The sequence below is a fragment of the Pseudomonas sp. B26(2017) genome, assembly GCF_002113045.1.
Classification (GTDB): Bacteria; Pseudomonadota; Gammaproteobacteria; order Pseudomonadales; family Pseudomonadaceae; genus Aquipseudomonas.
In genome coordinates this window covers 115,343-230,685 of sequence record NZ_NEJJ01000001.1, presented here as the reverse complement: position 1 = coordinate 230,685, position 115,343 = coordinate 115,343, and the positions used below count along the sequence as shown (strand labels likewise).

The window sequence follows — 115,343 nt, the reverse complement described above, 5'->3', positions numbered from 1 at the left end:
GAAGCCCTGAGCGATACCCGCTCGATGCTGCAGACCGAGCAGACCCGCAACGCCGGACTGAATCAGGCGCTGGCCGATTTTGAATTGCGCTTGCAGGACAAGGACGAGCAGATCCGCTCGCTGGAAGAGAAGCACCTGCACGCCCGCGATGCGCTTGAACACTACCGCAACGCCATCAAGGAGCAGCGTGAGCAGGAGCAAAGCCGTCACGAGACGCAGGTGCAGCAGTTGCAGATGGAGTTGCGCCAGGCGCAGCAAAGCGCCCTCGTACGTCAGGACGAAATCACCCAGCTGCACCGCGACAACGAACGCCTGCTGACCGAAAATCGCGGCACCGTGCGCGAACTGAGCCTGTTGCAGGATCAGCTCAAGCACAGTAATCAGCGTCAGGATCAATTGCTGGAGCAAGCGTCCCGCGTCGACAGTGAACGCACCCTCCTCCAGGAACGTCTGCGCGTGGCCCTGCTGGAAAGTCAGACGCTCAAGCAGAACGTCGATGAGCAGTCGCAGCTCAATCAGTCATTGGAAAAAGAATTAACCAAGGCGCAAGACAGCCTGCGCCTGGCTACTACCGCTGAGGCAGCGCCAGACGCAGCCCAACCGAAAAAGACTTAAGCGCCGACCGGCGTACGCATTGTGACAAACTCTTCGGCCGCCGTCGGATGCACTCCGATGGTGTCGTCGAAGTCACGCTTGGTTGCACCAGCCTTCAAAGCGATTGCCAGCCCCTGCACGATCTCGCCAGCATCCGGGCCAACCATGTGACAGCCCAACACCTTGTCAGACTTGCCATCGACCACCAACTTCATCAGCGTGCGCTCCTGGCAGTCCGTCAGGGTCAGCTTCATCGGCCGGAAGCGGCTTTCGTAGATCACCACGTCGTGACCCGCCTCCCGCGCCTCTTCTTCAGTCAGGCCGACGGTGCCGATGTTCGGCAGACTGAACACTGCCGTCGGGATCATCTTGTAATCCACCGGACGGTATTGCTCAGGCTTGAACAGACGCCGCGCCACTGCCATGCCCTCAGCCAGCGCCACCGGCGTCAACTGAACACGACCGATGACATCGCCCAGCGCCAGGATTGAAGGCTCGGTGGTTTGAAACTGCTCATCGACCTTGATGAAGCCTTTGTCGTCGAGCTGCACATCGGTATTTTCCAGCCCCAGGTTGTCCAGCATCGGACGTCGGCCGGTGGCATAGAACACACAATCGGCTTCCAGCACGCGACCATCCTTGAGGGTTGCTTTCAGGCTGCCATCTGATTGCTTGTCGATACGGGCAATGTCGGCATTGAATTGCAGATCCAGGCCACGCTTGGTGAGTTCTTCCTTCAAGTGCTTACGAACCGAACCGTCGAAACCGCGCAGGAACAGATCTCCGCGATACAGCAACGTCGTATTGGCGCCCAGACCATGGAAGATTCCGGCGAATTCGACGGCGATGTAACCGCCACCGACGACCAGTACACGCTTGGGCAGCTCTTTGAGGAAGAACGCCTGGTTCGAGCTGATCGCATGCTCATGCCCCGGAATCTCGGGGATCTGCGGCCAGCCACCGGTGGCGATCAGAATATTCTTCGCGGTGTAGCGCTCGCCGTTGACCTCGACTTCGTGCGGGCCAACGATTTTCGCGTGAGCCTCATGCAGGGTCACGCCGCTGTTGACCAGCAGATTGCGATAAATGCCGTTCAGGCGATTGATTTCGCGATCCTTGTTGGCAATCAGCGTGGCCCAGTCAAAATCCGCCTCGCCCAGTTGCCAGCCGAAACCAGAGGACTGTTCGAAGTCTTCGGCAAAGTGGGCGCCGTACACCAACAGTTTTTTCGGTACGCAACCAACATTGACGCAGGTGCCGCCCAGATAACGGCTCTCGGCCACCGCTACTTTTGCGCCGAAACCTGCCGCAAAACGCGCAGCGCGCACACCGCCGGAACCGGCGCCAATCACATAAAGGTCAAAATCGTAGGCCATTTCTATCTCCTCGGCAGGAGATCAGCATACCCGCAGATGCTTATTGAGCAAGTCTCTACTGCAAGGGGACGGGCAATACCGGGAGGTTCTACCGTTAGCATTTGATTAATGGCTTTCTGCCGGTTGATTTTTTGGCAGCCGCAACGTATGCCAGGCGATCAGAATCGCTACGAGCGCCAGGCCGAAAGCGAGCCAATGCCAATGCAATTCCGCCCGCAAATGCACTTCCCGCCTGCTGCATCAACTGTTGCGCTTGATCCCCCGCCAACCCCGTCGCCACATGATGAGCGCCAGCCAGCGTTTCACTTGCCAGCATCGTCTGAACATCGCTCAAAAACGCTGGAAGCTGCAGGTCTGCTCGGTAGTGAGCCGTCACCAGGCCGCCAATCAGAGTAGTACCCAGCACCACGCCAACTTCATAGGCTGTTTCACTGATGGCGGATGCCGCCCCTGCCTTCGCCGGGGGCGCTGCACATCATTGGAAACCGTAGCGATCGCCCCCACTCCGATGTTGAGCAACGCGAACGCCACTACCAATACCGCAAGACTGCTGCCCATGCTGGCCACCAGCAAAAAGGCCGCACCGGTGAAAGCCACCAGAATCGGTATCAGTACATGCACCGGCATGCGCTGCGCGACTGGGACGACTGCCACTCCAACCATAATCGCCATGATTTGCCCCGGCACCAATGCAAGGCTCGCACTCAAGGGCGCCATTTGCAGAACAATCTGCAAAAACTGAGTCGTGAAGAAAACGAAGCCGACAAGAAACGCAAGACTCATCAAATTGATAAGGACTGATCCGCTGAAGGCGCCATTGCTGAACAGGGTCATGTCCATCAGGGGTACAGGAAGACGCAACTGGCGACGTACGAATATCCAGCCTGCCAGTGCACCTACCAGAAAGGTGCCAAACACAACACCGTCAATGCCCTCACTGGCGCCATGCTTGATGCTGTAAACGATACAACCCAGTGCGACCATCGACTGAAGGATGCTGATCGGGTCCAGCGGACCCGACACATCACGCTCTGATTCAGGGAGCAACAGCGGCCCCAGTACTAACAATGGAATCAGGACGGGTACCGCCAACAGAAAAATCGCGCCCCAATCAAAGAACTGCAGCAACACCCCTCCCACCAAAGGCCCTAGTGCCGAGCCGACAGTCAGCGTCGTTGCACAGATCGCTACTGCCACTCTGCGCTCTTCTCGATCCTCAAACACCGAACGTATCAATGCCAGCGTGGAGGGCATCAACATCGCGCCGAAAATCCCCATACAAGCCCGCCCGATAATCAGCTGCATCGATGTTGCGGAATATGCGGTCAGCACCGAGACCACCACAAACCCGAACGAGCCGATAAGCAGCAACTTACGGTGCCCCACCCGATCACCCAGGCTACCCATCGAAACCAGCAGTCCTGCGAGAACCAACGAATAGGCATCAATCATCCACAGCTGCTGGCTGGCCGTCGGACGCAAGGCTTCGGCGATTTTGGGTAACGCGAAACCCAATACGGTGTTATCAACGGTCACCAGCAGCACTGGCAACATGAGCACCGCCAGCCCTGACCAGCGTCTGGCACTTGATCTTCGTGTTGCAGCCATATTCTTTAACGCCACAAGCAACACTCCTTATTGCTGGAGAATAAATTTCACAACTGTCCTTCGACGATCATGAAACGCGGTCCTCCGCACCTCCCTGGCGAAGACGAGTCGGTTCAGCAGCGAACATGCAGGCTGACAATCGAACATTTGTTTCACATTGCATCCTGAATCGAATCGAGATGCGCTATTTCTCCCCACAAACGCAAACGCCCCGAACATGTCGGGGCGTTTGTTTTTAGCATCACACGATTCAGACCGTGTGACGTACCTTCAGACAGTCAGGCGCTATCAGTACGCCTTGCCAGTCTTGTAGAAATTCTCGAAGCAGAAGTTGGTTGCCTCGATGTAGCCTTCAGCACCGCCGCAGTCGAAACGCTTGCCCTTGAACTTGTAGGCCATCACGCAGCCGTTCTGGGCTTGTTTCATCAGGGCGTCGGTGATCTGGATTTCCCCGCCCTTGCCTGGCTCGGTCTGTTCGATCAGGTCGAAAATGTCCGGGGTCAGGATATAGCGGCCGATGATCGCCAGGTTCGACGGTGCGTCTTCCGGCTTTGGCTTCTCGACCATGCTGTGTACGCGGTAGATGTCGTCGCGGATCATTTCGCCAGCGATCACACCGTACTTGCTGGTTTCCTGCGGATCGACTTCCTGGATGGCAATGATCGAGCAGCGGAACTGCTTGTACAGCTTGACCATCTGGGTCAGTACGCCGTCGCCTTCGAGGTTGACACACAGGTCGTCTGCCAGCACCACAGCGAACGGTTCGTCACCGATCAGCGGACGACCGGTCAGGATCGCGTGGCCCAGGCCTTTCATTTCGGTCTGACGAGTGTAGGAGAACGAGCACTCGTCCAGCAGCTTGCGGATACCGACCAGGTATTTTTCCTTGTCGGTGCCTTTGATCTGGTTTTCCAGTTCATAGCTGATGTCGAAGTGGTCTTCCAGGGCGCGCTTGCCACGACCGGTCACGATGGAGATTTCGTTCAGGCCAGCATCCAGAGCTTCTTCGACGCCGTACTGGATCAGTGGCTTGTTTACCACCGGCAGCATTTCTTTGGGCATGGCCTTCGTCGCTGGGAGGAAGCGAGTACCGTAACCGGCTGCTGGGAACAAGCATTTCTTGATCATATAAGTCCTTGAAAGGGCTGTGTGTACGAGTTTCGGCGCAGTCTAATCAGGCGGCGTGCACCTTACAATGCCCCGCACTGGCTAACCGATGTCAACATAGAGAAATATTCTCGCGGATAGTTCAATCCGCACACAAAGGCTGCGAAATCAGCGTAGTCCAAAGATCCAGGAATACCTCATCGACCTGCGCCAGTCGCCGATTTACCGTTATCATGACGCCTTTGAAACAGCCAACGAGGCAGTGAGATGTCCGCAGCAAAAATCATCAATGGGTACAGCGTCGCCAAGGCGAAAGATGGCCAGTGGCATATCACCGCCGCCAACGGCGAAGATGTGTCCGGTCCGTTGCCCACTGAAGCGATGGCGATAGAGGTGGCCGCGGTGCTTGATTACACGCCTCCTGCACCGAAGCGTCGCGGCAAGGACCAAGACTGATCGGCAACCACGAATCTCGGCCCTGCCTTCGCGCAGGGCTTTTTTTGGGCTGTGCGCAAAGAACTGGCCAATCGCTATAACCTTTTCATGCCGGCGCTGTCATAGCGTCTAGCCCCCTCCTCCTCGAAGACGACATTGCCATGATCAACCGCCCCTTCATCAGTTTTCTACCCCTGATTGCGCTCGCGGCCCTGGCCGGCTGCGCCACATCGCAGACCACCTACCTGAACAACGGCGAACAGGGTTTGAGCATCGACTGCTCCGGCGAAGCCAATTCCTGGGCCAGCTGTTACGAAAAGGCTGATGCATCATGCGCCGGAACCGGCTATCGCATTGTCGGGACTGAAGGCACACCGGCGCCCAAGGAAGACGACAAGACGCTGGGCGTAGATGTCGGCAACTACAAAACCCGTAGCGTAGTGGTGGTATGTAAGTAGCCTTACATGTGAATTTCGGCGAATTTGATCCCCAGCCCGCGCACGACCTCGATCAGGTCATCGAGTCGGTTGAAGGATTCGACTTCGTCGTTATCGTCCACCAGAAAATAACTGCGACCGGCACTTTTCTTGAAGAACACGATCCACTCTCCCGGATTTGCCGGGTTCTGGATCACATGGGTAGCCGCAATGAGCCCTTCCTTGTGTCGCTCCCGCACCTGCTCTCTCTTCATTCACCTCTCCAGAAATGACAATGCCGCCACAGCAATGCTGTGACGGCATCAATGCTGACGGCGGACAGTCTATCAGCCGGAAATACAGGCAGTGGCGGCTTTGCGCACATCCCATGGACGCAGCGGCACATTGGACATCCGTTCATGCAGCTTGATGCTGCTGCCACCGGAGCGATCCTCGATATCAAACACTGCGGCGGGACCTGATCCCAGCTTGCCCGGAACGATGACCCGGACTTCGTCCTCGTGCCGCTCGACCTGCAGGGCGCCCCGGCTGCCGGACAGCTTCTCGGCCAGGCATTCAGCATACTCATGGGGCTTCTTACCGGAAATGACGTTCATGGTCGGCAGTGTTTCATTGATTTCCGAAACACTTGCGCAACCACCCATTGCCAATGCCAACGGCAGAATCACCACACCCCACTTCATACAAAACCTCCGATAAAGACCCTCCGACAGCACGAATGCCGTTTTTCTCCAAGGCCCATTGCATTTAATCCACATCGAATCGTGAATATCTGTTTTTAATTGTCAAAGCGGCGCCCGACGGCCGGATAATAACCTGTCCGGGCTGATAAACTGCGCCAATCGACAATGCTATCGTTTTGATTTTGTAGAAAAAGCCCTTCTGGAGGCGCCCATGAAATTCATTCACCAGCGCGAGCACCTCAACGAAGACGACATCGTCGTCATTCAATGCTCGCAAACCTGCAATATCCGCTTGATGAACGACGCCAACTTTCGCAGCTTCAAGAATGGCGGCCGTCACACCTATCACGGTGGTGCTTTCGACACGTTCCCGGCCCGTATTACCGCGCCGAGCACCGGCTTCTGGAACATCACCATCGACACCGTCAACCGCCGTGCGATCAGCGTGACCCGCAAGCCGACCCTGACGCACTCGATCAAGATCATTCGCCGCTCGAGCTCCAAACTCAGCTGAGCAACTCCGCCAACGCAGACAGGTAAGCATCAACGTGGCCCAAACGACCAAATACGTGATCAAGTACAAACTCAACGGTGAACGCCGTTTCGAGTTCGCCCAACTGGAAAAGGGCACGCCGGAAGAAGCCAAGGCAGCACTGGATGCCTTGCACGGCCAGAGCGACGATGTGATCAGCGACATCAGCGTCAGCAAGGCCCTGTAAACCCGGATGACAATTCGACCGCAAGCGGCGGAGTGTTCCGAGCGGGTGGACGGCCCACACTGAGACCTGAATGCAAGCCAAGGAATCAGCATGTCACGCTCATCCGTCTCTCCGCTCGATGCGCTCGACTGGATCGCCCTGGAGCAGCAACTGGACCAGGACGGTTGCGCGGTCGTCCGTACGCTGCTGCGCCCGGACACCTGTGATCGATTGAGTGCGCTTTACCCACAAAGTGAACCGTTTCGATCCCAAGTCATCATGGCCCGCCACGGTTTCGGGCGCGGGGAATACAAATACCTGCGCTATCCGCTTCCGCCCGTGGTCGAACGCCTGCGCAGCGCGCTCTACCCGCGACTTGTACCTTTGGCCAACCGCTGGCATGAGCGAATGGGGCTGCCTGAACGCTTTCCAGAACAGCACAGCGAATTTCTCCATCGCTGCCACGCTGCCGGTCAATTGCGGCCTACCCCGCTCTTGCTGCAATACGGCCCGCAGGACTACAACTGTCTGCATCAGGATCTGTACGGTGAACATGTCTTTCCGCTGCAAGTGGCGATTCTTCTGTCAGAACCTGGCAAAGATTTCACCGGCGGCGAGTTCGTTTTGACTGAACAGCGCCCGAGAATGCAGTCGCGCCCGCTGGTGATGGACCTGAGAAAAGGCGACGCGCTGATCTTTGCCGTCAACCAGCGCCCGGTCAAAGGCACGCGCGGCGACTATCGAGTAAGCATGCGCCACGGCGTCAGCCGATTGCACAGCGGAACACGGCATACTCTGGGCATCATTTTCCACGACGCGACCTGACGATCATGCAAACCACCTTCGACCTGTTCGCCGACACAGAATCCGAACAGCCCCGGCGCACCGAACAGATCGGTGAACAATCCTGGGTGCTGCGCGGCTTTGCCCTTCCACAAATCGAGCAGTTGTTGCCGGCCCTGGAATCGATCATCGCTCGCGCCCCGCTGCGCCACATGATGACGCCCGGGGGCTTCAGCATGTCGGTGGCCACCAGCAGTTGCGGAGCAGTGGGCTGGATCACCGATCGCAGCGGCTACCGCTATTCATCCGAAGATCCCGTGAGCCATCAGCCCTGGCCGGCCATGCCCGAAGTGTTTCGCGAGCTGGCCCAGACGGCAGCGAAAAGCGCCGGATTTGCCGACTTCGTTCCGGACTCCTGCCTGATCAATCGTTATGTCCCAGGCGCAAAGATGTCGCTGCATCAGGACAAAGACGAAAAAACCTACGAAGCGCCGATCGTTTCGCTGTCTTTGGGCCTACCCGCAACGTTCCTGTTCGGCGGTTTCGCACGCGGCGACAGGAGCCAGAAAATCTCGCTGCTGCACGGCGACATGGTGATCTGGGGTGGTGTAGACCGGCTGCGCTACCACGGGATCCTGCCGATCAAGCCCGGCCGGCATCCGCGCCTGGGCGAGCAGCGTTTCAACCTGACGTTTCGTACCGCTGGATAATCCTGCAAAGTTTGACCGCAAGGGTCGGAGTGTTCCGGCCGGTGGCACTGGTTAACCTGACATTCAACAGGTCAACGGACTCTCCATCATGAAAACGCTTTCCACCTCGCTGAACACTGAAGACGATCCACGGTGGGCCGCTGTCGTGGCACGCGACCCTCGGGCAGACGGCCAGTTTGTCTATGCCGTGAAAACCACCGGCATCTATTGCCGCCCCAGCAGCCTGGCGCGCTTGCCGAAACCGCAGAACGTCGAGTTCTTCGACACCGCCGAAGAAGCCGAGGCAGCGGGCTATCGCCCCAGCAAACGGGCGAGCAAGGATCAGACCGAAGTCGCTGCTCAGCATGCCGCCACCGTCGCGGCAGCCTGTCGCCAGATCGAAGCGTCGGACAGCCTGCCGGCACTCAACGATCTCGCCGAAACCGCTGGCCTGAGCGCCTTCCACTTTCATCGCGTCTTCAAGGCCGCAACGGGTCTGACCCCAAAAGGCTACGCCGCCGCACATCGCTCGCGCCGGGTCCGTCAGCGTCTGGCGGACGGCGGCTCGGTGACCGAGGCGTTGTATGACGCCGGTTTCAATTCCAACAGCCGTTTCTACGAGGCCGCCGATCAGGTACTGGGCATGAAACCCGGCGACTTCCGCGCAGCCGGGCAGAACAACGACATCCGCTTCGCCGTCGGCCAGTGCTCGCTCGGCGCCATTCTGGTGGCGCAGAGCGCGCGCGGAATCTGCGCGATTCTGCTGGGGGACGATCCGCACCAACTGGTGTGCGACCTGCAGGACCAGTTTCGCCGGGCCAACCTGATCGGTGCCGATGCCGAGTTCGAACAACTGATCGCTCGCGTCGTCGGCTTTATAGAGGCGCCTGCCATCGGCCTGGATTTGCCGCTGGATGTGCGCGGCACGGCGTTTCAGGAACGTGTGTGGCAGGCGCTGCGCGAAATTCCGGTCGGCAGCACCGCCAGCTACGCGGACATCGCCTTGCGTATCGGCTCGCCAAAAGCCGTGCGCGCAGTGGCCCAGGCTTGCGGCGCCAACAGCCTCGCGGTGGCCATTCCGTGCCACCGCGTGGTGCGCAGCGACGGTAACCTCAGCGGCTACCGCTGGGGCGTGGAACGCAAGCGAGAGCTGTTGCTGCGCGAAACGCAGGTTTAACGCAGCGATGTAAATCGCCACCGATTCGGGGCCCGACAGGCCTCGAAGTCGGTGGCAAATTTTCCGCTTTCGATCCGGTTCGTCTCGACGTCTGCTGACGGCTCGGTCACCGCAATCCCGGCGGTGACATCGAATGCTCCGGGCGGGCCGCGATGGCGCTGAGGTCTCAGCGATTGACGTCGACCACAACCCGTCCGCGCAACTGACCCGCGAGCAACTTCGGAGCCGCCTCAAGAGCTTCGCCGAGACCGATTTCATGGCTGATCAGTGGCAACAGCGCAAAATCCAGATCCTTCGCCAGACGATTCCAGGCCTCGATGCGGCGAGCCTTGGGCTGGGTCACGCTGTTGATCCCGGCCAGCGTCACGCCACGCAAAATGAACGGCGCCACAGACGCCGGGAAATCCATGCCCTGAGCCAGACCGCATGCGGCCACGGTGCCTTCGGCCCGGGTACTGGCGCAGGCATTGGCAAGCGTGTGGCTGCCGACTGAATCGATGACGCCCGCCAGATCAATCCCCGGAACCATCGGGAACTTGCGCACCACCGGGCTGCTACCGGTGATCGCCAGGCCGTCCTTGAAATTCAGCGTGCTGTACGCGACACGAACCGTCACATCGCCCGCAGGCAACTGCTCGTCATCAATCTCTTGCAGGTTGGCGCGATAACCGCTGTCGTCTTTGTCGATCAAAATGCCTTTGAACATGACTGCCTCTCACGGGTGGAATTCAGGATGTCGAGGGATTGGAATAGCACACGGCAACATTTTGCCCCACTCGACCTTTAGCCAATCGGGCCCGAACGCCCAGCCAGCGCCGGCTGTTCAAGCTACAAATCTGTGCTGGTCTTGGGAGTGGCTTTGCGTTAAAAAACCGGCTGCTACCGTCCCTGCCCTGTTTTGTCGTCGGAGAAGCTATCCCATGAGCCAATGGCCTGATACCCGCATTCTTGACCTTTTCGGCATCGAACTGCCGATCATCCAGGGCCCCATGGCCGGTGCCACCAATTCTTCGATGGTCATCGCAGCGTGCAACGCCGGTGGCCTCGGTTCGATGCCGGCTGCGATGCTGACCATCGAGCAACTGCGCGAAGAGCTGAAGACCATTCGCCAAGGCACGAACAAGCCGTTCAACGTCAACTTCTTCTGCCATCAACCGCCGGCCGCCGATGAGCAAAAGGCGCGAGAGTGGAAAAATCTGCTGGAGCCCTACTATCGCGAACTGGGTGTCGATTTCGATGCGCCGACGCCGGTGTCCAACCGTGCGCCCTTCGATGCGGCCGCCTGCGAGGTGCTGGAAGAATTTCGCCCTGAAGTGGTGAGCTTCCATTTCGGCCTGCCGGAAAAAGCCTTGCTGGATCGGGTCAAGGCCACCGGCGCGAAAATCCTCTCGTCGGCAACCACCGTCGACGAAGCAATCTGGCTGGAGCAGAACGGTTGCGACGCGATCATCGCCATGGGTTACGAGGCCGGAGGTCATCGCGGGATGTTCCTCAGCGCTGACCTGAGCAGTCAGGTCGGTACGTTTGCGCTGGTGCCGCAAGTGGTCGATGCGGTGAGTGTGCCGGTGATTGCTGCCGGTGCAATTGCCGATGCACGCGGCGTGGCAGCAGCGTTCATGCTCGGCGCTTCGGCGGTTCAGGTCGGCACGGCGTATCTGTTTACCCCGGAAGCGAAAGTCAGTGCTTCGCACCACAAGGCCTTGCGCACCGCCAAGGAAAGCGAGACGGCGGTAACCAATCTGTTTACCGGGCGTCCGGCACGGGGGATTCTCAATCGAGTGATGCGCGAACTGGGCCCGATGTCGGACAAGGCCCCTGCCTTTCCGCTGGCTGGCGGTGCCTTGATGCCACTGCGCGCAAAAGGCGAAGCCGAATTCAGTAACCTGTGGGCCGGTCAGGCGTTCACGCTCGGCAAAGACCTCGGCACTGCTGAACTGACCCGGCAACTGGCTGAAGGCGCGCTGGCAAAATTGACGCGGTGATCTACCCGAGCGAGTGAGGAGCGTGACGCCCTCACTCGGTTTAAAAGCAGTGCTTCCCGTTTGGCGGCATTTCGCTATATATTTCACTATATAGCGTTGCACCCCATCGTACGGCGCAGTCTATCCCTCCAATAACAACTGCCCACTGCACTTGCCATTCACGGAGCCGTTACATGATCAATCGTGCCACCCGCTTTGCCCCTGTCCTGTTCGCGGTATTCGCCATCGGCGCCGCCCAGGCCGACGAAGTGCAAGTCGCCGTCGCGGCCAACTTCACCGCACCGATCCAGGCGGTTGCCGCCGATTTCGAAAAAGACACCGGACACAAGTTGGTCGCTGCCTATGGCGCCACGGGCCAGTTCTACACCCAGATCAAAAATGGCGCGCCGTTCGACGTGTTCCTCTCGGCCGATGACACCACCCCTGAAAAACTCGAGAAAGAAGGCGACACCGTCAAGGGTTCGCGCTTCACCTACGCCATCGGCACCCTGGCACTGTGGTCGGCCAAGGAAGGTTACGTCGATGCCAAAGGCGACGTCCTGAAGAAAAACGAATATCAGCACCTGTCCATCGCCAACCCGAAAGCCGCCCCTTATGGTCTGGCCGCCACTCAGGTGCTGGAAAAACTGAATCTGACTGAGGCCACCAAAGCCAAGATCGTTGAAGGCCAGAACATCACCCAGGCTTACCAGTTCGTGTCCACCGGCAACGCCGAACTGGGCTTCGTTGCCCTGTCGCAGATCTACAAGGACGGCAAGGTCAGCAGCGGCTCGGCGTGGATCGTTCCAGCGAACATGCACGACCCGATCAAGCAAGACGCGGTGATCCTGAACAAAGGCAAAGACAACGCCGCTGCCAAGGCGCTGGTTGATTACCTCAAGGGCCCGAAAGCCGCTGCGGTCATCAAGTCCTACGGTTATCAGCTGTAAATGTCGCTGACGAGTGCCGATTTCGCGGCGATATGGCTGACCCTGAAGCTGGCGTCTCTGACCACCGCAATCCTGCTGGTCGTCGGCACTCCGATTGCCTTGTGGTTATCGCGCAGCCGTTCCTGGCTGCGCGGCCCCATCGGCGCGATTGTCGCCCTTCCATTGGTACTGCCACCGACGGTCATCGGTTTCTATCTGCTGCTGGCCCTCGGCCCCAATGGCTTCATTGGCCACTTCACCCAATGGCTGGGGCTCGGCACCTTGACCTTCAGTTTCACCGGACTGGTGATCGGTTCGGTGCTCTATTCCATGCCGTTCGTGGTGCAGCCATTGCAAAACGCCTTCTCCGCGATCGGCACTCGCCCACTGGAAGTGGCCGCGACATTACGCGCCAATCCCTGGGACACCTTCTTCAGCGTGATCCTGCCGCTGGCGCGTCCCGGCTTCATCACTGCAGCGATCCTTGGCTTCGCCCACACCGTTGGTGAATTCGGCGTGGTGCTGATGATCGGCGGGAATATTCCCGACAAGACCCGGGTGGTTTCCGTACAAATCTACGACCACGTCGAAGCCATGGAGTACGCCCAGGCGCACTGGCTGGCCGGGGCGATGCTGGTGTTTTCGTTTCTGGTGTTGCTGGCGCTGTATTCCAGCCGCAAGACCCGCGCGGGCTGGAGCTGATCGATGATTGATGCACGTCTGAAACTGGCCTGGTCAGGCTTCAGCCTCGATGTTGACCTGCAGATGCCCGGTCGCGGTGTGACAGCGCTGTTCGGTCAGTCCGGTTCGGGCAAGACCACTTGTCTGCGCTGCATCGCCGGGCTTGAGCGTGCGCCGCACGCCTTTATCCGCATCAATGACGAAGTCTGGCAGGACAGCGAAAAAGGCATTTTCGTGCCGCCGCACAAACGCGCGCTCGGCTATGTGTTTCAGGAAGCGAGCCTGTTTCCGCATCTGTCGGTACTGGCCAATCTGCAGTTCGGCCTCAAGCGCATTGCCAGGGCACAGCGCCGGGTCGACTTGACCCAAGCCACCGAACTGCTGGGGATCGGCCACTTGCTCGATCGCCACCCGCAACACTTGTCCGGCGGTGAGCGTCAGCGTGTCGGCATCGCTCGCGCATTGTTGACCAGCCCCCGGCTGCTGCTGATGGATGAGCCTTTGGCAGCCCTCGACAGTCAGCGCAAAAGAGAGATCCTGCCTTACCTGCAACGCCTGCACGACGAACTGGAAATCCCCGTGCTGTATGTCAGCCACGCGCAGGACGAAGTGGCCAGGCTCGCCGACCATCTGGTGCTGCTCAGCGACGGCAAAGCGCTGGCCAGCGGCCCGATTGGCGAAACCCTGGCACGGCTCGACCTGCCCCTGGCCATGGACAACGACGCTGGCGTGATCATCGAAGGCCAGGTCAGCGGGTACGATGCCGACTATCAATTGCTCAGCCTGCAACTACCGGACTCGCCCCTGAACATTCGCGTGACCCACGCGCCGTTGGCGAAGGGCCAGAGACTGCGATGCAAGGTTCACGCGCGGGACATCAGCCTGACCCTGCAAAACAGCGAATTCAGCAGCATCCTCAATCGCCTGCCGGTCACAGTCGTCAGCGAGCAACCAGCCGATAACGCTGCGCACGTGCTCATCCGCCTCGATGCCGGGGGAACACCGTTGCTGGCGCGCATCACTCGGTATTCTCGGGACCAGCTTGGCGTGCATCCGGGCCAGTCATTGTGGGCACAGATCAAGGCTGTCGCGGTACTGGCTTAAATCCGCGGGCACGACCGTCATGGCGCGCGGTCAATGGCTTTAACAGCCTGATTTGCCGCGAAGGAAGTCCGCCATGCCCGATACTGTGCTCACCGAAGTGTTGCCTTCTGATCTGCATTACGTTGATGACACGCAGCCCGGTATCACCCGCAAAAAGTTGCGCGGAAAATTCGCCTACTTCGATCCCGAAGGCCAGCGCATCACCGATCCTGACGAAATCAAACGCATCAACGCGCTGGCCGTTCCACCGGCCTACACCGACGTGTGGATTTGCGCCGACCCGCGCGGCCATTTGCAAGCCACCGGCCGCGACGCCCGTGGACGCAAGCAATATCGCTATCACCCGCGCTGGCGCGAAGTACGCGACGCGGATAAGTATTCACGCCTGCGCGAGTTCGGTCTGGCGCTGCCCAAACTGCGTAAACAGCTGGAGAAGCTGCTGGCAGCGCCGGGTTTCAGCCGCGACAAAGTCATGGCCACGGTCATCACGCTGCTCGACGCCACGCTGATCCGCGTCGGCAACACGCAATACGCCCGGGACAATCGCTCCTACGGCCTGACAACCCTGCGCAGCCGGCATGTCGAGGTCAACGGCAGTGCGATCCTGTTTCAGTTTCGCGGCAAGAGCGGTATTGAACACCAGATCACGGTGAAGGACCGGCGACTGGCTCGCATCATCAAGCGCTGCCTGGAAATTCCGGGACAGAACCTGTTCCAGTATCTGGATGAAAACGGCGAGCGGCACACTGTCAGTTCCTCTGACGTCAACACCTACCTGCAAACCCTGACCGGTGCAGATTTTACCGCCAAGGATTATCGGACCTGGGCCGGCAGCGCCCTCGCTCTGGCGGTCCTGCGGGAACTGCAATGGGAGTCCGAGACCGAGGCCAAGCGGCATGTGGTCGAGATGGTGAAGGGAGTCGCCCGCCAATTGGGCAACACGCCGGCAGTCTGTCGCAAGTGCTATATCCACCCGGCAGTGGTCGAACACTTCATGCTCGGCGCCCTGGCCGAGTTGCCGAAACCGCGCATCCGCAAAGGCCTGCGCAAGGAGGAAGTTGCGTTGGCGCTGTTCCTCGAGCGCATGGCCGAGCAAGCAGGCGCGCCTTGAAGCCTGCGCCCATCTCGACTAGGCTACGCCCTCTTACCTCCCCAGGACGATCGCAGAAGTGAACAACTAAGCCTTCAAAAATGTAATCGCGACACGCCGGTCATGGCGCTTGTCAGTGTTCACAACATTTTTTGGAGGCGCCGATGACTCACGTCTCGCGTACGCCTGCTCTCGTCTCCCTGAATCAACTGGGTTTTCAGTTCGCCAATGGCGAGACGATTTTCACTGCACTCAATCTGAAATTCGATCACACCCCGACCGCCATCGTTGGGCGCAACGGCGTTGGCAAAAGCATACTCGCGCGCCTGATCGCAGGACATTGGCACCCCACCAGCGGCAGCGTGACGCGCGCCGTGGCGACAACCTATGTGGCGCAAAACGTTGTCGCGACACACGGCCAGACGGTCGCCGAGTCCACCGGCTGCGCCGCGATTCTTCGGGCTCTGGAGCGGATGAATCAGGGCTGCGGATCAGTCGAGGATTTCGAACTTATTGGCGAACAATGGGATCTGGCAGAGCGGTTGCGCCGCTTGCTCGATGACTCAGGACTGAGCGAAGTCGCCTTCACCGACAAGACCGGCAACCTCAGCGGCGGCCAGCAAGCGCGGATTGCCCTGATTGGCGCTTTTTTGAGTCAGGCTCCGCTGCTGGTTCTGGATGAGCCGACCAACCACCTGGATGCATCCGGACGCCAATGGCTGATGAACTCGCTTGAGCGCTGGCACACCGGTTTGATCGTCGTCAGCCATGATCGGCAACTGCTCGACCGGATGCAGCGGATCGTCGAGCTGAGCGCGTCGGGCGCCGTTGAATTCGGTGGTAATTATTCGGCGTTCCGCGAGCATCAGCGAATTCATCAGGCGGCTGCGCAGGCTCGTCTCGACCACGCCAGAAGCGAACGCCAGCGCGAGCGGGTTCGATTACGGCGCGAACACGACACGGTACAGCGCCACGCCGCCAACTCCCGTCGCAACGCCGAAACCGCCAACATTGCCAGTTTCGAATACGTGGCGATCAAGGGCGCGGCACGGGAAATCATGGGGCATGTCCGTCAGGGTCATAAGGCCCGCAAGTCAGAACTCGACGCCCAGGTGCGCGAGGCTTACGCAAAGGTGCAGCCTGAGGACAGTGTGCAGATCAATCTGCCCGGCAGCGCCGTGCCGAACAACCGACAGATCTGCACGCTGATTGACGCTCGGCTGCCATGGTTGCCGAACGATGCGCTGAATCTTGCGATCCATGGCCCGATGCGCATCGCTGTCAGCGGGCCAAACGGCTGTGGCAAATCAACGCTGTTGAAAGTGCTCGCCGGGGAACTGACACCTGTCGATGGTACTGCCACAACCCACGTGCCCTTCGCGTTCCTGGATCAGCAATTGGCGCAACTGGACGATCAGCGCTCTATCACCGAGCAACTGATGATGCAGGGAGCCGCGCTCACTGAGGGCACTCTGCGCAGCTATCTCGCGCACTTGCAACTGGATGCGAGCCGCGCCACGGGTCTCAGCGCGGCATTGAGCGGTGGCGAGCGTCTGAAAGCGGCATTGGCGCTGGCCTTGTGGCGAGCGGATCCTGCGCAGCTGTTGCTGCTGGACGAACCGACCAACCATCTGGATCTGCAATCGGTGGAAGCATTCGAACGAGCGTTGCAGACATTTCCGGGCGCCATTGTCGCCGTTTCCCACGATCAGCACTTCCTTGAGGCGTTGAATCCGACCCACTGTCTGCGCTGGCACCGATCAGGCTGGCAACTGCAACCGACGAACTGACTTGCCTATTTTTTGCACGATCGGTCAGGGCTTCTATAGTTGATCTGGTACGAATCAGCTGCGGTGACGCCATGGAAGACATATTCGTCGTGAAGCGCTGCAACAAGATCGTCATCCACGGTCGGCGCGCAGGAGAAACCCTCCATGAGCCCGCCGAAGCCCAAGGCTGGTATCGCATCAGCGACACGCGAACCGGCGGTTTCATCGGCGATGGCTACGATCGGGAAGAGGACGCCCGCAAGGAATGTCATCGGCTCAACGCCGCCAGCTCGCGAGTGACCGCACCCGAGTCTTCGGGCCGATAGCGGTCATTTACGGGTCTATACTCAAAATCAGCTGAAGGAGCAGCGCCCCAACGGCAGAAAGCTCGCCCTCGCGAGCTTTTTGCTGCCACCGAGCGGATTAATGAACGGAGGTGTTCCATGTCCGAAAAAGAGTCCATCACCACTCTCCTTACCTTGCTCGAGGCCAGGGAGGCGCGTCTCGCGGCAGCCTGCAAAGAGATCGCCGACTGGGTCGACCATCAAGGCGGACACCCTACCGCCCTGCGCATCCGCGACCGGTTGAACGATATCGAAAAGGATACCCCGCTGATTCGCAGCACCCTGTCATCGCTCAAACCGATCGACCGGCCGTTGCCACGCTTCAGGTAGGACATCGGTTCACCTGCTGCATGAAAGAACGTCTTGGAGGTGTGTAAGGTCAAACCCTTTACACGTCACCAAGGAGACGTCTCATGGTCCTTCATTTCAAAGTAAACGGGCATCTGGCCTGTGGGCACAAGGGCAACAACCTCTCCTCGAGCAGCGAACTCAATCGAGTGAAGTGCCGCAGCTGCCGCAATACCGACGCATACAAGGATGCCCGCAAAGAACAGCGCAATGCAGCCCGGCGCGCGGCTCGTCATTCCAGGACTGCAAGACAGGGACCTGACCCAGTCATTTCAATGGGTCATAGCCGATCAACGTCTTTGGCTCCAAATACGCGCTCATCCCCCACCTGCCCATTTCGCGCCCAAGGCCTGAATGCTTGAATCCACCGAAGGGGGCACGCGGTTCGTGGGCCAAGGTGTTGATGAGCACGCGTCCCGAATCGATCTGACGGGCGACGTTCATACAACGTTCGGAGCTTTTTCCCAGCACCAGGGCGCTCAGCCCATAGTCCGTATCGTTGGCAATGCTGATCGCATCGGCATCATCCTCGAAGGGGATGATCGTCAGCACGGGGCCGAAAATTTCCTCACGCGCGATGCGCATCCGGTTGGTGGCATCAGTGAAGATCGTGGGCTTCACGAACCATCCGGCATGCAAGCCTTCCGGGCGACCTTCGCCACCCGCCAGCAACCTCGCGCCTTCTTCGTGGCCGGTACGGATGTAGCGCTGCACCCGCTCCCATTGTTTCTGGCTCACCATTGGACCGATGTCGGTGTGGGCGTTGCGTGGATCGCCCGATTGAATCTGTGAGACACCCTCCTTCGCAATCCGCTCGAACTCTGCCAGCCGGCTGCGCGGCACGAGGATGCGAGTGCCCGCGATGCAAGCCTGGCCGCTGTTGAGAAATCCGGCTTGCAGCACCAACGGCATGACCGCTTGGAAATCAGCATCGTCAAGCACCACGGTGGGGGACTTGCCGCCCAATTCGAGCGTCACGCGCTTCATGGTGTCGGCACCGGTTCTTACCAGATGCTGACCGACAGCGGACGAACCCGTGAACGAGATCTTGGCAACGTCGGGATGACGGGCGATCTCCTCGCCAACCACATCGCCCCGTCCGTTGACGACATTGAATACACCCGCTGGCAGCCCCGCTTCGTGCAACGCCCTGACCACGACCTGCGTCTGCAACGCGCTCATTTCGCTGGGCTTGATGACAGCGGTGCAGCCTGTCGCCAGCGCGGTGGCCAGCTTGTTGCAGATGAAGCCCGCATTGCTGTTCCAGGGCGTAATCAGGCCGGTCACGCCCACCGGCGTCAGAATGACCCTGGCCACGCCGACCTGTTCCTCGAAATCGAACGCCTCCAGTGCATCGATTGCTTGCGCAATCACATCGGCCGGATAAGTCGCCATCCAGCGCCCGCGAACCGCAGGCGCGCCGTATTCCACGAGGATGGCTTCCAGCAGTTCCTCCTCCCTTGCCGCCATGGCCCGGTGCATGCGTTGCAGTGCCGCAATGCGCTCCTCACGACTGGTATGAGACCACGCCGGAAACGCAACCTTGGCGGCTGCGATCGCACGCTGTGCGTCCAGTGCATCGCCCAGCCGAACCTGACCGATGACTTCCTCGGTGCTCGGGTTATGAAGGTCGAACCATTCCTGACCGTGCGGAATGACGAACTCGCCGTCGATGTAGATATGTTCAATGAGTTGCATGGCGACTCCTCGCTCAAAAACGACTCGCCTGAATCGAGCCTCTGTGATGAAGTCTAAGAAGGGTTCATTATTCCGATAAGCCACCCTTTGGCTTATGAAGCATCCGCATATTCAGGACAATCCATGCACAGAACAGGAATGACCGAGCTGGAAGTGGTTCTGGCCGTGGCGCGCCGCAGCAGTTTTCGCGGCGCAGCACAGGAATTGGGCATGTCCACTACCGCCGTGAGCAGTGCGGTGGCCGGGCTGGAAGCACGACTGAAAGTTCGCCTGTTCAATCGCTCCACGCGCAGCGTGGCCCTCACCGACATCGGGCAACGCTATGTGGCACGCATCGCACCTGCGTTGGCGCAGATCAAAAGTGCCGACGAAGAAGCCAGCGTCGGCCCCGATGAACCCAGCGGCACATTGCGCATCAATGCGCCGCATGGGGCGGCCTACCTGCTGTTGGATCCGCTATTGAAGCAGTACGCTCAGCGCTATCCCGAAGTGCGCATCGACATCGTCAGCGAATCAAGCATGGTCGACATCATCGCCGGTGGCTTCGACGCCGGGATTCGCCTGGCGGAGTCTGTGCCGCAAGATATGATTGCCGTGCCGCTGTCAGGTGACATCCGGATGCTCGTGGTAGCAACGCCCGAGTACCTCGAACGCCACGGCGTGCCCGAGCATCCGCGAGATCTGCTCACCCACCAGAGCATCTGCATGCGCATGGCCCACGGTGGCCTCTACCAGTGGGAACTGGAGCGCGATGGCCAAAAGCTGCAGATGGATCTGCCGGTGCGCTTCGCCTCCAACGAGTTGCTGGCCATCAAACAGGCCGTGGTGTTGGGCCTTGGCATTGGTTTCATTTCCGAGTGGTTCATCCAAGAAGAACTGGCGAGCGGCGCCCTCGTGCCGGTGTTGATGCCATGGTGCCCGTCGTTTGGCGGGTTGAGGCTCTACTACTCGGGCCATCGCTTCGTGCCAGCGCGATTGCGCGCACTGATTGAACTGGCGCAGGAGTTGCGGCCCACGGTGGTTTGATAGTGTTGCTGATTGATCGAGTGTGATCGATATTGCATGACTTTCCAGATCATCTCCCGCATGAACGCTATCTCGATCAATGGCAACTACCAACATGACTGCTCCTTTTAGTGGTGTGCTTTCACCAGATCGATCAGCGTAGAGACATCAGCGGCTAACTGTCGAGTGCGCTTCTAGCCGAAACCTGCCGTACCAGGCTACCGCTTTCGGCCAACAGCAGACGTCCGTGAATGTCTTGTGTCGGCCAGGTCTGGAACTTTAATAACCTGCTAGGCTGACCGCGATTCAGACTACCGGTTTTTGTGTGAACGCGAGGTAGTAGCCATTGCAGTCGCGCAGTCCAAACTCCCTTGAACCATAGTCAGTATCTTGAAGTGCCCAAGCGATATCGGCGTTGTTGATCACTGACTCGTAATAGCTATCTACATTCGATATCGCCAAGTAGAGCGTACCCGAGTACCCGACTGGTACTCCCCAAATATCCTGTTCAGTAAAGATGAGACTGCAGTCATCCAAGCGCACAGTGATTGTTGACGCAGCGGAGTCACTCACGGTGAAACCGAGAGTTTCGCGGTAGTAATTGCCAGTGGCGACAAGATCGTCGCAGCGCAGGAGCGTAGTTAACGGCATGCTGACCTCAGCTTGTGATTATGCACTCTATTCTGAGATTGAGAGTTGACATTAAAGACGATCGGTCTAAAGTACCTGCATGACCGACACCAAATCTCCAGTCCGCAGAGGACGTCCTCCAAAAGTTGCCCGAGAGCATGATGATACCCGCGAAATCTTGCTTCGCCGCGGGGTGGAAATGCTTACTGAACGAGGCCTTGCCAGTACCGGTATCGACAGCATTCTAAAATCTGCTCAGGTGCCTAAAGGCTCGTTCTATCACTACTTTGACAGCAAGGAAGCCTTTGGCATGGAGGTACTTGAGGTTTATGCAAATTTCTTTGCACGCAAACTAGAGCGTCATCTGCTAAACCCCGACTTCCCTCCCCTGCAACGCTTGGCAAACTTTGTTGAGGATGCCAAGTCTGGGATGTCCAGACATGAGTTTCGCCGAGGCTGTCTGGTAGGCAACCTCGGCCAGGAAGTATTTGCTCTGCCCGATGGTTTTCGAGTGCGGGTCGACGCTGTGTTGAACGATTGGCAGGCTCTTGTAGCAGCCTGTCTGGAAAAGGCAGTCGCCGCTGGCGAGCTATCGCAGCAAGCCGACTGCAGATCCATTGCTGCCTTTTTTTGGATTGGCTGGGAGGGCGCAGTGCTGCGCGCCAAACTCGTCGGGAATGTTTCCCCGCTGGATATTTTCTTCTCAGGATTTCTCGCCGGCATCACTCGGTGAAGCTTCCGCCCTTTTAAAGACGATCAGTCTAAAGTAAGGAGATTCAAAATGTTTAGAGCGATTGTTGCCGAAAAACGCGGTGAACATTATCAATCCCGATTGGCCGATCTCGACGAAGCCCAGTTACCGGATGGGGATGTCTTGGTACAGGTCGCTTATAGCACGTTGAATTTCAAGGACGCGCTCGCGATAACCGGTAAAAGCCCGGTCGTTCGACAATTCCCGATGGTGCCCGGTATCGATTTTGCGGGCACTGTAAAAGCCAGCTCTCATTCGGCCTATAAACCAGGCGATCGTGTCCTGCTCAATGGCTGGGGCGTAGGCGAAAGTCATTTTGGCGGACTTTCCCAGATGGCCAAAGTCAACGGTGACTGGCTCATACCGCTGCCTGAAGGGCTCAATGAACGCCAAACAATGGCAGTCGGAACCGCAGGATATACCGCCATGCTTTGCATCATGGCGCTTGAGCGAAATGGTCTCACTGCGAATCAAGGGCCGATTCTGGTCACTGGGGCAAATGGTGGGGTCGGAAGCTTTGCAATCACCCTTCTTGCACGGCGGGGATATACCGTCATGGCGTCGACCGGACGGCCCCAAGAAGCCGATTATTTGCGAGCATTGGGGGCTGATACGATCATCGACCGAGGCGAACTTTCGGTTCCGGGACGCCCTCTGGTCAAAGAGCGCTGGGCAGCCGCAATCGACTCGGTAGGCAGTCATACACTGGCCAATGTCTGCGCCGCAACCAAAGCCGAGGGGAGCGTTGCGGCATGCGGATTGGCGCAGGGGATGGACTTTCCCTCTTCAGTTGCACCATTCATCTTGAGAGGCGTCAATCTGTTGGGCATCAACAGCGTGACCCAACCCAAATCTAGACGTATCGAGGCGTGGGAGCGACTTGCGAAAGAATTGGATTTGAACAACCTTGCCCTGATCACCCGGGAAATTGGTCTGGAACAGGCGTTGGTGGCTTCGCAGGATTTACTTGACGGAAAAATACGCGGCCGCCTCATAGTAAATGTCAACGGCTGAGTAACAACCAGTCGCCATTCTTGCAATGATGCATAGGGCACTGCGCGGTGGGGAACACGCCACACATGGCAACAGCTGCGCAGCGTCCGGTCATGCGGTCTTGAGCCCATCTCTTGACAAATTTTATTGTCGATCCGCAAAAGGGCACCGCTACCCGCAAGCGCCCGGCCCGATCTGTAATGCTTGCAGACCGACGCGCATCCAGCCGATCCAACCGCCTGCCAGCGACAAGCCCCCTGCGCATAGCAGGGTTGCCAGCACTCCTTTTCTCATGCCTTAGCCATTGTGATATCGAGGCGAGATAGTGGTCGCTCGCGGATTGGCCAATTGACGATTGCGGCGATCAGGCTCAACCCAATGGCAATTTCCCACACCAGATCGTAATTGCCAGTGCGGTCATAGACTACGCCCCCCAACCACCCCCCCAGAAAGGCACCAAGTTGGTGGCAGAGATAAACAATACCGCCGAGCATCGACAAATTTCGCACGCCAAAAATCGTCGCAACCGTGCCGTTGGTCAATGGAACCGTCGAGAGCCACAGCACCCCCATGGCAATGCCAAACAGATAAGCCGTGAAAGCCGTGACCGGCACTACAAGAAAAACGCCAATCACCAGCGCACGCAACAAGTACAGCACAGTCAGCAGGCGCGGCTTGGAGTATCGCCCTCCTATCCAGCCGGCGACATAGGTGCCGGCAATATTGAACAGGCCGATAAGCGCCAGCACCGTTGTGCTGGTCGTGGCTGGTAAATGTTGATCCAGTAGAAACGCCGGAAGGTGCACGCCGATGAACACCACTTGAAAACCACAGACGAAAAAACCGAATGCCAGCAGCCAGAATCCCGAGTGGGTACAAGCTTCATGCAAGGCTTCACGCAGAGTTTGCTGGACGCCGACGACAGGGAGCGGTTTGTCGTTGAGCATACTGACCAAAGGCAAGATCAAGGCGACCAGTACACCCAGCATCAGCAATGCCTTGGACCAGCCCAGCCCCTCGATCATTCCCAATGAGCCAGGCAACATGATGAACTGACCGAACGAGCCGGCAGCGCTGGCCAGGCCCATGCCCATACTGCGTTTTTCCGGCGGTAACGCCCGGCCGACTACGCCCAGAATCACCGAAAACGTCGTGCCAGACAAACCGATGCCCACCAGTACGCCCGCACTGAGCATCAGGCTCGACGGTGAATCTGCAAAGCTCATGCACAACAAACCCACAGCGTAGAGCACGCCGCCGGTGAACACGACTTTGCCCGCACCGTAACGATCGGCCAGCCCTCCTGCGAATGGTTGGGCCAGCCCCCATAACAGATTCTGGAAGGCAATCGCGAAGGCAAATACCTCACGCCCCCAGCCGAACTGCAGGCTCATCGGCGCCAGAAACAGGCCAAATCCATGTCGAATACCCAACGACAGCGCCAGAATCAGCGCACTGCCAATAATCACCCTGGCGCTGGAGCGCATTGTATTGACCACGATGGTGCTTCCTTCTGTCATCAGCCGGGTCATCCCCACTGCCCTTATGAATAATCTGTGTGGAGCGGCCGACCGCCAGTTGGCATGACCGATCAGGCCGTGCCTGTTTCAGTCACCCGATACCCGCTCATGGCGTCAGATATACGTACACTGTCCGCTGCAGGCTGACTCGAAAGCCACTCTCGGGACTGCGACTCGATTTGTGCCGACGTCAGGTTGCCGTAATCCTGACGCAACCACCGGAACAGCCCGAGCATCATCACCACCAACACCAGAATGAAAGGAATGGCAGCAAGGGTCACGGCGGTCTTGAGCGTGGTCAGCGGTGCATTGATGTACAGCATGGCGGTGGGCAGTGCCGCCAACATGACGCACCAGAACACTCGAAGCCCAGGTGCAGGATCATCGCCCTCGCGCAAGTTACGCGTACTGGTGGCAGCCACGGTGAAGGAGACGGCATCCAGGTGTGAGGCCAAAAATACCAGCATCAGCAGGAAGTACAGCGCCGCCATCAACTTGCCCCAAGGCAAGCTGATGAGCAGCATCGAAACCCCCGCCTCCCCCCCACCGCTGCTGAGAATGGCCGGCGAGTCGATCAGTCCGGTGATGAACTGATGAATGGCGAAACTTTCCAGACTGCCGAAGAAAAACCAGCAACCAGCGCATCCGCCCAGAATCATCGCCAGTATCACTTCCCGTACAGTTCGCCCGCGTGATACGCGGGTAACGAAGATCGCTACGCCCGGTGTGTAGGTCGTCCAATAGAGCCAATAGAACGCGGTCCAGCCGCGCGGAAAATCACCATTGCCAGTGGGGTCGGTAGCAAGGCTCATCTGCACAAAGTGTTGCAGCATCAAGCCGATTCCATTGGTGATGTTACTCACGGCAAACTGAGTGGGCCCCAGTATCAAAACGATTAATCCGAACAGCAGCGTCAGCGCACAGGCAACTTTTGCCAGACGCTGCATGCCGCTGGCGATTCCCACGAAAGAAGTCAGGGAGAAAACAAGCGTCACTAATATGACCAGACCGGCCTTGAGCATAAAGCCATCGGTCAAGCCCAGAAGGTCAGCCAGCCCACGGGATACCGTGGAGGTTGTCAGTGTAATGGTCAGCACCAGGCCACCGAAAGTTGCCAGTAGGAAGATCAGATCGATCGCCCGCCCCGCCGGCCCCTTCGCCTTGAGGCCTGTGATCGCCTGCATCACGCTCGACAGGCTGAGACCTTCATTTCGTCGGACATGAAAATGGTATGCCATTGCCAGCGAGGCAATGGCATACATGGCCCAAGGTGTGATGCCCCAATGAAAAAATGAGTAGGCAATGCTGAATTCGAGTGCTTGCTTGCTAGCGGGGGCGATATTCAGCCCCGGGGTTAGGTAGTAGTAGCCCCACTCCATGAATGCCCAGTACATCGTGGCAGAACCCAGGCCCGCGCAAATGAACATGAATACCCAGCCTGTGTTGGTGTACTCCGGTGCGCCTGTGCCGAGGCGAATATGCCCGTATTTGCTGAACGCCAACGCAAAGGCAATGACGACCGAAGCGAAACCGAGCATTTGCACCCAAGAGCCGAACCAGCGCGTGGTCGTATCGAACCATTGCTCGGCCAGCATTTTGGAATGCTCGGGCGATGCGGTCAGCGCGCCGACAGCCGCCGTAATAACCACGAGGCTGATAACGATAAGGGACAGGTCTTTTTCTGTGGCGTGTGCCGAGAGCACGCGCCGAGGAGGTGACGACATCAACATCCAGGTAGCCTTTTATTATGATATTTGGAGGTTTGACACCCAGGTACCGGGCTGCCGGCGCGAGACCGCGCCCGGTACGCATCACCGGTGTTACTTCATGGTAGGCATCGAGAATTCGGCGCCTTCACGAATGCCCGACGACGGCCAGCGCTGAGTCACCGTTTTGCGCTTGCTGTAAAAACGCACGGCATCAGGCCCGTAGGCATGCAAATCGCCGAACAGCGATCGCTTCCAGCCGCCAAAGCTGTGGTAGGCGACTGGCACCGGTAGCGGCACATTAACCCCGACCATGCCGACTTTTATGTTGTCGGAGAAATAACGCGCAGCCTCGCCATCCCGGGTGAAAATGCAGGTGCCGTTGCCGTACTCGTGATCGTCGATCAGCTTCATGGCTTCCTGCATGCTCTGGGCACGGACGACCAGCAACACCGGGCCAAAGATTTCATCCTCATAGCAGCGCATGCCCGGTTTGACGTGATCAATCAACGTGCCGCCAACAAAGAACCCGCCTTCACAGGCCGGAACCTGGATGTCGCGACCATCAACCACCACCTCTGCCCCTTCCTCCTGGGCACTGTTGATATAGCCAACAACCTTCTGCTGATGCTCACGGGTGATCAACGGTCCAAAATCGTTGGTCTTGTCCTGATACTGGCCGACCTTGAGTTTGGCCATAGCTGCGCGCATTTTCTCAATCAGCGCATCAGCCGTTGCATCACCGACAGTGACCGCTACCGACAGCGCCATGCAACGCTCGCCGGACGAACCGAAGGCCGCGCCCACCAGTTGGTTGACGGCGTTGTCGATGTCGGCATCCGGCATGACGATGGCGTGGTTTTTCGCCCCGCCCAATGCCTGGCAGCGTTTGCCGTTGGCGGCGGCGGTGCGATAGATGTACTCGGCGATCGGCGTCGAACCGACGAAGCTCACCGCTTGCACGCGCGGGTCATGCAGCAGGGTGTCAACGGCTTCCTTGTCACCGTTGACCACACTCATCACGCCCTTTGGCAGACCGGCTTCCTGCAGTAATTGGGCGATGTACAGTGTCGAGCTTGGATCACGCTCGGACGGTTTGAGGATGAAGCAGTTGCCGCAGGCAACAGCCATCGGAAACATCCACAATGGAACCATCGCCGGGAAGTTGAATGGCGTGATACCAGCGACCACACCCAACGGCTGGAACTCACTCCACGAATCGATATTGGGACCGACATTCTTGCTGTGTTCGCCTTTAAGCAACTCGGGCACACCGCAGGCGTATTCAACGTTTTCGATGCCGCGCTGCAGCTCGCCCATGGCGTCGTGAAGAATTTTACCGTGCTCTTCACCAATCATCTGGCAGATGCGATCAGCGTTTTGCTCCAGCAATTCCTTGAAACGAAACATCACCCGGGCCCGCTTGATCGGGGGCGTGTTACGCCACTCGGGGAATGCCGCCTCAGCAGCGGTGATCGCTTCTTCAACAGTCGATTTCGAAGCGAGCAGAACCTGCTTGGTCGCTTCGCCTGTTGCCGGGTTGAAAACGGCTTGGGTACGGCCGTTATCGAGGATAACTTCGCCGTTGATCAAATGGCCTACGGTGTTCATATATGCGTTCCTTATTATTGAAGTGTGCGGTCTAGCCGCGGATATGTGCGCCGGCTTACCAAAGGTTGCGATACAGCTCGACCATTTCGTCAGCAGTAGGAACCCGTGGGTTATTACCAGGAGAGCCGGACGCCAGTGCCTGCTTGACCATCAGCGGCATCATTTCGAAAAACTTGCCGCGGCTGACACCGAAGCCTTCCAGCGTCGGCACTTGCAGCTCGTCATTGAGCGAGCGCAAATTCGCCAGCAACTTGGCGTTGGCCTCTTCATCGGAGTCTCGCGCAGTGGCGACGCCCATGGCCCGAGCGCAATCGGCATAACGATGTGGGGCACCGGGGATCGAGTACTCGGTAATAGTCGGCAGCAACATGGCGTTGGACAGACCATGGGGAACATGGAAGAACGCGCCAATCGGCCGGCTCATGCCATGCACCAGTGCCACCGACGCGGCTGAGAATGCGACACCAGCCAGTGTCGAGCCGAGCATCAGCGCTTCCCGAGCCTCGGCATCCTGGCCATCGCGATAAACCCGACGCAGGTTGGGACCGATCAGGCTCATGGCTGCCAGTGCCTGGCTGTCGCTATAGAGATTGGCCTTGAGACTGACGTAAGCCTCGATGGCGTGGGTCAGTGCATCCAGTCCGGTGTCAGCGGTTACGCGGGCGGGAAGACTCATAGTGAGGGTGTAGTCGACGAGTGCTGCGACCGGCATGAAGCCAATTCCTACGCAAAGCATTTTCTCGTCGGTCGTTTCATCGGTGATTATTGTGAATCGTGTGACTTCAGAGCCGGTGCCTGCCGTGGTAGGCACTGCAATGATGGGCAGTCCCTGCTCATTCACCTGACGCGGGAATTTGTAATCGCGCATCTGGCCGCCAAATTTGGCAAGAATGCTGATGGCCTTGGCGCTATCGATCGGACTGCCGCCACCCAGGGCAATGATGCTGTCATAGCTGCCGCTCCGGGTATGCTCAAGACCTGCTTGAATCGAGGCGACGGTCGGTTCCGGAACTGTGTCGGCAAACACATCGGCGGTGATGTCTTTGGCCGCGAGTACATCCTGAATATTTTGTGCGTAACCCAACTGCACCATCATCTTGTCGGTGATGATCAGCGGGCGACTGCAACCCAGACTGGCCAATACATCCGGAATGGCCTGACTGGCCTTGGCGCCGACTTGCAGGATACGTGGCAGGACGATTTGGTTGGACATGATGCCTCCAGAAGTTTGATACAGGCAGGGGGCGGCCCGGCAACGGCCGTCCCTGTTATCGGTTCTTGTAAGAAGGTTCGGTGGGTGGGTGCAGGTCAGCTCGGCAGGTATTCCTGGCTCCAGCTGTCGTTGATCACCTTTTTATCCATCAGTGCCTCGATCTGTGGCTCGCTAAAGCCCATCTCGCGCATGACGGCGCGGGTCGAGGCACCAAACTTTTCAGCCGGTGGCAATGCACGAATCGGTGCGTGCCGTGGGCGAATCGCAAACGGATCCAGCTGCGTAATGCGATGACCGCTTGGATGATCCGCATACACACTGAATGAGTAACTGCCGTTCCCGGTGCCCGGCAGACCATCCGCAGCACGACTGTATCGCTGGCGTAGCTGATCAATATTGTCCGGAACGGCGGCAGCCAGATTCACCGCTTGCAGGCGTTGCTGCCAGGTTTCACCGGGGGCCTGGGCCAGCGCCAGGGTCAGGAATGCCGCACGATCCTGCGCTTGAGCAATACCCCTCAGCCCGTCAACCGAGTCCAGTCGCTCAAGTTCGGTCAAGTCAGTATCGAGGTACAACCAGCCGTCAGCGGTGTGATAGAAGCGCGACAATTCGTGGTATCCCATCACGTCACGTCCCGATGGCTCATCGAATGGCGCACGTCCCACGTAGTCATAACAAAACGGAACCTGTACCAGGTTGCCAAGCGCCGCCAGCGATGTACGTGCGCGACTGACCTGACCGGTACGAGTTTTCTGGTAAAGCGCCGCCGCCACACCCAACGCCGCAGCGAATCCGCACATGACATCGATCGTGCCGACGTGCGCATGCTCTTCTGGCGTTTCCATCCCGCCGCCGAAGCGCAACATGATGCCGGTTGTGGCCTGAATCAGATCGTCGTAGCCCAGGTAGTCGGTACGCGGCCCGCGGCGTGGGCCACCGAAGCAATCGAGCTGACAGAAGATCACACCTGGGTTGATTGCCTTGAGGCTGGCCTCATCCAGCCCCAGCGGCGCAAGTTGACGATCAGGCGCATTCATTACGATCACGTCGACGGTCTGTACCAGCTTGTCGAATACCTCGCGTCCTTCCTGCTGGTTGAGGTCGACCAGAATGCTTTGTTTGCCGCGCGCCGACGACAGGCCGAAGACCACCGTATTCCACGGATCATAGTTTGGCGTGGTCGGATCAAGTTTGATCACCTCAGCGCCGAAGCGTCCCAGATAGGAAGTGGAATGTGGACCGGCGATGACGTTGGTCAGATCAAGAATCCGTACACCGTCCAGCCAGCCCTTCGGCGCGGAATCCGACACTGCCGGCAGGACATCACGCGGCGTTTCGTCCAGCGTTGCCAAAGCCTCGTCAATGCTGACATCACGGCGCGATACGGGGGCGAGCATCAGAGCCGCACTGTCTTCAAGCCAGGCCATTGGTCCCGGCTGCTTCATTACTCCGTATTTGTGGTCGATCACATCGACCACGAGCCCTGCGGTATTGGCGTGCTCATCGTGCAACCACTCCCGGGTCGAACGGTGTGGCGTGCCGGGGAACTGCCCTTCCCCGAAAATCACTTCCCACTGCGCCGAGGTCTTTGTCAGAAACACTTCTTTCATGCGCTCGGAGATGCGCTTGGCCCAATTGGCCGGGAGCGGATAAACCCCAAGCGAGGCATCGCCTTCCCACTGCGAGAACGGCAGGTACGGGTCATCCACCTTGGGCAAGCCGGCAGCGATCATCTCATCCAGCAATCCCATGGCTTGCAGGCAGCGTTTGGCGTGAGACCGGTGCGACGGGCAGACCGCATAGAACTTTCGGCCATCGGCGCATTCGTACGTGCGATAGAACGGGTCGAGGTACTCCTGCAACTCGTCGTAGCTAAGGTTCATCGGTAAACCTTGCGCACGTCGGCGCTCGATTTCCTTTTCGCGCAGGGTTTTGTAGCGCAGCGGATAATCGTCGATCTTGATCGAGTTATACGACAGTCCTTCCATCACCGCTGCCGCCAGCGGTACTTCTATTTCGTCCCCCAGACCGGTGCGTTGGCGAGCCTGCAATGCCAGCAACACCGAGGACGCGGCCAGCATAGTGCCGTACGCCGAGGCCAGTGGCAGCGGCGAGAAGCTCGGATTGAATCCCATCAATACACGGTTCTGCCCCATGTCAGTGAAAACACCGGAGGCCGAGGCGATGATTGCTTCAGTGGCGCGCCACTGCCGACGTAGCTCATCGTTGCTGGCAAAGCCTGGAATGGAAAGCGTGATCAGGCTTGGGCGCTCGGTACGTAGCTCGGAAAAATCGAGGCCCAGGCGAGTCATGACGCCTGGACGGAAGTTCTCGATCAGGATGTCAGCCTTGGCGATCATCTGCCGTGCCTGCTGAAGGCCTTCAGGCGACTTCAGGTCAAGACTGACGCAGAGCTTGTTGCGATTGAGCACGGCATTGGCCGGGCTATCCCAAAGCGGCCCACCGGGTGGGTCGATGTGAATGACCGTCGCTCCGAGATCCGCGAGGATCATCGCAACGGCCGGGCCGGCAATGTATTGACCGAAGTCGATGACGTTAACGCCACAAAGAGGCAGTTGACTGCGCTGTGCCATGATTCACCCTTTATTTTTATTGACCTGCCAGCAGTTGCGGGCAGGCCATTTCTTGATGTTTGAGGTCGTCAGCAACGTGGCGCAGCCCTTGCGGTGGCCGACTGCCGAAGAACGACTTGACGAATACTTTCGTGAAAAGTCGGTGTCGGCGAAAGCAATAAAAAAAAGCCCTGAGGGGTCATTTTTTTTATGTATTGCAAGCAGGATTTATGGGTTTATGCTCCGATGATCCCGAATCCATAGCATCCGGCCTTGCCAAAAGCCGGGGATTACAACAACAGGCGTGCACGCCATCGAGTTCGGCACCATGAAAAAACGATTGCCTCCACTTAACTGGTTGCGCGCCTTCGAGGCTGCGGCGCGTCACCTCAGCTTTACCGATGCCGCATTGGAGCTGAACCTGACCCAGGCTGCTATCAGCCAACAGATCAAGGCTCTCGAATCGCAACTCGGTGCTGCGCTGTTCAAGCGTTTGCCCCGGGGATTGGAGCTGACCGAACCGGGACTGGCGTTTTTGCCGGCGGTACATGACTCGGTGGAAAGACTGGCAGCGGCGACCGATGAGATATTCGGCCAAGGCCATCGTAAAGTGCTGACCATCCGCTTCAGCCTGGTTTATTTCACCCACTGGCTGGCACCCAGGCTCGCTCGCTTTCGCCAGTTACACCCCCAGATCAACCTGCGAATCACGAGCAATATCTGGATGGGCGAAACCGACCTGGAAGCAGATCTGGAGATTCGTTACGGCAGCGGCAAATGGCCGGGGCTCAAGAGCGAACGCCTGACGTGGGACAAACTGTTCCCCGTGTGCGCGCCCGAGTTGCCCTGCCCTGAAAAACCGCTGAACTCCCCTGCCGACCTGGGCCATCACCAACTGCTGCACGTTCTGGGCTATGAAGAAGGTTGGGGTTACTGGCTGAAAAAGGCCAAGGCCGATCATGTGGATTATTCACAAGGCATGCAGTTCGACACGCTGATCTCGGCCCTGAAAATGGCCGAGCTGGGCCAAGGGGTAGCACTGGCCCGCTCAACGTTGGTCGAACAGCACTTGGCGTCGGGTCAATTGATCGCACCATTGGCTGCGCGATTTGAAACTTCAGAGGCGTTTTACCTGGTCTACTCACCACACAAGATTGTCAATCCTCAAGCGGCTGCGTTTGCCGAATGGCTGACCGAAGAGGCCCAGGCCGAACGCCGGATCTGATAACCCTGCGGCGTTTCCAGTTGACTGTGGCCGACCGGAACACGGTGCAATCAACTGGAGCCCTCGAGCGGTCCTAGGGATAACCTTCCACCGCTCACGCATAAATAAATTCGCCCCATTGGCCATTTTTTTATTGCTTTTCCCCTTCCGTGTTTTTTCAGACAGTGAAGCCCTGATCGTTACTGAGGCTTTGCGCCGACAGCGTGCGTATCGCCCCGCAACGGTTACCCACAACAATAAAAAACGGGTATCACGTATGAACAGCTTCCCTTTGCTTTTGCTTTGTCCCCTGATCTGCGCCAGTGCTTTGGCCAACACAAGCCTTACAGTGGTGTCATATGGCGGCAACCTGACCGATGCGCAGATTCAAGCCGCCCATAAACCATTTACGGCCGCGACCGGTACCCAGGTCATTTCCGAGGATTACTCCGGTGGCATCGCGCAGATCAAGACCCAGGTCGACAGCAAGAAAGTCTCCTGGGACGTGGTAGATGCCGAGTTGCTCAACGTATTACGCGCCTGCAATACCGGTTTGCTGGAAAAAATCGACCCCAAGTCCCTCGCTCCCGCCCCCGACGGCACGCCAGCCGAAAAAGATTTCATTCCCGGCGCGTTAAGCGATTGCGGCGTTGCCAGCTACGTCTGGTCCACCGTGATGGCCTACAACAGCAACGCCTTTACGGGCGAGCAACCCAAGACACTGAAAGACTTCTTCGACATCAAGCGTTTTCCTGGCAAGCGATCATTGCGCAAGGCCCCGCAAGTCAATCTGGAATGGGCCTTGATGGCCGACGGCGTTCCCCGTGACCAAGTTTATGCAACACTTGAAACAGAGCAAGGCCTTGATCGCGCCTTCGCCAAACTCGACACCATCAAGGATCAGGTCGTCTGGTGGGAGGCTGGAGCGCAACCGCCACAGCTGTTAGCCGATGGCCAGGTCAGCATGACCTCCGCCTACAGCGGGCGCATCGTGATTGCCAGCAAGAAAGAACACCAGCCATTCAAGATCGTCTGGGACGGTCAGGTCTATGACATGGAGGCCTGGGTTTTACCGGCAGGAAATACCAATAAAACCCTCGCTTTCGACTTCCTCAAGTTTGCGACACAAAGCTCGGTACTCGCCGATCAAGCCAATTACATCCCCTACGGCCCTACGCGCTATTCCTCGCAAAAGATGCTCAGCCCGGAAGTCCAGGCTGACTTGCCTACCAGCCCCGCCAACTTCGCGAACGCCTTGCAAGTGAACTCCGAATGGTGGGGTGACCACGCCGATGAGTTGAACGAACGCTTCAACGCCTGGCTGGCCAGATAAGTCTTTTCAGCGGCTACGGGAGGCCGCTGCCATCAAAACTCAGGGACACGTGACGCCGTTCCTTCAGCGCGGAGCGAAGCGCGGCGTTATTCCAGCGCAATTCGAACAAGAACAATAGGTGCCCCATGGATTCACAATCGTTTGTCAGTTTCCGCAATGTTCAAAAAAGTTACGACGGCGAGTCGCTCGTAGTGAAGAACTTCAACCTGGATATTCAACAAGGCGAGTTCGTCACAATGCTGGGACCTTCCGGCTCGGGCAAGACCACATGCCTGATGATGCTTGCCGGATTTGAAACCGTTACCCACGGGGAAATCTGCATCGACGCCAGGCCTGTCAACGACATTGCGCCGCAGAAACGCGGCATCGGTATGGTGTTCCAGAACTATGCCTTGTTTCCGCACCTGACCATTGCCGAGAACCTGGCCTTTCCGCTCAAGGTGCGTAACTTCAGTCGCAGCGAGATTCAACAGCGTGTGACCCAAGCCCTGGACATGGTTGCCCTGGGCAAGTTGAGCAACCGCATGCCGGCGCAGCTTTCCGGGGGGCAAAAGCAACGCGTGGCACTGGCCCGTGCGCTGATTTTCGAGCCCAGACTGGTGCTGATGGATGAGCCACTGGGCGCGCTGGACAAACAGCTTCGCGAACAGATGCAGTACGAGATCAAGCGTCTGTCCAAGCAACTGGGTATCACCGTGGTGTACGTCACCCACGATCAGAGTGAAGCCCTGACCATGTCTGATCGCATCGCGGTCTTCAACGACGGCATCGTGCAGCAATTGGCCAATCCGTCAGATCTCTACGAAAAACCGGAAACCGCATTTGTCTCGAGCTTTATTGGTGAGAACAACCGCCTGCACGGCCAGGTCACGGCGATCGAGAATGGATACTGCACCGTGCGTGTTGGCGAGCACTTGCTCAAGGCCCGTGCGGTAAAAGTCTCGGGAGTGGGCTCACCTACTACCCTCTCGATTCGCCCCGAGCGCGTGTTGATGAACCCGGCTCAGTGGGAGTGTGAGAACCGTGTGCCCGCTCGCGTTCTCGAGGTCATCTACCACGGCGACCACTTACGCGCCCGCCTGGAATTGGCCGGGCACTCGGAATTCATCGTCAAGGTTGTCAATGCCGCTGGACGGAGTTGTCCCAGTGTCGGTGAGCAAATCATGTTGGGCTGGGCTGTCGACGACTGTCGCGCGCTGGATGCCTGAGCCATGACGCCTGCCAATCACTCTTCACTGGAGTCCACCATGAGCAGTTCATATGCCGCCCGGCCGCTGAGCGGGCAAGTCCTTGATGACCATGCGCAACCGAGCCTGCGCGTCCGTTTACAAAGAGCAGAACGGGTCAATAAGGTTCGTTCCCTGCTGCTGGTTCTCCCTTTGCTGGCCTTCATCACGGTGTTCTTTCTGCTGCCCATCGGAACCATGCTGATGCGCAGTGTAGAAAATGGAACGCTATCGACTTACATGCCGCTAACCAGCCAGGCGCTGGGTGACTGGGACGGTAAGGCCGTGCCGAATGAACAGGTTTACGCGACACTGGCTGAAGAAATAGTCAGCCTGGATCATAGTCAGCAGCTAGACCGAGTGGGCTCTGATCTCAACCGGGTCAAAAGTGGCTTCCAAAGCCTGTTCAGCAAAACCGCGCGAGAGCTGGGCAAGTCCAGACCTGCCAGCGGAAACTATGCAGCGGGAATGGTGAGCATAGACAGTCGATGGGGGCAACTCGGCACTTGGGCACAACTCAAATCCATGGCGCCTGCGTATTCGGGCATCCACTATCTGGCCGCCCTGGACTTGCAATACGACGATCAGGGCAACGTAGTACGTCAACCCGAGAGCCGGCGGATATACGTCAGCATTCTGTTGAAGACCCTGACCATGACCGTCGGCATCACGTTGCTATGCATGTTGCTGGGCTACCCGCTGGCATACATGCTGGCCACGCTGCCGGCCAAAGTCAGTAATGTCCTGATGATTCTGGTACTGCTGCCCTTCTGGACGTCGTTGCTGGTACGCACTACAGCCTGGATGGTGATCCTGCAATCGAGCGGCGTGCTCAACAGCACCCTGCTCAAGCTCGGCCTGATTGCCCAGCCACTGGATCTGATGTTCAACATGTGGGGCACAGTCATCGCCATGACGCACATCCTGCTGCCGTTCATGGTGCTGCCGATGTACAGCGTGATGAAGAGCATCGATCAGACCTACATCCGTGCTGCGCACTCTATGGGTGCCAGCTCGTTGCGAACCTTTGTACGCATCTATTTTCCACTTTCTCTGCCGGGCCTGAGCGCTGGCGGGATCCTGGTGTTCATCCTCGCCATTGGTTACTACATCACGCCAGCGTTGGTGGGCGGGCGTACCGGCCAGGTCATCAGCAACTTCATCGCGTACCACATGCAAACCTCACTCAACTGGGGCCTGGCCGCGGCCATCGGCAGCATCTTGCTGTTGATCGTGCTATTTCTCTATTGGCTGTACGACCGTGTGGTCGGCATCAGCAACATGAAACTGGGGTAACCGAAAATGAGCCTTCCAAGTTATACCGGCCCGCTGGGGCGCACCTGGTTCTACGGCGTTCGCGGCTTCGGTCTGTTGGTGCTGCTGTTTTTGATCTTGCCGGTGCTGGTAGTTATTCCACTGTCTTTCAACGTCGAGCCTTATTTCAGCTTCACCAGCGGTATGCTCAAGCTCGATCCGGCAGCGTTTTCCAATCGCTGGTACCACGAGTTGCTGGAAGATCCAATGTGGCTACTGTCATTCAAAAACAGCCTGATCATCGCCGCGAGTTCGACGGTGATCGCTACGCTGCTTGGCACCTTGGCGGCACTGGGGCTCAGTCGCTCAAACCTGCCGTGCAAAGCACTGCTGATGGGCACTCTGATTTCACCGATGATTGTCCCGGTGATCATTTCCTCGGCAGGTATGTACTTCTTCTACAGCACCTTGGGCCTGGCGCATAACCATCTTGGGATCATTCTCGCCCACGCGGTACTTGGCACACCGTTTGTGATCATCACGGTGACTGCGACCCTGGTGAGCTTCGATCACTCGTTGACACGGGCCGCTTCGAGCCTGGGTGCATCGTCCTCCTATACCTTCCTGCGAATCACTTTCCCGCTAATTCGCCCCGGAATCATTTCCGGAGGCCTCTTCGCCATGGTTACCTCGTTCGACGAAGCAGTGGTGGTGCAATTTCTCGGAGGCATCGAGCAACGCACAATCCCTCGGCAAATGTGGTCAGGGATGCGAGAGCAGATCAGCCCGACCATCTTGGCGGCCGCTACGTTACTGATTCTGGGGTCAGTGATGTTGTTAGTGGCGATTGAAATCATGCGCCGCCGCGCCTTGCGTTTACGTGGTATCAAGGAGTGAACCGGCTCCTAGCCGACAGCGCCTGAGTCGCCGTCGGCTGGGCGACACAAAGCTCCCAGCAGCTCTCCTACAGTGCTTGACTCCCTTCAATGGTATAGCTTTTGAAGTAATGGATTTCCCTGCGAAGTTTGAACGAATTCGTCTGCAATGATTAACGCGAAGGACGCGATGCTGGTGCCATTATCGCCAGGATGAGCGGACTGTGTCGGAGCTTTAGTCCAGTCCAGATTTTCGCAGGTATCATCGACAGCTCAATACCATTTGTTAGTAGCGGCGAATCGTCCATTCGCGACGAGCTGATTGGAAAAACGAAGGCCAAACGGCGAATCGAGGTCATTGGCGAGCTGGAGGTTTTGATTGATCGAATCATGGTCCGTAAAGCTGGGCACAAGGTCCACTCGACGCGGCTGATCGTGACAGAGGATGGCACTCCGATGACGGAGGCAATGTTGCGGAGACGGTTTGATGTGGCCCGGGAGGCCGCTGGAGTTGAAAAGGCCGAGTTCCAAATGCGCGATCTGCGCGCCAAGGCTGGCACCGACAAGGCGGAATCGAGTGGCGATATCATGCAGGCCAAGGATCAACCTGGGCATACCACTGTCGTGATGACCGAGCAGTACATTCGAAATCGCAAGGGCAAAAGAGTCATGCCCACGAAGTGAATTGCGGACCACTGTCGAAATTGCGGACCGGAAACAAACAAGGGTTTGCATCAGCATTCGCCCGCAAACCCTTGATTTAAGATGGTGCCCGAAGCCGGAATCGAACCGGCACGCCCTTACGAGCGGGGGATTTTAAGCACATTATTTTCTTCTTTTAAATCATGTACTTAGAGATATTATTTTTCCGCATCACACACTTTTCTTATCCGCTCCAAGACAGCAAAATCAGCACCTCAAAATAAATTGCGGAAAAAAATCGGGCTGTAAAGAGGCCTAGCCTCCCCTTGCGAGCGTCCGTTAATGGCCGTTAGCGGTCGCTTATAAAACCTCCACTTACAGCTGAAAGCAATCAGTCAGCCTACTAAGCCCTTACCAAATATTTGCCGGGCAATGACCATTCGTTGGATTTCATTTGTCCCCTCATAAATTTCGCTGATCTTGTTGTCCCGGTAGATCTCTTCGACCTTGTAATGACTTCCGTCTTCGGAAAGTTCACGCAAGAAGCCGTATCCCCCAAAGATCTGCACGCCATCACGCGCCATGTCGCCGGCGGCCTCGGTGGCATAGAATTTCGCCATCGCGGCCTCTGGCTCGGGGAACTCGGCGCCCATATCCATGCGCAGTGCGGCCTTGATGTAGAGATTGCGTGCATTTTCGATCTGGGTGGCACGCTCGGCCATCCGGAACTGCCAGTGCTGGAAGGCACCGAGTTTCTTGCCGAAAGCTTCGCGGTTGCGCAAATGCCCCGTGGAATGATCAAACGCGGCCTGAGCCATGCCGACACCGGTGGCCGCAATGCCGATCCTGCCGAACGTCAAAGTCGCCAGTGCTACACGCAGTCCCTGGTTGACCCCGCCGATGCGGCGCTCGATCGGAACCTCGACATGATCGAAATGCACATCGGCGGTGAGCTGACCGCGATTGCCCATTTTCAGATCGGGTTTGCCAATCCGCACACCAGGCTGATCGGTCTCGACCACCAGCTCGACCATGCCGTCCTCGTCGCTGCGGCAAAGCACAACGATAAAATCGGCCACGGGAGAGTTGGTGATAAAGCGTTTTTGCCCGTTTAGGATGTAAAGATCACCCTCTCGACGCGCAATCGTCGCAACAGCTCTAGGCGAAAGATCGGTGCTTGCCAGTGGTTCGGTCGTAGCAAATGCGCCGATTTTTTCTCCACGGATCACCGGCTTCAGGTAGCGCTCGCGAATGGCATCACTGCCCTTCTCCAGCGTACGTCCAGCAAGAATGCAGTGTACATCGAACACAGCGGCAATCGAGTTGCTGTGGTAGGCCAATTCCTCGCAGACCGTCGCGGTGGCTAGCACTCGATGTTCAAGGCCACGACCACCATCCTGCTGCGCAAAGGGAATGGCAAAAATGCCGTGGCGCGCCATGGCATCGAATACGTCGCGTGGAAAGTTCTCGATGCTTTCGTCTCGGTGGGCGATTTCATAGGCTCTGGGCGCCACGAATTCATCGGCGAATGCACGAACCTCCCTGCGAACCCCCTTCACTGTTTCTGAGGACATCAAGTCATGATAAAGCTCATCGGCCATACGTTTGGGGAACATCGTCATTTACTCACCTCTGCTTAAAATGACACCGCTGTACTTGAGGAAGAACCGGTCCGCGCGCCGCACGATTTCCGTGTAACGGTTCGCCAAGGCCAACTGCATCAACTCGATCTGCAGCTCTTCCTGTTCGATCATGTAATTGAGGAACACCCGTGATTCCGTCGGACCGATATCCCGCAGCGCCTTGAGCCACTGCAGGTATTTGACGGTTTCCCGATGGACGATTTTCAGCAACATACCCATCCATGGTCTTGGCACAGAAGAAATAAGCCAGGCCTTGGTTTTCGGAAAGATCCCCGGCTTGAATTCCAGTCCCCACTGTCGGGCCGCTGCCGAATAGCGCGGACTGTTAAACCGTTCCAGATCCCAATAGGTTTTCCAGAACACGCGGCGCTCATCGCCTTGTAGTCGTTCTGTCATGCGCCTTACCGCCATCAAGGCAAAGGCTCGGTTGGAGAGTTCGTGACGGAACCCGCTGATGAACTGTTTGGAAAGCATCGGTATTGGCTCACGTTCGCTTAGGTCGAAGAGTCTCGTCGTAGTCACTCATTGCAGGCATCGACAACGGTGTGTGCTGCTCCAGGTCGAGCAGGTGCTGACGGTATTGCGTGAGGTATTCGCGCCGGCCTTCATCGCTGATGTAGGGCACATGCCAGGCGATGAACGGCGGCAGGACCTCGAGTCCGACATATCCGAGCATGCCCTGGTGAATCGGGCGCAGCAGTGTCTCGATTTCGCCATGAATGGCCCCGGCGCCGAACATGTGCCGTTGCCCGCCCAGAGAGACTGCGAGCATCGCCGACTTGCCTCGCAATCCACCCAGGTCGTAGATGCGCCGCCCGCCGTAGCAATAGCCGGAGATAAACACCCGATCGACCCAGCCCTTGAGAATTGCCGGCATGCCGAACCAGTAGATCGGGAAGCTGAAAATGATCAGATCGGCCCACTGGACCTTGTCCAGCTCTGCCTGAATGTCCGCCGTGAGGCTGCCTTGTTTGTTGTTGTGCCGCTGCTCCAGTGCATAGACGAGGTACTCGGGATTGGCCCGCTGGTTGAAGTCTTCTGCACTGGCAACGGGATTAAAGTTCTGGGCATACAGATCGGAAACGATGACCTCGTTGCCCTGCCCGGCAATGACCTGCACCGCGAGATCTTTCATTGCCGTGGTGAAGGAGCCCGGCTCCGGGTGCGCATGCACAATCAATACATTCATGAAAACCGTTCCAGCTTCAGATAATGATCAGGGGGCAGCACTTGTCTGGCTGCCGAGGTAAGCGGCAACCGACTTGCGATCACCTTCATTCGCAATTTGCAGGGCGATGCCGCGCATCCAGATGCCCAGCTCGTCGGCATGGTTTTCCCCGCCACGCAGGCCTTGAGCAAAATGCTCGAGCTGGCGATCGATGTAGGCGCTATCGAGGATGCCGAGATTCGGCGTTTTCAAGTGGGCGAAACCTTCGCCTTTCGGTCCGTGGCACGCGGAGCACGTCGCCTGGTAAAGCGCTTGCCCATTGGGTTCGTCGGATGGCGCAGCCTTGCGCTTGCCGGTCAATATCTGACTCGAGAAATACCCGGCCAGTGACTTCATATCGCTGTCGCTCAGAGGGGTGGCGATTGCACGCATCTGCGTGCCGTGTGTATCACGGGCGTCGTAGCCGCGCCGTCCGCTCTTGAAGTTCTGCAATTGCGTCTCGAGATACACAGCCTGTTGGCCGGCCAGACGGGGCGCGCCCAATGCCGGGTTGCCCTGCCCATCGGCGCCGTGGCACGCCACGCAGCTGCCAGCCTGTGCAGGCACTTCAGCGTGAGCATCAAGTATCAAGGCGAACAGCAGCACGCCGAACGTAATCCTGACTTTCATCGTTAGCCGTTCTCCATTGTTGTTATTGCCGGGCGATTTGCTGCAGCAAGTCTTCGCGAACATGCTGGATGTCGGTGGGTACGGAAGGTCGCAAGCGCTGCACTTCACGGGCCGTGTAGGGCTCGAAATCATCGGGCAACTCAGCCGGGCTGAACGTCGTCAGCATCCAGTTGAGGACACCAGCGAGCGCCTCATCCGACAGCCCGGACAGCGCCGAGCCCGGCACCTGCACCAGATACGCCCGGCCACCGGGCACACTCAGGAATTTGCCGAGCTGGCCGGGAAATGCCGGAACCTGACGTTGCGGATTACCGCTGCCGTCTGGCAGATGACAACCCTGGCAATTGACCATGTAATCGAACTGCCGGGGCTCGGTTGCCCAGCTCCCGGAAGCTGCAAACGACATCCCGCACACCAGTGTGAACGCGACAAGTACGCGACTGGCCATCCCTACTCTTTCACCCCGATGACCACCGACAGCGAGCAGTGATACGGCATGTCGGCAAGGCTGCCGGAACACCAGTTCAGATCGTTCGAGCTTTGCGGACGGTAAAGCGGCGTATCGCCCTGATCGCGCTGGCACACGCAGCGGCCACAGTTACTTTTGCCGCAGCAATCGTTGTAAGAGATGACGTAGTCCTTGCCGTCAGACGGGTTGCGGCAAGTGCCGATCCAGGTGATGTCCGAGCGCACGGTGCCCGGGGGACAACTGTTGACCGTGCCGCCACAGCAACCACAGAGAAAACCGTCGATAGCGCAATAACGCCAGTAGTCGCAGCTGTTCGGATCGCCGCTTTCCACCAGTCCCGGGCTGGTCTGAGCAAAGGCGCCGCTGCGAAAAACCGGCAGCAATGTCGTGGCGCCAACCCCGATCATCATCGTCCCCAGACCGCCCAGAAATCCTCGCCGCGACGTATTGCGGGCGATCCGACGGGAGAACATCTCCGCCGCTTCATCGAACCATTTGATCGCCATGCTCAGTGCACCTGTTTGTAAAGAGGCTCATCGGACACCTGCAACGTTGCCCGGTACGCCTGGATCGAGGCATATCCCGTGTCCTGGGCTTCCAGCAGGCTTTCCAGATGTTCACGGGAATTGATCAGCCCATGGGTGACCACGGTGCCGTTGGCATCGATCAACACGCCGTACGGCAACTTGCTGATCTGGTAGGCCAGGCCGACTTCCTGCGACAGCAGGTAGGGAAATTCATGCAGTCGCTGCGTATCGATGAAGGCTTGATGGGCGGTCAGGTCCCCGTCGCTGGCGAGCACCACGCGCAAGCGCGCCCTCTCTTGCTGGCGCAAGGACTTGAGCACCGGCAGCAGCGTCTTGCACACCGGGCAGGTTTCCGAGAGGAAAAACAGCAATGTCGATTGCCCGTAGGCGCTGCTCCCGCCGATGCTCACCGTGCCGCCGGTGAGGCTGGTCAGGGTGAACGGCGGAGCGACTTCGCCCGCCTTGATCGATTTGCCCAGGGACAACGCCCCCACCGGTTTGATGCGTTCGTGCAGCACACCGATCTGCCGGGCCAGCGCCCAGACGGCCAGCAGCAGCGCAAGCGTCATCAACCAGGACAGGACGTTGGAAATCATCAGCGCATGCGTCGTGGTCATCACAGTTTCCTCAAGGCAGCGTGGTTGGCCATCAGCAAATGGGCCAACCCGTAGAAGGCGGTCGCGCTGATGAACAGAAAGACCAGGGTCAGTGCGTCGAACCACACCAACGGGCGGCCAGTGGCAGGCAACACAAGATTCAGCGCCAGCCCCGTAAGCAACAGGTTGCGCCAGACCAATGCAGCACTGGGCGGCTGAGGTTTGCCCCCGAAGTGGCAACCGCAATCTTCGATGGCCTCGCCGCGTCGAACGCTGATGGCCAGGACGCCGGCATAAAGCCCCAGCAACACCACGGCGGGTGCCGCCAGCCAAGGCATCTTCAGGCACAGAATCAGCCCGGCTGCGCTGAGGATTTCCCCGACAGGCAATAAAAAAACCAGCGCCCTGCGCGATCCTTGTCCGAGCCCGTAGCGCTGCAGCACTTGAACGAACGCTGATCGATTGCGCAGCTTTTGCATGCCGCCCGAACCCAACAAAAGTGCGAGCAAACCAGCGCTGGCCAGATGCACGAGCGGATCATCGATCACCATGGCATCACCACATTCATGAAACCCAGCGGGATATCGCCGACACTGCGCAGGTGCTCGCCACTGTCGGCGTCGTAGAGGTTGATGCCCTGACGCAACAGCGGCATCAGTCCCGCATCGCCCTGTGTGAGGTAGATCCACAGGGTGAACAGTTTCGGCATCGGCACCACCCAGTCGAGGCTGTACAGCCGTGGCTGTTCGCCCTGGCTGACACCGATGGCGGTGCTTTGCTCGTTCAGTTCAATGCGCTTCAGACGCTGTCGGGTCTTGAGGTCATAGACCCAGACTTCGGTGCCGGGCTTCTGGTAGTTCTCCGGTTTGTCCTTGTGCATCAGCACGAACAACCGGCCACTGCGCTCATGCAAAGCCGTGCCATGGTTGCCGGCGATGCCCCAGCCATCAGCACGCTCGGTTTCGCTGACCAATGACCAGTGATGCAGCGGCACCACGCCCTCGGCGGTCATCTTCAGCGCGTAGGCATTGTTTTTCTGCGAAACGAAATACCAGGTGTCGCCGAGACGCGAACCAGTGGTCAGTAGCAGATCCTGCAGCGGGTCGAACGCGGGGTCGGTGCGCTCTTGCAGCACCACTTGCCCCTGATCATCGAGACGCAGATGGAAGAACCCGCCATTGCCGCAAATCGAATAGAAATCCCGTGGTCCGGCCGGGTACACGGAAGCACATCCCGGTGTTGCCACTTCGCTGACAAACTGCCGGTTTTCCAGATCAACGATAGAGACCGATTGCGCAGGTGTGAAGTTGACCACCAGCAAAAAACGCTCATCGTCCGACAGTACGCTAAGGCCGCTGGAGATCAGCGCCGACATGCGCTTGGCGGGGATTTCGATCTCGTGCTTCGGGCTCAGAGTCCTGGCGTCGTAGACCGTGACCACGTCCGTGCGCTTGCCACGCACGCCACGGCTGAAATAGATCTCACTGGCGTAAATCTCGTCGCGTCGGTGCGACAACACCAGTCCGTTGGACCACATGCCGGTGCTCAACAAGCCGAGATTGCGACCGTTGTCATCGAACAGATACGCACGCCCGTCGACCATGTTCGGGGCATTGCTGCCCCAGATCCAAAACCAGTTCCGGTCGCGGTGATCTCCCAACACTTCGACTCCGGCCTGCTCGGGCACGAACCCGGCGAATACCGGCGATACGGCACAGAAAAAGGTCAAACCACACAGTAAAAGTTGCAGTGAACACTTGAGCATAAAAACACACTTCCGTGGCTTCGAACGACCCAGTCGGCCTGGATTCCAGTCTATGCGGGGGGTATCTGCGGCGACTTGACCCGGGGTGACAGTGCGGTTGGCATCCGGTGTCATTTTTCAGCTCCCGGGACGGCGTCGGGAACGATCACGCCTGTCGGACCGAACAGCAGCAGATCGCCGCTGGTGTTCGCCGCCAGAGCCGCGAGGTTCAAACGATCCTCGCGCTGCTCGACAGAGAAATGTTCGACAGCCGTGTCGGAACGCCCGACCAGTCCGCCGTTGCCGACCCAGGCAACGCGACCGTCATTGAGTTGGGTGACGGCGGTGATCGCCTCGTGGCTGCCGCTGTCCAGCCTTTGCCAGTATCTGCCGGAACTGTCCCCCATCAGCACCCGCCCGCTCATGCCGACCAGAAGGAGGCGCCCGTCGCGCAAACCGATTCCGCTCCAGAGCGAACCACTGACACCCGTATCCAGCGCCTGCCAGGTCGCACCGTGATCGCTGGAGCGATAGGCTTTGCCGGATTCCGCGGCAATGAACAATGTGCCGTCGCGGCCCGCAAACAAGGCGTTGAGGTGATGATCCTCGCCCTCTTCACCCACCTGCATCGGTTGCCATGTCGCGCCACCGTCCCGGGTCTGTGCAGCGTAGCCATAAGCGCCGACCACCATGCCGTGGCGGGCATTTTCAAACCACACCGAAAGCAGCGTCGGCTGGTCGTCCAGGCGCTTTTGCATGACCCAGGTCTGGCCGCCGTCATCGCTGTGCAGAACCACGCCATTGTGGCCGACCGCCCAGCCCTGCCGGTCATCGGCAAAGCTCAGCGCAGTCAGCAAGCCGTCGACCGGGACGCTTCTGGATTGGCTCCAGACCCGGCCATCATCGGAATGAACGATCACGCCGTGGTCGCCGACCGCCACCCAGCGCTGTCCGGTCCGGGCGACCGCCACCAACGGGGCCGATTGCGCGTTGTTCAGCAAAATCGCCGGTGAATCGATTTCAGCCGCCCAAAGCCTGCCGGCGAAAACCAGAACCCAGGCCACGGCCAACCAACGAAACCATTGCAGTGCAATCATCGAGAGGCTCCTCGTCAGTGCGCGATCAGAGGCGCACGAACCGCCCCCCGACGCGGAATCAGGATTTCCAGTACCACGGCCAATGCGGGCAACAGGGTGATGGCCATCAGCATGTTGGCCATGAACATGAAGGTCAGCAGCAGTCCCATGTCGGCCTGAAACTTCAGCGCCGAGAACGACCAGGTGGCGACACCGACCGACAGTGTCAACGCGGTGAACACCGTTGCCACGCCGACTTCTCGCAGGGCCAGCTGGAAGGCATTGACGATGTCCTGGCCACGGGCCAGATGCATCTGCAAGCGGTTGTAGATATAGAACGCGTAATCCACGCCGATGCCGACGGCGAGTACCATCACCGGCAAGGTGGCGACGGTCAGGCCGATGTCGAGCGCTTTCATGAACCCGTAGCCGAGAAAGGTCGCCAGCGTCAGCGGTGCACAGCAGGCGATCAGTGCGCGCCAGTCGCGATAGACCAGCAGCACGAGCAGCGCGATGGTCAGGTACACATACAACATCATCGGCAGTTCGCAGGCTTCAACCACGTCGTTGGTCGCTGCCTGAACACCGGCATTGCCGCTGGCCAGGCGTAGGGTCACGCCGGGCATGCCGTGTTTGGCCCGATAACGCTCGACGGCGTTGACCACCCGTTTGAGGGTGCTGGCCTTGTGATCGGCCAGGTACAGGTTGACGGGCAGCAGCGTGCAGTCGGCGTTGTAGAGATGCAGCGCTTCCGGAACCTGACGGACAGCCTCACCCAGCGACAGCTCATCCCGAGGCAGAGCGGCCCATTTCGGGTTGCCCTCATTGACCCCGGAGGCCGCCAGCTTCGTCAGGGCCGGCAGCGATTGCGCCGACAGCACGCCCGGTACGTTGCCCAGTGCCCAGGTCAGACGATCCACGTAGGCCATGACGTCTTGCCGATAGCAGCCGCCCGCAGGCGTTTCCACCACCACGGTGAACTGGTCGAGCCCCAAGGAAAAATGGCTGACCACACTTTCCACATCCCGGTTGTAGCGCGAATCCTCGCGCAACTCCGGTGCTCCAGGCAGTACATGACCAATGTGTCGACCCTGGCTTTGCCATACCGCCATGGCCATCAGCGACAGACACAACAAGGTCGTAATCACTGCATTGCGCGGTTCGGCAATGCGTCCGAGTCTGACCATCGCATTGTCGCGTCTGGCCCGCAGCCGTTCGACCCGTGCGACCCAGCCCTGATCGAAACGGAAATAGCTTGCCATCAACGGCAACATGATCAGGTTGGTGATGATCTTGTACGCCACACCGACCGACGCCGTGATCGCCAACTCGCGAATCATCGGGATCGGAACCAGTACCAGCGTGGCAAAACCGACGAATGCCGTGATCAGGGCCAACGTGCCGGGTATGAACAGCGCAACGAAGCTGCGCCGGGCGGCGGTCATCCCGTCGGCCCCGGCACAGACCTCCCTGGCGATGAAATTGACCTGTTGCACGCCGTGGGACACCCCTACCGCAAACACCAGGAACGGCACGAGTATCGCCAGTGGATCGAGCCCGAAGCCCAGCAGCGTGAGGGTGCCGAACTGCCAGACCACCGACACCAGAGAGCACAGCAACGGCAACAGTGTCAGCGCCCAAGAGCGGGTATATCCATAGACAGCCAGTGCCGTGAGCACGAAGGCCAGGGCGAAAAAGGCCACCACGCTCTTGGCACCGGCACCGATATCGCCCATTTGTCTGGCGAAGCCGATAATCTGCACGTCGAGATCGGCATCGGCGTATTTCGCACGGACTTCGTCTTCCAGACGCTGACTGAATTGCAGGTAATTAAGACGCTGGCCGGTCTGCGGATCCGGGTCGGCCAGTTCGGCCACCACCATAGCGCCGCTGTAGTCGTTGGCCACCAGACTGCCGACGAAACCGCCGACGATGGTGCGCTCGCGAATGCCGGCAATCGCCTGGTCGTCCAGCGTGCTCACGGTGACATCGCCACCGATCACGTCTTCGGCCTTCATGCCCTCTTCCGTGATCTGAACGGCACGGGTGTTGGGTGTCCACAGCGAGGTGACGCTGCGCCGGTCGATGCCGGGCATGAAAAACAGCGTCTGGGTCAGGTCGTACAGGCGGGTCATCGCCTGTCTGTTCCAGATATCGCCGTGCCTGGCGTGCAGCACCACGATCACCCGGTTGGCGCCGAACAACACGTCGCGGTACTGGTTGAAAGTCTTGATGAATGCGTGTTGCTGCGGCAGTTGCTTGTCGAAACCGGCCGACATCTCCAGTCGCGAGGCAAAGCTGCCCATGATCATTGTGATGACCGCCAGCAGGCCCAGCGTTGCCAGGCGATGACGGAAGAAAAAGCGCTCGAGCGCCGACACCAGGAAAGCCAACATGGAATGCCTCGATACAGCCGCTATCGCGGACAACCTTTCGTCGCCCGGATCGCGCTGCGGGATCAGAAGGAGTAGGAAACGTTGCCGCTGAGGAAATCGCGGTCAGCCATCAGGTTGTTGTCGCCACCGCCCCAGAACTGCACCCATTGCAGTCCACCCTTCCAGCGGTCGCGGTAGTTGAACAGCAGCGCGGCGCTGAGCGATTTGCGCCCCTCCACGAACGGCATGGCGTTGGGCGACGTGCCCTTCACGTCATGGCTGAAATCTAGCTGCGGAGTGACTGTGATACCGGTGTCGAACAGGTTGGGATAGTTGATGCCGACCTCGGTGACGTAGCCCCAGGAGGTCTTGTCCGGGATCGAGTAGTCCGGCAGCAGATAAGGCACCTTGCCGGAGGTGTCCAGCCCCGGATAACGCGTGGCCACCGCTTCGGCGAGGATGAAACCATCCGAAGCGCCCAGCGCGCTCGGGATAAATCCGAGCGGATCATTGGCGGAGAAGGTGTAAACGGCATTCACGTCGACCTGCCATTTCTTTTCTTCGACAAAGCCTTTGTTCACGCCGGTATCGAACACGCTGTAGGGGTTGTAGCTCCCCGTGAAGCCGCGTCCGAACGGCACGGTCGGGTCAATCGCCACGCTGTCCTCGGGACGGTAGGAAATCTCGCCGGCGACCGCAACCGGGCCAGCCATGGTGCTTGCCGACAACCCGAACAGGTTTTTGTCTTCGCCGTAGTTGATGAAGTAGTTGTCCACCACCAGATTGTCCGGGTTGCTGACGGCGGAGTACCCGACAAAGGGCAGCTTGTCGTGATAACGCTGGTAGAACACACCGAAGTCGGTCGCAATGCTTTCCGCCGTCCAGCGCAGTGCAACACCGTACTGGCCGCTATTCTTCGCTTCGCGCTCGCCGCCGTAGGGAACGGCGAGGCCTGCAGCGATCAGCTCGGCATCGCTCAGGCCGCTGATGTTCGGCGCACCACAATGACCTTTCGGCAGACCGGCACAGGCGCCGCTGCCCGTCAGTCCTTCCACGTAGTTTGTCGGGTAATAGATTGGACGACGGCCCTCACCCACGACATCCGCCGACGAGAAGTAAGTACCCACCGGATCGAGGGCATAGGCATTCCATTTGAACTGGTAGTAAGCCTCAACACTGACGGTGTCGGTCAGGCCAATATTGAATGAAGCCATCGGTGCCGGAACGAACACCTCTTTCAACTGGGTACCGGGGGTGTGGTACTTGGGCAGGCTCAGGGCGTTGATCTGGTTGATGCCACCGGGCACGAAGATTTCCGATCCCCAGCTGATCACTTGATTACCGACCTTGACCTTGGCCGGCATGTCGCCCAGATCGAAACGTTTAGCCACCCACAGATCAAGCAGGTCGAAACGCTCGGTAGCATCTCGCCTGGCCTGATCGTCCAGTCCGGTGGTGCGCACGTTGTCCATCTTGAAGTCCCTGGCCCAGGCGACCCGGCCCAGCGCACTCCAGCCATCGCCAAAGCGCAGGCTCAATTCATGATTGCCCTTGATGACTTCGGAATACACATCGTGCTTGTCGTAGTTGAGATTGCCGTCGTCGCCGTTGCTGTAGTTAATGTCGGCATTGGCGTAGCCGTTGCCCCGAACCGGGTTGTAGTAGCGCGCCAGTTCATTGCCGGTGCCGGTGTTGCAGCCGCCACTGTCGTTGCCGAGGATGTGGCAATCGGGTGACTGCAGGCGGCTGGCGAAGCCAACGGACAGCGTGGAGTCGAAGCTGCCGGAAATCCCCGCCTCGTTGCCGAACATCAGGGCATGACTCGATGGTATCCACGCCAGGTTGATCGCTAAGGCAACCGCCAGCACGCAGGCGTTTCGCGGGAACGGGGCTCCCTGCGGTGCGATTGCACCGCATGAATTATTGCTCTGGTTCATGGGACAGCTCTCTGGAAGGGATCAGCGTTCGCCGCGACGACGCAGCTCATTGGCGTTGAACATCTTGTCGCTCACGCGTCCTTGCAGACCTGCCGTCAGATCGATGGACTCCCCTTCCTGAGTGAATCCGTCAGCGATATAGCGCCGCGCGATCAGGTCGTAGCTGACGTATTCGAATCCTGTACACGTCTGAATCTCGGGATCTGCCCACAGACTGCCCTCCTGTATCCGCCAGAGATTGCCCTTGGCGTCATACATGTCGACATGCAACAGGCTCCAGCTGTCCTCGTCGAAATAGAACATCCGCTTGGCGAACGAATGGCGCTTGTCAGCCTTGACCGTGGCCTCGACTACCCATACCCGATGCTTCTCATAACGTTGCACGTCTCGATTCAGGTAGTCCTGGCCGATCAATTTTTCGTAGGTGTTGGACTTGTCGACAAGCTTGTAAGAGTTGTAAGGCACGACCATTTCTTGCTTGCCGATCAACTTGAAGTCGTAGCGATCCAGCGCGCCGGTGAACATGTTGATCTGATCGACAAAGTACAGATTGTCGGAACCGGCGATGGGATTGTCGTAGGCGAACGATGGCGCCAGACGTACCCGACGCTGACCGGGAAAATAGATCCACGAACTCTGGACCTTATCGAGAAACGAGTGCACCAGGTACATCTCGCCAGCACGGGAGGATGGCGACAACACGTCGTAAAGCAGCTTGGCTTCGATGCCATCGGTGTCAGCCGGCGCCTTTACCGCCGCGTCGTTATAGGGGTAGAACTCGCTCGCCCATTGTTTGACTTCGGTCAGGGACCCACCCTTTTCCCGCATCAGGAACGAAATCTGCGCACGACGCCCCTTGGCCATGTAGCGCAACTTGTAGTTCCACATCGCCTGAATGCCGTTTTCCGGAATCGGGAAAGGCACGGCGGCGCCGGCGGCCTGCTCCAGGCGCCAGCCATCGCTGCCGATCCGCGCCTGACCGGCCAGTGACTTCGTGCGCGCAGCCACTTCATCCGGGATCGCACAACTGCGATGACTCGGGTAAACGTTCAGGTGGTAGCCGGGATAGGCCTTGATCAGTGCGGCCTGACCTTCGGGAAGAAGTTTCAGGTATTGGGCCAGGTTGTTTGCATCGATAGAGTAAAGGGGCTTGTCGCCGGCGTAGGGATCACCATGGCCCGGTGTCCAGCCGGCTGGCGCCTTCGCAAGGCCGCCGTTCCACGCGGGAATGCTTCCATCGGCGTTGCCGGCCTTTTCTGCGCCGATGGGTGTCAGTTCCCCACCCGGTTTGCTGAAGTCAGCCGCCGCAACGGCGTGCACCTGACTGAAACCGCAGAGCGCCAACAGCGCGCCACCCAACAACGAACGCGGGAGGTTTCTCATGTACGTCTCCTGGAGGGATCTTGTTATGTGTTTTTGTTGAAGGGATGACCGGACCGGTTGAAAAAGGGGCTGACAAACATCCAGCCCAAACAAGGTTCTGGTACACCTCGATGCAAAAACTAACCAAGGCACCGGGAGACGGCTTGCCAGCAGATGACAGGGCTTTTGACATCTGACGCCAATCGAGTGAAACGCTCAGGCGGGTGCAGCTTGCCCTCGTGCCCGCGAAAGGCTGATGATGAAAAGGCCCGTCGGGCAACAAGAACAGGCTAGTCAAGCAATCAAAGGCCGTAGCGCACAATGAAATCCGTCCGTACCGTCATGTCTGAAAACTTCTTTCGTCGATTCCGCGATGTCTTTGCACCACACCTGAGTGCCGTAGGCATGGACACCCGGGTCCTTGAACGGGCCGACATCGAAATACCCGGCGAGCAGTACGTCGCACTCTGGGAGGCAGCCGGCACGGTGAACCCTGATATCGGCCTTGATCTGGGCATTCAGACCGAAGCCAATGATTTCGGTGCACTCGGCCATGCCCTGCACTGCGCGCCGAGCGTCGAAAAAGCGCTGCGCATGCTGGAACAGTTCATCATTGTTTTCGCTCAGGAGTCAGTCATTAACTTCGAGTGCGAATCCAGATCGGCCTATGTCGAATATAAGATCATCGCCCCGACCATCCTCTATCGACGTCAGGATTCGGAATTCACGATTGCGTCGATTTTCCACCAGATCAATCTGCTGACGGACTGCATGATCAAGCCGCTTCGTGTCGACTTCGAACACGCAAAACCAGCAGATATTTCTGCACACAAGCGAATCTTCCAGTGCCCGATCCATTTCAATCAGCCCAGCAACCGGCTTCACTTGTCGCTCGACACCCTGCGCCTGCCGGTTTCCCATGCCAACGAACGCTTGCATGAGGCCCTCGAGCCGTATCTTGAGCGGCAACGAAAGGAACGGGTAATTTCCGACGACATCCTGCCGCAGATCACCCGCATGATTGCCTCGGGCATGAGCAGCGGCAACCTGTCGCTGGTGGAGATCAGCGAGCAAATGGGCCTTAGCCGGCGCACCTTACAGCGCCGGCTCAAGGATCAAGGCATCGAATTTTCATCGCTGATCGAAGATGTACGACGGGAACTGGCCCTGGCCTACATGCAGGGCTCGGATTATTCGGTGACGGAGATTTCGTTGCTGGTCGGCTATTCCGAATCCAGCTCGTTCACTCGCGCCTTTCGCCGCTGGACCGGCCAATCCCCCCAACAATACCGTGCTGCCCACCTGCCTCTTCGTTGATCGACCGACACGGCACAGCCGCCCGAGCTGATGGTTGGCACGTTGTGCCGACAAGACTGGCACCCACGGACAATTCGTCGACCGACCCGCTCGCTAACCTGAAATCCTTCCTTTGGGCCTGACGATCGGGCCGCTGCGCACCCGGCGGCATCCGTCAGACGCCAATCCGACTGTCCACCGGAGATTTCAGCATGAACCTGGCAGCCCCGGCGCTCTCCATCGACCGCAGCGAAGCAGAGGCCACACGTATATTTACCCTACAAACGGCCGCGCACCGGACCAACCCTGTTCCGAGCCTGCAGACACGAAAAGCCAACCTTAAACGACTGGAACGACTGTTGCTGGATAACCAGCACGCCATTTGCGAAGCGATCAGCCAGGATTTCGGAAACCGGGCCCACCAGGAAACGAAACTCCTTGAGTTATTCCTATCGGTTGACGGCATTCGTGATTGCCGCAAACGCCTAGGGAGCTGGATGAAGCCCCAGTCCAGGCACGGTTCGATCTGGTTTCTGGGTGCACGCAACACCGTGGTTCCGCAGCCCAAAGGCGTCGTCGGTGTAGTCGCGCCGTGGAATTACCCTTTGTTTCTGGTGATGGGGCCGGTGACCAGTGCACTGGCAGCCGGCAACCGTTGCATGGTGAAAATGGCCGCGAACTCGCGGCATTTGTGCAAATTGCTGCATCGGTTGGTCGCGGAGAATTTTGTCGAAGAGACGCTGGCCATCGTGCCGAATGTCAGCGGGTCGGTTTTTTCGAGCCTTCCGTTTGACCACTTGATCTTCACCGGCTCGGCGGACACCGGGCGGCAGGTCATGAAGGCGGCCTCGGCCAATCTGACACCGGTCACGCTCGAGCTGGGTGGCAAATCCCCCGTCATCGTGGCCGAAGACTTCGACCTTAAGACGGCGGCTGCGCGAATCCTGCAAATGAAAACGGTCAACGCCGGCCAGACCTGCGTAGCACCCGACTATGCCTTCGTTCACGAGTCGCAGCTCGAAGTTTTTGTCAGCCAATGTCGTGCAGTCGGAGCCAAACGCTACAGCGCCATCGAAGCGAGCGACTACACATCGATCATTGACTGCGCCTCCTACGAACGTTTGCAAAACTATCTGGAAGACGCGCGGAACAAAGGGGCAAGAATCATCCCGTTGCTGCCCGGGCGCACCCATGACGCGCAGACGCGAAAAATCTGCCCGGTGCTGGTGGTGAACACCCACGAGAACATGCACCTGATGCAAGAGGAAATCTTCGGTCCGATCCTGCCGGTGAAAACCTATAGAACCCTCGATGAAGTGCTGAACTACATCCAGGATCGTGACCATCCACTGGCACTTTACTTGTTCACTCATCAGCGAGCGGTTCAGGAAAAGGTCATTGCTTTGACCCAGTCGGGAGGCGTGGCCATCAACGATTGCGGTCTGCATGTCGCCCAGCACGACCTGCCTTTCGGTGGCGTGGGCGCCAGTGGAATGGGGCACTACCACGGGTATGAAGGTTTCGTCGAATTCTCCAAGCTGCGCCCAATCTTCAAGCAATTCATATGCCCGGCTTTTCCGTTGCTCTACCCGCCCTATGGAAAAATTTTCGACCGGTTGATGCGCCTGATGCTGGGGCGCTGACTCAAGCGATCATCTGATAACTGTATGGCCTTCGCCCCCTTCCTGATGACGAGAACAAGAACATGACAGTCGATCCGCGTGCGCACCTGGAAAACAAATCGTTTTGGCAACGCAACTACGGCGCTTACTCACCCAACCCGCCGCTGGCTCAAAGTTTCAAGGCGGATGTGGTGATCATCGGCGCCGGGTTCACCGGCCTGAATACCGCTTGGCAGTTCAAGCAGGACAACCCCAACGCCCGGGTGGTGGTGCTGGAAGCAGCTATCGTCGGCTTTGGTGCCAGCGGTCGCAATGCCGGATTCAGTACGAAAATGTTTGGCCTGGAGCCGGAGATGGTGCTGTTGCGCTGGGGACGGCAGAAAATGCTCGAGGCCCATCAATACTTAAAAAAGGCCGTGGCCTACACCAGAAACCTCATCGAAGAGCACCAGTTCCAGTCCGACTACCAACACAACGGTCTGGTCCGCATAAGTTATTGTGACAAGCAACTGGATCGAATGAAGAAAACCTATCAGCTTTTCCAGGAGCTGGGCATTGATGACGACATGATCTGGAGAGACAGATCCCGGGTACAGCAGGACTTCCATTCGGATCAGTTCGCCGGTGGAGTATACGAATCCGATACCGGGCAACTCGACCCCTGCAAACAGGTGCGAGCGCTGAAGAGACTGGCGGAATCCGCCGGGGTGGAAATCTACGAGACCACGCCGGTGACCCATATCGAACGAACGGCTTCGGTCATTCTCATCGAAACGCCGAGCCACAAAATCGCGGCTGACAAAATCGTCGTGGCCACCAATGCCTATTCACGGCAAATACCCGACACCCGACGGCTGCAGACCCGTCAGTACCCGCTTTGGACCTATCAGATCGTCACCGAACCATTGACCGAGAAGCAATGGGACAGCATTGGCTGGAAGGACAGGCAGTCGTTTGGCGACAACCGCCAAATGCTCCATTACTTCAGACCGACCGCCGATGGCCGCATCATCATGGGCGGCGGTGATGCGATCGTTCATCGGACAGAAGCCATGCGTGAGGTGCCTGCACCGGCGAGCTGGGATCACTGTGAAGCGCATTTGAAGTGGATCTACCCGCAACTCAGGGATACTCGAATCGACTATCGATGGGGCGGGCCTGTTTCGGTAAATGTTGATATGGTTCCAGAGATTAGCTTCATCAATGACGAACGCGTTATCTATTCCGGCGGATGCTTTGGTCATGGTGTGGCCTTGACCCACCTCAATGGCCGCACCATTGCTGACCTGCTCAACGGCAATAAAACCGAACTGACCGACTTCTGGATCGTCAATCGCCGATCGATTTCGTTGAGCAGCAACACACTGACCTTTCTTGGCGGCAGGCTCGCCCGACGCGCACTTCGAGCCTGGGACTGGTGGGAAGAAAGAGCTTTGGAACCAAAAGTCTGAACTAAATATGTCTCAGATGAAGTAATTTCATTAGTTTTGAGGTTTTCGTTGCAGTAAAGAGCTTTTTCTGCACAATTCCCGACATTGAAATTAAATCAGAGACTGACGCCCATGACTTCTCAGGATGAACGACTCATCAAGGCGCTGGCACTGGCCATCGTTGATCGCCCGCGGGCCACGCTCAAGGAACTGGCTGAAGCCGCGGGAGTGAGCAAAGCGACGCTTCACCGCTTTTGCGGTACACGTGACAATCTGGTGCAGATCATGGAAGGCCACGGTGAGACCGTGCTGAACCAGATCACCACGTCCACCGACCTGTTGCAGGGCGATCCCGTGCAAGCTTTGCGCAGTCTAGTCAACGAGCATCTGGCGCACCGTGAAATGCTGGTGTTCCTGCTCTTTCAGTATCGCCCGGACACGCTCACCGACACCGACGAAGGTAAACGCTGGCAGTTCTACCTCGATGCCCTCGATGCCTTCTTCCTGCGCGGCCAGCAACTGGGCGCGTTTCGTATCGATATCACCGCCGCGGTCTTTACCGAGCTGTTCCTGACCATGATCTTCGCCATGGTCGACGCCGAACGCCGTGGACGTGCCGCCAGTGCCAACTCGGCCAACGTCGTGGAACAGATGTTTCTGCATGGCGCTGCCAATCCCGTCTGTCCTCGATAACGCTGCATTTGACAAAAAAAGGCCCCGTGACCTATCGGTACACGGGGCTCAATGGCTGGACGCGCCAACCCAAAGGAGCTGTTTCAGGACTTGTCGGAAGACCAGCCGCCACCCAGCGAGCGGAACAAATCGATCAGCGCAATCTGCCGCTGAGTGCTGACTTCGATAAACGCCGTCTCGTTGACGAAGCTAGTGCGCTGGGCATCGAGGTAGCGCAGATGGCTGTCGATGCCACCTTCATAGCGCGCCTTGGCCAGTTTCAGGGTCTCGCTGCTGGTGTTGGCAAGGGCGCGCCGGGCTGCCTCTTCCCGACGCAAGGTGTCGGTGGCGGCCAGTGCATCGGCCACTTCGCGAAACGCCGTTTGTACCGTCCTTTCATAAGCCGCCACCGCCGAGTCCTTGCTGGCTTCGGCCAGACTCAAGCCGGCACGGTTGCGCCCGCCATCGAACAACGGCAGCGACAGGTTCGGCACAAAACTCCAGGACCGCGAGCCGCCGTCGAACAGACCGGACATTTGCGCACTGGACGTACCGAAACTGCCAGTCAGGCTGATGCGCGGGAAGAACGCCGCTCGTGCAGCGCCGATGTCGGCATTGCGCGCCTGCAAGCGATGCTCGGCGGCGAGAATGTCGGGCCGGCGCTCGATCAGGGCGGATGGGGTGTCCGGGGCGATGTCCTGCACCAGCATTGGCTCACTCGACAATTTCTCAGGAATCGACTTCGCCGCATCCCTGGTGCCGAGCAACAGCACCAGCGCGTTGAAGGCCTGCTGTTTCTGTCGAAGATTGCTCTCCTGCTCGGCCCGCGATTGTTCCACCAGCCCCAACGCTTCCTGATAGTCCAGCGCAGTGGCGGTACCGTTCGAACGGCGCTGGCTGATCAGGGCGAACGAATATTCGCGGCTAATCAGCGTTTGCTGGGTCAGCTCCAGACGACGCTGGGCGCCATCGTGAACCAGATAAGCCTGACTGACTTCGGCGATCAGGGCGATCTGCGCCGCACGGGCGGCTTCTTCAGTCGCCAGGTATTCCTGCAACGCAGAATCAGTGAGGCTCTTCACCCGGCCGAACAGATCCAGCTCATATTCCGGCAGCGCAACGCCCACCTGATAGTTGCTGGCAACCCCTGCCCGGCCATCGCTGGCCAGATCCGCCGGCAAACGCTGACGATTGCCGGAGGCATTGGCATTCAAGCCCGGAACCTGGTCGGCCCGCTGAATGCGGTATTGCGCCCGGGCCTGTTCAATGTCCAGCAGCGTCTGGCGCAACGAGCGGTTGTTGTCCAGCGCGATGGTCACCAGTCGGTGCAGATCGGGATCGACAATAAACGTCTGCCACGCCAGTTGATTGATCGGACTGCCTTGCTTCGTCGACTCTCCCGCCCAGTGATCCGCCACCGGTGCAACGGGACGCTCATAAGTCGGTGCCAGCGAGCAGCCGCCCAGCATCAGGGCGATCACCAGCGTAGAGAAAGCTGAAATACGCATGTGTCACTCCTGAGCCAAAGCGGGTTGTTCAATGGGTGCCGGTTTGCTGCGCAACCGCGACAGCACCCAGACAAAACAGATCGGTACGAACAGCACACCCAGCAGCGTCGCACTGAGCATGCCGCCAATAACGCCGGTACCGATGGCGCGCTGACTCGCCGCGCCGGCACCCGTGGCGATGGCCAGCGGCACGACACCGAGAATGAACGCCATGGAGGTCATCACGATGGGCCGGAAACGCAGGCGTGCGGCCTCGATGGCGGCATCACGCAGGCTGTAGCCCTTCTCCCACAGTTCCTTGGCGAACTCGACGATGAGGATCGCGTTCTTCGCCGCCAGACCGATGATGGTGATCAGCCCCACCTTGAAGTACACGTCGTTGGGCATGCCGACGACCATCACCGCCAGCACCGCACCGATGGCGCCGATCGGCACGATCAGCATCACGGTCAGCGGAATGGCCCAGCTTTCGTACAACGCCACCAGCAACAGGAACACCACCAGGATCGCCAACGCGAAGAGTTGCGTTGCCTGACCGCTGGAGACCTTTTCCTGATACGAAAGCCCCGTCCATTCGTAGCTGAAACCGGCCGGCAGTTGCGCGGCCAGACGCTCCATTTCCGCCATGGCTTCACCGGTGCTGTAACCCGGCCCGGCGTCACCGACGATGCGAATCGACGGATAACCGTTGTAGCGCACCAGTTGCACCGGCCCTTCTTCCCAATGGGTGGTGACGAAGGCGCTCAACGGAACCAGATTGCCGGCGCTGTTGTGAACGTACAGTTTGAGCACGCTTTCCGGGGTCATCCGGTCGCCCTGCTCGGCCTGCACCACGACGCGCTGCTGGCGGCCGGCGTTGGTGAAGTCGTTGATCACCTCCGAACCGAACGCGGCGGACAATGCCCCGCTGATCGATTCGAAACTCACGCCCAAGGTGCGGGCCTTGTCACGGTCGATCACCACCCGCAATTGCGGCGACTCGGCCAGACCTTCCATCATCGCGTAAAGGATTTTCGGGTTACCGTTAGCCTGTCCGAGCAACTGGTCACGGGCGGCGATCAAGGCTTCGCGGCCCAGACCAGCACGATCCTGCAGACGCAGCGCAAAACCGCCGGAGTTGCCCAGGCCATCGATCGGGGGCGGCGGCACGGCCATCACGGCGCCGTCGTTGGTCACGGCAAACTGCTCGTTGAGTGCCATGACTTCCGCCATGGCCGATTGATCTTCACCCCGCAGCGACCAGTCCTTGAACACCGGGAAGGCCAGCGCCGCGTTGTCACCCATGCCCGAGAAGCTGAAGCCCGAAACCAGGAAAGTCGATTGCACCGCGTCACGGGAAGCGAGGAAGCGCTCCAACTGTTCGCCAGTTGCCTCGGTACGGGTGCGGGTCGCGCCCGGCGGCAACTGCACGTCGACAATCATGTAGCCCTGGTCTTCCACCGGCACGAAGGACTCCGGCAAGCGCAGGTAGAAGTAACCGAGCCCCGCAATAATGCCCGCGTACACCAGCATCATCCGTCCGGCACGGGCGACCAGCCCGTTGTTCAGGATCGAATAACGCTCGGTGAGCCGGGCGAACCCACGGTTGAAGGCACCAAAGAAACCACGCTTTTCATGATGCCCCTGAGGGATCGGCTTGAGCAGCGTGGCGCACAGGGCCGGCGTGAAGGTCAGCGCGAGGAAGCCCGAGAACAGGATCGACACCGCCAGCGACACCGAAAACTGCTGGTAAATCACCCCCACCGAACCGGACATGAACGCCAGCGGCATGAACACTGCCGACAGCACCAGGGTGATGCCGATGATCGCGCCCGAGACCTGACTCATGGCCTTGACCGTGGCGTCGACCGGCGACAAGCCTTCTTCGGCCATTATCCGCTCGACGTTCTCCACCACCACGATGGCATCGTCCACCAGAATGCCGATTGCGAGCACCATGCCGAACATGGTCATCATGTTCACCGAGAAGCCCAGCAGGTACATCATCACCAGCGTGCCGAGCAGACACACCGGCACCACAATCGACGGAATCAGCGTGTAACGGATGTTCTGCAGGAACAGGAACATCACCAGGAACACCAGCACCATTGCCTCGATCAGGGTGTGAATCACCTTCTCGATGGCCACATCGACAAAACGCGATGTGTCGTAAGGCACGGAATATTCAACGTCCGAAGGGAAGTACGCCGACAGTTCCGCCAGGCGCTCCTTGACCGCACTGGCCGTCTGGATCGCGTTGGCACCCGGGGATAGCTGAATCGCTGCTGCCACCGCCGGTTTGCCATTCAGACGCGAGTTGAAGTTGTAGCTTTCCTGGCCAACTTCCACACGGGCGACGTCGCCCAGTTTGACCGTCGAGCCATCTTCGTTCGCGCGCAGGACGATGCGACCGAATTCTTGCGGATTATCCAGCGTGCCCTTTACCGCCAGCGTCGCGGTCAGTTCCTGCTGACTGCTGCTCGGCGTGCTGCCGAAGCTGCCCGCCGGCACCTGCACGTTCTGCCCCCGGATAGCATTGTTGACGTCCTCGATGGACAAGCCGTAGCCCACCAGTTTCTGCGGATCGATCCAGACCCGCATGGCGGCTTCGGACGAGAAGAACTGCAGTTTGCCGACACCCGGCACCCGGCGCAGTTCGTTGTTGATGTTGCGCGCGGCGTAGTCGCCCAATGCAGTCGTATCACTGTGCTGACTGCCTTCCTTGTAGCTGAGCGCATAGATCAGCAGGAAACCGGCGCTGGTCTGTTCCACCTCAAGGCCCTGAGTGAGCACCGCTTGCGGCATGCGCGCCTCGGCCTTTTTCAGGCGGTTTTGCACATCGACCTGGGCAAGTTGCGGATCGGTCCCGGGCTGGAACGTCACCACGATCTCGGCGATGCCGTTGGAGTTGTTGGTCGACTCGAAATACAACAGGTTCTTCGCACCGTTGAGCGACTCTTCGATCACGCTGGTGACCGAATCCACCAGCACCTTGGCCGAGGCACCGGGATAGGTCGCCGTCACCTTGATCTGGGGCGGCGCAACGTCGGGATACTGCGCCACCGGCAGCATCGGAATGACCAGCAGACCGGCCAGAGAGATGAACAACGCCACCACCCAGGCAAAGTTCGGGCGCTTGATGAAAAACTTGGACATCGGAAAATCCTCGCGACAAAGGCGCCCTTACTGTTTCGACTCAGGCGACTGAGCCAGGGCCGGGGATTGACCCGCAACGACCTTGGTCCCTGGTTGCAGGCCGGCCAGACCGCCGACGATCACCTGATCGCCGGCCTTCAGGCCCTCACTGATCTGCCAGCGCGAATCCTGCATGGCACCGGTCACGACAGTGCGTGCCTCGACCCGATCATCGGTGCCGACCACCAGCACCTGGGCGCTGCCATCGCTGCCGCGCTGCACCGAGCGCTGCGGCACGAGAATCGCCTGACTGTCGGTGCCCTGCGGCGTGCGCACACGCACAAACATGCCCGGCAACAGCACGCCGTCGGTATTAGCGAATTTGCCGCGCAACGACACCTGCCCGGTGCCGCGATCCACCGCCACGTCGGTAAACATCAGCGCCCCCTGACGCTCGTACGCGGTGCCCTCGACCCGAACCGACAACGCCGTGTTGTCGTCGGCGGAGAGTTTTCCGTCCTTGAGCGATTCACGCAGACGCAGTGCTTCGGCAGCCGATTGCGTGAAGTCGACGTACACCGGATCCAGCTGCTGAATGCGCGCCATCAAGGTTGCAGCCCCCTGCCCGACCAGCGCACCTTCGGTCACCAGCGCCCGACCGACACGACCGGAAATCGGCGCCGTCACCGAGGCATAACCGAGGTTCAACCGTGCCGTCTGCAGATCGGCCTGGGCCGAACGGGTGGCTGCCTGCGCGCTGCGCAGATCAGCCATGGCGCTGTCGAAATCCTGCTGGCTGACCGCCTCGATTTTCACCAGCGGCTCATAGCGCTTGACCCGGGCCCGCGCCTCAAGCGCAACGGACTGGGCGCGAGCCAGTTCACCCTCGGCCCGGGACAACGCCGCCTTAAGCGGTGCCGGGTCGATCTGGAACAACAGATCCCCGGCTTTCACATCCGCACCCTCTTCAAAACGCTTTTGCATCACGATGCCCGGCACCCGGGCACGCACTTCCGCGACGCGCATCGGTTCCACCCGGCCCGGCAGCTCTGAAGAGAGCGCCAACGCTTCAGTCTTCACCGCCAGCACTTCTACCGGACGGGCCACTTCAGCACTGCTCGCTGCCTGTTCCTCAGTCGGTCCACATCCACCCAACGCAATGGCGAGTGCCAACGAACTCGCCATCCCTACCGCACGCAAATTGCCCATAACTCACCCAAGGCTTGATCGAATTTGGCGCGAATGCTACGTTTCAAACCACGATGAGTCAACTTTGTCTCATATGAACTCTACATGAGTCGTAATAAACGCCGCTCAAGGCCTCTAATGAACTTAATTTCCCATGATGAACAACTGCTCAAGTCGTTGACCCTGGCCGTGGCCAACCGGCCACGGGCGACGATGAAGGAACTGGCGCAACTGGTAGGTGTGAGCAAGGCCACTCTGCACCGCTACTGCGGCACGCGAGAGAACTTGGTACTGCGACTGGAGGATCACGCCGAAGGCACGCTAAATTTGATTATTCGCAGCGCCGGCTTGCTGGAACGGGAGCCGCTGGACGCGCTGCGTCGATTGATCCGAGGCCATTTGGATCATCGGGAGCTATTAGCCTTCTTGATGGCGCAATATCGCCCTGACTTCCTCGATCTGGAACAGGGCGGCAAGCGCTGGCTGTTTTATTTGGAGGCTCTGGACAGCTTCTTTCTGAAAGGCCAGCACGCCGGGTTGTTTCGTATCGATATCACAGCGGCGATCCTGACCGAGCTGTTCATTTCGCTGATCTACGGGCTGGTGGATGCCGAACACCGCAGGCGCGCCGCCAACACTGACTCGGCACGAATACTTGAGCAGATGTTCCTGAACGGAGCGTTATTGGGTGAGGAGTATCGCGGACGCGTCCCTTTGCTGGAAGAAACACGCTAGTCCGTCAGAAACGCGTGAAGACACGGCTGAAGCGGGGAACCGGTGGACTAATGGAATGAATAATTTCTACCTCTATCCGACAGCACTAAACCCGTCAATCGATTAACTCCAATCAACGCTTCGTTAGCACTCGTCGAGTGCGAATCCAAAGTCATCACTGGAGGGAAGCAGCCGGGATTCCATAAGCAGAATTTCAGATGCGCGACCTAAGAGCAAAAGCGGCGACGGATAAGGAGGAGTCAACAGGGAGCATTCGAGAAGCTAGAGACCAGCTAGGATACAACCGTTGGGATGACAGAACAGTACATTCGAATGCGCAAGGGAATGAAGGCTACCCCCCACGAAGTGACTGACGGTCACGAATTGCGGAAAAGATTTTTTGATTGCGGAAAAAAGAACTAAGGGCTTGCATGAGATATCTCATGCAAGCCCTTGATATTCATGGTGCCCGAAGCCGGAATCGAACCGGCACGCCCTTACGAGCGGGGGATTTTAAGTCCCATGCGTCTACCAGTTTCGCCATTCGGGCGGTAGCGCGGTGTTGCTTTATTCTGATGACGATTCACAGTCCTGACAGGAACTGTGCATCGGTGACAGAGGGGGAAATATATACATCACTTCCCGGTGAAGCAAGTTTGCAGTTGTCGTTTCAAAGACTAAATCTTTCAGTGCAACGCAAATAAAAAAGCTCCGTAAATCATGGATCTACGGAGCTTGTTTATAGTGGAGGCCGAGGTCGGAATCGAACCGGCGTAGGCGGATTTGCAATCCGCTGCATAACCATTTTGCTACTCGGCCTCAAAACATTTGCTGTCAGTAGCGCAACAACAAACGCTGTATAAACTTGGAGCGGGAAACGAGACTCGAACTCGCGACCCCGACCTTGGCAAGGTCGTGCTCTACCAACTGAGCTATTCCCGCTTGGTGTGGCGCATTCTATAGATTCCAGATGCCCCGTCAACCCTTTGATTCAAAAAAGTTTTATTTCTTTTCAACATCGGTCTTCAGATGTGGCCAGGCAGCCCGAAGGTATTGAACCATCGACCATAAGGTCAGGCCTGCCGAGACCATCAGCAACGCATAACCGATGAAAACCCAGAAACTGAAATCCTTGGGGTTTGCCAGGAGGATCACCAGTGCGAGCATCTGCGCAGCAGTTTTCCACTTGCCCAGATTTGATACGGCTACATGGGCCCGGGCACCGAGTTCGGCCATCCACTCACGCAGCGCCGAGACAACGATCTCGCGACCGATGATGACAGCGGCCGGTAGAGTGAGCCATAGGTTGCCATGTTCTTGCACCAGCAACACCAAGGCAACAGCAACCATCAGTTTGTCAGCGACAGGATCCAGAAACGCACCAAACGGCGTGCTTTGCTCCAGACGTCGCGCGAGATAGCCGTCGAGCCAATCCGTTGCCGCCGCGAAAGCGAATACCGAACTTGAGGCCAGATAGCTCCATTGGTAAGGCAGGTAGAACAACAGAATGAAGATCGGGATGAGCAGGACGCGGAGAACGGTAATCAGATTAGGGATATTCATCGGCACAACTGGCTACGAGGTGAATGGGCATTCTACTCACTATGCAGGTTTGCATAAATCGACTCTGCTAGCTTTTTGCTGATCCCCGGTGCTTTGGCGATCTCTTCGATGCTTGCACGAGACAGCTCCTGCAATCCACCAAAATGTTTCAACAAGTCCCGACGCCGGGTCGGCCCGACGCCCGCAACGCCTTCCAGCGTGGAGGTGCGGCGGGTCTTGCCGCGCCGTGCACGGTGGCCAGTGATTGCAAAGCGGTGGGCTTCGTCACGGATCTGCTGAATCAGATGCAGTGCCGGCGAATCACCCCGCAAGGTGAACTCGTTTGCAGCATCATTCAGATACAAAGTCTCGAATCCCGCCTTGCGTGTTGCACCCTTTGCGACCCCCAGCAAGATCAAATCCGGAACAGCCAGTTCGTTGAGCACATCACGCGCCATCGACAGCTGCCCCTTGCCGCCGTCCACCAGCAGGATGTCCGGCAACTTGCCCTCGCCTTCCTTCAGCTTGCTGAAGCGTCGTGTCAGAGCCTGATGCATGGCGGCGTAATCGTCGCCTGCGGTCACGCCTTCGATGTTGTAGCGGCGGTAATCGGACTTGATCGCCCCTTCCGGGCCAAATACCACGCAGGAGGCCACCGTCGCTTCACCGCTGGAGTGGCTGATGTCGTAGCACTCAAGCCGTTGCGGCGGCTCATCGAGATTCAACACTTCTGCCAGTGCTTCGAAACGTGCGGCAACGTGTTGACGGTTTGCCAGCCTGGCGCCGAGTGCCTGTTCGGCATTGGTCACGGCCAGTTGCTGCCAGCGCGCCCGCGTGCCGCGAACCCGATGACTGATGCTCAACTCACGCCCGCGCAACGCCTGAATGGCCTCGATCAGCGCAGGAAAATCTTCGTGCACGACGTTGACGATCAACTCGCTCGGCAAGTCGCGTTCAGGGCTGCTGATGAAGTATTGCCCGAGGAACGCGGCCATGACCTCTGCCACATCCTCTTCGATCCCGACCTGGGGGAAGAAATTCTTGCTGCCAAGTACCCGCCCTCCCCGCACGCTGATCAGGTGGACGCAGGCACCGCCCGGGTTGACGAACGCGGCGATCACATCGATATCGCCCGTGCCGCCTTCCATGCTCTGCTGATCTTGCACCCGACGCAGCAAGGCGATCTGGTCGCGCAGTTCGGCGGCGCGTTCGAACTCGAGGTTGATTGCAGCCTCTTCCATCGCCGTCGACAGCTCATTGGTCAACGCATGGCTGCGTCCTTCGAGAAACATCACCGAGTGACGCACATCCTCGGCGTAAACCTCAGGCTCGACCAAGCCGACACAGGGCGCCTTGCAACGCTTGATCTGGTATTGCAGGCATGGCCGGGTCCGGTTCTTGTAATAACTGTCCTCGCACTGACGCACGAAGAACGTCTTCTGCAACAGGCTGAGGCTCTCGCGAATCGCCCCGGCGCTCGGATAAGGGCCGAAATATTTGCCCTTGGCCTTCTTGGCCCCGCGATGAATGCTCAGGCGCGGGAATTGCCCGTCAGACAGAAAGACATAGGGGTAGGATTTATCGTCGCGCAACAGAATGTTGTACGGCGGCCGCCACTCCTTGATCAGGGTTTGCTCAAGCAGCAACGCCTCTGTCTCGTTGGACGTGATGGTGGTTTCGACCTGGGCGATACGCCCGACCAGGGCCGCGGTTTTCGGCGCCAGGCCTGTCTTGCGAAAGTAGCTGGCCAGACGCTTTTTGAGGTTCTTCGCCTTACCGACGTACAACAGACGCGCATCGCTGTCGAACATGCGATACACGCCGGGGCGCCCGCTGACGGTTGCTAGAAAGGCGCCCGAATCGAATACTTCAGTCATGGTCAAAGGCTGGCATCAACCATGCCGTGTCGAACCGCCAACAGCGTCAGTTCGACATCGCTGCTGATCGAGAGCTTCTCGAAAATACGGTAGCGGTAAGTGTTCACGGTTTTCGGCGACAAACACAATTTGTCGGAAATGATCTGAACCTTCTGACAACCGACAATCATCAACGCAATCTGGATTTCCCGTTCCGACAACGCGTCGAACGGTGAATCATTGGTCGGCTGAAAGGATTTGATCGCCAATTGCTGGGCAATCTGAGGGCTGATATAGCGCTGCCCGGCAAACACCAGGCGAATGGCCTGAACCATTTCCGGCAATCCGGCGCCCTTGGTCAGATACCCCGCCGCACCGGCCTGCAACAACCGCGTAGGAAACGGATCTTCCTCACACACGGTGACCGCGACCACTTTGATGTCGGGATGACTTCGCAACAGTTTGCGTGTGGCTTCGAGACCGCCGATGCCCGGCATCTTGACGTCCATCAGCACCACGTCAGGCTTCAACTCACGGGCCTTGATGAGGGATTCTTCCCCGGACTCGGCCTGGCCTACCACCTGCAAGCCATCGATATCGGCCAGCATTCGTGTAATGCCTGTACGAACGAGATCATGGTCGTCGACCACTAGCACCCTAATCAAGCAGACACCTCGCGATATGGTCTTATTGGGATGCCGGACACCTTAGCAAAAAGTGCCGGGCAGACCTAGCGGCAAGCGACATATAAAAAGTTTCAAGTCTTCATCGAGGGCTTGCCAGCCGTGGGTTTCAGAGCACAGGTGTACTGAAATCGAGCTGCATCCGCAGGAAACACTCGTCCTCGCCCTGCACAAACATTCCTTTTCTTAGATACAGATTTTGCGCCGGGTTGTTTTTGAACACCGTCAGGCGCAACGCCGGGCGCCGCTCCAGTCGAGCCATCGCAACAACCTGATCGATCGCCCAGGAACCCGCGCCCTGGCCTTGAGCGCTTTCGACGATCTGCAATTCGCGGATATACACAGCCCGAGCATCACGACTCAGGCTGAAATATCCCACTCGTTCACCGTCACGCAGGATCAACCAGTTTTCGCGCCCGGCCCAAGCGACATCGAACGCCTCGTCCTGCCACAGCAAGTCATAGTGAATGTAGTAGCGGAGCATGTTTCGGCAAGTCAGTTCTCGCGCAAACGACAGGTCGGCGGGTGTAGCCTGGCGTAACTCAACACTCATTCCGACCTCGATCTTCTTCAAGTTCATGACCCTTTCTTGAGCACACGTTCAGAAGCAGAGTGTGTCATACACTGGCGGGCGCTCAACCCATAGAGTCTCTCGGGTGCCTGCGATAGCAATTTCTGATTGCTGACGCGCAGCAGCCTCTAGTAAGCTCGGCGCATTCTTTGGAGACAGTTCATGCTCAACACCCTCTCACAGCTTCGTACCGCCAGCGCCTCGCGCTCGGTTGCGGCTGCCCGGGTGAACGGCGCCTGCGCTCCTGCAAGCTTTTATTTTGGGTATTGGTTTAGCCACTGGCGCGCCTGATACCCACACGGCGCCCATTTGAACGGGTCGCCTACCAGAGATTTCTCAACCCCCGGTCGGCCTCCCGACCGGGGTTTTTGTTTTTTCAGGCCCGAACTTTCTCAGCAACACATCAGACACTTTGAGGATTCAACCAATGAACTACGCCACTTATTACCGTTACGACAGTTTTACCGCCTGGCGATTTACCAGCCTCCGCTCGGGACAGCCTGCCGCCTCCGATCGGTCACCCACAGGTGGCAAGCCAACACACGTAGCCAATCCGGCCAATTGTCGAACACCCCAGTAGGGCCGAGTGAGCGGGAAATACCCGCCGTCCGCCCAGGAAGACTGAATATGAACTCGTCCGTTTCTGCTCTGCCACTGTCCACCCTGAACCCTGCCAACGAAGCACTGACCCTGCGTCTGCCGAGTTCGCTGCAACTCAAACAGCAATTGCCCCTGAGCAATGCGCTGAACCAGCAAGTCGTCGCCCACCGCCAGGCGGTCCGCGCGATTCTCGATGGCCATGATCCACGCCTGCTGGTAATCGTCGGCCCCTGCTCGATCCACGACCCCGAGTCCGCGCTTGAGTACGCCAGCAAACTTTCGCGCCTGGCCGAAGAAGTCCGTGATGACATGCTGCTCGTGATGCGTGCCTACGTCGAAAAACCTCGCACCACCGTTGGCTGGAAAGGCCTGGCCTACGACCCTCATCTCAATGGCAGCGACGACATGGCTACAGGCCTCACGCTGTCGCGCGAACTGATGCTGGAAATGATCCGCCTGGGACTGCCGATTGCCACCGAGTTGCTGCAGCCCATGGCGGCCGGGTACTTCGATGACCTGCTGAGCTGGGTTGCCATTGGCGCTCGCACGACTGAATCGCAGATCCACCGGGAAATGGCCAGCGGGCTGAGCATGCCTGTCGGTTTCAAAAACGGGACTGACGGTGGCGTGGCCGTCGCCGTTGACGCGATGCGTTCGGCAGCCCACGCCCATCGCCATTTTGGTGTAGACAGCCAGGGTCACCCGGCGATCATCCAGACCTCGGGCAATCCGGACACCCACCTGGTGCTGCGTGGTGGTCACAAAGGGCCGAATTACGACCGCAAAAGCGTTGCCATCATCAACACCGAGTTGAACCGCCTGAAAATTCCGAGCCGGATCATGGTCGATTGCAGCCATGCCAACAGCGGCAAGGACCCGCTCCGCCAGCCGGGCGTGTTCAACGATGTGCTGGAACAGCGACTGCAAGGTAACCGCTCATTGATCGGCATGATGCTCGAGTCGCATCTGTTCGAGGGATGTCAGGCACTCAGTGAATCGCTTCGCTATGGCGTTTCGGTGACCGACGGCTGTCTTGGATTCGATGCAACAGAACGTCTGTTGCTCGGGGCCGCACAACGCATTCGACAACAAGCCTGACAATCAAGCCGCCCTCCGGTGTGTGATGAACCCGGAGGGCGAGCCCATGTTCAACATCGACGTGTCCTCCCTGGATGCGCGGGATTCGTCCTGTTCTTTCGCTGCGCCCTTCTCTGGAAATCAAGACCTGCTCGCGAGAGCCTGCATTTAACGCGCTTGATTGATCACCCGATGTCAGCCCGACACCCGGCGAGACAGGGTGAACTGCACTGAAGCAAGTAGGCAAAAATTGGAAAAGCGCGCTCGACAAGCCGGGAACCCTCCAAATATTCAGAACCGGATCTCATTCAAAAGTGAAAATTCATACGAACTCTGATCCAGTTTCCACCGTACTAGAAAGAGTATTCAGGCATCGCCTGCGCAACGACTGTTTTAGAGTGACACGCAGACAACATCGATGAATCTCTGCGATCAAGGACGAAAAATGCAACGAAACGCCACAACTCTCTATCCCGTACTGTTGGTGCATGGTCTGTTCGGATTCGAGCGCATTGGCTCTTTCGAACTGTTCCATGACGTCAAACAGGCACTCAAGGCCGCTGGCGTTCAGGTATTTGTGCCGCACTTATCGGCCGTTCATGACAACGAAGTGCGAGGCGAGCAATTGCTCTCGCAGATCGACGCTGTGCTCCGAGGTACCGGCGCGACAAAAGTCAACCTGATCGGTCACAGCCAGGGCGCGTTGTCTGCTCGATACGCTGCAGCGCTTGCGCCACACAAGGTCGCTTCCGTGAGCTCGGTCAGCGGGCCCAACCACGGTTCGGAGCTGGCCGACTTGCTGCGCCAGGCACTGATCCCCGGACGTCTGCCGGAGACCGTGGCGCAGAATGTTGCGACGTTGTTTTCCGACTTTCTTTCTTTGCTCAGCGGACACAAAAAACTGCCTCACCATGCACTGGCAGCACTCAATGCACTGACGACAGAAGGAGTCGGCCAATTCAATGACAAATACCCGCAGGGCCTTCCCGAAACCTGGGGAGGCCAGGGCGCCGAGCGAGTCGATGGCGTTCACTATTATTCGTGGAGTGGCGTTGTGCCGAAGCTGACTGTGCAGCCCCTCGACCCGATGCAGGGCATCTGCCTGGCCCTGTCGGAATATTTCATTACAGAGCCCGCGCAGAACGACGGATTCGTCGGGCGTTTCAGCTCCCACCTCGGCACCGTGATCGGTTCCGATTATCCGCTCGACCATCTGCGCAGCCTGCGTCGGGGCATCGGCCAGGGCAACACGGAGAGTGACCCGATCCAACTCTATGTCGAACACGCCTTGCGCCTGCAAGCGGCTAATCTATAGCGGCCGGTATCAGACGAGCGAATGGAACTTTGCCGAGAAATCGGCCACTGAATCCGGTAGGCTCCCCCCTTTACTGATTTGATTGGAGTGTTTCCCCATGGCTAAAGCCACTGCCCGCCACATCCTGGTTTCCAGCGAAGCCAAGTGCAACGAACTCAAGGCCCAGATCGAAGGTGGCGCCGATTTCGCCGAAGTGGCCAAGGCCAACTCCACCTGCCCATCCAGCCGTCAGGGCGGCGACCTGGGTTCGTTCGGTCCTGGCCAGATGGTCAAGGAATTCGACACCGTGGTATTCAGCGCGCCGATCAACGTCGTGCAAGGCCCGGTGAAGACCCAGTTCGGCTACCACCTGCTGGAAGTGACCAGCCGTCAGGACTGATTTCAGCCCGACCTGCTGCGCAACGGCCCGCCTGATGGCGGGCCGTTTTGTTTCGATTACACCACACCGCTGGCGAACGACGCGCCGCTCGCGTACAAATTGCGCTTATCGATTACCCGGCTTTAAGGCTGACAATGCGACTGGCTTTCCCGACATTGATGTTCACTGCCGTGACCCTGCTGCTGGGGATCACCGGTGTGGACGCCGCACCGCAGCATGCGATGACCGTTTATGGCGAACCGGCAAAGTACCCGCCCGGCTTCAGTCACTTCGATTACACCAACGCCCGGGCGCCCAAGGGCGGAACGATGCGCCGCTCGGCCATCGAGATCGGCCACTTCGACCATGTCCTGCCGTATATCGACAAAGGCATCGGCGTCAGCCAGATCGACGGCCTGCTGTACTCCCCGCTGGCCCAGCGCTCGCTCGACGAGCCTTACACCGTATACGGTCTGGTGGCGCAAAAAATGGAACGCTCGGATGACGGCCTGTCCCTGCGCTTCTTCATCAATCCCAAGGCCCGCTTTGCCGATGGCAAGCCGATCACCTCCGAAGACGTTCGCTACACCTATGACTTGCTGATGACCCAGGGCAGCCTGCGTTATCGCACCCAGTTCGCCGACGTCAAAGGCGTAGAAGTTGAAGCGCCACTCACTGTGCGCTTCGATTTCAAGAGCAACGAGAACCGCACCCTGCCGCTGGACATCGCGACCCTGCCGGTATTTCCCGAACATTGGTGGAAAACCCGTGATTTTGCCGGCGGTGGCGGCTATGAACCGCCGCTGGGCAGCGGCCCGTATCGAGTCGGCAAGGTCGACTCCGGGCGCAGCATCACCTTTGAACGCAATCCCGACTGGTGGGGCAAGGACCTGCCGGTCAGCCGTGGCCTCTACAACTTCGATCACTTCAGCATCGAGTACTTCGGCGACACCGACGTCGCCCGCCAGGTCTTGCGTGGTGGCGCCTACGACTACAACCGTGAGTTCTCCGCCACTGGCTATTCCATCGGCTATGACAGCCCGGCCCTGAGCGACGGTCGCCTGCAAAAGGCGCATCTGGCCACCGAGGCGCCGCAGTCGGCCCAGGGATTCGTGTTCAATCTGCAAAAGCCGATGTTTCAGGATCGCCGCGTTCGTCAGGCGCTGGCCATGCTCTGGGATTTCGAGTGGAGCAACCGGCAGATGATGCGCAACATGTACATCCGCCAGCAGAGTTACTTCTCCAACACCGAACTGGCCGCCCGCAAGCTGCCGGATGCCGCCGAGCTGAAGATTCTCGAACCCTTGCGCGGACAGATTCCCGACGAAGTGTTCACCCAGGTCTTCGAGGCCCCGAAGACCGATGGCAGCGGCCTTATCCGCGACAAACAGCTGCAAGCGCTGGAGCTGCTGGAGCAGGCCGGCTGGAAACCTGATGGCGACCAGTTGGTCAACGACCGTGGCGAACCCTTGAGCTTCACCTTCCTGGTCAGCCAGAACGGCATGGATCGCCTGCTGCTGCCATACAAACGCACGCTGAAGCAGATCGGCATCAACCTCGACATCCGTCGCATCGACTCCTCGCAATACGTCAACCGCCTGATGAGCCGCGACTACGACATGATCGTCACCGGTTACCCGGTCACCACCTCCCCCGGCGGCGAACTGTTGAACTACTTCGGATCGGCGTCGGCCAACGACCCGGGCGCCAACAATTACATGGTGCTGAAGAACCCGGCGGTCGACACCTTGATCAACGGCCTGATACGCGCCTCGACCCAGGCCGACATGTTGCGTTATGCCCATGCGCTGGACCGGGTGCTGCAATGGAACTACTACTGGATTCCCAACTATTACCCGCCGGGCACGTCGACCGTGTGGTGGAACCGTTTCGGCATTCCCACCGTGCAGGCGAGCAATGACGAAGCGATCGAGAGCTGGTGGGAAATCAGCAGTACACCGCTGACCAACCAGCAGATGACGGCCGAGAAAATCAGCCGTGGCAGACCCGGAGGGCCGCACTGATGTGGGCTTACATACTGCGGCGCCTGCTGCTGATCATTCCGACGCTGGTGATCATTCTGCTGGTCAACTTCGTAATCATCCAGGCTGCGCCGGGTGGCCCGGTGGAACAGGCCATCGCCCACTTGCAAGGCATCGGCGGCGCCAGCGTCGGCGGCGGTGCGAGCGAAACCATGAGCGGCACGTCCCGCGCCAGTCGCGGCCTTGATCCGCAACTGATCAAGGACATCGAAAAGCAGTACGGCTTCGACAAACCGGCCCACGAACGCCTGTGGCTGATGCTCAAGAACTACGCGCAGCTGGATTTCGGCAAGAGTTTCTTCCGTGGCGCAACGGTCACCGACCTGATCCTGCAGAAAATGCCGGTGACCATCTCCCTCGGACTATGGGCCACCCTGATCACCTATCTGGTGTCGATCCCGTTGGGCATCCGCAAAGCCGTGCACCACGGCAGTCATTTCGATATCTGGAGCAGCACGGCAATCATCATCGGCTACGCCATGCCGGCATTCCTGTTCGCGATGTTCCTGATCGTGGTGTTTGCCGGCGGCACTTCGCTGAACTGGTTCCCGGTGCGCGGCCTGGTGTCCGACAACTTCGAATCCCTGTCGACGCTGGGCAAGATCGCCGACTACTTCTGGCACCTTGTATTGCCTGTCACGGCGCTGGTGATCGGCGGCTTTGCCACCCTGACCATCCTCACCAAGAACTCGTTCCTCAATGAGATCACCCGCCAATACGTGGTCACCGCGCGCGCCAAAGGCCTGAGCGAAAACCGGGTGCTCTATGGACACGTGTTCCGCAACGCGATGCTGCTGGTGGTGTCGGGCATTCCCCAAGCGTTCATCAGCGTGTTCTTTGCCGGTTCGTTGCTGATCGAAGTGATCTTCTCCCTCGACGGCCTCGGGCGCATGAGTTACGAAGCCGCCGTGTCCCGTGACTACCCGGTGGTGTTCGGTTCGCTGTTCATCTTCACCCTGTTCGGCCTCCTGATAAAACTGATCGGCGACCTGTGCTACACGCTGGTCGACCCGCGCATCGACTTCGCCGCGAGGAATGCCTGATGTTCAAGCTCTCGCCTCTGGGCCGTCGCCGCTTCGAACGCTTCAAGAAAAACCGCCGGGGCTGGTGGTCGCTGTGGTTGTTCATTGGTCTGTTCGTGATCAGTCTCGGTGGTGAATTGATCGCCAACGACAAGCCGCTGATCGTCAGTTATCAGGGCCAATGGTACTTCCCGGTGTTCAAGCGCCATACCGAACAGGAGTTCGGCGGACAACTGCCGTTCCAGGCCGACTACCGCAGCGATTACGTGCAGAAGCTGATCCGCAAGGACGGTGGCTGGCTGCTGTTTCCGCCGATTCCGTTCAGTGACGACACCCCGAACTACGACCTCAACAAACCGGCACCGAGCCCGCCGACTTCGGTCAACTGGCTGGGCACCGACGATCAGGCGCGCGACGTACTGGCTCGGGTGATCTTCGGCGCGCGGGTGTCGATCCTGTTCGCCCTGATGCTGACTTTCGTCAGCGCCCTGATCGGCATCGCGGCCGGTGCCCTGCAGGGTTATTACGGGGGCTGGGTCGATCTGCTCGGCCAGCGTTTGCTGGAAGTCTGGTCGGGATTGCCGGTGCTTTACCTGCTGATCATTCTCTCGGGATTCGTCGAGCCCAACTTCTGGTGGCTGCTGGGGATCATGGCGCTGTTTTCCTGGCTGGCGCTGGTGGACGTGGTACGCGCCGAGTTTCTGCGCGGGCGCAACCTCGAGTACGTCAAGGCTGCGCGGGCTCTGGGTTTGAGTGATCGCAAAGTGATTGTCCGGCACATCCTGCCCAACGCGATGAACGCGACCCTGAGCTACCTGCCTTTCATTCTGACCGGGGCGATTTCCACCCTGACCGCGCTGGATTTCCTCGGCTTCGGCATGCCCGCCGGCAGCGCGTCACTGGGCGAGTTGATCGGTCAGGGCAAGCAGAACCTGCAAGCGCCGTGGCTCGGATTGACCGCGTTCTTCACCCTGGCGCTGATTCTTTCTCTGTTGGTATTCATCGGCGAAGCGCTGCGCGATGCCTTTGACCCGCGCTCATGAACGGACCTTTGATATGACTGACAACCTGATCGAAATCCGTGACCTCAGCGTCGCCTTCCATGGCCAGACCGTGGTGCGCAACCTGTGCCTGGACATTCGCCCCGGCGAGTGCCTGGCACTGGTCGGCGAGTCGGGCTCGGGCAAGTCGGTGACCGCCCATTCGATTCTGCAACTGCTCCCGGAATGCGATGCCCGGACTACCGGCAGCATCCGCTATCGTGGCCAGGAACTGGTCGGCGCCGACCCCAAGACCCTGCGCGATCTGCGCGGCAACCGCATCGCCATGATTTTCCAGGAGCCGATGACCTCGCTCAATCCGTTGCACACGATTGAAAAGCAGATCGGCGAAACCCTGTTGCTGCACCGTGGCCTCGGCGGCAAGGAAGCTCAGGCGCGGATCCTCGAACTGCTCGAACTGGTGGGCATCCAGAAGCCGAAAGAGCGACTGAAGGCTTATCCGCATCAGTTGTCCGGCGGCCAGCGCCAGCGAGTCATGATTGCGATGGCCCTGGCCTGCGAACCCGAATTGCTGATCGCCGACGAGCCGACCACCGCCCTCGATGTGACCGTACAGCGCAAGATCCTGTTGCTGCTCAAATCCCTGCAACGGCGCCTGGGCATGTCGCTGCTGCTGATCAGCCATGACCTCAATCTGGTGCGCAGCATTGCCCAGCGGGTATGCGTGATGAAGGCCGGCGAAATCGTCGAGCAGGCGCCGTGCGAAACCCTGTTCACCGCACCGCAACACCCTTACAGCTGCGTGTTGCTCAACGCCGAACCGGAGGGCGAGGCGCTGCCCCGGGACGAACGTGAAAACGTGCTGGAAGTCGATGATCTGCGAGTCGACTTTACGGTGGGCGGCGGACTGTTCCGGCGCAAGCAATACCTGCGCGCGGTGGACGGCATCAGCCTGAACATCCAGCGCGGCAAGACTTTGGGCATCGTCGGCGAATCCGGCTCGGGCAAATCGACTCTCGGCCAGGCGATCCTGCGCCTGCTCGACTCCAAGGGCAGTATTCGCTTCCAGGGCACGGCACTTGACGGTCTCGACCAGAAGCAGATGCGGCCATGGCGCCGGCAGATGCAGGTGGTGTTTCAGGATCCGTTCGGCAGCCTCAGCCCGCGCATGTCGGTAGCGCAGATCATCAGCGAAGGGCTGGAAGTGCATTGCCAGTCCACCGCCGACGAGTGCGACGACCAGGTGATCCGCGTGCTCAAGGAGGTCGGGCTCGATCCCGAAAGCCGTCATCGCTACCCCCATGAGTTTTCCGGCGGCCAGCGTCAGCGCATTGCCATTGCCCGGGCGCTGGTATTGAAGCCTGCATTGATCCTGCTCGACGAGCCGACTTCGGCGCTGGATCGCACCGTGCAGAAACAGGTGGTCGCCCTGCTCCGCCAGCTTCAGGAAAAACACGGCCTGACGTACCTGTTCATCAGCCACGATCTTGCAGTGGTACGCGCCCTCGCCCACGACATGATCGTGATCAAGGACGGCAAGGTAGTCGAAAGTGGCGCCAGCCATGACGTGTTCGACTCACCGCAGCACCCGTACACCAAAGAGCTGTTGGCCGCAGCGCATCCGGGATAGGCATAATCGCGCCACCTGACTTCCGCCAATGGACGCCGCCATGAACACCACCGAAAGCCTCAAGGATTACCAACGGGTTCGCACGCTGGCGATCCGTTCGTTGTTCGAGATCATCGAGCAATCCAGTGAAGGCACGGTGATTGTCGACCGCGACGCGAACATCGTCTGGATGAACGAGCGCTACGCCCGACGTTTTGGTCTCGACTCTGCGGCCGGCGCCATCGGCAAACCCTGCGAAAGCGTAATCCCCGGCAGCCTGCTGCGCGAAGTGGTGCGCACCGGGCGGCCAATCCTGCTGGACATGCAGGACACCCCGAAAGAACCGCTGGTGGTGATGCGCCTGCCGATCCACGACGACGCCGGCGCGGTGATCGGCGCCATCGGTTTTGCCCTGTTCGGCGAATTACGCACCCTGTCGCCGATGCTCAAGCGCTACCTGAGCATGCAGGAAGAACTGGCCTCGACCCGCTCGCTGCTGCGTGCCCGGCAGACCAAATACAACTTTGCCCATTTCATCGGCACCAGCGCTGCCAGCCTCGAGGTCAAGCGCCGTGCCCGTCGCAGCGCCAGCGCCGAGTCGCCGGTTCTGTTGCTGGGCGAGACCGGCAGCGGCAAGGAGTTGCTGGCTCAAGCGATCCACGGCGCCTCGCCTCGTGCGCACAAAGCCTTCGTCAGCATCAACAGCGCAGCGATTCCCGAGGCGCTGCTCGAGGCCGAGTTCTTCGGAACGGCTCCCGGCGCCTTCACCGGTGCCGACCGCAAGGGCCGCACCGGCAAGTTGCAGATTGCTCAGGGCGGGACGCTGTTTCTCGACGAGATCGGCGACATGCCTCTGCCGCTGCAAAGCAAATTGCTGCGGGTGCTGCAGGAAAAGGAGTTCGAACCTGTCGGCTCCAACGACGTGATCCAAAGCGATGTGCGGGTGATTGCCGCAACGTCGACAGACCTGGAAGCGGCGATCAAGCGCGGCGAGTTCCGAGCGGACTTGTACTACCGGCTCAACGTGCTGCCGATTCAGGTGCCCCCACTGCGCGAACGGCTGGACGATCTGCCGGCGCTCAGTGAAGCGATTCTTGAAGAACTGCGCAGTCAACATGAGCTGAATCGCGAAGCGCTGGAGCTGCTGGGTCAGCATGCCTGGCCGGGGAATATCCGCGAGCTGCGCAATGTGCTGGAGCGAGCGGCGTTGCTCAGTGATGACTTGATGCTGACAGCGGACGACATTCGTGCCGCGATTGGCACGTTTACACCGGTTGAACGGACGCTGGCGCCTTTGTCAGAGCCGCTAGCCAGCGAGACCTTCAGTCAGGCCCGTGAGCGTTTCGACCGACAGTTGATTCAATCCACCCTCGCGCAATGCGGGGGCAAGGTGATCGAGGCGGCTGAGCGGCTCGGGCTTGGACGCTCGACGCTTTACAAGAAGATGATTGCGCTGGGCATTGCAAAGTCTCAATAGAGAGACATAAATCTCCGTAACGGGACAAAATCAAAAGCTTCGCGAGCAAGCTCACTCCCACAGGAGATATGGGTATCCATGTGGTAGCGGGCTTGCCCGCGAAAGCGTCCTCACAGCCATAGAAGTCTCAAAACAGAGACAAAACTTCGAAAACCACCACCAAACATCAACTTAATTCCTTTTATTTCAACAACTTAACCATCTGGCACAGATCTCGCTATAGCCCTTCCCACACCCGTTTCACCCACAAAAATAACAATCGAAGGAGCACACCATGAGTGTGATCATCGCCTTGGCAGCCCTGGCGCTGCTGATGCTTGCGGCCTACCGTGGCTACAGCGTTATCCTCTTTGCCCCGATCGCCGCCCTCGGCGCCGTCCTGCTCACCGACCCTTCCGCCGTCGCCCCAGCTTTCACCGGGGTGTTCATGGAGAAAATGGTCGGCTTCATCAAACTCTACTTTCCCGTGTTCCTGCTCGGCGCCGTGTTCGGCAAGCTGGTCGAGCTGTCGGGCTTCTCCCGCTCGATTGTCGCAGCAGCGATTCGGTTGCTCGGCACCCGCCAGGCGATGCTGGTGATCGTGCTGGTCTGCGCCCTGCTCACCTACGGCGGCGTTTCGCTGTTCGTGGTGGTGTTCGCGGTTTACCCGTTCGCGGCGGAAATGTTTCGCCAGAGCAATATCCCCAAACGCCTGATCCCGGCGACCATCGCCCTCGGCGCGTTCTCGTTCACCATGGACGCCCTGCCCGGCACGCCGCAGATCCAGAACATCATCCCCAGCACCTTCTTCAACACCACCGCGTGGGCGGCGCCGTGGCTGGGCGTGATCGGCACGATTTTCGTGTTCTGCGCCGGCATGCTGTTCTTGCAGCGCCAACGCAACAAGGCTCACCGTGCGGGTGAAGGCTACGGCACCGAACTGCGCAACGAACCGGAAACCGCCGAAGACCTCAAACTGCCGAACCCCTGGATTGCTCTTTCGCCGCTGCTGGCGGTGGGCATCATGAATCTGCTGTTCACCCAGTGGATTCCACAGTGGTACGGCAAAACCCACAGCCTCGCGCTGCCGGGCATGGCCGCGCCGGTCACCACCGAAATCGCCAAACTGACGGCGATCTGGGCGGTGCAAGCGGCTTTGCTGGTGGGCATCCTGATGGTGCTGGCGTTCGGTTTTAAAGCCATCAAAAGCAAGCTCGCCGAGGGCAGCAAAAGCGCTGTCAGCGGAGCGCTGCTGGCGGCGATGAATACCGCGTCGGAATACGGTTTCGGCGCTGTGATCGCTTCGTTGCCGGGGTTTCTGGTGCTGGCCGACTGGCTCAAGAGCATTCCCAATCCACTGGTCAACGAAGCGATCACCGTGACCTTGCTGGCGGGTATCACCGGCTCCGCTTCGGGCGGCATGAGCATCGCGCTGGCCGCGATGTCCGAACAATTCATCAGCGCCGCCCACGCCGCCAATATTCCGCTGGAGGTGCTGCACCGGGTGGCCGCAATGGCCAGCGGCGGCATGGACACCCTGCCGCACAACGGCGCGGTGATCACCCTGCTCGCCGTCACCGGCCTGACTCACCGTGAGGCCTACAAGGACATTTTCTGTATTACGCTGATCAAGACCCTGGCGGTTTTCGTGGTGATCGGCACTTTCTACGCCACTGGCATTGTGTGAGGTATTGATGACGACTCTTTCTGGCAAGACCGCACTGGTTACCGGCTCCACCAGCGGCATCGGGCTGGGCATCGCCCTGACGCTGGCCAAGGCTGGCGCCAATCTGATCCTCAACGGCTTTGGCGATGCTTCAAAGGTGATTGCCGAAGTCGAACAGTTCGGCGGCAAAGTCGGCCATCACCCGGCGGACGTCAGCGACCCGGCGCAGATCGCCGACATGATCGCCTACGCCGAACGCGAATTCGGCGGCGTGGATATTCTGGTCAACAACGCCGGCATCCAGCACGTTGCGGCGGTTGAAGAGTTTCCTGTGGAGCGCTGGGATTCAATCATCGCGATCAACCTGTCGTCAGTGTTTCACAGCACCCGCCTGAGTTTGCCGGGCATGCGCGCCAAGGGCTGGGGCCGGATCGTCAACATCGCCTCGGTGCACGGTCTGGTCGGTTCCACTGGCAAAGCCGCGTACGTGGCAGCCAAACATGGCGTGATCGGCCTGACCAAGGTGGTCGGCCTGGAAACCGCCGCCAGCAACGTCACCTGTAACGCCATCTGCCCGGGCTGGGTGCTGACGCCACTGGTGCAGAAGCAGATCGATGATCGCGCAGCCAAGGGTGTCGACCCACAGCAGGCGCAACACGACTTGCTGGCCGAGAAGCAGCCGTCGCTGGAGTTCGTCACCCCTGCACATCTGGGTGAACTGGTGCTGTTTCTGTGCAGCGAAGCCGGTAGCCAGGTGCGTGGGGCGGCGTGGAATATCGATGGCGGGTGGCTCGCGCAGTAAGCTTGCAACTGATCGCTCCCACGTTGCGGTGGGAGCTTTCTGACAAACAATAAGAGGCAAACCATGTCCGACATTCTCTGGCAGCCCGATGCCAAACGTATTGCCCGGTCCCGCATGGACGGCTTTCGGCGCTTCATCATCCAGCGTCACCACGTGCACCTCGACGACTACCCGGCCCTGCACCAATGGTCCATCGACCAGCGCGAAGCGTTCTGGCAGGCGATCGTCGATTTCTTCGATATCCGTTTTCATACCCAGCCCGACGCCGTTCTGCGTGACGGCCTGAAAATGCCGGGTGCCCAGTGGTTTCCCGGCGCCACCCTGAACTTCGCCGAACACCTGCTGAGCCGACGCGACGATGCAATCGCCGTGATCGCCATCGGGGAAAACGGTCAGCGAGAATTGCTGACCTGGGCCGACCTGGCCCAACACGTCGCCGGGTTCCAGGCCAGCCTGCAAGCGGCCGGCGTCGTAGTTGGCGACCGGGTCGCGGCCTGCATGCCCAACACCTGGCAAACCCTAGTGGCAATGCTCGCGACCACCAGTCTCGGCGCAATCTGGTCCTGTTCCTCACCGGACTTCGGCACCCACGGGGTGATTGATCGCTTCGGCCAGATCGAACCGAAAGTGTTGATCACCTGTGCCGGTTACCGCTACGCCGGCAAAGCGATCGACCAGACCGTCAAGGTCAACGAAATCCTCGAGCAGTTGCCGTCCTTGCAACAGCTGATCATCGTGCCTTACGCACGACCTCAGGCGCAGGCCACGGATTACCGGACACCCGCCAACGTCACGCTGTGGGACGACTTCTACGAACCAGGCGATGAACCGCACTTCGTCCCGGTGCCGTTCGACCATCCGCTGTACGTGCTCTATTCGAGCGGCACCACCGGCGTACCTAAATGCATCGTTCACAGCACCGGCGGCGTGTTGCTGCAACACGCCAAGGAACACGGGCTGCATGTCGATCTGGGCCCCGGCGACCGCTTGTTCTACTACACCACTTGCGGCTGGATGATGTGGAACTGGCTGGTGTCGGCGCTGGCAGTCGGCAGCGCGGTGGTGCTGTATGACGGCTCACCGTTTTATCCGGACAACGAGCGAATGCTGGAGCTGCTGGACGACGAGCAGGTCAGCGTGTTCGGCACCAGCCCGAAATTTCTCGCGACCCTGGAAAACAGCGGCATCAAGCCCCGTGAAACCTACGACTTGAGCCACCTGAAAACCCTGCTCTGTACCGGTTCCGCGCTGTCACCGCAGAGTTACGACTTCGTCTATCGCGATTTCAAACCCGACGTCTGCCTGTCCTCGATGTCCGGCGGCACGGACATCGTGTCCTGCTTCGTCAACGGCAACCCGATGTCGGCAGTGCGCCGGGGCGAGATCATGGGCAAGAGTCTGGCCATGGCCGTCGAAGTGTGGAACGACGCCGGGCAGCCGGTGATTGGTGAAAAAGGTGAGTTGGTGTGCACTCGACCATTCCCGGCGATGCCCGTCGGACTCTGGAACGATCCCGACGGCGAAAAGTTGCGCAAATCCTATTTCAGCCAGTTCCCCGGCGTCTGGGCCCAGGGTGACTACGCCGAACAATTGCCCCACGGCGGGATGCTGATTCACGGCCGCTCCGACGCCGTGCTCAATCCCGGCGGCGTGCGCATCGGTACGGCGGAAATCTACCGTCAGGTGGAGAAGGTTCCGGAGGTATTGGACAGTGTCGCCATTGGCCAACAATGGCAGGATGACGTGCGAGTAGTGCTGTTCGTGCGCCTCAAGGAAGGCATGGCGCTGGATGAGGCGCTGCAACAGCAGATCCGCCAAGTGATCCGCGCCAACACCACACCGCGCCATGTACCGGCGAAGATCGTCGCGGTCAGCGACATTCCGCGCACCATCAGCGGCAAGGTGGTGGAGCTGGCCGTGCGTAATGTGGTGCACGGTGAACCGGTGAAAAACACCGACGCGCTGGCCAACCCGCAAGCACTTGAGCAGTTTCGCAATCGGGTCGAACTTCGCGACTGACGCCTGTCAGTCCATCAGCCCCCACTCGCCAGTCGATGGCGGTGGGGACGACATGGTGTCGGCGTGGAGCTTCAGACGCAGGCGCAGGTTGTTGACCGAATCTGCGTTTTTCAGGGCCTCGTCTTCATCGATCACCCCTTCTGCCACCAGCGCAAACAGTGCACCGTCAAAGGTCTGCATGCCCAGTTCGGCCGATTTCTCCATGATGGTTTTCAGCTCGCCAAAGTCATTGCGCCGGATCAGGTCAGCAATCGTCGGCGTGCCGAGCATCACCTCGGCAGCGGCCCGGCGCTGACCGTCCCGGGTTCGGACCAGACGCTGGGAGACGAACGCCTTGAGGTGATTGCCCAAGGCATGCAGCAATTGTGGCCGGCGTTCTTCGGGGAAGAAATTGATGATCCGGTCCAGCGCCTGATTGGCGTTGTTGGCATGCAATGTCGACAACACAAGGTGCCCGGTTTCGGCGAAAGCCAGCGCATGCTCCATGGTCTCGCGGTCACGGATTTCGCCGATCAGCACCACGTCGGGGGCCTGGCGCAGGGTGTTTTTCAGCGCAGCGTGAAAGCTGCGCGTGTCGACTCCGACTTCGCGCTGGTTGATGATCGACTTCTTATGGCGATGGATGTATTCCACCGGGTCTTCAATGGTGATGATGTGACCGCTGCTGTGGCGATTGCGATGATCGATCAGCGCCGCCAGCGACGTGGATTTACCCGAGTCGGTGGCGCCGACGAACAGGATCAGCCCTTGCTTGAGCAACACCGATTCGAGCAATACCGACGGCAGTTTCAAGTCTTCGAATCGCGGAATATCGAGTTTGACGTTACGGATCACGATTGACACGTCGTTGCGTTGCTTGAAGATATTCACCCGAAAGCGACCGATGCCGGTGCGGGAAATCGCCAGGTTCATTTCCAGATCCCGGTCGAACTCCCGACGTTGTTCAGCGTCCATCAGGGAAGCGGCGACAGTGGCCACCTCACCGGGTTTGAAGGGCTGCTCGCTCAACGGCGTCAACACCCCGTCGAACCGCGCACTGGGCGGTGCGCCCGTGGACAGGAACAGATCCGAACCGTGGCGGCTCGCCAGTTGTTTGAGCAATGCATCGATTTCCATGGCCTAAAGCACCTGCGAAGCTTTCAATGAACACAAGACCGTGCGTCGTGACGCGACGGGTCTTACAGCGTCTACCGCACTAGGATAGTAGACGCCGCCTCACCGACCGATGTTCAGGATTGATGTGATGAACGCTGTACCAAACACCAACGACGCCCAGGCATTGATTGCCCGCACCGACTGGAGTCGCAGCCCGCTGGGCAGCGCCGACACCTGGCCACAAAGCCTGCGCACCGCGGTGGACATCGTGATTCACTCGCCGATGCCGATGCTGCTGTTGTGGGGCCCGCAACTGACCCAGATCTACAACAACGGCTTTGCGCTGCTCGCCGGGAGCAAACATCCGCACGCTTTCGGACAGCCGGCGCACCAGATATGGCCGGAACTTCGGGACTTTACCGACCCGATTTACAGCGCCGTCCTACAAGGCCAGGTGCGAACCTACAGCGAACGACGCTTTACCCTGCAACGGGACGGCAAGGATTCCGACTTCTGGCTGGATCTGACCTACAGCCCGATCCGCGACGAAAGCGCGCAAGTGGCCGGGATCCTGGTCACCGCCATTGAAACCAACGAACGCCGGCGCATCGCCCTGGAACTGCAGCAGCGCTCCGAAGACAGCCTCAAGGCCCAGCGCGAAAGCGAAGAGCGCCTGCAACTGGCGCTGGCGGCCACCGATGCGGTCGGCACCTGGGATTGGGATATTGGCGAAGACCGCTTCATCGCCGACGCGCATTTCGCCCAGTTGCACGGGGTCGACCCAGCGCTGGCCGGACAGTTGCCGATCAGTGAATACCTGCACGGCGTGCACCCCGAAGACCGCGCTCTGATCGCCCGCAGCATCAAGCATTGCATCACCCACGGCACCGAATACGCCGAGGAGTATCGACTGCTGCAAGCCAATGGCGAGCTGCGCTGGGTGTTCGCCCGCGGGCGCTGCTACAAGGATCATCATGGCCGGCCGATGCGTTTTCTGGGCGCCGCGCTGGATTTGACCGAACGCAAACACACTGAACAGGCACTGCGTCAAAGCCAGACCGAGCTGCAACTGATCATTAACGCCATGCCGATTCTGATCAGCTACGTCGACCACGAACAACGCTTTCGCCTGAACAATGCCGCGTACCTGGACTGGTACGGGCTCACGCCGCAAGAGCTGTACGGCCGCACGATCCGCGAAGTGATCGGCGAAGAGGCCTATTTCCTGCGGGCGCCGTACATTGCCGAAGCGCTCGCCGGCCAACCCTGCTCGTTCAGTCTGTACACGCCACACCGCGACGGCAGTCAGCGGCATGCCTTGATGAATTACCTGCCACGCCACGGCGCGGACGGCGCGGTGAACGGTTTCTACATCTTCGTGATCGACGAGACCGAACGTAAAAAAACCGAAGAAGCCCTGCGCAACCTCAACGAAACCCTTGAGGAACGCGTGAGTGCGCGCACCGAACAACTGGCCCAGGCCAACCAGCGTTTGCAGAATGAAATGTTCGAACGCGAGCGTGCCGAAGACGCCCTGCGCCACGCGCAGAAAATGGAAGCGGTGGGCCAGCTCACCGGCGGCATCGCCCATGACTTCAACAACATGCTGACCGGAATCATCGGCAGCCTCGACCTGATGCAACGCTATATCGCCAGCGGCCGCACCGATGAAATCAGCCGCTTCACCGATGCGGCAGTGTCCTCGGCCAACCGCGCGGCGGCGCTGACCCACCGTCTGCTGGCGTTCTCCCGGCGTCAGTCGCTGGATCGCAAGACTATCGACGTCAACGAGCTGGTCCATTCACTTGAAGACCTGATCCGCCGCACCAAGGGCGATCCGATCGAGCTCAAGTTGCGCCTGGCCGACCATGTCTGGTCCGTCAGCACTGACGTCAGTCAACTGGAAAACGCCCTGCTCAACCTGGTGATCAACGCCCGTGATGCCATGCCCGACGGCGGCGAGCTGCTGATCGAAACGGCCAACGTTTACCTCGACGGCAACGACATCACCACACTCGAACCGGTCAAGGCCGGCGACTACCTGATGCTCGCGGTGAGCGACAACGGCACCGGCATGACGCCGTCGGTGCGCTCGAAAGCCTTCGATCCGTTCTTCACCACCAAGCCGATCGGCCAGGGCACCGGGCTCGGGTTGTCGATGATTTATGGCTTCGCCCAGCAATCCGGCGGGCACGTCAGCCTCGACAGCCTGCCGGGCCAGGGCACCTGCGTGCGCCTGTACCTGCCGCGTTTGCATGCACTGGAACCGGAGCGGCCGGAGATCGAAACAGTCACCGAGACCCCTGCTGTCGCCACCGGCGAAACCGTGGTGGTGGTCGAGGACGATCCGGCGGTGCGCATGCTGGTCTTGGACCTGCTCAAGGAGCTGGGTTATCACGCCCATGAGGCCGAAGACGCCAAGGGTGCCTTGCCGCTACTCGAATCGGACCTGCGGGTGGACCTGCTGGTGACCGACGTCGGCCTGCCGGGCATGAACGGCCGGCAAATGGCGGAGATCGCTCGCCAGCATCGTCCGGGGCTCAAAGTGTTGTTCATGACCGGTTACGCGCAGAAAGCCGCCGAGCGTCAGGGCTTTCTCGAGGACGGCATGGACATGGTCGCCAAGCCGTTTTCCATCGAACAGCTGGCCGGCAAGATCCGCGCGATGTTCAGCCAAACCCCGTGACTTGAGGCATAATCCGCGCCCCGCCGTCACCCCGCTACAGGTATTGCACGATGAAAGCCCAAGCCCGCCACATTCTGGTGAAGACCGCCGAAGAGGCTGAAAAACTCAAACAACGCATCGCCAACGGTGAAGCATTCGATGTGCTGGCGAAGAAGTTTTCGACCTGCCCGTCCGGCAAGCGTGGCGGCGATCTGGGTGAAGTGCGGCCGGGTCAGATGGTCGGTGCGATCGATGCTGTGATCTTCAAGAAACCGCTGCGCACCGTGCACGGGCCGATCAAGAGCAAGTTCGGCTATCACCTGGTGCAGGTGTTTTTCCGCGACTGAGTGATTGACTTCGGGAGCAAGCTCGCTCCCACAAAGTATCTGTGAACGACACCAAACACTGTGGGAGCGAGCTTGCTCGCGATCCGATTGCGCAGCAATCGGCCATTCACCGATTACTTCGGAATCAGAGCCCCGGGTACTTGAATAACCCGGCTCGCTAGCAGATGGCCGGCCTGCGCCGCTTCCGTCGGGCTCCCTCCAAGCAAGCGACTGGCCAGATACGCCGCACTGAACGAATCCCCTGCCGCCGTGGTGTCCACCACCTTCTCGACCTTCTGCGCCGGGACTTCAAACGCTTCCCCGTCACAACGGATCAGACAGGCTTCGGCGCCGCGCTTGAGCACCACTTCCGGCGTGCCGATCTGCGCGTACGCTTCAAACACCGCGTCACAGTCTTCGAAATGGAACAGCGCCTGCTCGTCGTCCACCGTCAGCAACGCCAGATCGACATGAGGCAACACGCTGCGATAGGCCGCCCGCGCCTCCTCCACCGAGGCCCACAGGCGTGGACGGTAGTTGTTGTCGAAGACGATTCGCGCGTCACGCTGGCGGGCTTCGATCAAGGTCTCGATCAGTTTCTCCCGCCCCCGCGCACCGAGTACCGCCAGCGTGATGCCGCTGAAATACAGCACGTCGTAATCCGGCAGCGCCGCCAGAATCGGCGTGGCCGCCGGCGTGGTAAAGCAGTCGCGAACGGCGGCCTCGTTTCGCCAATACAGAAAGCGCCGCTCCCCGGCAGCATCGGTCTGGATGCAATACAAACCGGGCAGGCGACCGGGTAGACGCTGGACGAGATCCAGACCAATGCCTTCATCGGCCCAACTGCGGCACATTGCGTCACTGAAGCTGTCATCACCCAGCGCCGTGACGTAATCGACCTGCGCGTTGTCGCCCATGGCGCGGGACAGATAGACCGCCGTGTTCAGCGTGTCACCGCCAAAGCTCTGTTGCAGGCTGCCATCGGCACGTTGCTGGAGTTCGATCATGCATTCGCCGATCAGGGCGATGCGCGGGGTGTTCGGCCCCAATGGACTGAGCGTATTCATCAGAAGCAGGTTTCCATGGTTTCGATCACCGCCAGCTGCTCGTCCACCAGCAGCCCCACGCGCCATTTGTCGAAGGTCAGGCACGGGTGCGAAGTGCCAAAGGAAATGATGTCGCCGACGCGCAACTCGACGCCCGGCGCCACGGTCATGAACGCGTGCTGATCCATTACCGCGGTCACCTTGCAGGCGCCGACATCGTCGCCCTCCGCCGGCAGCACACCGGCCTTGTAACGCAACAGCGGCACCGGCATGCCGGCATCGAATGCCACGTCACGCTTGCCCAGAGCAATCACCGCAAAACCCGGCTCCGGCAGCGACTGCACGTGGGCCCAGACTTCCAGCGCCGGGCGCAGGCCTTCGTGCAGGTCGCTGCGACGGTCGAGCACGCAGCACTGGGCTTCCTTGTAGATACCGTGGTCGTGAGCCACGTAACTGCCGGGACGCAACACGCTGAGGAAACGCCCGCCAGCGTTCTGCGCTTCGAACGATTCGGCGATCAGGTCGTACCAGGCCGACCCCGACGCAGTGATGATCGGCTTGGCGATGGCAAACGCCCCGCTGTCCTGCAACTGCAACGCCAGACGCACGAGCGAGGCGGCGAATTCACGGATGCCGCTGACAGCGTGATCGCCATGGATCACGCCCTCGTAACCTTCAATGCCGGTCAGGGCCAGCGCCGGCTGCGCGCCGATGGCCTTGGCCAGTTCGATGACTTCCTGCTCGCTTCGGCAACCGCAGCGGCCACCGACCACGCCGTACTCGATCATCACGTTCAGGCGTACGCCGCGTGACGCGAAATAGGTGCCCAGATCGGCAACGTTGTCCGGGTGATCGACCATGCAATAGAAATCGAAGCCCGAATCGGCCGCCAACAGGTCGGCAATCAACGCCATGTTCGGCGTGCCGACCAGTTGGTTGGCCATCAGCACCCGGCGCACGCCGTGGGCGTAAGCGGCGCGGGTCTGGGTCGCGCTGGCCAGGGTGATGCCCCACGCGCCGGCGTCGAGCTGACGACGAAACAGCGCCGGGGTCATGCTGGTCTTGCCGTGGGGCGCGAGTTCGGCGCCGCTGTCGCTGACGAATGTCTGCATCCAGCGGATGTTGTGCTCCAACGCTTCGCGGTGCAGCACCAGCGCCGGCAGGCTGATGTCACGCACCAGTTGCGCGCCGAGGGCGGCATCGCCCTTTTCCACGGCAGCAGTGTTGTTGGCAGTCGTCATGGTCGAACTCCTCACAGTCGCGCCCGCAGGCAGGCGCGGTTATTCGTTGATTCGCCGGGCGAGGCTGTTGGCGCTCTCGATCAAGACCCGGCGATAGTCGTTGTAATGGGTCTTGGCATCGGCACGCGGGGCGACGATGCACAGGGTGCAGATGGCAACGCCTTGAGGGTCTTTGACCGGGGCGGCGAAGCAATGGGTAAAGGTGTCGGCGACACTGTCGAAGGAGAAGAAACCGTCGATTCCGGCCTGACGGATTTCCGCCAGAAACGTCTCCATCGGCAGGCGTTCGCCATCGGGCAAAATGAAGTCGTCGGGGTCGATCAGGTCGCTGATCTGCTGGTCGCTCAAGTGCGCCAGCAGCAGACGCCCGGACGCGGTCCACGGGATCGGCGCGTTCTCGCCGATATCGGAAGAAATGCGGAAATGCCGCTCGCCCTCCTTCATCAGCGCCACCGTGTATTTGCGCCCGTTGAGCAGGCACATCTGCGCGGTTTCCCGGGTCTGGCTGACGATCTCCTGCAAGGCGTGATCGGCCTCGCGACTGAGGTCGAAATGCCGCAAGTGCGCCTGGCCGAGGAAATACAGCTGACGACCGAGATAGACGTGACCGTCCTTGCCCACCGGCTCCAGAATCCGCCGTTCGAGCAACGAGGCCACCAGTTCGTAGACCGTGGATTTCGGGCTGCCGATGCCGTTGGCGATGTCGTTCGGGCGCAGTGGCTGGCCGATCTCCTTGAGGAAATCGAGGATATCGAACGCCCGGTCCAGACCGCGTGCCCGGCGCTTGATGGTGTCTTCGGTCATTTCAGTGGTTCCCATTCAAAGTGCCGGGAGTTTATCGCGAAAGATCGCTCCCACGCTCTGCGCGGGAGCGGTCGACGCTCAGGCCTTTTTCTTGTACGCGATGCAGTCGATCTCGACCTTGCAGTCGACCATCATGCTCGCCTGCACACAGGCCCGGGCCGGAGCGTGTTCAGGCTTGAAGTACTCGCCGAAGACCTTGTTGAAACTGGTGAAATCCCGCGGATCGTCCAGCCACACGCCGGCGCGTACCACATCTTCCAGGCCATAACCGGCCTCTTCGAGAATCGCGATCAGGTTCTTCATGGTCTGGTGCGTCTGCTCGACGATGCCACCGACAATGATCTCGCCATCCACCGCCGGCACCTGCCCGGAAACGTGCAGCCAGCCATCGGCTTCAACGGCGCGGGCGAATGGACGAGGCTGGCCGCCAGCGGCGGTGCTGCCGGTGCCGTAACGAGTAATGCTCATGGATGTTTCTCCTGATTGAAAACGTGAAAAGTCAGAACCGCGTGCTTTTGAGAAATTCCGCCAGCCGCGGCGATTGAGGGCGCTCGAACAGTTCCTTGGGAGGCCCTTGCTCTTCGATGCGCCCCTGATTCATGAAAACGATCTTGTCCGAGACCTCGAATGCAAAACGCATTTCGTGGGTCACCAGCAACATGGTCATGCCGTCCTCGGCCAGACCTTTGATCACGTTCAGCACTTCGCCGACCAGTTCCGGGTCGAGGGCCGAGGTGACTTCGTCGAACAGCATCAGGCTCGGGTTCATCGCAATCGCCCGGGCAATCGCCACGCGCTGCTGCTGACCGCCGGACAACTGGCCGGGAAAGTGATTGCGCCGCTCCAGCAGGCCGACCCGCTCCAGCCATTTTTCGGCCAGGACCACGGCTTCGTCCTTGTGCATCTTTTTGACTTTCAGCAGGCCGAGCGTGACGTTCTGCAACGCGGTGAGGTGCGGGAACAGGTTGAATTGCTGGAATGCCATGCCGGTCATCGCGCGATGGCGGGCGATGACTTTTTCCGGGTGACGCACGCGTTTGCCGTTGAGTTCGTCATAACCGATGGATTCGCCGTCGAGCAGGATCTGCCCGCCCTGGAATTCCTCGAGCATGTTCACGCAGCGCAGCAGCGTGGTCTTGCCCGAGCCACTGGAGCCGATCAGGGTCACGACGTTGCCGCGCTGCATGCTCAGGTCGACACCTTTGAGCACTTCGACTGCGCCGTATTGTTTGTGCAGACCACGGATGTCCAGCAGGGGCTGACCGTTCTGGACGTTGGAAACTTGAGCTTGAGTCATGGCAGGGCCACCCGCTTTTCAATGTGCCGGCCGAGTAATTCGATGCCGTAGTTGATGACGAAGAACAGAAAACCGGCGAACAGGTAAAACTCCAGGGTCATGAACGTCCGGGCGATGATCTGCTGGGTGCTGAGCAGCAGTTCGGCCACGCCGATCACCGACAGCAAGGTCGAGGCCTTGACGATCTCCGTGGACGAGTTGACCCAGGTCGGCAGGATCTGCCGCAGCGCCTGCGGCAACAGCACATAACCGAGGGACTGATAGAACGTCAGGCCGATGGCCTTGCCGGCTTCCATCTGCCCGCGCGGCAACGCTTGCAACGCACCGCGCACGATCTCCGCGACGTGCGAGCCGCAAAACAACGTCAATCCGAGTGCGCCGGCTTGAAACGCGCTGATCTGCCAGCCGAGCGCCGGTGCCATGTAGAAGCACGCCAGCACCAGCACGAACACCGGCGTGCCGCGAATCAGGTCGACATACAAGCGAAACGGCGCGCGCATCCAGAACTTGCCGTAAGTCAGCACCAGCCCGGCCAACACGCCGATGACCGTGCCGAACAGAATCGCCAGCGCCGATACCTGCACGCTGGTCAGAAAGCCTTGCCACAAGGCTTCGCGGGCAATCCACAACTCATGCAACCAACTGGGGGATTCGTACATCGCAGCCTCCTATCGGCGGATTGCCAGACGCTGCTCGAGGTAACGCAGCAGCATGGCAATGAGGTAACAGGCCGCGACATACAACGCCGTGGTCACCAGCCAGGTTTCAATCACCCGGTAGCTTTCGACGTTGATCTTGCGCGCGTAATAGGTCAGCTCCGGCACCGCGATCGCGGCGGCCAGCGAGGTGTCCTTGAACAGTGAAATGAAGTTGTTCGACAGGGCCGGCAGCACGTTGCGCAACATCACCGGCACGGTGACGTAGGCCTTCACCTGCCACTCGCCCAGACCAATCGCCAGCCCCGCTTCACGCTGGCCCTTGGGAATGCTCAACAAGCCGCCGCGGAACACCTCGGTCAGGTACGCCCCGGCATACAGCGACAGGGTGATGATGAACGAAGGGATCTTGTCCAACCGGATCCCCAGACTCGGCAACGCAAAGTAGATCAACAGAATCAACACCAGAATCGGCGTGTTACGGATCACCGTCACATACACCGATGCGAGCACCCGCAAGGCGCGATGCCTGGACAGCAAGGCAAACGCCATCAGCAGGCCGATCACGCAGCCGATGGCGATCGACACCAGCGCCAGTTCAAGGCCCAGACCGAGCCCCGCCAGCAAGGTGTCGAAATCGCGCCACACGGCGGCAAAGTTCAACTGATAGTTCATGGTCGGCAGTACCTTGAGCGGGGCGCGTCAGGGCGCCCCACTCTCACGGGATCATTTGAATTCGACAGGGAAACCGATGGCGGGCGATGGCAGATCCACGCCGAACCATTGCTTGAACGACGCGGCGTAGGTCGGGAACTCAACGCCGGTCATGGCTTCATGCAGGGTGGTGTTGACGAAGTTCAGCCAATCCTGATCGCCACGTTTGACGGCGCAGGCATAAGTCTGCGGGCTCCAGGCGTAAGTCGGGCTGCGGTAGCGGCCAGGGTTCTGCACCATCAGGTATTTGACCGAAGACTGGTCGGTGGCCGCCGCATCGGCGCGACCGGAATTCACCGCCTGATACATCAGATCAACGCTGTCGTACTGATCGACCTTGGCCTTGGGCAGTGCCTGGTGCACCAGCTCTTCGGCGTACACGTTTTGCAGCACCGCCACGGTCACGCTGTCACCCGCGGCCTGCAGGTCTTCGATTTCCTTGTACTTGCTGTTGTTCGGCAGCAGCAGGCCGACGCCTTCGCGGTAGTACGGCAAGGTGAACGCCACTTGCTGCGCACGGCTGGCGGTAACGGTGATGAACTGGCAGCTCATGTCGACCTTGTCGGTCAGCAGGTTGGGAATCCGCGCGTCGGACGACTGCACCACGAACTCGACCTTGCTCGGGTCATTGAACAGACCTTTGGCCACCATCCGGGCGATGTCGATATCAAAGCCCTGCAATTTGCCGTCCGCGCCCTGGAAGTGCCACGGCGCATTGGTGCTGCCGGTACCCACAATCAGTTTTCCACGGGCCAGGACGCTGTCGAGCTTGCTGTCGGCCGCCTGGGCCATACCCATGACAGCGGACGAAGCCGCGAGAACAAAAACACACGCTTTGAACAAGGAAGGTCGGCGATGCATGGCAAGCACTCCTGGAAGTTGTTTATTCCGCTATACCGGAATTCGGTTTGTTACTACGGAATAGACAGCAGAAAGTGTGCCACAGGATTCGCGGGGAATCTGCAATGGATTGAAATTTGTTTTGAATCAACGAGATGGCGATAGCCCGGGAAACGGTGTAACCAGACGCGACTCCACATTTCGCTACTTTGCGTCACACATGGGGGGTATCCGGGCCACATCCTGGTGCGCGATGCACGATTGGGAGCGGGCTGCACCTGTCAACTCTGACAGTTGCAGCAACCGCCGCAGCGCCCCTAACGTCGTGCTGTCCAACACATTGAATAAAGGAGGCTCCAATGACGACGCCGACTCGATATTCAGCGTTGCCGCCGACGTACCGGAAGGTCTTGAAAGCCAGGCGCCTTGTCGTCCTGTATTTCTTCAACGAGCACTGCGGCGCCTGCGTTTTCGCAGGTCCAGTGTTCCTCGAGATCGCCAAACCTTTCCGACCCTGGATGGATATCTTCATGCTCGATACCGCACAGTCGTGCCGGCATCCGGATGTCACGGGGACCCCGACAGTGTTGTTCTATAAGGAAGGCGTTCTGGTCAAAAAACTGAAAGGCATCGGTACGGAAGAATCCCTGCTGCAAGACTTCACCCAACACCTGGGCAAATCCAGAACCTGCGCCACTGCGCGCAAACCGGCCCATGACCTGAAGTGGCTGCGCCACACCCTCAGCACCCTCTGCACCATCCCCCGCGCAAGACGATGGAACTTTTCCTGAAAGTGCCACCCAAAAGCCATCAGGCAATGGCACTCTCGTTCCAATTGATCTGTAACAACGAGTCCCGAGGCCGGATTGGACAAGCTCCAATCCGGCTGCTTTTCTTTATTTCTCAGAAAGTGAAGAGTGCTGCTGGCCCTTTGGTCGCAGCCTTGCTTCGTCCAAGGAGGGGTCAATGTCCTTTAAAGTCATGATGGTTTTCGGTACTCGCCCGGAGGCCATCAAAATGGCCCCGCTGGCCCGGGTTCTGCGTCAGTGGCCCGACATCACACTCAACATCTGCTCCACCGGCCAGCATCGCGAGATGCTCACTCAGGTACTGGATGCGTTCGAACTGACGGTCGACGAAGACCTGCAAGTCATGACCCAGGGCCAGACCCTGAACGGTCTGTCGCAACATCTGCTCGCCCAACTCGATCAGGCTTACGAGCGGGTCAAACCGGACATCGTGCTGGTGCACGGCGACACCACCACCAGCTTCATCGCCGCCCTCGCCGCCTTCAATCGTCAATTGCCAATCGGTCACGTCGAGGCAGGCCTGCGTACCGGCAACCTGCGCGCGCCCTGGCCCGAGGAAGCGAATCGACGCCTGACCGGCGTGATTACCGACCTGCACTTCCCGCCGACCTCCAAGTCCGCCGCCAATCTGCTGCGCGAAGGCGTACCCGAAGACAACATTGAAATCACCGGCAACACCGTGATCGATGCCTTGCTATGGATGCGCAAGCACCAGCAGGAAATCGATTGGCATCCGCCTGCCGGTTCGCCACTGGCGGCGCTGGACGATCAGCACCGGATGATTCTGGTCACCAGCCATCGACGGGAAAATCTCGGCGACGGTTTCCGCAATATCTGCCAGGCGTTGGCTGAGCTGGCCGAGCAATACCCGGACGTGCAATTTGTCTATCCGGTACACCTCAACCCGCTGGTGCAGGAAGTGGTGTACGGCATGCTGGACGACAAACCGAACATCTACCTGGTACCACCGCAGGACTATCCGAACTTCGTCTGGCTCATGGGCCGCGCACATTTCATCCTGACCGACTCCGGCGGCGTGCAGGAAGAAGCTCCGGCCATCGGTAAACCGCTGCTGGTGCTGCGCGACGTCACCGAACGACCTTCCGTGCTCGAGAGCGGCACCATGCTGCTGGTGGGTACCGACGCGGCACGCATCGTCAAGCAAGCCCGACAATTGCTGGACGATCCGGACACCTATGCGCGCATGAGCCGCGTGCACTTCCCCTATGGCGACGGTCACGCCAGCGAACTGATCGCCACCCGCCTCCACGCTTGGCTGAGCGCACGCTCGGCGGCGGGTAACGGGGTATGAGTCTGGGTTGGGTCGATTTCTTCGCGTATGTGCTGTTCGGTCTCAAATATGTGGCGATTGCCCTCGCCCTGCTGATGTTCATCCTCGGCCTCGATGACCTGTTCATCGACCTTGTGTACTGGGGCCGCAAGTTCATCCGGCGCTGGCGGATCTACGAGAAATTCAAGCGCGCCGACGAGGAACGCCTGTATTCGATTCCCGAGAAACCGCTGGCAATCATGGTGCCAGCGTGGAACGAAGTCGGCGTGGTCGGCGAAATGGCGCGTCTGGCCGCCTCGACCATCGACTACGAGAACTATCAGATTTTCGTCGGCACCTACCCCAACGACGCCGAAACCCAGGCCGATGTCGATGCGGTGTGCCAGCACTACCCCAACGTGCATAAAGTGGTCTGCGCCCGTCCCGGCCCGACCAGCAAGGCCGACTGCCTGAACAACATCATCGACGCGATCCTGCGTTTCGAGAGCGAGGCGAAAATCCAGTTCGCCGGATTCATCCTGCACGACGCCGAAGACGTGATTTCGCCGATGGAATTGCGCCTCTTCAACTACCTGTTGCCCAACAAGGACCTGATCCAGATTCCGGTCTATCCCTACGCGCCGGAATGGAAAGGCTTCACCGCCGGGCATTACGTCGATGAGTTCGCGGAAAACCACGGCAAGGACGTCATCGTCCGCGAAGCCCTCACCGGTCAGGTGCCCAGCGCCGGTGTCGGCACCTGCTTCAGCCGTAAAGCCATCAGCGCCCTGCTGGAAGACGGCGACGGCATTGCCTTCGATGTGCAGAGTCTGACCGAGGACTACGACATCGGCTTCCGCCTCAAGCAGAAAGGCATGAAATGCATCTTCGCCCGCTATTCGGTCAGCGATCCGAAACTGGCGCTGGAGCAACCCTGGGTGTTCGGCATGAACCGCGAGTTCTCTCAGGTGATCTGCGTCCGGGAACACTTTCCCCGCGACTTGCAACACGCAATCCGGCAGAAGTCCCGGTGGATTGTCGGCATTGTATTCCAGGGCACCAAGAACCTCGGCTGGAGCCGCAAGGGTCTGCTCAATTACTTTCTGTGGCGCGATCGTCGCGGGCTGATCGCGTACCTGCTGAGCTTTCTGGTGAACCTGCTGTTCCTGGTGCTGCTGGCGATGTGGGCGGTGACGATCATTTCCCCGGACTCGTGGCGCTACCCCTCGATCCTTGCCGACAGCTCGCTGCTCTCGGTGCTGCTGTGGCTCAACGGCCTGATGCTACTCAATCGCCTGTTCCAGCGTGGCTGGTTTGTCACTCGTTACTACGGGCTGGTTGAAGGTCTGCTGTCGGCGCCGCGCATGATGTGGAGCAACTTCGTCAACTTTTTCGCCAACCTGCGTGCCCTGCGTCAGGTCATGGAAATGGGCGATTCACGGCGCGTGGCCTGGGACAAGACCACCCACGAATTCCCGGCGCTCACCCAGGCGCAGCGCACTCCGCTGGGCCATCGGCTGGTGGAAAAAGGCCTGCTTACCGAGGAACAACTGGATGCAGCGATCACCAGCCCCGTGCGCCGTCGACTGGGCCGCGAACTGTTGCTGCGTGAGTACATCGACAGCACTCAACTGGTCGAGACACTGGCCGAGCAGCTGGATCTGGAATGGGCACCACTCAATCCGTTCAAGCTCGACAAACGCTTGATCGATACGGTGCCGCGCCGGGTCGCCTCCCACTACGGAGTTCTGCCGGTGGCAGAAGAAGGCGACACGCTGATTCTGGCCTCCGAAGGCCCGGTCAGTCAGGTCTCGCTCGGCGCTATCAGCCGACAATTGAAACGCCCGGTGCGCAGCCGTCTCGCACCTCAGGGCCGCGTCACATTGGGGATTCGTTACTGGTACGCCAGCCCCCGCCAGAATGAGGAAGTGCGTCATATGCTCGAAGTGCTTGAGCGCCATCAGGACGATGAAACCCTGCTGGAAAGAGTCAGCCGCCATCAGGTGCTGTTGGGCAATCTGTTGCAGGTGCGCGGCATGGTGCCGCCAACTTTGTTCAATCAGGCGCTGATCGACTTCGACGCCGACAAGACGTCCCTCGGCGAGCATTTGATTTCCCGGGGCATGATCACCCAGGAAGTACTGGAACAGGCCCTGGCCGATCAGGCCAGTGAACAGCAAGCCGCCTACCGCATTGTCCGGGAGGTCGCATGATGTCTGTGCATCGTCAAACCTTGCTGATGGGCAGCCTGTTGCTGGGCCTGAGCATCGCCTGTCCGCTGCAGGCAGCGCCGCTGAGCGACTTCGAACAGTTCCGCAGTTATCCCTACATGGACCGCAGCTATCGCGAGGCGAAAAAGGGCAACTGGAAAGAAGTCGAACGACTGATGCGCCACTTGCTGGAAAAGGTCCCCAAGAACGACGAGGCCCGGGCACTGCTGGTGGAGTCCCTGGCCAGGCAACGCCGGTACAGGGAGGCGCTGCAAGCATTGCCGGACGACAGCAACGCCCTGCTCGACCTGCGCCTGACCTGGATCGAACAGGATCCGCCCACCGGCACGCAAGTAGAAAGCTGGATGGCCACCAGCAACCTGAATGACCGTGTACGTCTCTGGCAGGCCTACAGCCTGAGCCTGGCCAAGTTCGGCGGCGCAGCCAAGGCCCACGACTGGCTGGCACAACTGACGCCCAAGGGTGACGACAACATCTTGCGCCTGGCCCGCGCCAACTGGTCGGAGCAATTGCGCGACTGGAGCGGCACCATCGACCAACTGGCGCCGCTGGCCGCACGCAAACAACTGGACGGCGAAGGCTGGCAACGGCTGGCTAACGCTTACGTGCAACGCCTCGATGAGAAGCCGCTGCAACAACTGCTGCAACAGGCGCCGAGTCCCGAGGCCGCGCGTAACGTTCGACTGGCGATGGTCGACCGCGCCATCGCCATGGGCCACGAGCAACAGGCCCAACGCTGGATGCAGTCCCTGCCCGCCAGCGACCTCGCCGATCCGGCGCAGCGCCAGCGCCTGTGGGAGCTGGCGCGCAAGACCGAAGACGTGCCTACCGTGCAGCGCCTGAGCAACGATCTGCAGCGGCCCTGCCTGGAAACCGCCGAATGGCTGTCGCGTCAGGATCCGGAAGCGGCACTCAAGCAACTGCGCAGTTGTACACCGACAGACGATCCACAGACCTGGCTGATACTCGTCCAGCGCCTGCAAGCCACTGACCTGTTGCAAAGCACCCGTCTGCCGGAGCCTTGGGACAGCCGTCGGCAAACGCAGGTGCTCGACATCTGGCAGGAGCAAGGTCGCAGCACTGAGGTCAACGCCTGGCTGGCCGGTCAGAAGCAGACGCCTGATATCGTCAAGCGCCGAGCGGAGCTGACGCAGCGCATGGGACGGATGATCGAAGCGCAAACTCTGTGGGAATTGCATTACCGGCAAACCGGCAATCTTTCCTCGCTGAATCAGGCCACCTATCTGGCGGTGAAAGCGGGTGATCGCGCGCATGCCCAGCAATTGCTGGAATCCGCGTTCGATCGTCATGGCGGGCGTCTGCCGGCAACGGCGTTGGAGCGTCTGGCCGGTTTGTATGCCGCAGCACCCTCCACGACACCGGAGCAACAGCGGCGTATGGCGCTCCTGCTCAACCGAGTGGACGGCGCGACGCGCGGCCAAATGCTCGCGCAACTCGCGGAAACCGGCCAATGCGACGCTGTGCAGCAAGCCATCGGCAGCCACCCACAGGCAGCTGGCGATTACCGTGCGCTCGGTCGCTGCGCCATGCCTGATCGCCCGGGTGAAGCCGTCGTCTATTACCAGCAGGCTGAAAAGCTCGGTGATCGCAGCAGTCGCCTGCCGCTGGCCTATGCCCTGGAAGCGGCCGGTGATTCTGCTGGCGCACTGGCCATCTGGCGCAGCTTTCCGACCGTCGAACTCAGCGACAACGCGCGTCTGACGGCCAGTCGCAGCGCGCTGAACGTCGGCGACAGCCAGACCGCAGAAACCTACTGGCAACAGAGCACCACTCGCGGCGCCAATGAATGGGCACTCGGCGCAGCCATCGCCGACGCGCGGGGCGATCACGCCCAGGCACTGCAACGTCAGCGTCAGGCCCTGCAGCAGTCCCCGGATGCCGGGCATTTCTACGCCGCGTCGATCACCGCGCAAAAAGCCGGAGACTTGCCGCAAAACACTGCATGGCTGGCCGAAGCGGTACGCCGCGAGCCTAACAACCCGCGTTATCGCGCCGACTACGGCATGCGTCTGGCCGGTGCCGAAACCCGCGAAGAACGCGCCACGGCGATTCCGTATCTGCAACAGGCCACCCGTGACTTCCCCGAGGATTACCGCCTCGGGGAAACCCTGGCCTGGCGCTACGACGAAGTGGAAGACAGCGCCTCAGCGCGCAAGGAACTGCGCCGGGTGATCGATCTGGAGCAGAACCCGGTGGCGGCCGATGATGAAGAAGGCAGCATGGAGGCCCGGCGTTACCGCCAGCGCCGCGCCCATGAAACCCTGTCGCGGCGTGACAGCCGGACGATTGCCAGCACCTGGTCGCCGGCCGGAATCTCGACCAACGACTTCGTGCGCCCGGACGACAGCAAAGGCTCACGACGTCGCTCGGATTCGCAGAATGTGCAACTGGCGATGTGGGACCACGCCCTGGGCGAAGAACCAAGCCGCGCCGGCAGCACGCTGTCGGTGTACGGTCGCGTGCTGCTGGGCGGACAAGGTCGCTCCAGTTACGCCGAGTCCCTCGCCGCCGGTGTCGGCCTGCGCTACAAACCGTGGGGCACACAGAACATCAACTTCTACGGCGAGATCTACAAGCAAAGCCAGTTCAACGATGACGACAGTCACAACCTGAGCCTCGGCCAGATGCTGGTGCCGGAAAAACTGTTCGATCAGGTCAACGATCATCGCAAGGACGGTCACACCACCACCGACTACCTGCTGCGCGCCACCGCCTCCTTCCTCGATCAGGGCAAGTACCGCAACGACTGGCGGGTCGACGAAAACGACTGGGACGAGCGCTTTCTCTACCTGGATGCAGCCTGGTGGACCAAGGCTGGCGATCACCAATGGCTGTCGCGCTTCCAGCAAGGTCACGCCTGGAAACTGCCGTTCAGCGGAGCCCAGACGATCATGCCTTATGGCTTTCTCGAGTTTGCCAGCCAGGACCCGAGCAACGACTGGCGCCAGGACCTGCGAACCGGTGTCGGCCTGCGCTGGCAATGGTGGTACGACGAGGATCGCTACAACGCCTACCGCTCGAAACTGACGGTTCGCACCGAATATCAACAGTCGCTGGGCGGCAATCTGTATGAAGGTGGCAACGGTGTGCTGCTGGGCGTGGAGTGGAATTTCTGATGGTTCGATGGATGTTGTGTTTGTGCCTGCTGATGAGTGCCACCGTCGCCACGGCCGATGAGCGAGTGTTCTATCAGCCGCTGAATGTCGATGCCGGTCTGACCCAGGCGCAGTGGCAGAAAGTCTGGCAAGACACCGCGAAACAAGGCACGCGAACCGTGATCGTGCAGTGGACGGCCTATGGCGACTCGGACTTTGGCGGCGCCAATGGCTGGCTCGCCAACAGCCTGAAACTCGCTCAGCGACAAGGTCTGCAACTGGTGCTCGGCCTGGCGATGGACCCGGCCTTCTACACGCGCATTGATGAACTGGACAGCGCCGGTCTCGGCGCCTACTGGCAGGCACAACTGGGTCAGTCACTGGCCCGGCAGCAGAAGCTGCGCCAGGACTGGAAGCTGCCGGTCAGCGGCTGGTATCTGCCGCTGGAGCTGGACGACCTGCACTTCCTGGCGGCAGATCGGCGGGCCACGCTTCAGCGCCAATTGAAGGACTTCGCCGCGAAACTGGACGCGCCGCTGCATGTCAGCGCTTTCAGTGCCGGCAAGCTGGCCCCGGCGGTCAACGGTCAATGGCTGGGCGAATTGACGGCAGCCGGGGCGCACGTCTGGTGGCAGGACGGCGCGGGTACCGGCCGTTTGTCACCGCTGGTGCGTAAAGGTTACGCCAGCGCACTGCCCTGCTCCGTGGGTATCGTGCGCGAAGCCTTCCGGCAGGTCAGCCGCGAGGGCGAGCCCTTCCGTGCCGAACCGGCCACCCCGGATGCGACCTCGACCGGTTGCCATCAGAACGCGGTGTTTTCCCTGCGCTATCGACCGTGGGGTTCGGTCATCCTCGATAACCAACGCAAGCATCCGGGCAGCAATGTACAAAACCATTGAAGACGAAGTCCTGAAGAAGACCGCGCCCGCCGAAGTGTGGGAGGAGTTCATCCAGCATGAATTCGAGCGGCTGCATTCGTTCTGCCTGTTGATCTACCTGGCGAGCATCGGCATCTGGCTGGCCTTCGACCTGATCGTCAGCTTCATCGGCAATCAGGGATTCACCTGGCGTTCGATGGTGTTCATCGCAGCCTTTGCGATTCTTGCTGTGGTGTTGATGTTCACCCGCAAGGCCCGACACTTCGACTGGCTGAACCTGACATTCGTGGTGATCATCACACTCGGCATCCGAATGGTGATCGACGGCTTGCCGCCGACGTTTCACGGCATCTGGCTGGTACTCGCTGCCGCCACCACGCTTTACAGTGCCTCCGTGCTCCCGCTCAGCCGATGGTCGTTCTTCGCTGCACAGGTTGTCACCTGGCTGATGCTCAATCCTTTCATGAACACCGGCATCGACCTGCTCGAGCTCAAAGGTGTGATGACCATCGCCTACAGCGTTTTTCTCTGTGCGTTGACGATCTATACATTTCTGAAGTTGCGCGAGGCCAAGCTCTACAACTACATCATGTCCAAGCTGTTGCTGGATCAGGCCTACAACGACACGCTCACCGAAATTCCCAACCGCCGCTCATTCATGACCAGCGTCGGAAAAACCCTGCAAGCCGTACCGCGCGAGCATGACCATTACCTGGCGATGATCGACATCGACAACTTCAAGAAAGTGAATGATGTGTACGGCCACGACATCGGCGATGAAGTGCTCAAGCGGATCGCGGCAGACATCAAAGCGGTAATGGCACCGTTCGAGTACGCGCGACTGGGTGGCGAGGAATTTGCGATTTATCTGGCGGGCGTTCGCCGCGAGGACGTCGAGGCATTGGCCGGTGAGTTATGCCGGGTGGTGCGTGAGCAAACCACCCGGCACCCGGTGACCATCAGCATCGGGGTAGCCCGGGTTGCGGACGGGGACACCCTCAACCAGGCGCTGATCAAGGCCGACGCAGCGTTGTACGAGTCAAAGCATACCGGCAAGGATCGCTACACCTTTCATCAGTGAGGCCGTCAGGCCTCACGCACCAGCAACACCCGTGTCACGCGACGCTCTTCGACCGCCATCACGGTCATGCCCCAGCCATCATGCTCCAGTCGATCGCCCTTCATCGGCAAGCGATCCAGCAGGCTCATCACCAGCCCGGCCAGGGTCTGGTAATCCTCGGTCGGCTCGGCGCGAAAACCGGTGTGTTCACGGATGCGGGTCAGGTTCAGCGCACCATTGACGATGAACCCGCCCTGCTCTTCGACCACGTCCGGGCCGGCGATTTCGCTGGCGTCCGGCAGCTCGCCGGCGATCGACTCAAGAATGTCGGTCATGGTCAACACACCCACAAAGTCACCGAACTCATTCACCACAAAGGCAATGTGGGTCGAGGCCGCACGCATTTGCTCCAGTGCGTTGAGGATCGAATAACTGTCCAGCAGATTGACGGTCTTGCGCGCCAGGTGTTCAAGGTTGGGCTCATTGCCGGCCAGGTATTCCTTGAGCAGTTCCTTCTTGTGCACGAAGCCCAGCGGCTCATCCACCGCGCCGTTACGAATCAGCGGCAAGCGCGAGTAGGACGAATGCATCAGTCGCGTGCGAATAGCCTCGGCATCGTCGGCCAGATCAATGTGATCGACATCGGCGCGCACCGTCATCAGAGCGCGAATCGGCCGTTCAGCCAGTTGCAGCACACCGCTGATCATCACCCGTTCGCGACGGTCGAACAGCTCCGCGCTCGGCGCTTCACCGTTGTCCAGCAAGTCGGAAATTTCCTCGCCGACCTCTTCCACTGCCAGTTTGCGACCGCCCAACAGACGCATCACCGCATGGGCCGTGCGCTCACGCATCGGGCGCAAACCCTGCATCGAGCGCTTGCGACGGGCGCGGGCGATCTGGTTGAAGATTTCGATCAGGATCGAGAAACCAATCGCGGCGTACAGATAACCTTTCGGAATGTGGAAGCCCAGGCCTTCGGCGGTCAGCGCGAAACCGATCATCATCAGGAAGCCCAGACACAGCATGATCACCGTCGGATGGGCGTTGACGAAGCGGGTCAGCGGCTTGCTGGCAACGATCATCACACCGATGGACACGACCACCGCGATCATCATCACCGCCAGTTCATCGACCATGCCCACCGCCGTGATCACCGCGTCCAAAGAGAACACCGCGTCCAGCACGACAATCTGCGCTACGATCGGCCAGAACAGCGCATAAGCGGTATTAGTCGAACGCTCGCCGACGTGGCCTTCCAGTCGTTCGTGCAACTCCATGGTTGCCTTGAACAACAGGAACACACCACCGAACAGCATGATCAGGTCACGACCGGAAAAGCTCTTGTCGAACACCTCGAACAACGGCTGTGTGAGGGTGACCAGCCAGGAAATACTCGCCAGCAGACCCAGACGCATGATCAACGCCAGACTCAAGCCAATGATCCGCGCACGATCGCGCTGATGGGGCGGCAGTTTGTCCGCCAGGATTGCGATGAACACCAGGTTGTCGATACCCAGTACCAGTTCCAGCACGATCAGTGTCAACAAGCCCAGCCATGCCGTGGGATCCGCTAACCATTCCATATTCTGTCTCTATCTCTCTTCAGTGATTTCAGGCTGCCGGGCACGGCAAAGTGCGGCGCGAAAGCTCGAAGGCTGCGCCAACAACGATAGTCGGTAGTCGGAAGACCGGATGTTGCGAGTGCGTCAAGACCGCGCGACAGCGCGAGGGGAACGGGGTTTCTGGAATAGAACTGGGAGGCTCCGAGAGGGTGTTCATGCAAATCCTGAATGAAAAAAGGCCTTGAAGCGTACAGGCTCAGATAACTTTTCCTACAGCTGGAAATCATTTCAAAATCTGTACGCCGCACCTGTCTCCGGGCTTTTACGGGTAAAGCGTCGACAACACCCGGTCCGCATTGGCACCGCAGCTCATGCCTTCAGGCTTGGATTGAATGTTCTCGATCACCTCCAGCAGCCGCGCCTTGCTCTGAGCCAGATGCTGCTGCATGACTTCGATCTGCTCGACCTTGCGCGTCAGACCCGCCACCAGCTCATCGTGTTTGAACTCACCGGTACCGGCGGCAGGCAACAGCTGCTTGAGCTCTTCCAGGGAAAACCCGGCCTGCTGGGCGCTGCGGATGATATTCAGGGTTTGCAGTACCTGTGGCGGGTAGCGCCGATAACCATTGCCCTGGCGCTCCACTTTGGGAATCAGACCCTGAGCCTCATAAAAACGAATACTCGAAGCGCTCAAGCCACTCTGCTGCGCCAATTCACCGATTTTCATTTCAGCCTCGATTTGCCCGCTTGACATTAAAGTTAACTTTAATCTTAGCCTCGCTCCATCACTGTTGAGGAGTCAAGCAATGTCACCCTTCCAGATGTTGAATCTGCCCAACGGCCAGACCGTCGGCAACCGTATTGCCAAAGCCGCGATGGAAGAAAACCTCGCGGACCGAAACCAGGCACCGTCCCGCGAATTGTTCCGTTTGTATCAAGCCTGGGCCGACGGCGGCGCCGGTTTGCTGTTGACCGGCAATGTGATGATCGACCGCCGCGCCATGACCGGGCCCGGTGGCGTCGTGCTTGAAGACGAGCGGCATCTGGAGCGCTTCCGCCAATGGGCCGAAATCGCACGCAGCGGCGGCGCGCAGGTCTGGGTCCAACTCAATCATCCCGGTCGTCAGACCTTTGCCAATATGGGCCAGCAAGCGCTGGCGCCATCGGCGGTGGCACTGGAAATGGGCTCATTCTCGAAACTGTTCGCCGAGCCCAGGCCAATGACCGAGGACGATATCGAAGAAGTCATTCAACGTTTCGCAAAAAGTGCCGCCCTTGCCGAAAAAGCCGGTTTCACCGGGGTGCAGATCCACGCTGCGCACGGCTATCTGCTCAGTCAGTTTCTCTCGCCGCTGACCAACCGCCGCACCGATCGCTGGGGGGGTTCGCTGGAAAACCGCGCGCGCCTGCTGCTGTCGGTGATCGAGGCCATCCGCCAGGCAGTTTCGCCGCAATTCTGCGTGGCCGTGAAACTCAATTCGGCGGACTTCCAGCGCGGCGGCTTCGACACCGACGACGCACGTCAGGTGATCGAATGGCTCAACGAGCAGCCGATTGACCTGCTGGAACTGTCCGGCGGCAGCTACGAAGCCCCGGCAATGCAAGGTGAAGCGCGTGACGGACGCACCCTCGCCCGCGAGGCATTCTTTCTGGAAATGGCCACCGAACTGGCCAGCGTCGCGCGCATGCCGGTGATGGTCACCGGCGGTATCCGCCGCCTGCCCGTGGTCGAACAAGTGCTCGACAGCGGCATCGACATGGCCGGCATCGCCACTGCGCTGGCCATCGAGCCAAACCTGGTCAAACACTGGCGGGAAGGCCGTAACAGCGAGCCGCAACTGCCACCGATCCGCTGGAAACGCAAACCGCTGGCCGCACTGGCGAACATGGCCGTGGTTCGCTTCCAGATGTCCCGTCTGAGCCGTGGCCGCCAGCCCAAGCCCGAGGTGTCGGCACTCTGGGCGCTGATCCGCGACCGGTTGTACCTCAGCCGCCGGACCCGCCAGTATCGACAGGCGATGGACGTCTAACGCCCGGCAAACCGCAGGCGCGACAACTGACGCAGGTCATCCTCGACGTAGTAGTCGTTGGTCCAGCGGTCATCCGCCGCCAACGGCTGCACCTGTTTCAACGCCAGTTTTTTCGCGAAGTAGCGAAAACGGTAATGCTCGTAGAACCGCAGCAGTTCCAGGCCATAGCGATCCGCCAGATCGGTGTCGCCGCGAATGATCAGGTAGTTCTCGTCATTGCCGTTGCTGGCCGAGGTACTGAGGTTGTGGCTGCCGCTGATGATGGTCGGGCTGTCGCTGGTGAAGTCGATGACCACCGCTTTGGTGTGCACCAGCAGGTTGCCTTTCTGGCCTTTCATGTTTTCCCGCAGCCAGCCTTCCAGCCCGGTGTTGAGCAATGCGGTGGCGGCAAATTCAGCGGTTCGGTCGGCGTGAAACCCGGTGATGCGGCTGACCGTGTTTTGCAGGCCGTACCGCAGGATGTCGTCGTGGGACTGGCCGAGCAATGCGTTGAGAATCGCGTCGGGCAAGGCGAAGGCGGTAACGAACAGCAGGTCTTTCTTCGCCCCCTCGATGATGTCGACGAACTCCCGCAAATCCGCACCGCCGGTGCGCGGGGAGAACCCGGCAAACAAGGGCTGTGCCGGATTCATCGGGTTGTATTGAGTGATCCAGTCTCGGGTGACGCCGACGTCCGCCGGCTCGGCCCAGATCTGCTCGAAGGTTTTCAGGTAACTCGCGCTGACCGTCGAATCGTCCAGCACATGCACCACGTTGGCCTGGCGGTATACGCCGTTGGCGGTGAAGTTGGTGCTGCCGCACAGCACCGCTTGCGGGTGGCGCTCGCCGCCTCCGTCGAGGCGGCTGAGGACGATGAACTTGTTATGGAAAATGTTGTGAGTGACCCGCCCGCGTTTGCTGGTCGCCGGCAGTTTCGCAAGGCTCGCTTCGTTGATCGTCGTGTCTTCGTCATCGGGCCGGGCGTGATACAGCACCCGCACCTGAACACCCCGATCGAACGCCGCGTTCACCGTGTCGATGATGGCTTGCAACTGATACTCGTAGATCGCGATGTCCAGCGCCCATTGACCGTCCGTTGCACGTTCGATAAACCCTTGCAGGCGTCCGAGCAGACCGTTCTCCAGCCACTGACGCGCCGCATCGGGCCAGGCTTCGATGGGCAGTTTTTTGTTGGCGCTGATCAAGGCGTCGAGTTCGGGGAATTTGCGCTGAAACGCCTGGCTCGCAGCCACGGCGCGGTTGAAGATCACGCTCTGATTCGCGGGGTGACCGTCGTCGGAACGAATCGTCAGTTCCAGCGCTTCGCCCAGTTGCGGTGCATCCGGCGAGCCATACGCCAGGTGTACGCGATAGTGGATCGTCATGCCCGGATTGACTGCGTAATCGGCCCAGCGAAATTTCTGTAGCGGTGCCTTGTCGCTGGGCGTGGCGTGAAACTGCGGGAAGGTATGGGCCTTGTCGGGAAAGGTCAGGCTATTGAACAGAAACAGCCACGGTTTGGCGCCCTGCTGCTTTTCGATGGCAAATCCCAGCAGGCCTTTGCGGCGGGATTCGGCGAGGTCCATGGCGAGCAGCACGCCATTGGTTCCGGCGTAGGCCTTGACGCGAAAATCGTCCTGCGGATTGGCGACCAGTACGCGCATGATTCACTCCTTGTGATTGGGCCCCACTGCAGCATAGCTCTCAGACCGACAACAACTCGTCGATATGCCGGTAATCGGCGTCCAGCGCTGTCGCCAATTGCCTTGCACGGCCCAGCCGGATCGGCCCGCGCTCGATATCGATCAACAGGCCGGGACACACCAGCGCTGGCATTTGCGGACAGTCTTTCAACCGGCCATCGGTGATCACCAGCAACCGTTGTTGTTCGGCGGGAAAACGCTTGCGCCGCACCGCAAGCCAATGCCCGGCTTCCGTCAGCGCCGCCAACAGCGGCGTGCCGCCTCCCGCGCCCAACCCATCGAGCCATGCGCGCAACCCGCTGGAGGCCTTCAGTCCTTGCACCTGCCATTTCGGCGCCGCGCCGCTTGCGGTCAGCAACGCAAGACGCGCGCGCTGCCGATAAGCGTCGTCGAACAGTTGCGCGAGCAAGCCCTTGGCATCGCTCAATGCCTGATGGCGACGGGTCGAAGCGGAGGCATCGACGACCACCAGCCACAGTTCATGGGGCGTGCGGGTACGCAGTTGAAACAGCAGGTCCGCGCGGACTTTCGGGCGGCCATTGAGCAAGGTTCCGGGCCAGTTCACCGAGCCGCTGCGAGCCGCATGCCGCTTGCCTTGTCGGCCGTTATCGAGCCGTCCGGCCCGGGGTCTGGCATTCGCCCCCGCGTCAGATCGGGGGCGAATGCCTAAGGCTTTTTTTGTAGGTGTGGCGGCCAGGTCGGGACTTCACGGCGGGCACCGGTTGCGAGGGCCGGAGCCGGCATTTCGCCCCACTGGCCCTGCCCTTCGCCCAGCTCGGCGTCAGTGCCGGACGGCGATTGCGCCGGTGGCGGCGGACTCGCCACTGACTGCTCGCGACGCCGGTGACGCAAGGCAAACTCAGCCACGGCATCGATATCCTGCTCGGCAATGGCTTCGGCGCCGCGCCACGCCGCATGCGCCCGCGCGGCACGCAACCAGACCAGATCGGCGCGCAAACCGTCGACGCCTGCGGCGAAGCAGCGCTCGGTGATCTGCGCCAGCGCCGCGTCATCCAGCGCAATAGCCGGTAAAACGTTGCGGGCGTTCTCGCAGCGCTGACGCAGAACCTGCTGCTCAGCCTCCCACTGCGAACAAAACGCTTGCGGATCGCTATCGAAATCCAGTCGACGACGAATGATCTGAGCCCGCTCGTTCGGCGCAGTGTGGCCACTCAGCGCAACGTTCAGACCGAAGCGGTCCAGCAATTGCGGACGCAACTCACCCTCTTCGGGGTTCATCGTGCCGATCAACACAAACTTCGCCGAATGCCGATGGGAAATGCCATCACGCTCGATCAGGTTGGTGCCGCTGGCGGCGACATCAAGCAGCAGATCCACCAAATGGTCCGGCAGCAGATTCACTTCATCGACATACAACACACCGCCATCGGCCTTGGCCAACACGCCGGGAGAAAACTGCGCACGACCATCGCTCAATGCCGCGTCCAGATCCAGCGTGCCGACCAGTCGCTCTTCGGTGGCGCCCAACGGCAAGGTGACAAACTGACCACTGGCCAACAGATCCGCCAGACCCCGGGCGAGCGTGGACTTTGCCATGCCGCGCGGGCCTTCAATCAGCACGCCGCCGATCTTTGGATCGATGGCCGTCAGGTACAGCGCCAGTTTCAGGTCATCGGCGCCGACCACGGCGCAGAGCGGAAAATGCGGGGTGTCGGTCATGTTCAGTCTCAGCTCTCTTCTTCTATATCCAGCAGCAGGTTTTCCAGGGCCTCTTTGTAGGCGCCCGGCTCCTGCCACATCCCGCGCTGTTGTGCTTCGAGCATGCGTTCGGTCATGTCGCGCAAGGCGTGGGGATTATGCTCGCGCACGAACTCGCGGGTCGCAGGGTCCAGCAAATACGCATCGGCCAGCAAGGCGTACTGGTGATCCTCGATCAACTGCGTGGTGGCGTCGAAGGCAAAAAGATTATCGACCGTCGCCGCCAGTTCGAACGCGCCTTTATAGCCGTGGCGCTTGACCCCGTCGATCCATTTCGGATTCGCCGCTCGGGAACGGATCACCCGGTTCAGCTCTTCTTTCAGGGTGCGAATCTTCGGCAGATCCGGCTGACTGTGATCGCCGTGATAACTGGCCGCCGCTTCACCGCGCAGGCTTTCCACGGCAGCGAGCATGCCGCCCTGAAACTGGTAATAGTCGTTGGAATCGAGCAGGTCATGCTCGCGGTTGTCCTGGTTCTGCAGCACGGCCTGTACCTGGCTCAGACGCTGGACGAACTGTTCGCGGGCGGCGGTGCCTTCGTCAGAACCGCCGTAAGCGTAGGCGCCCCAGCTCAGGTAGACCTCGGCCAGATCCTCGCGGGTTTGCCAGAGGCGACCATCGATGGCGCCCTGCACACCCGCGCCATAAGCACCGGGTTTGGCACCGAAAATCCGCCAGCCAGCCTGACGACGCGCAGCGTCCTCATCCAGACCCGACTGCCGCAACGCCTCGCGCTCGGCACGCACTTTGGCGGCCAACGGGTTGAGATCGTCCGGTTCGTCCAGTTCCGCCACGGCTTGAACGGCGGCGTCGAACAGGCGGATCAGGTTGGCGAACGCGTCGCGGAAAAATCCGGAGACCCGCAGCGTGACATCGACCCGAGGCCGGTCGAGCAGGCTCAGCGGCAGAATCTCGAAATCATCGACCCGCTGACTGCCCGTGGCCCAAACCGGTCGCACGCCCATCAGCGCCATGGCCTGGGCGATGTCATCGCCGCCGGTGCGCATGGTGGCGGTACCCCAGACCGACAGGCCGAGTTGGCGCAGGTGGTCGCCGTGGTCCTGCAGGTGTCGTTCGAGAATCAGGGTTGCCGACTGGAAACCGATTCGCCACGCAGTGGTGGTCGGCAGGTTGCGCACGTCCACCGAATAGAAATTGCGCCCGGTCGGCAGCACATCAAGACGACCGCGACTCGGCGCACCACTCGGGCCGGCCGGGACGAAACGGCCGCTCAGGGCGTCGAGCAAACCTCGCATTTCGGCCGGACCGCAGGCATCGAGGCGTGGGGCAACGACTTCACGAAGATGGTCGATGATTACGCCGACTTCAGACCAGTGAGGACCCTGTGGGAGCGAGCTTGCTCGCGATTGCGGTGTGTCAGTCCCAGAAGTGTTGGCAGACAAGACGCCTTCGCGAGCAAGCTCGCTCCCACAGGAATCGCTCACAGCGTGCGTGATCAACTCCGTTGCGAACAGCTCAAGGCGTTCGCGGGTATCCCCTGCGGTGCGCCACACTTCTCCGCTGACCGCCTGCAACTCGTCGGGACGCAGGCCATTCCAGGGTTCGGCAAGTACGCAATCCAGCGGATCAAACCCCAACTGAAACGCCTTGGCCAACGCCCGCAACAGACTCGATTGCGCCCCTTTGCCATCGCCACGCGGAATCCGCAGCAGCGCGAGCAAGGTATCGATACGCAAACGTCCGGTCGGCGACTCGCCAAAAATGTGCAGCCCATTGCGGATCTGCGATTCCTTCAAGTCACACAGATACGTATCCAGACGCGGCAGCCAGATCGCCGCATCGGCATCGCTGTCGAGGGCTTCGTCGAGTTGCAGTTCGCGGTCAATCTGCGTGTCGCGCACCAGTTGCAGAATGTCGCGCTGCAACTCACGGGCGCGGCGCGGGTCGAGCAGTTGGGCTTCGTAATACTCGTCGGCCAACAGCTCCAGATTGCGCAACGGACCGTAGGTTTCAGCGCGGGTCAGCGGCGGCATCAAATGGTCGATGATCACCGCCTGGGTGCGACGTTTGGCCTGGGCGCCTTCGCCCGGATCGTTGACGATGAACGGATAGATGTTCGGCAGCGGCCCAAGCAGCGCGTCCGGCCAGCAGTTATCCGACAGGCCGACGCCTTTGCCGGGCAACCATTCGAGATTGCCGTGCTTGCCGACGTGAATCACGCCGTGGGCGCCGTAGGTCTGGCGCAGCCAGAAATAGAACGCGAGGTACGCGTGCGGCGGCACCAGATCCGGGTCGTGATACACCGCGCTCGGATCGACCTGATAACCCCGTGCCGGCTGAATGCCGACGAAAGTCAGACCAAAACGCAGGCCGGCGATCATCATCCGCCCGTCGCGGCACATCGGATCGTTCTGCGGCGAACCCCAACGCTCCAGTACCGCCGCGCGATTGGCTTCAGGCAGCGCGTTGAACATCGCCAGGTAATCGTTCATCGCCAGGCTTTGCTGGCATGGACGCTGATCGAGGGTGTCAAGGTCATTACTGACGCCGCCGAGCAATTGCCGGATCAGTTCAGTGCCGCTTTCCGGCAGTTCAGCCGGCAGCGGATAACCCTCGACCTGCAACGCGCGCAGGATATTCAGCGCGGCGGCCGGCGTGTCGAGGCCGACGCCGTTGCCGATGCGCCCGTCCCGGGTCGGGTAGTTGGCGAGGATCAGGGCGATGCGTTTTTCAGCGTTCGGCACCCGCGCCAGTTCAACCCAGCGGCGCGCCAGTTCGGCCACAAAATCCATGCGCTCGGGCTGCGCCCGATAACACACCACATCGGACTGACTGCGCTCGCTGCGCCACGCCAGGTCCTTGAAGCTGATCGGCCGACTGATGATCCGGCCGTCGAGCTCCGGCAAGGCAATGTGCATCGCCAGGTCCCGCGGTCCAAGGCCCTGCTCGCTCTCGCGCCAACCGGGTTCATTATCCTGGGCGCAGATCGCCTGGAGCACCGGAATGTTTCGACGGAATGGCCGCAGATGCGGCGCTTCGGGACTGGACTGAGCGAAACCGGTGGTGTTCAGGATCACCGAAGCGTCAACCTCATCCAGCCAGTCCTCGACCACCGAGAGGCAGCCGGGTTCTTTCAGACTGGCCACGGCGATCGGCAGCGGATTGAGTCCGGCCGCCTGGAGCCGTTGGCAGAAAACGTCGATAAATGCCGTGTTCGCCGCTTGCAAATGCGAGCGATAAAACAGCACCGCCGCTACCGGATGACCGGGCCGCCAATCGGCTTGCCAGTCACTCAGTGCGGCGGTGTTTTTGTTCGGGTGGTAAATCGCCGTGCGCGGCAGCGTCTGCGGCTCGCCCCACACGTAATCCCGCGCCAGCCAGCGGTTGGCCAGACAGCGGAAGAACTCCAGCGCATTGCCCATGCCGCCCTGACGCAAGAATTGCCAGAGTCGGTCACGATCTTCGGCACCGACGGTGCTCAGGTCACTGAGCTCCGGGTCGGGCCGGTCATCGCCCGGCACCAGAATCAACTGCACGCCACGCTCGGACAATTCCACCAGCCGCTCGACGCCATAACGCCAATAAGCGATGCCGCCGTGCAGCGAGATCAGAATCACCTTGGCGTGGCGCAGCACCTCATCGACGTACAGGTCGACCGACGCATGGTTCTGCACCTGCATCGGGTTGGCCAGGCGTACGCTCGGGTAATCCTCGGGCAGTTGCTGCGCCGCTTCGGCGAGCAGCGCGAGGCTGGAATCGCCGCTGCACAGGATCACCAGCTCGGCGGGGGTTTGTCCAAGGTCGGCAATGTTGTCATCCGACACGAAACCGCCGGGCTGAGTCCTGAGCAGGTGCATGGTTTAAACGCTGAGCGCGGCGCGCAGTTGCGCTTCGAGCTGGGCAGCGTCCAGTTCCTGACCGATCAATACCAGACGGGTGATACGCGCTTCATCGGCGCTCCACTGGCGGTCGAAGTGCTTGTCGAAACGTGTGCCCACGCCCTGGATCAGCAAGCGCATCGGCTTGTTCGGGATGGCCGCGAAACCTTTGACCCGCAGGATGCCATGCTGGACCACCAGTTGCGTCAGCGCATCGAGCAGCAGACTTTCGTCGGCTTGCGGCAGTTCGATGGAGATCGAGTCGAAGGCGTCGTGATCGTGGTCATCGTGATCGTCATCGCCTTCACCGTGGTGGTGATCGTGGTGGCTGTGGCGGCTGTCGATGTGTTCTTCGGAACCGGCGCCCAGGCCGATCAGCACGTCCAGCGGCAGACGGCCGTTGCTGGCTTCGATGATTTTTACTGCTGGCGGCAGTTCTTCGGCGACTTCCACACGTACGCGCGCGAGGTCTTCAGGGCTGGTCTGGTCGGCCTTGTTGAGGATGACGAGGTCGGCGCTGGCCAGTTGATCGGCGAACAGTTCGTGCAGCGGGGATTCGTGATCCAGGTTCGGGTCGAGTTTGCGCTGGGCGTCGACCTGATCCGGAAATGCGGCGAAGGTGCCGGCGGCCACGGCCGGGCTGTCGACCACGGTGATCACCGCGTCCACGGTGCAGGCGCTGCGGATTTCCGGCCACTGGAAGGCTTGTACCAGCGGCTTTGGCAGAGCCAGACCCGAGGTTTCGATCAGGATGTGGTCGAGGTCGCCGCGACGGGCCACCAGTTCACGCATCACCGGGAAGAACTCTTCCTGAACCGTGCAGCACAGGCAGCCGTTGGCCAGTTCGTAGACGCGGCCGGTGGCTTCTTCTTCGGTGCAGCCGATGGTGCATTGCTTGAGGATTTCACCGTCGATGCCCAACTCGCCAAACTCGTTGACGATCACCGCGATGCGACGGCCCTGGGCGTTGTCGAGCATGTGTCGCAGCAAGGTGGTTTTGCCCGAGCCGAGGAAGCCAGTGACGATGGTGACGGGAAGTTTGGCCAGTGTTTTCATCGGATGCCCTTTGGCAAGGTGGCGGGCATACGGGACGAGACCGGCAGCGCGGGTGCGTGCCTGGAGAGTTCGCCACCGGATCACCCCGCCCGGTTGAAAGTGAGAATCTGTGACGAGGCAGGTCTCCTGGCTGACGGTGTTCGGGCCTTGGCCCGGTATTCGCTGCGCCTTCCCGCTGGCTCTGGATTGAGTTGGCAGTGGCGTGGCAGCGAACAGCACCGTTCACAGTTGCGGGGGCAGCCGCGGCTTGGACCGCGTTCCCTTCTTAGCTTCGGCGTGGGCCGAAGAACCTCGAAAGCGCAAGGCTACGCATGCGCGCAAGGCGGGTCAACGTCTGCGGCAATTTCGTTATATGGACATCGTTCTTTAATATATTGATCGAAAACAGTTCTCAGTTAAAAAATTAGTTGTAGGTTATCTCTTACATATCATCTAGCCACCAACTATCCCATCACGACGCTCGACCTTGAAATAGAGCGCTCGAACTCTCAAATTACATATCTTTACAAAAACCGAATTGATAAATTAAAACAAGATATGAAACATGAAGATTCAAAAGGACGCTGCACTCTACAAGAAAGGAATTCTTGCATGCCTGATTACTATCAGTATTCAACGCTTTTTATTCCTG

Annotated in this window: 99 protein-coding genes, 3 tRNA genes, 3 pseudogenes and 1 riboswitch (1 of these 106 cut by a window edge); of the genes and pseudogenes, 52 read left to right on the top strand and 53 right to left on the bottom strand. The window is 59.6% G+C overall.

The window, feature by feature from the left end:
• Window positions 1-615, top strand: partial view of a DNA-binding protein gene (locus CAF79_RS00970; RefSeq protein WP_085696018.1) — the 3' portion only. The gene continues 390 nt to the left of window position 1, outside the view; the window shows 615 of its 1,005 coding nt (coding positions 391-1,005); the start codon falls outside the window, past its left edge; its stop codon occupies window positions 613-615.
• Here the strand turns inward: CAF79_RS00970 and gorA are convergent.
• The 4 genes from gorA to galU form a co-directional block, all read right to left on the bottom strand.
• Complete coding sequence (gene gorA, locus CAF79_RS00965) at window positions 612-1,970, bottom strand: glutathione-disulfide reductase (RefSeq protein ID WP_085696017.1); 1,359 nt, start codon at window positions 1,968-1,970, stop codon at window positions 612-614. The two genes, CAF79_RS00970 and gorA, sit on opposite strands and share 4 nt — an antisense overlap.
• 94 nt (window positions 1,971-2,064) lie before the next feature.
• Window positions 2,065-2,379 (bottom strand): hypothetical protein, encoded by a 315-nt coding sequence (locus CAF79_RS29370; RefSeq protein ID WP_256579208.1) that lies wholly within the window; start codon window positions 2,377-2,379, stop codon window positions 2,065-2,067.
• Entirely contained in the window at window positions 2,358-3,593 is a 1,236-nt protein-coding gene (locus CAF79_RS00960; protein WP_256579207.1) for an MFS transporter, read from the bottom strand. Before CAF79_RS00960 ends, CAF79_RS29370 begins: the two co-directional genes overlap by 22 nt.
• Before the next feature lie 273 nt (window positions 3,594-3,866).
• Complete coding sequence (gene galU / locus CAF79_RS00955; protein ID WP_007958937.1) at window positions 3,867-4,706, bottom strand: UTP--glucose-1-phosphate uridylyltransferase GalU; 840 nt, start codon at window positions 4,704-4,706, stop codon at window positions 3,867-3,869.
• A gap of 246 nt (window positions 4,707-4,952) precedes the next feature.
• Between galU and CAF79_RS00950 the strand changes: the two genes are divergently transcribed.
• On the top strand, window positions 4,953-5,141 hold the full coding sequence (locus CAF79_RS00950) for a hypothetical protein (RefSeq protein WP_085696016.1): 189 nt from the start codon (window positions 4,953-4,955) through the stop codon (window positions 5,139-5,141).
• A 140-nt stretch (window positions 5,142-5,281) separates the two neighbouring features.
• A complete protein-coding gene (locus CAF79_RS00945) occupies window positions 5,282-5,578 on the top strand; it encodes a hypothetical protein (protein WP_085696015.1) in 297 nt (98 codons plus the stop codon).
• A 2-nt stretch (window positions 5,579-5,580) separates the two neighbouring features.
• Here the strand turns inward: CAF79_RS00945 and CAF79_RS00940 are convergent, their stop codons facing one another.
• Together CAF79_RS00940 and CAF79_RS00935 are read right to left on the bottom strand one after the other, a co-directional pair.
• On the bottom strand, window positions 5,581-5,811 hold the full coding sequence (locus tag CAF79_RS00940) for a hypothetical protein (RefSeq protein WP_011334337.1): 231 nt from the start codon (window positions 5,809-5,811) through the stop codon (window positions 5,581-5,583).
• Window positions 5,812-5,883: 72 nt separating this feature from the next.
• A complete protein-coding gene (locus CAF79_RS00935; protein WP_085696014.1) occupies window positions 5,884-6,240 on the bottom strand; it encodes a hypothetical protein in 357 nt (118 codons plus the stop codon).
• A 211-nt stretch (window positions 6,241-6,451) separates the two neighbouring features.
• Between CAF79_RS00935 and CAF79_RS00930 the strand changes: the two genes are divergently transcribed.
• From CAF79_RS00930 to ada, 5 genes are all read left to right on the top strand, one after another.
• Window positions 6,452-6,754 carry a DUF1883 domain-containing protein gene (locus CAF79_RS00930; protein ID WP_007958929.1) on the top strand — a complete coding sequence of 101 codons (303 nt, stop codon included), beginning with the start codon at window positions 6,452-6,454 and terminating at the stop codon, window positions 6,752-6,754.
• A 34-nt stretch (window positions 6,755-6,788) separates the two neighbouring features.
• Complete coding sequence (locus tag CAF79_RS29055) at window positions 6,789-6,959, top strand: hypothetical protein (protein WP_170929678.1); 171 nt, start codon at window positions 6,789-6,791, stop codon at window positions 6,957-6,959.
• A gap of 90 nt (window positions 6,960-7,049) precedes the next feature.
• Entirely contained in the window at window positions 7,050-7,763 is a 714-nt protein-coding gene (locus tag CAF79_RS00925) for a 2OG-Fe(II) oxygenase (RefSeq protein ID WP_085696013.1), read from the top strand.
• Window positions 7,764-7,768: 5 nt separating this feature from the next.
• Complete coding sequence (gene alkB / locus CAF79_RS00920; RefSeq protein WP_085696012.1) at window positions 7,769-8,431, top strand: DNA oxidative demethylase AlkB; 663 nt, start codon at window positions 7,769-7,771, stop codon at window positions 8,429-8,431.
• Between the two features lie 88 nt (window positions 8,432-8,519).
• Window positions 8,520-9,587: a bifunctional DNA-binding transcriptional regulator/O6-methylguanine-DNA methyltransferase Ada gene (gene ada, locus CAF79_RS00915; protein ID WP_085696011.1), complete on the top strand. Its 1,068-nt coding sequence runs from the start codon at window positions 8,520-8,522 to the stop codon at window positions 9,585-9,587.
• A 166-nt stretch (window positions 9,588-9,753) separates the two neighbouring features.
• Here the strand turns inward: ada and CAF79_RS00910 are convergent, their stop codons facing one another.
• Window positions 9,754-10,293, bottom strand: a complete 540-nt coding sequence (locus tag CAF79_RS00910) for an alcohol dehydrogenase catalytic domain-containing protein (protein WP_085696010.1) — start codon at window positions 10,291-10,293, stop codon at window positions 9,754-9,756.
• A gap of 214 nt (window positions 10,294-10,507) precedes the next feature.
• Here CAF79_RS00910 and CAF79_RS00905 point away from each other — a divergent pair, with 214 nt between their 5' ends.
• The 9 genes and pseudogenes from CAF79_RS00905 to CAF79_RS29615 form a co-directional block, all read left to right on the top strand.
• Complete coding sequence (locus CAF79_RS00905) at window positions 10,508-11,569, top strand: nitronate monooxygenase family protein (RefSeq protein ID WP_085696009.1); 1,062 nt, start codon at window positions 10,508-10,510, stop codon at window positions 11,567-11,569.
• A 173-nt stretch (window positions 11,570-11,742) separates the two neighbouring features.
• The gene (gene modA, locus CAF79_RS00900) at window positions 11,743-12,498 is read left to right on the top strand and encodes a molybdate ABC transporter substrate-binding protein (RefSeq protein WP_085696008.1); all 756 of its coding nucleotides are present in this window, start codon (window positions 11,743-11,745) and stop codon (window positions 12,496-12,498) included.
• Complete coding sequence (modB, locus tag CAF79_RS00895) at window positions 12,499-13,179, top strand: molybdate ABC transporter permease subunit (RefSeq protein WP_007958914.1); 681 nt, start codon at window positions 12,499-12,501, stop codon at window positions 13,177-13,179.
• A gap of 3 nt (window positions 13,180-13,182) precedes the next feature.
• Window positions 13,183-14,262, top strand: coding sequence for a molybdenum ABC transporter ATP-binding protein (modC, locus tag CAF79_RS00890; RefSeq protein ID WP_085696007.1), 1,080 nt, complete (start codon window positions 13,183-13,185; stop codon window positions 14,260-14,262).
• Window positions 14,263-14,335: 73 nt separating this feature from the next.
• Window positions 14,336-15,373 carry a DNA topoisomerase IB gene (locus CAF79_RS00885; RefSeq protein ID WP_085696006.1) on the top strand — a complete coding sequence of 346 codons (1,038 nt, stop codon included), beginning with the start codon at window positions 14,336-14,338 and terminating at the stop codon, window positions 15,371-15,373.
• A gap of 143 nt (window positions 15,374-15,516) precedes the next feature.
• Window positions 15,517-17,142 (top strand): ABC-F family ATP-binding cassette domain-containing protein, encoded by a 1,626-nt coding sequence (locus CAF79_RS00880; protein WP_085696005.1) that lies wholly within the window; start codon window positions 15,517-15,519, stop codon window positions 17,140-17,142.
• Window positions 17,143-17,213: 71 nt separating this feature from the next.
• Window positions 17,214-17,447, top strand: coding sequence for a hypothetical protein (locus CAF79_RS00875; protein ID WP_085696004.1), 234 nt, complete (start codon window positions 17,214-17,216; stop codon window positions 17,445-17,447).
• Window positions 17,448-17,564: 117 nt separating this feature from the next.
• The gene (locus tag CAF79_RS00870; protein WP_085696003.1) at window positions 17,565-17,795 is read left to right on the top strand and encodes a hypothetical protein; all 231 of its coding nucleotides are present in this window, start codon (window positions 17,565-17,567) and stop codon (window positions 17,793-17,795) included.
• Window positions 17,796-17,878: 83 nt separating this feature from the next.
• Window positions 17,879-18,061 (top strand): annotated as a pseudogene (locus tag CAF79_RS29615) (hypothetical protein); the annotation flags it as partial.
• 19 nt (window positions 18,062-18,080) lie between these two features.
• Here the strand turns inward: CAF79_RS29615 and CAF79_RS00860 are convergent.
• Window positions 18,081-19,511, bottom strand: a complete 1,431-nt coding sequence (locus tag CAF79_RS00860; RefSeq protein WP_085696001.1) for an aldehyde dehydrogenase family protein — start codon at window positions 19,509-19,511, stop codon at window positions 18,081-18,083.
• Window positions 19,512-19,634: 123 nt separating this feature from the next.
• On the opposite strand from CAF79_RS00860, the gene CAF79_RS00855 reads away from it, so the two are divergent.
• Window positions 19,635-20,537 (top strand): LysR family transcriptional regulator, encoded by a 903-nt coding sequence (locus tag CAF79_RS00855; protein ID WP_170929677.1) that lies wholly within the window; start codon window positions 19,635-19,637, stop codon window positions 20,535-20,537.
• A 285-nt stretch (window positions 20,538-20,822) separates the two neighbouring features.
• On the opposite strand, the gene CAF79_RS00850 is transcribed toward CAF79_RS00855, so the two are convergent.
• Window positions 20,823-21,167 carry a bleomycin resistance family protein gene (locus CAF79_RS00850; protein WP_085695999.1) on the bottom strand — a complete coding sequence of 115 codons (345 nt, stop codon included), beginning with the start codon at window positions 21,165-21,167 and terminating at the stop codon, window positions 20,823-20,825.
• A gap of 79 nt (window positions 21,168-21,246) precedes the next feature.
• On the opposite strand from CAF79_RS00850, the gene CAF79_RS00845 reads away from it, so the two are divergent.
• The gene (locus CAF79_RS00845; protein WP_085695998.1) at window positions 21,247-21,879 is read left to right on the top strand and encodes a TetR/AcrR family transcriptional regulator; all 633 of its coding nucleotides are present in this window, start codon (window positions 21,247-21,249) and stop codon (window positions 21,877-21,879) included.
• A 48-nt stretch (window positions 21,880-21,927) separates the two neighbouring features.
• The gene (locus tag CAF79_RS00840; protein WP_085695997.1) at window positions 21,928-22,911 is read left to right on the top strand and encodes an MDR family oxidoreductase; all 984 of its coding nucleotides are present in this window, start codon (window positions 21,928-21,930) and stop codon (window positions 22,909-22,911) included.
• Between the two features lie 269 nt (window positions 22,912-23,180).
• On the opposite strand, the gene CAF79_RS00835 is transcribed toward CAF79_RS00840, so the two are convergent.
• From CAF79_RS00835 to CAF79_RS00815, 5 genes are all read right to left on the bottom strand, one after another.
• Complete coding sequence (locus CAF79_RS00835; protein ID WP_371917910.1) at window positions 23,181-24,377, bottom strand: MFS transporter; 1,197 nt, start codon at window positions 24,375-24,377, stop codon at window positions 23,181-23,183.
• A gap of 104 nt (window positions 24,378-24,481) precedes the next feature.
• Window positions 24,482-26,140 (bottom strand): BCCT family transporter, encoded by a 1,659-nt coding sequence (locus tag CAF79_RS00830; RefSeq protein ID WP_139832539.1) that lies wholly within the window; start codon window positions 26,138-26,140, stop codon window positions 24,482-24,484.
• A gap of 90 nt (window positions 26,141-26,230) precedes the next feature.
• Complete coding sequence (locus CAF79_RS00825; protein WP_085695996.1) at window positions 26,231-27,727, bottom strand: CoA-acylating methylmalonate-semialdehyde dehydrogenase; 1,497 nt, start codon at window positions 27,725-27,727, stop codon at window positions 26,231-26,233.
• Between the two features lie 55 nt (window positions 27,728-27,782).
• Window positions 27,783-28,940 (bottom strand): iron-containing alcohol dehydrogenase, encoded by a 1,158-nt coding sequence (locus CAF79_RS00820; protein WP_085695995.1) that lies wholly within the window; start codon window positions 28,938-28,940, stop codon window positions 27,783-27,785.
• Window positions 28,941-29,035: 95 nt separating this feature from the next.
• Window positions 29,036-31,534: a CoA transferase gene (locus CAF79_RS00815; RefSeq protein WP_085695994.1), complete on the bottom strand. Its 2,499-nt coding sequence runs from the start codon at window positions 31,532-31,534 to the stop codon at window positions 29,036-29,038.
• 307 nt (window positions 31,535-31,841) lie between these two features.
• Between CAF79_RS00815 and gcvA the strand changes: the two genes are divergently transcribed.
• The 6 genes and pseudogenes from gcvA to CAF79_RS00780 all read left to right on the top strand — a co-directional run.
• The gene (gene gcvA, locus CAF79_RS00805) at window positions 31,842-32,738 is read left to right on the top strand and encodes a transcriptional regulator GcvA (protein ID WP_085695992.1); all 897 of its coding nucleotides are present in this window, start codon (window positions 31,842-31,844) and stop codon (window positions 32,736-32,738) included.
• A gap of 118 nt (window positions 32,739-32,856) precedes the next feature.
• Window positions 32,857-34,050 carry an ABC transporter substrate-binding protein gene (locus CAF79_RS00800; protein ID WP_256579206.1) on the top strand — a complete coding sequence of 398 codons (1,194 nt, stop codon included), beginning with the start codon at window positions 32,857-32,859 and terminating at the stop codon, window positions 34,048-34,050.
• Window positions 34,051-34,175: 125 nt separating this feature from the next.
• Complete coding sequence (locus tag CAF79_RS00795; RefSeq protein ID WP_085695990.1) at window positions 34,176-35,258, top strand: ABC transporter ATP-binding protein; 1,083 nt, start codon at window positions 34,176-34,178, stop codon at window positions 35,256-35,258.
• 39 nt (window positions 35,259-35,297) lie between these two features.
• The gene (locus CAF79_RS00790) at window positions 35,298-36,572 is read left to right on the top strand and encodes an ABC transporter permease (protein WP_085695989.1); all 1,275 of its coding nucleotides are present in this window, start codon (window positions 35,298-35,300) and stop codon (window positions 36,570-36,572) included.
• A 6-nt stretch (window positions 36,573-36,578) separates the two neighbouring features.
• Window positions 36,579-37,427: an ABC transporter permease gene (locus CAF79_RS00785; protein WP_085695988.1), complete on the top strand. Its 849-nt coding sequence runs from the start codon at window positions 36,579-36,581 to the stop codon at window positions 37,425-37,427.
• A gap of 275 nt (window positions 37,428-37,702) precedes the next feature.
• Window positions 37,703-38,089, top strand: a pseudogene (locus CAF79_RS00780) (tyrosine-type recombinase/integrase); the annotation flags it as partial.
• A 353-nt stretch (window positions 38,090-38,442) separates the two neighbouring features.
• Here CAF79_RS00780 and CAF79_RS00775 read toward each other — a convergent pair.
• The 13 genes from CAF79_RS00775 to CAF79_RS00715 form a co-directional block, all read right to left on the bottom strand.
• Window positions 38,443-39,669, bottom strand: coding sequence for an acyl-CoA dehydrogenase family protein (locus CAF79_RS00775; protein WP_085695987.1), 1,227 nt, complete (start codon window positions 39,667-39,669; stop codon window positions 38,443-38,445).
• On the bottom strand, window positions 39,670-40,164 hold the full coding sequence (locus tag CAF79_RS00770; RefSeq protein WP_085695986.1) for a hypothetical protein: 495 nt from the start codon (window positions 40,162-40,164) through the stop codon (window positions 39,670-39,672).
• Between the two features lie 10 nt (window positions 40,165-40,174).
• Complete coding sequence (locus tag CAF79_RS00765; protein WP_085695985.1) at window positions 40,175-40,879, bottom strand: NAD(P)H-dependent oxidoreductase; 705 nt, start codon at window positions 40,877-40,879, stop codon at window positions 40,175-40,177.
• Window positions 40,880-40,906: 27 nt separating this feature from the next.
• On the bottom strand, window positions 40,907-41,527 hold the full coding sequence (locus CAF79_RS00760) for a cytochrome c (RefSeq protein ID WP_085695984.1): 621 nt from the start codon (window positions 41,525-41,527) through the stop codon (window positions 40,907-40,909).
• 22 nt (window positions 41,528-41,549) lie between these two features.
• Entirely contained in the window at window positions 41,550-41,975 is a 426-nt protein-coding gene (locus tag CAF79_RS00755) for a hypothetical protein (RefSeq protein WP_085695983.1), read from the bottom strand.
• A 2-nt stretch (window positions 41,976-41,977) separates the two neighbouring features.
• Entirely contained in the window at window positions 41,978-42,496 is a 519-nt protein-coding gene (locus tag CAF79_RS00750; protein ID WP_371917909.1) for a methylamine dehydrogenase light chain, read from the bottom strand.
• An 8-nt stretch (window positions 42,497-42,504) separates the two neighbouring features.
• Entirely contained in the window at window positions 42,505-43,140 is a 636-nt protein-coding gene (gene mauD, locus CAF79_RS00745; protein WP_218191875.1) for a methylamine dehydrogenase accessory protein MauD, read from the bottom strand.
• Complete coding sequence (locus tag CAF79_RS00740; protein ID WP_085695980.1) at window positions 43,140-43,670, bottom strand: MauE/DoxX family redox-associated membrane protein; 531 nt, start codon at window positions 43,668-43,670, stop codon at window positions 43,140-43,142. The genes mauD and CAF79_RS00740 overlap by 1 nt, the downstream gene beginning before the upstream one ends.
• Complete coding sequence (locus CAF79_RS00735) at window positions 43,664-44,884, bottom strand: amine dehydrogenase large subunit (RefSeq protein WP_085695979.1); 1,221 nt, start codon at window positions 44,882-44,884, stop codon at window positions 43,664-43,666. Before CAF79_RS00735 ends, CAF79_RS00740 begins: the two co-directional genes overlap by 7 nt.
• Before the next feature lie 110 nt (window positions 44,885-44,994).
• The gene (locus tag CAF79_RS00730; protein WP_085695978.1) at window positions 44,995-45,960 is read right to left on the bottom strand and encodes a YCF48-related protein; all 966 of its coding nucleotides are present in this window, start codon (window positions 45,958-45,960) and stop codon (window positions 44,995-44,997) included.
• A 14-nt stretch (window positions 45,961-45,974) separates the two neighbouring features.
• On the bottom strand, window positions 45,975-48,335 hold the full coding sequence (locus CAF79_RS00725) for an RND family transporter (RefSeq protein WP_085695977.1): 2,361 nt from the start codon (window positions 48,333-48,335) through the stop codon (window positions 45,975-45,977).
• Window positions 48,336-48,397: 62 nt separating this feature from the next.
• Window positions 48,398-50,251, bottom strand: a complete 1,854-nt coding sequence (locus CAF79_RS00720) for a DUF1302 domain-containing protein (RefSeq protein WP_085695976.1) — start codon at window positions 50,249-50,251, stop codon at window positions 48,398-48,400.
• 21 nt (window positions 50,252-50,272) lie between these two features.
• A complete protein-coding gene (locus tag CAF79_RS00715) occupies window positions 50,273-51,634 on the bottom strand; it encodes a DUF1329 domain-containing protein (RefSeq protein WP_085695975.1) in 1,362 nt (453 codons plus the stop codon).
• Window positions 51,635-51,934: 300 nt separating this feature from the next.
• On the opposite strand from CAF79_RS00715, the gene CAF79_RS00710 reads away from it, so the two are divergent.
• The 4 genes from CAF79_RS00710 (at window position 51,935) to CAF79_RS00695 (ending at window position 56,654) form a co-directional block, all read left to right on the top strand.
• Complete coding sequence (locus CAF79_RS00710) at window positions 51,935-52,930, top strand: AraC family transcriptional regulator (protein WP_085695974.1); 996 nt, start codon at window positions 51,935-51,937, stop codon at window positions 52,928-52,930.
• 191 nt (window positions 52,931-53,121) lie between these two features.
• Window positions 53,122-54,552, top strand: coding sequence for a coniferyl aldehyde dehydrogenase (locus CAF79_RS00705; protein ID WP_085695973.1), 1,431 nt, complete (start codon window positions 53,122-53,124; stop codon window positions 54,550-54,552).
• A gap of 62 nt (window positions 54,553-54,614) precedes the next feature.
• Window positions 54,615-55,982, top strand: a complete 1,368-nt coding sequence (locus CAF79_RS00700; RefSeq protein WP_085695972.1) for an FAD-binding oxidoreductase — start codon at window positions 54,615-54,617, stop codon at window positions 55,980-55,982.
• Window positions 55,983-56,093: 111 nt separating this feature from the next.
• Window positions 56,094-56,654 carry a TetR/AcrR family transcriptional regulator gene (locus CAF79_RS00695; protein WP_170929676.1) on the top strand — a complete coding sequence of 187 codons (561 nt, stop codon included), beginning with the start codon at window positions 56,094-56,096 and terminating at the stop codon, window positions 56,652-56,654.
• An 83-nt stretch (window positions 56,655-56,737) separates the two neighbouring features.
• Here the strand turns inward: CAF79_RS00695 and CAF79_RS00690 are convergent, their stop codons facing one another.
• From CAF79_RS00690 to CAF79_RS00680, 3 genes are read right to left on the bottom strand one after another with little or no spacing between them, the layout of a single operon-like run.
• Window positions 56,738-58,141 carry an efflux transporter outer membrane subunit gene (locus CAF79_RS00690; protein ID WP_085695971.1) on the bottom strand — a complete coding sequence of 468 codons (1,404 nt, stop codon included), beginning with the start codon at window positions 58,139-58,141 and terminating at the stop codon, window positions 56,738-56,740.
• A 3-nt stretch (window positions 58,142-58,144) separates the two neighbouring features.
• Complete coding sequence (locus CAF79_RS00685) at window positions 58,145-61,276, bottom strand: efflux RND transporter permease subunit (RefSeq protein WP_085695970.1); 3,132 nt, start codon at window positions 61,274-61,276, stop codon at window positions 58,145-58,147.
• Window positions 61,277-61,303: 27 nt separating this feature from the next.
• On the bottom strand, window positions 61,304-62,464 hold the full coding sequence (locus CAF79_RS00680) for a MexC family multidrug efflux RND transporter periplasmic adaptor subunit (protein ID WP_085695969.1): 1,161 nt from the start codon (window positions 62,462-62,464) through the stop codon (window positions 61,304-61,306).
• A gap of 117 nt (window positions 62,465-62,581) precedes the next feature.
• Here CAF79_RS00680 and CAF79_RS00675 point away from each other — a divergent pair, with 117 nt between their 5' ends.
• Both CAF79_RS00675 and CAF79_RS29365 read left to right on the top strand, forming a co-directional pair.
• Entirely contained in the window at window positions 62,582-63,178 is a 597-nt protein-coding gene (locus tag CAF79_RS00675) for a TetR/AcrR family transcriptional regulator (protein WP_085695968.1), read from the top strand.
• 161 nt (window positions 63,179-63,339) lie between these two features.
• Window positions 63,340-63,580: pseudogene (locus CAF79_RS29365) on the top strand (hypothetical protein); the annotation flags it as partial.
• Between the two features lie 40 nt (window positions 63,581-63,620).
• Here CAF79_RS29365 and CAF79_RS00665 read toward each other — a convergent pair.
• The 7 genes from CAF79_RS00665 to CAF79_RS00635 all read right to left on the bottom strand — a co-directional run bounded on the left by CAF79_RS00665 (window position 63,621) and on the right by CAF79_RS00635 (window position 67,791).
• Window positions 63,621-63,707 (bottom strand) — tRNA-Leu (locus tag CAF79_RS00665).
• A gap of 195 nt (window positions 63,708-63,902) precedes the next feature.
• Window positions 63,903-63,976: transfer RNA gene (locus CAF79_RS00660), tRNA-Cys, on the bottom strand.
• Between the two features lie 47 nt (window positions 63,977-64,023).
• A tRNA-Gly gene (locus CAF79_RS00655) sits at window positions 64,024-64,099 on the bottom strand.
• Between the two features lie 60 nt (window positions 64,100-64,159).
• A complete protein-coding gene (pgsA, locus tag CAF79_RS00650) occupies window positions 64,160-64,720 on the bottom strand; it encodes a CDP-diacylglycerol--glycerol-3-phosphate 3-phosphatidyltransferase (protein ID WP_085695967.1) in 561 nt (186 codons plus the stop codon).
• A gap of 32 nt (window positions 64,721-64,752) precedes the next feature.
• Window positions 64,753-66,576 (bottom strand): excinuclease ABC subunit UvrC, encoded by a 1,824-nt coding sequence (gene uvrC / locus CAF79_RS00645; protein ID WP_085695966.1) that lies wholly within the window; start codon window positions 66,574-66,576, stop codon window positions 64,753-64,755.
• A gap of 2 nt (window positions 66,577-66,578) precedes the next feature.
• On the bottom strand, window positions 66,579-67,220 hold the full coding sequence (uvrY, locus tag CAF79_RS00640) for a UvrY/SirA/GacA family response regulator transcription factor (RefSeq protein WP_032829778.1): 642 nt from the start codon (window positions 67,218-67,220) through the stop codon (window positions 66,579-66,581).
• 127 nt (window positions 67,221-67,347) lie between these two features.
• Window positions 67,348-67,791: a GNAT family N-acetyltransferase gene (locus tag CAF79_RS00635; RefSeq protein ID WP_085696436.1), complete on the bottom strand. Its 444-nt coding sequence runs from the start codon at window positions 67,789-67,791 to the stop codon at window positions 67,348-67,350.
• A 645-nt stretch (window positions 67,792-68,436) separates the two neighbouring features.
• On the opposite strand from CAF79_RS00635, the gene CAF79_RS00630 reads away from it, so the two are divergent.
• The 11 genes from CAF79_RS00630 to CAF79_RS00580 all read left to right on the top strand — a co-directional run bounded on the left by CAF79_RS00630 (window position 68,437) and on the right by CAF79_RS00580 (window position 82,776).
• On the top strand, window positions 68,437-69,507 hold the full coding sequence (locus CAF79_RS00630) for a 3-deoxy-7-phosphoheptulonate synthase (protein WP_085695965.1): 1,071 nt from the start codon (window positions 68,437-68,439) through the stop codon (window positions 69,505-69,507).
• A gap of 424 nt (window positions 69,508-69,931) precedes the next feature.
• The gene (locus tag CAF79_RS00625) at window positions 69,932-70,801 is read left to right on the top strand and encodes a triacylglycerol lipase (RefSeq protein WP_085695964.1); all 870 of its coding nucleotides are present in this window, start codon (window positions 69,932-69,934) and stop codon (window positions 70,799-70,801) included.
• Between the two features lie 97 nt (window positions 70,802-70,898).
• Window positions 70,899-71,180: a peptidylprolyl isomerase gene (locus CAF79_RS00620; RefSeq protein ID WP_007952068.1), complete on the top strand. Its 282-nt coding sequence runs from the start codon at window positions 70,899-70,901 to the stop codon at window positions 71,178-71,180.
• A gap of 134 nt (window positions 71,181-71,314) precedes the next feature.
• The gene (locus CAF79_RS00615; protein ID WP_085695963.1) at window positions 71,315-73,183 is read left to right on the top strand and encodes an extracellular solute-binding protein; all 1,869 of its coding nucleotides are present in this window, start codon (window positions 71,315-71,317) and stop codon (window positions 73,181-73,183) included.
• Complete coding sequence (locus CAF79_RS00610; RefSeq protein WP_085683859.1) at window positions 73,183-74,244, top strand: microcin C ABC transporter permease YejB; 1,062 nt, start codon at window positions 73,183-73,185, stop codon at window positions 74,242-74,244. The genes CAF79_RS00615 and CAF79_RS00610 overlap by 1 nt, the downstream gene beginning before the upstream one ends.
• Window positions 74,244-75,266, top strand: a complete 1,023-nt coding sequence (locus tag CAF79_RS00605) for an ABC transporter permease (RefSeq protein WP_085683860.1) — start codon at window positions 74,244-74,246, stop codon at window positions 75,264-75,266. The genes CAF79_RS00610 and CAF79_RS00605 overlap by 1 nt, the downstream gene beginning before the upstream one ends.
• Before the next feature lie 13 nt (window positions 75,267-75,279).
• Window positions 75,280-76,854: an ABC transporter ATP-binding protein gene (locus tag CAF79_RS00600; protein ID WP_085695962.1), complete on the top strand. Its 1,575-nt coding sequence runs from the start codon at window positions 75,280-75,282 to the stop codon at window positions 76,852-76,854.
• Window positions 76,855-76,894: 40 nt separating this feature from the next.
• Window positions 76,895-78,310, top strand: coding sequence for a sigma-54-dependent Fis family transcriptional regulator (locus tag CAF79_RS00595; protein ID WP_085695961.1), 1,416 nt, complete (start codon window positions 76,895-76,897; stop codon window positions 78,308-78,310).
• A gap of 274 nt (window positions 78,311-78,584) precedes the next feature.
• A complete protein-coding gene (locus CAF79_RS00590; RefSeq protein WP_085695960.1) occupies window positions 78,585-79,976 on the top strand; it encodes a GntP family permease in 1,392 nt (463 codons plus the stop codon).
• Window positions 79,977-79,983: 7 nt separating this feature from the next.
• Window positions 79,984-80,757, top strand: coding sequence for a 3-hydroxybutyrate dehydrogenase (gene hbdH / locus CAF79_RS00585; protein WP_007952053.1), 774 nt, complete (start codon window positions 79,984-79,986; stop codon window positions 80,755-80,757).
• A 63-nt stretch (window positions 80,758-80,820) separates the two neighbouring features.
• The gene (locus tag CAF79_RS00580) at window positions 80,821-82,776 is read left to right on the top strand and encodes an acetoacetate--CoA ligase (protein ID WP_085695959.1); all 1,956 of its coding nucleotides are present in this window, start codon (window positions 80,821-80,823) and stop codon (window positions 82,774-82,776) included.
• A gap of 6 nt (window positions 82,777-82,782) precedes the next feature.
• Here the strand turns inward: CAF79_RS00580 and CAF79_RS00575 are convergent, their stop codons facing one another.
• Window positions 82,783-83,892, bottom strand: coding sequence for a PilT/PilU family type 4a pilus ATPase (locus CAF79_RS00575; protein WP_085695958.1), 1,110 nt, complete (start codon window positions 83,890-83,892; stop codon window positions 82,783-82,785).
• A gap of 127 nt (window positions 83,893-84,019) precedes the next feature.
• On the opposite strand from CAF79_RS00575, the gene CAF79_RS00570 reads away from it, so the two are divergent.
• Both CAF79_RS00570 and CAF79_RS00565 read left to right on the top strand, forming a co-directional pair.
• The gene (locus CAF79_RS00570; protein WP_085695957.1) at window positions 84,020-86,557 is read left to right on the top strand and encodes a PAS domain-containing sensor histidine kinase; all 2,538 of its coding nucleotides are present in this window, start codon (window positions 84,020-84,022) and stop codon (window positions 86,555-86,557) included.
• 50 nt (window positions 86,558-86,607) lie between these two features.
• Window positions 86,608-86,883, top strand: a complete 276-nt coding sequence (locus CAF79_RS00565) for a peptidylprolyl isomerase (RefSeq protein ID WP_085695956.1) — start codon at window positions 86,608-86,610, stop codon at window positions 86,881-86,883.
• 113 nt (window positions 86,884-86,996) lie between these two features.
• Here the strand turns inward: CAF79_RS00565 and CAF79_RS00560 are convergent, their stop codons facing one another.
• The 8 genes from CAF79_RS00560 to CAF79_RS00525 form a co-directional block, all read right to left on the bottom strand.
• Window positions 86,997-87,929, bottom strand: a complete 933-nt coding sequence (locus CAF79_RS00560) for a sugar kinase (RefSeq protein ID WP_085695955.1) — start codon at window positions 87,927-87,929, stop codon at window positions 86,997-86,999.
• Window positions 87,929-89,149: an amino acid deaminase gene (locus CAF79_RS00555; RefSeq protein ID WP_085695954.1), complete on the bottom strand. Its 1,221-nt coding sequence runs from the start codon at window positions 89,147-89,149 to the stop codon at window positions 87,929-87,931. Before CAF79_RS00555 ends, CAF79_RS00560 begins: the two co-directional genes overlap by 1 nt.
• A 39-nt stretch (window positions 89,150-89,188) precedes the next feature.
• Complete coding sequence (locus CAF79_RS00550; RefSeq protein WP_085695953.1) at window positions 89,189-89,953, bottom strand: IclR family transcriptional regulator; 765 nt, start codon at window positions 89,951-89,953, stop codon at window positions 89,189-89,191.
• 78 nt (window positions 89,954-90,031) lie between these two features.
• Complete coding sequence (locus tag CAF79_RS00545) at window positions 90,032-90,421, bottom strand: RidA family protein (protein WP_039768794.1); 390 nt, start codon at window positions 90,419-90,421, stop codon at window positions 90,032-90,034.
• Between the two features lie 31 nt (window positions 90,422-90,452).
• Window positions 90,453-91,250, bottom strand: a complete 798-nt coding sequence (locus CAF79_RS00540) for an amino acid ABC transporter ATP-binding protein (RefSeq protein WP_007960239.1) — start codon at window positions 91,248-91,250, stop codon at window positions 90,453-90,455.
• Window positions 91,247-91,909, bottom strand: a complete 663-nt coding sequence (locus CAF79_RS00535) for an amino acid ABC transporter permease (protein WP_085695952.1) — start codon at window positions 91,907-91,909, stop codon at window positions 91,247-91,249. The genes CAF79_RS00540 and CAF79_RS00535 overlap by 4 nt, the downstream gene beginning before the upstream one ends.
• A gap of 9 nt (window positions 91,910-91,918) precedes the next feature.
• Window positions 91,919-92,581 (bottom strand): amino acid ABC transporter permease, encoded by a 663-nt coding sequence (locus CAF79_RS00530; RefSeq protein ID WP_007960243.1) that lies wholly within the window; start codon window positions 92,579-92,581, stop codon window positions 91,919-91,921.
• A 51-nt stretch (window positions 92,582-92,632) separates the two neighbouring features.
• Window positions 92,633-93,481: a transporter substrate-binding domain-containing protein gene (locus CAF79_RS00525; RefSeq protein ID WP_085695951.1), complete on the bottom strand. Its 849-nt coding sequence runs from the start codon at window positions 93,479-93,481 to the stop codon at window positions 92,633-92,635.
• A 338-nt stretch (window positions 93,482-93,819) separates the two neighbouring features.
• On the opposite strand from CAF79_RS00525, the gene CAF79_RS00520 reads away from it, so the two are divergent.
• The 6 genes from CAF79_RS00520 (at window position 93,820) to CAF79_RS00495 (ending at window position 102,845) form a co-directional block, all read left to right on the top strand.
• A complete protein-coding gene (locus CAF79_RS00520) occupies window positions 93,820-94,251 on the top strand; it encodes a co-chaperone YbbN (RefSeq protein ID WP_085695950.1) in 432 nt (143 codons plus the stop codon).
• A 175-nt stretch (window positions 94,252-94,426) separates the two neighbouring features.
• Window positions 94,427-95,581, top strand: a complete 1,155-nt coding sequence (gene wecB, locus CAF79_RS00515; RefSeq protein ID WP_085695949.1) for a non-hydrolyzing UDP-N-acetylglucosamine 2-epimerase — start codon at window positions 94,427-94,429, stop codon at window positions 95,579-95,581.
• Complete coding sequence (gene nrfB / locus CAF79_RS00510) at window positions 95,578-97,752, top strand: cyclic di-3',5'-guanylate-activated glycosyltransferase NrfB (protein ID WP_085695948.1); 2,175 nt, start codon at window positions 95,578-95,580, stop codon at window positions 97,750-97,752. Before wecB ends, nrfB begins: the two co-directional genes overlap by 4 nt.
• The gene (locus CAF79_RS00505; protein WP_085695947.1) at window positions 97,749-100,907 is read left to right on the top strand and encodes a phage receptor; all 3,159 of its coding nucleotides are present in this window, start codon (window positions 97,749-97,751) and stop codon (window positions 100,905-100,907) included. The genes nrfB and CAF79_RS00505 overlap by 4 nt, the downstream gene beginning before the upstream one ends.
• Window positions 100,907-101,785: a DUF4434 family protein gene (locus CAF79_RS00500; protein ID WP_085695946.1), complete on the top strand. Its 879-nt coding sequence runs from the start codon at window positions 100,907-100,909 to the stop codon at window positions 101,783-101,785. The genes CAF79_RS00505 and CAF79_RS00500 overlap by 1 nt, the downstream gene beginning before the upstream one ends.
• Entirely contained in the window at window positions 101,769-102,845 is a 1,077-nt protein-coding gene (locus CAF79_RS00495; RefSeq protein WP_085695945.1) for a diguanylate cyclase, read from the top strand. The genes CAF79_RS00500 and CAF79_RS00495 overlap by 17 nt, the downstream gene beginning before the upstream one ends.
• A 5-nt stretch (window positions 102,846-102,850) precedes the next feature.
• Here the strand turns inward: CAF79_RS00495 and CAF79_RS00490 are convergent, their stop codons facing one another.
• Entirely contained in the window at window positions 102,851-104,407 is a 1,557-nt protein-coding gene (locus CAF79_RS00490; protein ID WP_085695944.1) for a TerC family protein, read from the bottom strand.
• Window positions 104,408-104,708: 301 nt separating this feature from the next.
• Window positions 104,709-105,113 carry a MerR family transcriptional regulator gene (locus tag CAF79_RS00485; protein WP_085695943.1) on the bottom strand — a complete coding sequence of 135 codons (405 nt, stop codon included), beginning with the start codon at window positions 105,111-105,113 and terminating at the stop codon, window positions 104,709-104,711.
• Window positions 105,114-105,192: 79 nt separating this feature from the next.
• On the opposite strand from CAF79_RS00485, the gene CAF79_RS00480 reads away from it, so the two are divergent.
• A complete protein-coding gene (locus CAF79_RS00480) occupies window positions 105,193-106,416 on the top strand; it encodes an NADH:flavin oxidoreductase/NADH oxidase family protein (RefSeq protein ID WP_085695942.1) in 1,224 nt (407 codons plus the stop codon).
• On the opposite strand, the gene CAF79_RS00475 is transcribed toward CAF79_RS00480, so the two are convergent.
• From CAF79_RS00475 to cobW, 5 genes are all read right to left on the bottom strand, one after another.
• A complete protein-coding gene (locus CAF79_RS00475; RefSeq protein ID WP_085695941.1) occupies window positions 106,413-108,059 on the bottom strand; it encodes a phospholipase D-like domain-containing protein in 1,647 nt (548 codons plus the stop codon). The two genes, CAF79_RS00480 and CAF79_RS00475, sit on opposite strands and share 4 nt — an antisense overlap.
• Window positions 108,060-108,099: 40 nt before the next feature.
• Complete coding sequence (locus CAF79_RS00470) at window positions 108,100-108,663, bottom strand: VWA domain-containing protein (RefSeq protein WP_085695940.1); 564 nt, start codon at window positions 108,661-108,663, stop codon at window positions 108,100-108,102.
• A gap of 101 nt (window positions 108,664-108,764) precedes the next feature.
• Window positions 108,765-109,778 (bottom strand): ATP-binding protein, encoded by a 1,014-nt coding sequence (locus CAF79_RS00465; RefSeq protein ID WP_085695939.1) that lies wholly within the window; start codon window positions 109,776-109,778, stop codon window positions 108,765-108,767.
• Window positions 109,779-109,786: 8 nt separating this feature from the next.
• Window positions 109,787-113,635, bottom strand: a complete 3,849-nt coding sequence (gene cobN, locus CAF79_RS00460) for a cobaltochelatase subunit CobN (RefSeq protein ID WP_085695938.1) — start codon at window positions 113,633-113,635, stop codon at window positions 109,787-109,789.
• 3 nt (window positions 113,636-113,638) lie between these two features.
• Window positions 113,639-114,712, bottom strand: a complete 1,074-nt coding sequence (cobW, locus tag CAF79_RS00455; protein WP_085695937.1) for a cobalamin biosynthesis protein CobW — start codon at window positions 114,710-114,712, stop codon at window positions 113,639-113,641.
• Between the two features lie 98 nt (window positions 114,713-114,810).
• A riboswitch (cobalamin riboswitch) is annotated at window positions 114,811-115,021 on the bottom strand.
• Between the last annotated feature and the right edge of the window lie 322 nt (window positions 115,022-115,343).

Coding starts and splice junctions, on each gene's coding strand:
- cobN (WP_085695938.1), bottom strand. CDS start 113,635: ATGCACCTGCTCAGGACTCAGCCCGGCGGTTTCGTGTCGGATGACAAC.
- CAF79_RS00480 (WP_085695942.1), top strand. CDS start 105,193: ATGTCACCCTTCCAGATGTTGAATCTGCCCAACGGCCAGACCGTCGGC.
- CAF79_RS00505 (WP_085695947.1), top strand. CDS start 97,749: ATGATGTCTGTGCATCGTCAAACCTTGCTGATGGGCAGCCTGTTGCTG.
- gorA (WP_085696017.1), bottom strand. CDS start 1,970: ATGGCCTACGATTTTGACCTTTATGTGATTGGCGCCGGTTCCGGCGGT.
- CAF79_RS00615 (WP_085695963.1), top strand. CDS start 71,315: ATGCGACTGGCTTTCCCGACATTGATGTTCACTGCCGTGACCCTGCTG.
- CAF79_RS00685 (WP_085695970.1), bottom strand. CDS start 61,276: ATGTCCAAGTTTTTCATCAAGCGCCCGAACTTTGCCTGGGTGGTGGCG.
- CAF79_RS00930 (WP_007958929.1), top strand. CDS start 6,452: ATGAAATTCATTCACCAGCGCGAGCACCTCAACGAAGACGACATCGTC.
- CAF79_RS00620 (WP_007952068.1), top strand. CDS start 70,899: ATGGCTAAAGCCACTGCCCGCCACATCCTGGTTTCCAGCGAAGCCAAG.
- CAF79_RS00835 (WP_371917910.1), bottom strand. CDS start 24,377: ATGCGCTCCAGCGCCAGGGTGATTATTGGCAGTGCGCTGATTCTGGCG.
- CAF79_RS00500 (WP_085695946.1), top strand. CDS start 100,907: ATGGTTCGATGGATGTTGTGTTTGTGCCTGCTGATGAGTGCCACCGTC.
- CAF79_RS00910 (WP_085696010.1), bottom strand. CDS start 10,293: ATGTTCAAAGGCATTTTGATCGACAAAGACGACAGCGGTTATCGCGCC.
- CAF79_RS00875 (WP_085696004.1), top strand. CDS start 17,214: ATGGAAGACATATTCGTCGTGAAGCGCTGCAACAAGATCGTCATCCAC.
- CAF79_RS00845 (WP_085695998.1), top strand. CDS start 21,247: ATGACCGACACCAAATCTCCAGTCCGCAGAGGACGTCCTCCAAAAGTT.
- CAF79_RS00485 (WP_085695943.1), bottom strand. CDS start 105,113: ATGAAAATCGGTGAATTGGCGCAGCAGAGTGGCTTGAGCGCTTCGAGT.
- CAF79_RS00635 (WP_085696436.1), bottom strand. CDS start 67,791: ATGAGTGTTGAGTTACGCCAGGCTACACCCGCCGACCTGTCGTTTGCG.
- alkB (WP_085696012.1), top strand. CDS start 7,769: ATGCAAACCACCTTCGACCTGTTCGCCGACACAGAATCCGAACAGCCC.
- gcvA (WP_085695992.1), top strand. CDS start 31,842: ATGAAAAAACGATTGCCTCCACTTAACTGGTTGCGCGCCTTCGAGGCT.
- CAF79_RS00945 (WP_085696015.1), top strand. CDS start 5,282: ATGATCAACCGCCCCTTCATCAGTTTTCTACCCCTGATTGCGCTCGCG.
- CAF79_RS00840 (WP_085695997.1), top strand. CDS start 21,928: ATGTTTAGAGCGATTGTTGCCGAAAAACGCGGTGAACATTATCAATCC.
- nrfB (WP_085695948.1), top strand. CDS start 95,578: ATGAGTCTGGGTTGGGTCGATTTCTTCGCGTATGTGCTGTTCGGTCTC.
- CAF79_RS00605 (WP_085683860.1), top strand. CDS start 74,244: ATGTTCAAGCTCTCGCCTCTGGGCCGTCGCCGCTTCGAACGCTTCAAG.
- CAF79_RS00850 (WP_085695999.1), bottom strand. CDS start 21,167: ATGCCGTTAACTACGCTCCTGCGCTGCGACGATCTTGTCGCCACTGGC.
- CAF79_RS00765 (WP_085695985.1), bottom strand. CDS start 40,879: ATGAATGTATTGATTGTGCATGCGCACCCGGAGCCGGGCTCCTTCACC.
- CAF79_RS00830 (WP_139832539.1), bottom strand. CDS start 26,140: ATGTTGATGTCGTCACCTCCTCGGCGCGTGCTCTCGGCACACGCCACA.
- CAF79_RS00675 (WP_085695968.1), top strand. CDS start 62,582: ATGAACTTAATTTCCCATGATGAACAACTGCTCAAGTCGTTGACCCTG.
- modC (WP_085696007.1), top strand. CDS start 13,183: ATGATTGATGCACGTCTGAAACTGGCCTGGTCAGGCTTCAGCCTCGAT.
- CAF79_RS00715 (WP_085695975.1), bottom strand. CDS start 51,634: ATGAGAAACCTCCCGCGTTCGTTGTTGGGTGGCGCGCTGTTGGCGCTC.
- CAF79_RS00905 (WP_085696009.1), top strand. CDS start 10,508: ATGAGCCAATGGCCTGATACCCGCATTCTTGACCTTTTCGGCATCGAA.
- CAF79_RS00545 (WP_039768794.1), bottom strand. CDS start 90,421: ATGAGCATTACTCGTTACGGCACCGGCAGCACCGCCGCTGGCGGCCAG.
- wecB (WP_085695949.1), top strand. CDS start 94,427: ATGTCCTTTAAAGTCATGATGGTTTTCGGTACTCGCCCGGAGGCCATC.
- CAF79_RS00565 (WP_085695956.1), top strand. CDS start 86,608: ATGAAAGCCCAAGCCCGCCACATTCTGGTGAAGACCGCCGAAGAGGCT.
- CAF79_RS00530 (WP_007960243.1), bottom strand. CDS start 92,581: ATGAACTATCAGTTGAACTTTGCCGCCGTGTGGCGCGATTTCGACACC.
- CAF79_RS00535 (WP_085695952.1), bottom strand. CDS start 91,909: ATGTACGAATCCCCCAGTTGGTTGCATGAGTTGTGGATTGCCCGCGAA.
- CAF79_RS00700 (WP_085695972.1), top strand. CDS start 54,615: ATGACAGTCGATCCGCGTGCGCACCTGGAAAACAAATCGTTTTGGCAA.
- CAF79_RS00925 (WP_085696013.1), top strand. CDS start 7,050: ATGTCACGCTCATCCGTCTCTCCGCTCGATGCGCTCGACTGGATCGCC.
- CAF79_RS00550 (WP_085695953.1), bottom strand. CDS start 89,953: ATGACCGAAGACACCATCAAGCGCCGGGCACGCGGTCTGGACCGGGCG.
- CAF79_RS00770 (WP_085695986.1), bottom strand. CDS start 40,164: ATGCTTTCCAAACAGTTCATCAGCGGGTTCCGTCACGAACTCTCCAAC.
- CAF79_RS00870 (WP_085696003.1), top strand. CDS start 17,565: ATGTCCGAAAAAGAGTCCATCACCACTCTCCTTACCTTGCTCGAGGCC.
- CAF79_RS00525 (WP_085695951.1), bottom strand. CDS start 93,481: ATGCATCGCCGACCTTCCTTGTTCAAAGCGTGTGTTTTTGTTCTCGCG.
- CAF79_RS00720 (WP_085695976.1), bottom strand. CDS start 50,251: ATGAACCAGAGCAATAATTCATGCGGTGCAATCGCACCGCAGGGAGCC.
- CAF79_RS00555 (WP_085695954.1), bottom strand. CDS start 89,149: ATGACGACTGCCAACAACACTGCTGCCGTGGAAAAGGGCGATGCCGCC.
- CAF79_RS00680 (WP_085695969.1), bottom strand. CDS start 62,464: ATGGGCAATTTGCGTGCGGTAGGGATGGCGAGTTCGTTGGCACTCGCC.
- CAF79_RS00820 (WP_085695995.1), bottom strand. CDS start 28,940: ATGTCCAACCAAATCGTCCTGCCACGTATCCTGCAAGTCGGCGCCAAG.
- CAF79_RS00540 (WP_007960239.1), bottom strand. CDS start 91,250: ATGACTCAAGCTCAAGTTTCCAACGTCCAGAACGGTCAGCCCCTGCTG.
- CAF79_RS00785 (WP_085695988.1), top strand. CDS start 36,579: ATGAGCCTTCCAAGTTATACCGGCCCGCTGGGGCGCACCTGGTTCTAC.
- CAF79_RS00790 (WP_085695989.1), top strand. CDS start 35,298: ATGAGCAGTTCATATGCCGCCCGGCCGCTGAGCGGGCAAGTCCTTGAT.
- CAF79_RS00575 (WP_085695958.1), bottom strand. CDS start 83,892: ATGGAAATCGATGCATTGCTCAAACAACTGGCGAGCCGCCACGGTTCG.
- CAF79_RS00465 (WP_085695939.1), bottom strand. CDS start 109,778: ATGACCGACACCCCGCATTTTCCGCTCTGCGCCGTGGTCGGCGCCGAT.
- cobW (WP_085695937.1), bottom strand. CDS start 114,712: ATGAAAACACTGGCCAAACTTCCCGTCACCATCGTCACTGGCTTCCTC.
- CAF79_RS00600 (WP_085695962.1), top strand. CDS start 75,280: ATGACTGACAACCTGATCGAAATCCGTGACCTCAGCGTCGCCTTCCAT.
- CAF79_RS00495 (WP_085695945.1), top strand. CDS start 101,769: ATGTACAAAACCATTGAAGACGAAGTCCTGAAGAAGACCGCGCCCGCC.
- CAF79_RS00940 (WP_011334337.1), bottom strand. CDS start 5,811: ATGAAGAGAGAGCAGGTGCGGGAGCGACACAAGGAAGGGCTCATTGCG.
- CAF79_RS00760 (WP_085695984.1), bottom strand. CDS start 41,527: ATGAAAGTCAGGATTACGTTCGGCGTGCTGCTGTTCGCCTTGATACTT.
- CAF79_RS00520 (WP_085695950.1), top strand. CDS start 93,820: ATGACGACGCCGACTCGATATTCAGCGTTGCCGCCGACGTACCGGAAG.
- CAF79_RS00755 (WP_085695983.1), bottom strand. CDS start 41,975: ATGGCCAGTCGCGTACTTGTCGCGTTCACACTGGTGTGCGGGATGTCG.
- CAF79_RS00855 (WP_170929677.1), top strand. CDS start 19,635: ATGCACAGAACAGGAATGACCGAGCTGGAAGTGGTTCTGGCCGTGGCG.
- CAF79_RS00610 (WP_085683859.1), top strand. CDS start 73,183: ATGTGGGCTTACATACTGCGGCGCCTGCTGCTGATCATTCCGACGCTG.
- CAF79_RS00690 (WP_085695971.1), bottom strand. CDS start 58,141: ATGCGTATTTCAGCTTTCTCTACGCTGGTGATCGCCCTGATGCTGGGC.
- CAF79_RS00725 (WP_085695977.1), bottom strand. CDS start 48,335: ATGTTGGCTTTCCTGGTGTCGGCGCTCGAGCGCTTTTTCTTCCGTCAT.
- CAF79_RS00735 (WP_085695979.1), bottom strand. CDS start 44,884: ATGCTCAAGTGTTCACTGCAACTTTTACTGTGTGGTTTGACCTTTTTC.
- CAF79_RS00625 (WP_085695964.1), top strand. CDS start 69,932: ATGCAACGAAACGCCACAACTCTCTATCCCGTACTGTTGGTGCATGGT.
- CAF79_RS00630 (WP_085695965.1), top strand. CDS start 68,437: ATGAACTCGTCCGTTTCTGCTCTGCCACTGTCCACCCTGAACCCTGCC.
- CAF79_RS00710 (WP_085695974.1), top strand. CDS start 51,935: ATGAAATCCGTCCGTACCGTCATGTCTGAAAACTTCTTTCGTCGATTC.
- CAF79_RS00490 (WP_085695944.1), bottom strand. CDS start 104,407: ATGGAATGGTTAGCGGATCCCACGGCATGGCTGGGCTTGTTGACACTG.
- CAF79_RS00935 (WP_085696014.1), bottom strand. CDS start 6,240: ATGAAGTGGGGTGTGGTGATTCTGCCGTTGGCATTGGCAATGGGTGGT.
- CAF79_RS00795 (WP_085695990.1), top strand. CDS start 34,176: ATGGATTCACAATCGTTTGTCAGTTTCCGCAATGTTCAAAAAAGTTAC.
- CAF79_RS00775 (WP_085695987.1), bottom strand. CDS start 39,669: ATGACGATGTTCCCCAAACGTATGGCCGATGAGCTTTATCATGACTTG.
- uvrC (WP_085695966.1), bottom strand. CDS start 66,576: ATGACTGAAGTATTCGATTCGGGCGCCTTTCTAGCAACCGTCAGCGGG.
- CAF79_RS00580 (WP_085695959.1), top strand. CDS start 80,821: ATGTCCGACATTCTCTGGCAGCCCGATGCCAAACGTATTGCCCGGTCC.
- CAF79_RS00730 (WP_085695978.1), bottom strand. CDS start 45,960: ATGATTGCACTGCAATGGTTTCGTTGGTTGGCCGTGGCCTGGGTTCTG.
- CAF79_RS00825 (WP_085695996.1), bottom strand. CDS start 27,727: ATGAACACCGTAGGCCATTTGATCAACGGCGAAGTTATCCTCGATAAC.
- CAF79_RS00595 (WP_085695961.1), top strand. CDS start 76,895: ATGAACACCACCGAAAGCCTCAAGGATTACCAACGGGTTCGCACGCTG.
- hbdH (WP_007952053.1), top strand. CDS start 79,984: ATGACGACTCTTTCTGGCAAGACCGCACTGGTTACCGGCTCCACCAGC.
- CAF79_RS00695 (WP_170929676.1), top strand. CDS start 56,094: ATGACTTCTCAGGATGAACGACTCATCAAGGCGCTGGCACTGGCCATC.
- CAF79_RS00590 (WP_085695960.1), top strand. CDS start 78,585: ATGAGTGTGATCATCGCCTTGGCAGCCCTGGCGCTGCTGATGCTTGCG.
- modB (WP_007958914.1), top strand. CDS start 12,499: ATGTCGCTGACGAGTGCCGATTTCGCGGCGATATGGCTGACCCTGAAG.
- CAF79_RS00860 (WP_085696001.1), bottom strand. CDS start 19,511: ATGCAACTCATTGAACATATCTACATCGACGGCGAGTTCGTCATTCCG.
- CAF79_RS00950 (WP_085696016.1), top strand. CDS start 4,953: ATGTCCGCAGCAAAAATCATCAATGGGTACAGCGTCGCCAAGGCGAAA.
- CAF79_RS00705 (WP_085695973.1), top strand. CDS start 53,122: ATGAACCTGGCAGCCCCGGCGCTCTCCATCGACCGCAGCGAAGCAGAG.
- galU (WP_007958937.1), bottom strand. CDS start 4,706: ATGATCAAGAAATGCTTGTTCCCAGCAGCCGGTTACGGTACTCGCTTC.
- CAF79_RS00880 (WP_085696005.1), top strand. CDS start 15,517: ATGACTCACGTCTCGCGTACGCCTGCTCTCGTCTCCCTGAATCAACTG.
- CAF79_RS00570 (WP_085695957.1), top strand. CDS start 84,020: ATGAACGCTGTACCAAACACCAACGACGCCCAGGCATTGATTGCCCGC.
- CAF79_RS00475 (WP_085695941.1), bottom strand. CDS start 108,059: ATGCGCGTACTGGTCGCCAATCCGCAGGACGATTTTCGCGTCAAGGCC.
- ada (WP_085696011.1), top strand. CDS start 8,520: ATGAAAACGCTTTCCACCTCGCTGAACACTGAAGACGATCCACGGTGG.
- CAF79_RS00815 (WP_085695994.1), bottom strand. CDS start 31,534: ATGGCACAGCGCAGTCAACTGCCTCTTTGTGGCGTTAACGTCATCGAC.
- modA (WP_085696008.1), top strand. CDS start 11,743: ATGATCAATCGTGCCACCCGCTTTGCCCCTGTCCTGTTCGCGGTATTC.
- CAF79_RS00740 (WP_085695980.1), bottom strand. CDS start 43,670: ATGGTGATCGATGATCCGCTCGTGCATCTGGCCAGCGCTGGTTTGCTC.
- CAF79_RS00560 (WP_085695955.1), bottom strand. CDS start 87,929: ATGAATACGCTCAGTCCATTGGGGCCGAACACCCCGCGCATCGCCCTG.
- CAF79_RS00885 (WP_085696006.1), top strand. CDS start 14,336: ATGCCCGATACTGTGCTCACCGAAGTGTTGCCTTCTGATCTGCATTAC.
- mauD (WP_218191875.1), bottom strand. CDS start 43,140: ATGACCACGACGCATGCGCTGATGATTTCCAACGTCCTGTCCTGGTTG.
- pgsA (WP_085695967.1), bottom strand. CDS start 64,720: ATGAATATCCCTAATCTGATTACCGTTCTCCGCGTCCTGCTCATCCCG.